At 46.2% G+C, this 115,343-nt stretch carries 101 protein-coding genes and 9 tRNA genes (1 of these 110 cut by a window edge); 30 read left to right on the forward strand and 80 right to left on the reverse strand.

What is annotated here, in order from left to right; all coding sequences use genetic code 11:
* Nucleotides 1–1,302, reverse strand: the 5' portion of a protein-coding gene (locus UNH61_RS24250; protein ID WP_326994606.1) for an LTA synthase family protein. It extends 729 nt beyond the left edge of the window; the window shows 1,302 of its 2,031 coding nt (coding positions 1–1,302); its start codon is at nt 1,300–1,302; its stop codon lies off the left edge, out of view.
* Between the two features lie 167 nt (nt 1,303–1,469).
* On the opposite strand from UNH61_RS24250, the gene glmM reads away from it, so the two are divergent.
* A complete protein-coding gene (gene glmM, locus UNH61_RS24255) occupies nt 1,470–2,855 on the forward strand; it encodes a phosphoglucosamine mutase (protein ID WP_326994607.1) in 1,386 nt (461 codons plus the stop codon).
* Between the two features lie 82 nt (nt 2,856–2,937).
* Here glmM and UNH61_RS24260 read toward each other — a convergent pair whose 3' ends face one another.
* The 5 genes from UNH61_RS24260 to UNH61_RS24280 form a co-directional block, all read right to left on the reverse strand.
* Nucleotides 2,938–4,065 carry a cysteine desulfurase family protein gene (locus UNH61_RS24260; protein ID WP_326994608.1) on the reverse strand — a complete coding sequence of 376 codons (1,128 nt, stop codon included), beginning with the start codon at nt 4,063–4,065 and terminating at the stop codon, nt 2,938–2,940.
* Between the two features lie 180 nt (nt 4,066–4,245).
* Entirely contained in the window at nt 4,246–4,977 is a 732-nt protein-coding gene (locus tag UNH61_RS24265; RefSeq protein WP_326994609.1) for a LytTR family DNA-binding domain-containing protein, read from the reverse strand.
* Nucleotides 4,974–6,227 carry a histidine kinase gene (locus UNH61_RS24270; protein ID WP_326994610.1) on the reverse strand — a complete coding sequence of 418 codons (1,254 nt, stop codon included), beginning with the start codon at nt 6,225–6,227 and terminating at the stop codon, nt 4,974–4,976. The genes UNH61_RS24265 and UNH61_RS24270 overlap by 4 nt, the downstream gene beginning before the upstream one ends.
* A 176-nt stretch (nt 6,228–6,403) precedes the next feature.
* Nucleotides 6,404–6,751 (reverse strand): DUF4907 domain-containing protein, encoded by a 348-nt coding sequence (locus UNH61_RS24275; RefSeq protein ID WP_326994611.1) that lies wholly within the window; start codon nt 6,749–6,751, stop codon nt 6,404–6,406.
* Nucleotides 6,744–7,739, reverse strand: coding sequence for a hypothetical protein (locus tag UNH61_RS24280; protein WP_326994612.1), 996 nt, complete (start codon nt 7,737–7,739; stop codon nt 6,744–6,746). Before UNH61_RS24280 ends, UNH61_RS24275 begins: the two co-directional genes overlap by 8 nt.
* A gap of 246 nt (nt 7,740–7,985) precedes the next feature.
* Between UNH61_RS24280 and UNH61_RS24285 the strand changes: the two genes are divergently transcribed.
* Nucleotides 7,986–9,317, forward strand: a complete 1,332-nt coding sequence (locus UNH61_RS24285; RefSeq protein ID WP_326994613.1) for a DUF4270 family protein — start codon at nt 7,986–7,988, stop codon at nt 9,315–9,317.
* A 9-nt stretch (nt 9,318–9,326) separates the two neighbouring features.
* Entirely contained in the window at nt 9,327–10,556 is a 1,230-nt protein-coding gene (locus UNH61_RS24290) for a hypothetical protein (RefSeq protein ID WP_326994614.1), read from the forward strand.
* 3 nt (nt 10,557–10,559) lie between these two features.
* Here UNH61_RS24290 and UNH61_RS24295 read toward each other — a convergent pair whose 3' ends face one another.
* Nucleotides 10,560–11,921, reverse strand: a complete 1,362-nt coding sequence (locus UNH61_RS24295; RefSeq protein WP_326994615.1) for a GH1 family beta-glucosidase — start codon at nt 11,919–11,921, stop codon at nt 10,560–10,562.
* A 159-nt stretch (nt 11,922–12,080) separates the two neighbouring features.
* Here UNH61_RS24295 and UNH61_RS24300 point away from each other — a divergent pair, with 159 nt between their 5' ends.
* Nucleotides 12,081–13,118 carry a formylglycine-generating enzyme family protein gene (locus tag UNH61_RS24300; protein WP_326994616.1) on the forward strand — a complete coding sequence of 346 codons (1,038 nt, stop codon included), beginning with the start codon at nt 12,081–12,083 and terminating at the stop codon, nt 13,116–13,118.
* Nucleotides 13,119–13,125: 7 nt separating this feature from the next.
* Here the strand turns inward: UNH61_RS24300 and UNH61_RS24305 are convergent, their stop codons facing one another.
* From UNH61_RS24305 to hisG, 20 genes are all read right to left on the reverse strand, one after another.
* Complete coding sequence (locus UNH61_RS24305; RefSeq protein ID WP_326994617.1) at nt 13,126–13,635, reverse strand: thioredoxin domain-containing protein; 510 nt, start codon at nt 13,633–13,635, stop codon at nt 13,126–13,128.
* Nucleotides 13,636–13,793: 158 nt separating this feature from the next.
* Nucleotides 13,794–15,377, reverse strand: coding sequence for a M56 family metallopeptidase (locus UNH61_RS24310; protein WP_326994618.1), 1,584 nt, complete (start codon nt 15,375–15,377; stop codon nt 13,794–13,796).
* A 10-nt stretch (nt 15,378–15,387) separates the two neighbouring features.
* Nucleotides 15,388–15,750, reverse strand: coding sequence for a BlaI/MecI/CopY family transcriptional regulator (locus tag UNH61_RS24315; protein WP_326994619.1), 363 nt, complete (start codon nt 15,748–15,750; stop codon nt 15,388–15,390).
* 282 nt (nt 15,751–16,032) lie between these two features.
* A complete protein-coding gene (locus tag UNH61_RS24320; RefSeq protein WP_326994620.1) occupies nt 16,033–17,169 on the reverse strand; it encodes a TlpA disulfide reductase family protein in 1,137 nt (378 codons plus the stop codon).
* Between the two features lie 71 nt (nt 17,170–17,240).
* Entirely contained in the window at nt 17,241–18,326 is a 1,086-nt protein-coding gene (locus tag UNH61_RS24325) for an AhpC/TSA family protein (RefSeq protein WP_326994621.1), read from the reverse strand.
* A 208-nt stretch (nt 18,327–18,534) separates the two neighbouring features.
* Entirely contained in the window at nt 18,535–19,128 is a 594-nt protein-coding gene (hisIE, locus tag UNH61_RS24330; RefSeq protein ID WP_326994622.1) for a bifunctional phosphoribosyl-AMP cyclohydrolase/phosphoribosyl-ATP diphosphatase HisIE, read from the reverse strand.
* A gap of 21 nt (nt 19,129–19,149) precedes the next feature.
* Complete coding sequence (gene hisF, locus UNH61_RS24335) at nt 19,150–19,905, reverse strand: imidazole glycerol phosphate synthase subunit HisF (protein WP_326994623.1); 756 nt, start codon at nt 19,903–19,905, stop codon at nt 19,150–19,152.
* Nucleotides 19,906–19,916: 11 nt separating this feature from the next.
* Complete coding sequence (gene hisA / locus UNH61_RS24340; protein ID WP_326994624.1) at nt 19,917–21,062, reverse strand: 1-(5-phosphoribosyl)-5-[(5-phosphoribosylamino)methylideneamino]imidazole-4-carboxamide isomerase; 1,146 nt, start codon at nt 21,060–21,062, stop codon at nt 19,917–19,919.
* A 1-nt stretch (nt 21,063) separates the two neighbouring features.
* Nucleotides 21,064–21,657 carry an imidazole glycerol phosphate synthase subunit HisH gene (gene hisH / locus UNH61_RS24345; protein ID WP_326994625.1) on the reverse strand — a complete coding sequence of 198 codons (594 nt, stop codon included), beginning with the start codon at nt 21,655–21,657 and terminating at the stop codon, nt 21,064–21,066.
* 4 nt (nt 21,658–21,661) lie between these two features.
* The gene (gene trpA, locus UNH61_RS24350; RefSeq protein WP_326994626.1) at nt 21,662–22,435 is read right to left on the reverse strand and encodes a tryptophan synthase subunit alpha; all 774 of its coding nucleotides are present in this window, start codon (nt 22,433–22,435) and stop codon (nt 21,662–21,664) included.
* Between the two features lie 7 nt (nt 22,436–22,442).
* Nucleotides 22,443–23,651 (reverse strand): tryptophan synthase subunit beta, encoded by a 1,209-nt coding sequence (trpB, locus tag UNH61_RS24355; protein ID WP_326994627.1) that lies wholly within the window; start codon nt 23,649–23,651, stop codon nt 22,443–22,445.
* A 6-nt stretch (nt 23,652–23,657) separates the two neighbouring features.
* On the reverse strand, nt 23,658–24,296 hold the full coding sequence (locus UNH61_RS24360; protein WP_326994628.1) for a phosphoribosylanthranilate isomerase: 639 nt from the start codon (nt 24,294–24,296) through the stop codon (nt 23,658–23,660).
* Between the two features lie 5 nt (nt 24,297–24,301).
* Nucleotides 24,302–25,102 (reverse strand): indole-3-glycerol phosphate synthase TrpC, encoded by an 801-nt coding sequence (gene trpC / locus UNH61_RS24365; protein WP_326994629.1) that lies wholly within the window; start codon nt 25,100–25,102, stop codon nt 24,302–24,304.
* A gap of 16 nt (nt 25,103–25,118) precedes the next feature.
* Entirely contained in the window at nt 25,119–26,114 is a 996-nt protein-coding gene (gene trpD / locus UNH61_RS24370; RefSeq protein WP_326994630.1) for an anthranilate phosphoribosyltransferase, read from the reverse strand.
* 58 nt (nt 26,115–26,172) lie between these two features.
* A complete protein-coding gene (locus tag UNH61_RS24375) occupies nt 26,173–26,742 on the reverse strand; it encodes an aminodeoxychorismate/anthranilate synthase component II (RefSeq protein WP_326994631.1) in 570 nt (189 codons plus the stop codon).
* 1 nt (nt 26,743) lies between these two features.
* Nucleotides 26,744–28,153, reverse strand: coding sequence for an anthranilate synthase component I family protein (locus UNH61_RS24380; protein WP_326994632.1), 1,410 nt, complete (start codon nt 28,151–28,153; stop codon nt 26,744–26,746).
* A 238-nt stretch (nt 28,154–28,391) separates the two neighbouring features.
* A complete protein-coding gene (hisB, locus tag UNH61_RS24385) occupies nt 28,392–29,528 on the reverse strand; it encodes a bifunctional histidinol-phosphatase/imidazoleglycerol-phosphate dehydratase HisB (RefSeq protein ID WP_326994633.1) in 1,137 nt (378 codons plus the stop codon).
* Complete coding sequence (gene hisC / locus UNH61_RS24390; protein WP_326994634.1) at nt 29,525–30,598, reverse strand: histidinol-phosphate transaminase; 1,074 nt, start codon at nt 30,596–30,598, stop codon at nt 29,525–29,527. Before hisC ends, hisB begins: the two co-directional genes overlap by 4 nt.
* A gap of 12 nt (nt 30,599–30,610) precedes the next feature.
* Entirely contained in the window at nt 30,611–31,891 is a 1,281-nt protein-coding gene (gene hisD, locus UNH61_RS24395) for a histidinol dehydrogenase (protein ID WP_326994635.1), read from the reverse strand.
* A gap of 17 nt (nt 31,892–31,908) precedes the next feature.
* Nucleotides 31,909–32,763, reverse strand: a complete 855-nt coding sequence (gene hisG, locus UNH61_RS24400; RefSeq protein WP_326994636.1) for an ATP phosphoribosyltransferase — start codon at nt 32,761–32,763, stop codon at nt 31,909–31,911.
* Between the two features lie 321 nt (nt 32,764–33,084).
* Here hisG and umuD point away from each other — a divergent pair, with 321 nt between their 5' ends.
* From umuD to UNH61_RS24420, 4 genes are all read left to right on the forward strand, one after another.
* Nucleotides 33,085–33,504 (forward strand): translesion error-prone DNA polymerase V autoproteolytic subunit, encoded by a 420-nt coding sequence (umuD, locus tag UNH61_RS24405; RefSeq protein WP_326994637.1) that lies wholly within the window; start codon nt 33,085–33,087, stop codon nt 33,502–33,504.
* A 10-nt stretch (nt 33,505–33,514) separates the two neighbouring features.
* Complete coding sequence (locus UNH61_RS24410; protein ID WP_326994638.1) at nt 33,515–34,009, forward strand: hypothetical protein; 495 nt, start codon at nt 33,515–33,517, stop codon at nt 34,007–34,009.
* Between the two features lie 8 nt (nt 34,010–34,017).
* Nucleotides 34,018–34,770, forward strand: coding sequence for an SOS response-associated peptidase family protein (locus UNH61_RS24415; RefSeq protein ID WP_326994639.1), 753 nt, complete (start codon nt 34,018–34,020; stop codon nt 34,768–34,770).
* Nucleotides 34,771–34,855: 85 nt separating this feature from the next.
* On the forward strand, nt 34,856–35,839 hold the full coding sequence (locus UNH61_RS24420) for a hypothetical protein (RefSeq protein WP_326994640.1): 984 nt from the start codon (nt 34,856–34,858) through the stop codon (nt 35,837–35,839).
* 93 nt (nt 35,840–35,932) lie between these two features.
* Here the strand turns inward: UNH61_RS24420 and UNH61_RS24425 are convergent, their stop codons facing one another.
* The 7 genes from UNH61_RS24425 to UNH61_RS24455 form a co-directional block, all read right to left on the reverse strand.
* Nucleotides 35,933–36,970, reverse strand: a complete 1,038-nt coding sequence (locus UNH61_RS24425) for an isoaspartyl peptidase/L-asparaginase (protein ID WP_326994641.1) — start codon at nt 36,968–36,970, stop codon at nt 35,933–35,935.
* 20 nt (nt 36,971–36,990) lie between these two features.
* A complete protein-coding gene (locus UNH61_RS24430) occupies nt 36,991–38,031 on the reverse strand; it encodes a cyanophycinase (RefSeq protein WP_326994642.1) in 1,041 nt (346 codons plus the stop codon).
* A gap of 18 nt (nt 38,032–38,049) precedes the next feature.
* Nucleotides 38,050–39,453, reverse strand: coding sequence for a RagB/SusD family nutrient uptake outer membrane protein (locus UNH61_RS24435; RefSeq protein ID WP_326994643.1), 1,404 nt, complete (start codon nt 39,451–39,453; stop codon nt 38,050–38,052).
* A 9-nt stretch (nt 39,454–39,462) separates the two neighbouring features.
* Complete coding sequence (locus UNH61_RS24440; protein ID WP_326994644.1) at nt 39,463–42,819, reverse strand: SusC/RagA family TonB-linked outer membrane protein; 3,357 nt, start codon at nt 42,817–42,819, stop codon at nt 39,463–39,465.
* A 109-nt stretch (nt 42,820–42,928) separates the two neighbouring features.
* Nucleotides 42,929–43,957, reverse strand: a complete 1,029-nt coding sequence (locus UNH61_RS24445; RefSeq protein ID WP_326994645.1) for a FecR domain-containing protein — start codon at nt 43,955–43,957, stop codon at nt 42,929–42,931.
* Between the two features lie 113 nt (nt 43,958–44,070).
* Nucleotides 44,071–44,616, reverse strand: a complete 546-nt coding sequence (locus UNH61_RS24450) for a sigma-70 family RNA polymerase sigma factor (RefSeq protein WP_326994646.1) — start codon at nt 44,614–44,616, stop codon at nt 44,071–44,073.
* Nucleotides 44,617–44,673: 57 nt separating this feature from the next.
* Nucleotides 44,674–46,206 (reverse strand): hypothetical protein, encoded by a 1,533-nt coding sequence (locus UNH61_RS24455; RefSeq protein WP_326994647.1) that lies wholly within the window; start codon nt 46,204–46,206, stop codon nt 44,674–44,676.
* A gap of 141 nt (nt 46,207–46,347) precedes the next feature.
* Between UNH61_RS24455 and UNH61_RS24460 the strand changes: the two genes are divergently transcribed.
* The 6 genes from UNH61_RS24460 to UNH61_RS24485 all read left to right on the forward strand — a co-directional run bounded on the left by UNH61_RS24460 (nt 46,348) and on the right by UNH61_RS24485 (nt 52,190).
* A tRNA-Gln gene (locus tag UNH61_RS24460) sits at nt 46,348–46,418 on the forward strand.
* Between the two features lie 230 nt (nt 46,419–46,648).
* On the forward strand, nt 46,649–47,419 hold the full coding sequence (locus tag UNH61_RS24465) for a helix-turn-helix transcriptional regulator (protein ID WP_326994648.1): 771 nt from the start codon (nt 46,649–46,651) through the stop codon (nt 47,417–47,419).
* Between the two features lie 64 nt (nt 47,420–47,483).
* The gene (locus tag UNH61_RS24470) at nt 47,484–47,924 is read left to right on the forward strand and encodes a hypothetical protein (protein ID WP_326994649.1); all 441 of its coding nucleotides are present in this window, start codon (nt 47,484–47,486) and stop codon (nt 47,922–47,924) included.
* A 62-nt stretch (nt 47,925–47,986) separates the two neighbouring features.
* Nucleotides 47,987–49,393: a TlpA disulfide reductase family protein gene (locus UNH61_RS24475; protein WP_326994650.1), complete on the forward strand. Its 1,407-nt coding sequence runs from the start codon at nt 47,987–47,989 to the stop codon at nt 49,391–49,393.
* A 49-nt stretch (nt 49,394–49,442) separates the two neighbouring features.
* A complete protein-coding gene (locus tag UNH61_RS24480; RefSeq protein WP_326994651.1) occupies nt 49,443–50,288 on the forward strand; it encodes a hypothetical protein in 846 nt (281 codons plus the stop codon).
* A 300-nt stretch (nt 50,289–50,588) separates the two neighbouring features.
* Nucleotides 50,589–52,190 (forward strand): NAD(P)/FAD-dependent oxidoreductase, encoded by a 1,602-nt coding sequence (locus UNH61_RS24485; RefSeq protein ID WP_326994652.1) that lies wholly within the window; start codon nt 50,589–50,591, stop codon nt 52,188–52,190.
* Between the two features lie 137 nt (nt 52,191–52,327).
* Here the strand turns inward: UNH61_RS24485 and UNH61_RS24490 are convergent, their stop codons facing one another.
* A complete protein-coding gene (locus UNH61_RS24490) occupies nt 52,328–53,008 on the reverse strand; it encodes a S24 family peptidase (protein WP_326994653.1) in 681 nt (226 codons plus the stop codon).
* Between the two features lie 270 nt (nt 53,009–53,278).
* Here UNH61_RS24490 and UNH61_RS24495 point away from each other — a divergent pair, with 270 nt between their 5' ends.
* Together UNH61_RS24495 and UNH61_RS24500 are read left to right on the forward strand one after the other, a co-directional pair.
* The gene (locus UNH61_RS24495) at nt 53,279–53,509 is read left to right on the forward strand and encodes a DUF433 domain-containing protein (protein ID WP_326994654.1); all 231 of its coding nucleotides are present in this window, start codon (nt 53,279–53,281) and stop codon (nt 53,507–53,509) included.
* A 204-nt stretch (nt 53,510–53,713) separates the two neighbouring features.
* Entirely contained in the window at nt 53,714–54,067 is a 354-nt protein-coding gene (locus UNH61_RS24500) for a DUF5615 family PIN-like protein (RefSeq protein WP_326994655.1), read from the forward strand.
* Between the two features lie 50 nt (nt 54,068–54,117).
* Here the strand turns inward: UNH61_RS24500 and UNH61_RS24505 are convergent.
* Together UNH61_RS24505 and UNH61_RS24510 are read right to left on the reverse strand one after the other, a co-directional pair.
* Nucleotides 54,118–54,188 (reverse strand) — tRNA-Gln (locus tag UNH61_RS24505).
* Between the two features lie 52 nt (nt 54,189–54,240).
* Entirely contained in the window at nt 54,241–54,723 is a 483-nt protein-coding gene (locus tag UNH61_RS24510) for a DUF4126 family protein (protein ID WP_326994656.1), read from the reverse strand.
* A 221-nt stretch (nt 54,724–54,944) separates the two neighbouring features.
* On the opposite strand from UNH61_RS24510, the gene UNH61_RS24515 reads away from it, so the two are divergent.
* Entirely contained in the window at nt 54,945–55,277 is a 333-nt protein-coding gene (locus UNH61_RS24515) for a DUF4870 domain-containing protein (protein ID WP_326994657.1), read from the forward strand.
* 102 nt (nt 55,278–55,379) lie between these two features.
* Here the strand turns inward: UNH61_RS24515 and UNH61_RS24520 are convergent, their stop codons facing one another.
* The gene (locus UNH61_RS24520) at nt 55,380–57,314 is read right to left on the reverse strand and encodes a hypothetical protein (protein WP_326994658.1); all 1,935 of its coding nucleotides are present in this window, start codon (nt 57,312–57,314) and stop codon (nt 55,380–55,382) included.
* 309 nt (nt 57,315–57,623) lie between these two features.
* Nucleotides 57,624–58,760 (reverse strand): glycoside hydrolase family 88 protein, encoded by a 1,137-nt coding sequence (locus UNH61_RS24525; protein WP_326994659.1) that lies wholly within the window; start codon nt 58,758–58,760, stop codon nt 57,624–57,626.
* Nucleotides 58,761–59,027: 267 nt separating this feature from the next.
* Between UNH61_RS24525 and UNH61_RS24530 the strand changes: the two genes are divergently transcribed.
* Genes UNH61_RS24530 through UNH61_RS24540 form a run of 3 tightly spaced genes read left to right on the forward strand, consistent with a single transcriptional unit; the run spans nt 59,028 to nt 60,935 of the window.
* Entirely contained in the window at nt 59,028–59,681 is a 654-nt protein-coding gene (locus UNH61_RS24530) for a FadR/GntR family transcriptional regulator (protein ID WP_326994660.1), read from the forward strand.
* Between the two features lie 12 nt (nt 59,682–59,693).
* Nucleotides 59,694–60,527 carry a sulfite exporter TauE/SafE family protein gene (locus tag UNH61_RS24535; protein WP_326994661.1) on the forward strand — a complete coding sequence of 278 codons (834 nt, stop codon included), beginning with the start codon at nt 59,694–59,696 and terminating at the stop codon, nt 60,525–60,527.
* Between the two features lie 12 nt (nt 60,528–60,539).
* On the forward strand, nt 60,540–60,935 hold the full coding sequence (locus UNH61_RS24540) for a DUF1634 domain-containing protein (protein WP_326994662.1): 396 nt from the start codon (nt 60,540–60,542) through the stop codon (nt 60,933–60,935).
* 2 nt (nt 60,936–60,937) lie between these two features.
* Here UNH61_RS24540 and UNH61_RS24545 read toward each other — a convergent pair whose 3' ends face one another.
* Genes UNH61_RS24545 through UNH61_RS24560 form a run of 4 tightly spaced genes read right to left on the reverse strand, consistent with a single transcriptional unit; the run spans nt 60,938 to nt 64,767 of the window.
* The gene (locus tag UNH61_RS24545; RefSeq protein WP_326994663.1) at nt 60,938–61,330 is read right to left on the reverse strand and encodes a hotdog domain-containing protein; all 393 of its coding nucleotides are present in this window, start codon (nt 61,328–61,330) and stop codon (nt 60,938–60,940) included.
* 32 nt (nt 61,331–61,362) lie between these two features.
* A complete protein-coding gene (gene nagA, locus UNH61_RS24550) occupies nt 61,363–62,550 on the reverse strand; it encodes an N-acetylglucosamine-6-phosphate deacetylase (RefSeq protein WP_326994664.1) in 1,188 nt (395 codons plus the stop codon).
* A 3-nt stretch (nt 62,551–62,553) separates the two neighbouring features.
* Complete coding sequence (locus UNH61_RS24555) at nt 62,554–63,303, reverse strand: glucosamine-6-phosphate deaminase (RefSeq protein ID WP_326994665.1); 750 nt, start codon at nt 63,301–63,303, stop codon at nt 62,554–62,556.
* A gap of 6 nt (nt 63,304–63,309) precedes the next feature.
* On the reverse strand, nt 63,310–64,767 hold the full coding sequence (locus UNH61_RS24560; protein WP_326994666.1) for a Gfo/Idh/MocA family oxidoreductase: 1,458 nt from the start codon (nt 64,765–64,767) through the stop codon (nt 63,310–63,312).
* A 185-nt stretch (nt 64,768–64,952) separates the two neighbouring features.
* Between UNH61_RS24560 and UNH61_RS24565 the strand changes: the two genes are divergently transcribed.
* Nucleotides 64,953–65,969 carry a LacI family DNA-binding transcriptional regulator gene (locus UNH61_RS24565; protein WP_326994667.1) on the forward strand — a complete coding sequence of 339 codons (1,017 nt, stop codon included), beginning with the start codon at nt 64,953–64,955 and terminating at the stop codon, nt 65,967–65,969.
* A 48-nt stretch (nt 65,970–66,017) separates the two neighbouring features.
* Here UNH61_RS24565 and UNH61_RS24570 read toward each other — a convergent pair whose 3' ends face one another.
* The 5 genes from UNH61_RS24570 to UNH61_RS24590 form a co-directional block, all read right to left on the reverse strand.
* Nucleotides 66,018–66,806, reverse strand: coding sequence for a TerC family protein (locus UNH61_RS24570; protein WP_326994668.1), 789 nt, complete (start codon nt 66,804–66,806; stop codon nt 66,018–66,020).
* Nucleotides 66,807–66,952: 146 nt separating this feature from the next.
* Nucleotides 66,953–68,167 carry a DUF4998 domain-containing protein gene (locus tag UNH61_RS24575; protein ID WP_326994669.1) on the reverse strand — a complete coding sequence of 405 codons (1,215 nt, stop codon included), beginning with the start codon at nt 68,165–68,167 and terminating at the stop codon, nt 66,953–66,955.
* Between the two features lie 36 nt (nt 68,168–68,203).
* A complete protein-coding gene (locus UNH61_RS24580; RefSeq protein WP_326994670.1) occupies nt 68,204–69,412 on the reverse strand; it encodes a DUF5000 domain-containing lipoprotein in 1,209 nt (402 codons plus the stop codon).
* 45 nt (nt 69,413–69,457) lie between these two features.
* Nucleotides 69,458–71,398: a RagB/SusD family nutrient uptake outer membrane protein gene (locus tag UNH61_RS24585; protein WP_326994671.1), complete on the reverse strand. Its 1,941-nt coding sequence runs from the start codon at nt 71,396–71,398 to the stop codon at nt 69,458–69,460.
* A 21-nt stretch (nt 71,399–71,419) separates the two neighbouring features.
* Nucleotides 71,420–74,890: a TonB-dependent receptor gene (locus UNH61_RS24590; RefSeq protein ID WP_326994672.1), complete on the reverse strand. Its 3,471-nt coding sequence runs from the start codon at nt 74,888–74,890 to the stop codon at nt 71,420–71,422.
* 258 nt (nt 74,891–75,148) lie between these two features.
* On the opposite strand from UNH61_RS24590, the gene UNH61_RS24595 reads away from it, so the two are divergent.
* From UNH61_RS24595 to UNH61_RS24605, 3 genes are all read left to right on the forward strand, one after another.
* Nucleotides 75,149–75,727 (forward strand): sigma-70 family RNA polymerase sigma factor, encoded by a 579-nt coding sequence (locus UNH61_RS24595; protein WP_326994673.1) that lies wholly within the window; start codon nt 75,149–75,151, stop codon nt 75,725–75,727.
* Nucleotides 75,728–75,758: 31 nt separating this feature from the next.
* Entirely contained in the window at nt 75,759–76,916 is a 1,158-nt protein-coding gene (locus UNH61_RS24600; RefSeq protein ID WP_326994674.1) for a FecR domain-containing protein, read from the forward strand.
* Between the two features lie 518 nt (nt 76,917–77,434).
* A complete protein-coding gene (locus UNH61_RS24605; RefSeq protein ID WP_326994675.1) occupies nt 77,435–79,411 on the forward strand; it encodes a tetratricopeptide repeat-containing sensor histidine kinase in 1,977 nt (658 codons plus the stop codon).
* A gap of 112 nt (nt 79,412–79,523) precedes the next feature.
* On the opposite strand, the gene UNH61_RS24610 is transcribed toward UNH61_RS24605, so the two are convergent.
* From UNH61_RS24610 to UNH61_RS24745, 28 genes are all read right to left on the reverse strand, one after another.
* Nucleotides 79,524–79,594: transfer RNA gene (locus tag UNH61_RS24610), tRNA-Gln, on the reverse strand.
* A gap of 105 nt (nt 79,595–79,699) precedes the next feature.
* Nucleotides 79,700–80,740 (reverse strand): glycosyltransferase family 9 protein, encoded by a 1,041-nt coding sequence (locus UNH61_RS24615; protein ID WP_326994676.1) that lies wholly within the window; start codon nt 80,738–80,740, stop codon nt 79,700–79,702.
* Between the two features lie 12 nt (nt 80,741–80,752).
* A complete protein-coding gene (locus tag UNH61_RS24620; RefSeq protein ID WP_326994677.1) occupies nt 80,753–81,358 on the reverse strand; it encodes a DUF4254 domain-containing protein in 606 nt (201 codons plus the stop codon).
* A 677-nt stretch (nt 81,359–82,035) separates the two neighbouring features.
* Complete coding sequence (locus UNH61_RS24625; RefSeq protein WP_326994678.1) at nt 82,036–83,466, reverse strand: amino acid permease; 1,431 nt, start codon at nt 83,464–83,466, stop codon at nt 82,036–82,038.
* Nucleotides 83,467–83,544: 78 nt separating this feature from the next.
* Complete coding sequence (locus UNH61_RS24630; RefSeq protein WP_326994679.1) at nt 83,545–84,159, reverse strand: OmpH family outer membrane protein; 615 nt, start codon at nt 84,157–84,159, stop codon at nt 83,545–83,547.
* Nucleotides 84,160–84,264: 105 nt separating this feature from the next.
* The gene (locus UNH61_RS24635; RefSeq protein ID WP_326994680.1) at nt 84,265–85,302 is read right to left on the reverse strand and encodes a glycerophosphodiester phosphodiesterase family protein; all 1,038 of its coding nucleotides are present in this window, start codon (nt 85,300–85,302) and stop codon (nt 84,265–84,267) included.
* Between the two features lie 142 nt (nt 85,303–85,444).
* Nucleotides 85,445–86,221, reverse strand: coding sequence for a DUF4397 domain-containing protein (locus tag UNH61_RS24640; RefSeq protein WP_326994681.1), 777 nt, complete (start codon nt 86,219–86,221; stop codon nt 85,445–85,447).
* 98 nt (nt 86,222–86,319) lie between these two features.
* Nucleotides 86,320–90,615 (reverse strand): DNA-directed RNA polymerase subunit beta', encoded by a 4,296-nt coding sequence (gene rpoC, locus UNH61_RS24645; protein ID WP_326994682.1) that lies wholly within the window; start codon nt 90,613–90,615, stop codon nt 86,320–86,322.
* 125 nt (nt 90,616–90,740) lie between these two features.
* Complete coding sequence (rpoB, locus tag UNH61_RS24650; protein ID WP_326994683.1) at nt 90,741–94,550, reverse strand: DNA-directed RNA polymerase subunit beta; 3,810 nt, start codon at nt 94,548–94,550, stop codon at nt 90,741–90,743.
* Nucleotides 94,551–94,772: 222 nt separating this feature from the next.
* Nucleotides 94,773–95,147 carry a 50S ribosomal protein L7/L12 gene (gene rplL, locus UNH61_RS24655; RefSeq protein ID WP_326994684.1) on the reverse strand — a complete coding sequence of 125 codons (375 nt, stop codon included), beginning with the start codon at nt 95,145–95,147 and terminating at the stop codon, nt 94,773–94,775.
* A gap of 115 nt (nt 95,148–95,262) precedes the next feature.
* Complete coding sequence (gene rplJ / locus UNH61_RS24660; protein WP_326994685.1) at nt 95,263–95,790, reverse strand: 50S ribosomal protein L10; 528 nt, start codon at nt 95,788–95,790, stop codon at nt 95,263–95,265.
* Nucleotides 95,791–95,848: 58 nt separating this feature from the next.
* Complete coding sequence (rplA, locus tag UNH61_RS24665; RefSeq protein WP_326994686.1) at nt 95,849–96,538, reverse strand: 50S ribosomal protein L1; 690 nt, start codon at nt 96,536–96,538, stop codon at nt 95,849–95,851.
* A 44-nt stretch (nt 96,539–96,582) separates the two neighbouring features.
* Nucleotides 96,583–97,026, reverse strand: a complete 444-nt coding sequence (rplK, locus tag UNH61_RS24670) for a 50S ribosomal protein L11 (protein WP_326994687.1) — start codon at nt 97,024–97,026, stop codon at nt 96,583–96,585.
* Between the two features lie 219 nt (nt 97,027–97,245).
* Entirely contained in the window at nt 97,246–98,439 is a 1,194-nt protein-coding gene (locus UNH61_RS24675; protein ID WP_326994688.1) for a transglutaminase-like domain-containing protein, read from the reverse strand.
* A 171-nt stretch (nt 98,440–98,610) separates the two neighbouring features.
* Nucleotides 98,611–99,177 carry a transcription termination/antitermination protein NusG gene (nusG, locus tag UNH61_RS24680; RefSeq protein WP_326994689.1) on the reverse strand — a complete coding sequence of 189 codons (567 nt, stop codon included), beginning with the start codon at nt 99,175–99,177 and terminating at the stop codon, nt 98,611–98,613.
* Nucleotides 99,178–99,378, reverse strand: coding sequence for a preprotein translocase subunit SecE (secE, locus tag UNH61_RS24685; protein WP_326994690.1), 201 nt, complete (start codon nt 99,376–99,378; stop codon nt 99,178–99,180). It abuts the gene before it with no gap.
* A 109-nt stretch (nt 99,379–99,487) separates the two neighbouring features.
* Nucleotides 99,488–99,558, reverse strand: a tRNA-Trp gene (locus UNH61_RS24690).
* 121 nt (nt 99,559–99,679) lie between these two features.
* Nucleotides 99,680–100,867: an elongation factor Tu gene (gene tuf / locus UNH61_RS24695; protein ID WP_326994691.1), complete on the reverse strand. Its 1,188-nt coding sequence runs from the start codon at nt 100,865–100,867 to the stop codon at nt 99,680–99,682.
* Nucleotides 100,868–100,939: 72 nt separating this feature from the next.
* A tRNA-Lys gene (locus UNH61_RS24700) sits at nt 100,940–101,013 on the reverse strand.
* Nucleotides 101,014–101,129: 116 nt separating this feature from the next.
* Nucleotides 101,130–101,201 (reverse strand) — tRNA-Thr (locus UNH61_RS24705).
* A 21-nt stretch (nt 101,202–101,222) separates the two neighbouring features.
* Nucleotides 101,223–101,295, reverse strand: a tRNA-Gly gene (locus UNH61_RS24710).
* 172 nt (nt 101,296–101,467) lie between these two features.
* Nucleotides 101,468–101,552 (reverse strand) — tRNA-Tyr (locus UNH61_RS24715).
* A 58-nt stretch (nt 101,553–101,610) separates the two neighbouring features.
* A tRNA-Thr gene (locus UNH61_RS24720) sits at nt 101,611–101,684 on the reverse strand.
* A 236-nt stretch (nt 101,685–101,920) separates the two neighbouring features.
* Nucleotides 101,921–102,220 carry an HPF/RaiA family ribosome-associated protein gene (locus UNH61_RS24725; protein WP_326994692.1) on the reverse strand — a complete coding sequence of 100 codons (300 nt, stop codon included), beginning with the start codon at nt 102,218–102,220 and terminating at the stop codon, nt 101,921–101,923.
* 150 nt (nt 102,221–102,370) lie between these two features.
* Nucleotides 102,371–103,309, reverse strand: coding sequence for a tyrosine-type recombinase/integrase (locus UNH61_RS24730; protein ID WP_339070371.1), 939 nt, complete (start codon nt 103,307–103,309; stop codon nt 102,371–102,373).
* A 91-nt stretch (nt 103,310–103,400) separates the two neighbouring features.
* On the reverse strand, nt 103,401–103,598 hold the full coding sequence (gene rpsU / locus UNH61_RS24735; RefSeq protein WP_145672416.1) for a 30S ribosomal protein S21: 198 nt from the start codon (nt 103,596–103,598) through the stop codon (nt 103,401–103,403).
* Between the two features lie 72 nt (nt 103,599–103,670).
* Nucleotides 103,671–103,997 (reverse strand): cupin domain-containing protein, encoded by a 327-nt coding sequence (locus UNH61_RS24740; RefSeq protein ID WP_326994694.1) that lies wholly within the window; start codon nt 103,995–103,997, stop codon nt 103,671–103,673.
* Between the two features lie 175 nt (nt 103,998–104,172).
* Nucleotides 104,173–104,925, reverse strand: a complete 753-nt coding sequence (locus UNH61_RS24745) for a LexA family transcriptional regulator (protein ID WP_326994695.1) — start codon at nt 104,923–104,925, stop codon at nt 104,173–104,175.
* A 109-nt stretch (nt 104,926–105,034) separates the two neighbouring features.
* On the opposite strand from UNH61_RS24745, the gene UNH61_RS24750 reads away from it, so the two are divergent.
* Nucleotides 105,035–105,481 (forward strand): hypothetical protein, encoded by a 447-nt coding sequence (locus tag UNH61_RS24750; protein ID WP_326994696.1) that lies wholly within the window; start codon nt 105,035–105,037, stop codon nt 105,479–105,481.
* Nucleotides 105,482–105,565: 84 nt separating this feature from the next.
* On the opposite strand, the gene UNH61_RS24755 is transcribed toward UNH61_RS24750, so the two are convergent.
* Entirely contained in the window at nt 105,566–106,228 is a 663-nt protein-coding gene (locus UNH61_RS24755) for an SdpI family protein (RefSeq protein ID WP_326994697.1), read from the reverse strand.
* Between the two features lie 312 nt (nt 106,229–106,540).
* Here UNH61_RS24755 and dinB point away from each other — a divergent pair, with 312 nt between their 5' ends.
* The 4 genes from dinB to UNH61_RS24775 are packed head-to-tail and all read left to right on the forward strand — an operon-like array spanning nt 106,541 to nt 111,677.
* Nucleotides 106,541–107,749, forward strand: a complete 1,209-nt coding sequence (gene dinB, locus UNH61_RS24760; RefSeq protein ID WP_326994698.1) for a DNA polymerase IV — start codon at nt 106,541–106,543, stop codon at nt 107,747–107,749.
* 9 nt (nt 107,750–107,758) lie between these two features.
* The gene (gene dnaE / locus UNH61_RS24765) at nt 107,759–110,710 is read left to right on the forward strand and encodes a DNA polymerase III subunit alpha (RefSeq protein WP_326994699.1); all 2,952 of its coding nucleotides are present in this window, start codon (nt 107,759–107,761) and stop codon (nt 110,708–110,710) included.
* A gap of 46 nt (nt 110,711–110,756) precedes the next feature.
* Nucleotides 110,757–111,209, forward strand: a complete 453-nt coding sequence (locus UNH61_RS24770) for an antitoxin Xre/MbcA/ParS toxin-binding domain-containing protein (protein WP_326994700.1) — start codon at nt 110,757–110,759, stop codon at nt 111,207–111,209.
* 9 nt (nt 111,210–111,218) lie between these two features.
* Nucleotides 111,219–111,677, forward strand: coding sequence for an RES family NAD+ phosphorylase (locus UNH61_RS24775; protein ID WP_326994701.1), 459 nt, complete (start codon nt 111,219–111,221; stop codon nt 111,675–111,677).
* 49 nt (nt 111,678–111,726) lie between these two features.
* Here UNH61_RS24775 and UNH61_RS24780 read toward each other — a convergent pair whose 3' ends face one another.
* The 3 genes from UNH61_RS24780 to UNH61_RS24790 form a co-directional block, all read right to left on the reverse strand.
* On the reverse strand, nt 111,727–113,049 hold the full coding sequence (locus tag UNH61_RS24780) for an aspartate kinase (RefSeq protein ID WP_326994702.1): 1,323 nt from the start codon (nt 113,047–113,049) through the stop codon (nt 111,727–111,729).
* A gap of 79 nt (nt 113,050–113,128) precedes the next feature.
* Nucleotides 113,129–114,202 carry an Ldh family oxidoreductase gene (locus UNH61_RS24785; protein WP_326994703.1) on the reverse strand — a complete coding sequence of 358 codons (1,074 nt, stop codon included), beginning with the start codon at nt 114,200–114,202 and terminating at the stop codon, nt 113,129–113,131.
* Between the two features lie 11 nt (nt 114,203–114,213).
* Nucleotides 114,214–114,528: a DUF3467 domain-containing protein gene (locus UNH61_RS24790; RefSeq protein ID WP_326994704.1), complete on the reverse strand. Its 315-nt coding sequence runs from the start codon at nt 114,526–114,528 to the stop codon at nt 114,214–114,216.
* 82 nt (nt 114,529–114,610) lie between these two features.
* On the opposite strand from UNH61_RS24790, the gene UNH61_RS24795 reads away from it, so the two are divergent.
* On the forward strand, nt 114,611–114,784 hold the full coding sequence (locus UNH61_RS24795) for a hypothetical protein (protein ID WP_326994705.1): 174 nt from the start codon (nt 114,611–114,613) through the stop codon (nt 114,782–114,784).
* Nucleotides 114,785–115,343: the final 559 nt, after the last annotated feature.

The following is a 115,343-nucleotide window of genomic DNA, read 5'->3' on the forward strand; positions in this document are numbered from 1 at the left end:
CTTATCATTATCTTCCTTAAAAATGCCGCTGGCTTCTGTGATAAGGTCATAATCTGAGATGCCCCATACATCTGCCTTAGGCGATTTATACATTCCTTCCTCAAAGATGCGGATGCCTTCCACATTATTGGTGAATACCGCGCGGATATTGGCCCAGTTTGTATTTCCGCCCAGCAGGTATAGTTTATCGTATCCCTTGAACTGGTCCATTACAATCCGCTGATCCAGCATTTTAGGATGACGGCTGGCTGTTTTCACGGATGTGATATCAGGCAGGCCGGTATGCACTCCGAAAACAGTTTTAGCAGTACTGATGGCCGGCACATAAAAGTTCCTGAACAGGATCCCGCTGTCAGCCACGCGCTTCATATGAGGAGTGGCCTGCATCGGGTTTCCGTACATGGAAGTAACCGCAGCACCTGTCGATTCCAGCATTACCAGTACCACATTGAGCCGGGGCTTTGAGCTGTCGCCCGCAACCGTGCGTTCGTAGCTGAGTTTTTCCGTGTCGAGGGTATCGGTTTTTAAGTAAGATGCAATAGTGGGATAGTATTTTTTAGTGGCAGGCAAATCGTAGGTATCGCCTTTCACAGAAAAGTTGGAAATAAAATACAGGATCGGGTTCAGGCCAAGACTGGTAACGCCATTATCCCGGGTGAACATCGCCTGGCTCCAGCGCAGCGGGAAATAGGCTACGTTTCCGTAACAGCCGGCACCAAAGAGCAATACCATCCCAATCACATAGCCGGTATAAGGCCAGTTGCGCAGGTATACAACAGATTGAGCGGCAAATTTCTTCCAGGTAGCTTTCTGCAGGCGGTACAGCAGGAACATCGCCACAAAAATCCCCAACACGCCTCTTACCACAGGATAGCTCTGCCAAACCATGCGGGCATTATCGGCCCGCTCGCCTTTAGCGAGGAAACGCATAATGGAAGGATCGAGGCGCATGCCCAGGTAATCGTAATGCCCGAGATCCAATATATAAAGGAGGATGAGTAGTAAGTAAACCAGGAAGAAGTAGATGAAATTAGCTTTGCGGAGCGCTTTTATGGTAAAGAAGTTGTTACGTGTGATGAGGGCGGTTATCAGTACGGGTATCATCAGGTACAGGGAGAGTCTGAGATCGAACCGGAGCCCCAGGTTCCACGCTTTTGCTATCGCCGTGTGATCTGTAATGGTGGTTTTGAAGAAGAACAGGAAAAAAATAACCCTGAACATCGCCATTAACAGGAAGAGGTAAAGCGTTTGAACAAACACATAACGAATATACCGGGGTATATTCTTCCACGAGTATTGCATGTAACGTATAGCTGTTTTTTGAAAAGCGTAGCTGCAAATATAGGGAAAAGTGGCTGCGGAAAATTGAAAAATAGACGGGATAACAGTGTACCTTCCGTCATCTTTTCATAATTAGGAATTCTGAAATGGATTTTTTTATATTTGCCTTCCTTTAAAAACAGATTCTTGTGGCACTGATCAAATCGATTTCCGGTATACGCGGAACCATAGGCGGTAAGCCCGGCGAGGGACTTTCTCCATTAGATGTGGTAAAATTCACAGCGGCATACGGAACCTGGCTGAGCCAGCAAACTGACAACCGTAAAGTAGTGATCGGCCGCGATGGCCGTATCTCCGGTGAAATGGTAAAAAACCTGGTTGTATCTACATTGAATGCATTGGGCATTGATGTAGTAGACCTGGGATTGTCTACCACCCCCACCGTAGAACTGGCGGTTACTATGGAAAATGCAGCAGGAGGGATTATCCTCACTGCCAGCCATAACCCAAGAGAGTGGAATGCGCTGAAACTGCTCAACAGCAAAGGTGAATTCATTTCCGGAGAAGACGGCGCCCAGCTGCTGGATATCGCTGCCCGTGAAGATTTCAGCTTTGTTGATGTAAACAAGCTCGGCACTTACACGCAGGATGATTCTTATCTGCAGAAGCATATCGACCTGGTGGTTAACTATCCCCTGGTAGATGTAGCCGCTATTAAAGAACGTAACTTCAAAATTGTAGTAGATGCGGTCAACTCCACCGGTGCGCTGTTTGTACCGCCCCTGCTGAAAGCGCTCGGGGTGGAAGAAGTAGAAGTGCTGTTCGGAGAAGTAACCGGTAAATTCAGTCATAATCCTGAACCGCTGCCGGAAAACCTTACTGCTTTGTCTAACGAGGTAAACAAATCCAATGCAGATATGGGTATTGCTGTAGATCCGGATGTAGACCGTTTGTGCTTCGTTTGCGAAGATGGCGGCATGTTTGGTGAAGAATATACCCTTGTAGCAGTAGCTGACTACGTATTGAGCTGCAAAAAAGGAAATACGGTTTCCAATATGTCATCTACACAGGCACTGAAAGATGTGACCCTGAAACATGGTGGCGAATACCATCCTTCTGCTGTTGGAGAAGTGAATGTGGTAAAGAAAATGAAAGATACCCAGGCAGTAATCGGAGGAGAAGGTAATGGCGGTATCATTGTGCCCGATCTTCATTATGGTCGTGATGCCCTGATTGGTATCGGCCTCTTCCTCAGCCACCTGGCCCGCAGCAAGAAAAGCATCAAAGCCCTGCGCAACAGCTATCCTGATTACTTTATCTCCAAAAACAAAATAGAGCTGGATAAAGGTGTGGACGTAAAAACCATCTTCGAAAAAATCAAGCTGAAATATAAAAACCAGCCGATTAACACAGAAGACGGTCTGAAAATAGAATTCGACAAGGATTGGGTACATCTCCGTACTTCCAACACCGAACCTATTATCCGTATCTACGCTGAAAGCCAGAATGAAACTACCGCGGATAATATCGCGAAACGCATTATGGCGGATATAAAAGAAGCGATATCGAGATAATTAAACTTTAATCAATAGAAAAAAGGCCTTAGCGATGATTATCCGCTAAGGCCTTTTTTCTATTGATTAAAGTTTAATTATCTCAAATCAGCTCTTTCAACTTTACAATCACCTTATCCACTTCTTCCTTCGTATTATGCTTGCTGAAGGAAAAGCGTACAGCGATCTGGTTTGGGTTACTGTTGATGGCGCGGATAACGTGGGAACCGGCATTCGCGCCGGAAGTACACGCACTGCCACCAGAAGCACAGATACCGTTGATATCCATGTTAAAGAGGATCATTTCACTCTTTTCAGATTTAGGGAAAGCCACGTTCAACACGGTATACAGACTTTTTCCATAGAGGTCGCCGTTGAAAGCAACTCCCGGGATATGCTGCTGCAGCTGTTCTGCCATGTACATACGAACACCGTTGATATGAGCACTATGCTCTTCATGAGCCGCAGTGGCAATTTCCAGGGCTTTGGCAAATCCGATGATACCGTACAGATTTTCCGTACCGGCACGCATGTTCCTTTCCTGGCTTCCTCCCTGTATGTAAGGAGTTATTTTAACATTTTCGTTAATATATAAGATACCTACGCCTTTAGGCCCGTGAAACTTATGTCCGGCGCCGGTAATGAAATGTACCGGGGTATTGCGGAGGTCGAACGGATAGTGCCCTACTGTTTGTACAGTATCGGAGTGGAAGATGGCATCAAATTCCTTGCAAAGGTTGCCTACAGCATAGAGATCCAGCAGGTTACCGATCTCATTGTTGGCATGCATGAGGGTAACCAGGCATTTTTCAGTGGATTGCTGCAACAGTTCGCGCAGGTGATCCATATCGACATGGCCGGAAGGTAAAATTCTTACAAAAGAAAGCCCAACGCCATGATGATGATGCAAATGCTCCACGGTGTGCAGGGTAGCATGATGCTCAATAGGGGAAGAAATAATGTGCCTGCAACCCAGGTCGTTGATAGCAGCATTGATAGCTGTGTTGCTGCTTTCTGTACCGCCTGAGGTAAAGAAGATCTCTCCCGGATGTGCATTCAGAATCTTCGCTACTGATTTACGGGCGTTTTCTATGCCCAGTCTGGACTCCCGTCCGTAAGAATAGATAGAGGATGGGTTTCCGAACTTTTCCGTCATAAAAGGCAGCATTGCCTCTAGTACTGCCGGGTCCAGTGAGGTGGTAGCTGCATTGTCAAAGTAAATTCTTTCCAATGTCGGTGGTTTTTGATAAAGGAATAATTAATGGTGGTTGTAAAAGACAGCGAAGTTCGGAAAAAAAGATGAAACAGCCATTAGCCTGTGGCCCATAGCAAATACAGCGAAAATTATATCTTGCTAATTATAATATAATCTTCACTGTATTTGTTATGGGCTGGTAATTCCCTTCCCTTATCAGGAATACCTGTTAATCACATCATAAAACCTGTCGCGGTACCCGTCGGAGATGGGAATCGACTGATTAGCGATCATCACGGTATTCTTTTCTACGGAGTTGATCTTATTGAGGGAAACCAGGTAAGAGCGGTGCACGCGGATGAATTTATCGGCAGGCAACCGGGTTTCAAATGATTTGAGGCTGCGCAGGGTAAGTACTGGCAGGTTATGAGTATAAATTTTCGTATAGTCTTTCAGTGCTTCAATGAAAAGAATATCTTCCAGATTGATTTTGATGATCTTGTACTCTGTTTTTATGAAGATGTAATCATTCACCCAGGTAGCTTCCATGGGTACAATCGTATTGGTGTTTCCCAGGGCTTTTTGCTGGCTGGCCGTCCATGTTTCACTGGCTTTGGCAGTAGCTTTGAGGAAACGTTCGAATGGTACCGGCTTCAGCAGGTAATCTACTACATCGAGGTTAAACCCATCCAATGCGTATTCCCCGTAGGCTGTAGTAAAGATCACCATAGGCGGGTATTTCAGCGATTTAAGGAATTGGATACCCGTGATATCGGGCATTTTGATGTCCAGGAATACCAGGTCTACCGGTTCATCCTGGATAAAACGCAGCGCTGTAGCCGCGTTTTCGAATTTGCCGGCCAGCGTCAGGAAAGGCACCTTTCGGATATAGTCTTCCATGACTTCCAATGCCAGCGGCTCGTCATCCACAGCAATACACCTCATCATTTTTTCAGCTTGATTTTAAGATCTACAATAAATTCGGCTTCCGTTTCTCTTATCCGGATTTCGTGTTCGTTTTCGTAAAGCAGGTTCAGGCGTTTTAATACATTTTCCAAACCAATGCCTCCTCTTTCCGCAACCCGTTCCTTAAAGTGACTGTTCCTGACGGTTAATCTGATCATATCTTCAGTTGTAGTAATGTTGATGTCAATAAAAGATTCTTCCGCGTAGCTGATACCGTGTTTGAAAGCATTCTCCACGAATGGTACCAGCAACATCGGCTCAATCATGAGCCGGTCCGCATCTCCGCTTAAATTGCAGTTGATTTCAATATCCTTCGGCAGCCGGAGCTTTTGTATCTCTATATAGTCTTGTAAATATTTTAGTTCATGTGACAGCGGCACTTTGTCTTCGTTCGACTCATAGATCATGTATCGCATGATGGTTGATAGCTTCAGGATAGCATGTTCCGTTTGCACCGATTGTTTATGCGCCAGCGAGTAAATGGTGTTTAGACAGTTAAAAAGGAAGTGAGGATTAATTTGCGATTTTAAAAATTTCAATTCCGCATTTAACCGCTCTACGGTCAGTTCTTCTCTTTGTTTCTCACTCTTGAACCATTCCAGCGCTATTTTGATAAACCCGCTCATGAAGAGCATCAACAGGGCGAAGAAACCAGATCTGCGCAATACGTCCGGGAAAAGCAGGTATTCGAGCAGCGTAGGGCCTTCAGCGTCCAGTATTGGCATCATTGGGACGGCCCTTTTGGCTGCAATGACCTGGGTCGTGTCATCCACCAGTTTTCCCTCTCTTATCCGTATAGCTTCCGCAGGTACTGTTTCCCTGTAAAAACGCTGTCCGTGAAACGGAGGAAAGCGGTTTTGTGTTACATCTGAATTATAAAATCTTTTATCGGTTCGCATGGCCATCATCAGCGGCGGACGATGTCCATAATTTTTGAAGAAATAATAATTAATAGCAGCTTGTTGCGCCGTAACAAAAACGATTAGCACCAATACACTGCAGAAATATAAAACAATCTTCTTCCTGTTAAAATAACGGGGAATGAGCACATAGATATTCAGGTAAAAGATGCCAATAAGAAACAGGTTATCTATCAGCTCTTTGATAAAAAAACCGGTATGAAGTATCTGGATACGATAAATAAAAAAAGGAAAAAAGAGAAAACACGCCCATCCAAGGATGTGCAGGGAAATGAGGAAGGGACGACTTCTGATGATCCGTTTAAATTGCATCGTATTATTTGATGCGATAAACTTACGTTAGATAGGGTAAGACTTGTGTTAAACTTTGTTAAGTCGGGTATAAGGGATTGTTAAAATTCCCGGAAGAATTAAAATCAGATTAAAATTAAGAATACGGAATGAAGAAACAGACACGCTGTTTCTTCATTCCGTATTCTTAATTCTTTCTATTCAGCTTCTGCAATCTGCATATCCACCATCTCCTGTTGCGAAATGGATGGAATCTTATGATGTGTGAGCTTCTGCATGACTACGTTTCCTACGCGCAAAGCATTTTCCCGGGTGCGGAATACCTTGTTGCCGGGTATGTCAGGAATAACATCCTGGTAGATGTAAGTATGGCCGTCGACAACGACTTTATACCCCCATCCGTCACGTATCTGGAAGGGCACCACTGCAACAGCGAGCATGTCCGATCCTTTTTTAGCAGCCTGGATCTTCGGGAGCAGCCAGCAGGCACCGAAACCCAATGCCACCAATACGGCACCACTGATAATAATATTGCGCTTAGTCATTTTTGTTATACTCAGCTGTAGGATCAAATTCTCTTAAATCGTCGAAAGGCGTGCTGGAGCCCATGCCCAGTGTAACGAAGCCACGGTCTTTAACAGTGAAACCGGTAGCACCTGTACGGGGCGCACCTTCAAAGTCGGTTTTCTGTACCCAGCGGTCAGTTTCCGGCGTATACTCCCAGGTGGCAGCGGAATAGGTACCTTTAATACCGGCAACAATATAGCCCTTACCTCTCATGGCAAAAGCAGCAGCGCCGCTACCTGCAAAGTTGTACAGATCATCGAAGCTCTGATCACTTACATTGGCGATGGCATTGAGCGGGCTCCACTGTTTGGTATCTCCGTCGAATACGTAGAAATCCGTAACTGCACTGGAGTTGGCAGTACCCATGCAAACATATGCCTTATTGTTGATCACAAAAACGGAAGCATCTGTTCTCTTACCGCTGGTGATACTCTGTGCCTGCGTCCAGCTGTCGGTAGCAGGGTTGTATTCCCAGTTATCTTTCAGCCAGTTGCCATCGTATCCGGTACTGATATATCCTCTGTCCTTCAATCCGAAAGCTACCGCGCCATAACGGCCGGATCCGGCGAAAGGCGCCTTCGGCGTCCATGCATTGGCGTTAGGATCGTATTGATAAAAGTCATTCATTTTGTTGATACCATCGTATCCGGTTCCAACATATCCCATACCTGAGACAGCCATACCAACAGCGTTACTGCGGGCCGGACCTTTGAATGCGGCTTTCTGTGTCCACTGATTCTGATCTACATCGTACATCCAGAAATCCTGTAACCTGTTAAGCCCATCATACCCGGTTCCTACATATGCTTTATCATTAATAACGAAAGAAGCAGCGGCAGTTCTGGCCACCCCCTCAAATTCAGAGCGCTTAATCCAGTTCCCCAACAACGTGGTAGTGTTTGAACTTTTCGAACAGGCCGCCAGGGAAGCCATTAATAATAAACTATAACCTTTTAAATATCGCATTAGCATGTTCTTTTACTGCTGCCAAAATTATCCGCCGGAGCATTCCGGCAAACAGGAAATAGCTATTCACCTGATTTTACAGGACGGATACCGTTATTTCATCTACCAAAAGGTTTCTTTCGGCCTGAACCCTTATTCCTGCACCACCGGCAGCATAAAGGAGTGATTCAGTTATTCATCGATGAATTTTGGCTATTGGCATATTAAAGGAACTGAAAACAGGCAACCTGTCTAAAATTGCGCACCATGAACAATATGTATCATCTATTTTCCAGGAGTGCTGCCAGGAGGTGCTATAAAGTGCTCCCGGTGTTGCTGCTGGCCGCTATCATTTCGTCGTGCCAGAAAACCGGGTTTACCTATAATAATATTGTAGACAATAACCAGCCCACTGATTATCTTCTCACAGATACACTGACAGTGCAGATGAAAACTGTACAACAGGATTCCATGCCTACTTCAGGATCTGGTGTATTACTCGCCGGTAAAAGAGTGGATCCTATTTTTGGTACATCAACTGTTCAGTCTTTCTTCCAGATATCACAACCTGCCTCAATAGATATTCCGCTCAACGGTTCACAATACGATTCTATGGTGCTGGTGATGCGCCCTAACGGATATGTATCCGGCGACTCTATGACCGTACAAAACCTGAATGTATACAGGGTTACTTCCACCATACAAACAGCAAAAAATTTCTACTACCTGTACAACAACAGCAGTTTCTCTACAGAAAGCACGCCCATAGGCAGTTTCACAGGGATCATACGGCCTAATGTGGATAAAACCATCACCGCACATATGTCGGATCAATTGGGTACCCAACTGTTCAATATGCTGCGGGATAAAAGTCCGGATATCACCACCAACGCCACTTTCCTTGAGTTTTTCAAAGGGCTTAATGTAAGAGCAGGAGCTAACAGCCAGCTGGTATCGGCGTTTGCGGCTAATGATTCGAGCCTGTATATACGATTGTATTATCACATTAACGAAGTGATTACCACTGTCAGGTATGTAGATTTTAAAATGCAGGCGCCTAACCTGCAGTTCAACCAGGTAACAGCCAATCGTACAGGCACACCGATAGCACCGCTTACCGGCACAGTAAAGGAACTCAGCTCACAAAGCGTAAATAACCAGGGCTTCGCACAACCTATAACGGGAGCGGCTACACGAATGGATATTCCTTATATCACCAATCTCATTTACCTCGGACAGTTCTTTAAGATCATGAAAGTATACCTGTCGGTCAAACCCGTTAACGGTAGCTACGTGCAGGACCGGCTGCCTCCCCGGGTAGCACTCTGTGAAGTAGATCAGCTCAACAACGTGACCGATACCCTTACCTACGGTCAATTGAAGCTGGACAACCAGTTCAATGACAATACGTATTACATTTTCGACATCACCAACTACGTCATTAAACAACAGACAGCCACCACGCTTACCACGCGCGGATTACTGCTGACACCCAGCGCAACAGATGCACGCACAACGCTCGACAGGCTCGTCATAGGCGACCAGCGGAATCAGAACAGCCGGCTTAAAATACAGTTGTACTACCTGTTGTATAAATAAAGGATACTCATGCGAATAAAGATATATAGCGGTTTGATCGTTTTTCTGTTATGCAGCGCTGCAGCAAAGGCCCAGCATGGCCTTAATTCTATCTACTCTGCCTTCGGTATAGGCGACCTCGAATCAAGGGATTACACCCGCAATTTCGGCCTGGGAAGTACCGGTATCGCCCGTCATCACGGCGGATACCTGAATGAACTCAACCCGGCCTCCTACGGTGCACTGCCAACCCAGAACTTTATGTTCGATGTGTCGATAAAGGCGCAGACTATTACCTACAATGGCAATAGTATTTCCCAGAATGCCGGTGATATTAATTTCAAACGACTGGCCATTGGTTTCAAAGCAGCCAAATTCTGGGGCATCAGTGCCGGTATTACACCATTCAGCACAATCGACTACAAGCTATTGAACGACAAATACATCAATGGTAGCAATACCCCTGTAACTGCCACTACTACCGGCTCCGGAGGTTTTAACCGGGCGTATATTTCCAACGGATTTCAACTGAATAAGAACTTCTCGGCAGGTGTATCTACCGCGTTTCTCTTCGGGCCACAGAACATCACGCAATATGTAGGCTCCGACTCTACTCAAACCCAGCACAATAAATACGGATTCAAGCCCAACTTCACCGTGGGTGCGCAATATGCCGGGAAGATCAGCAAAGACTGGCAGATCGGACTGGGCGCTACTTACCGGTTTGAAACGAAAATGAAACTGCAGGAAAAGCTGACTGTCTCAGATCAAAACGGCGTCACCCTCTTCAGTAAAGATATGGATCCGTCGTGGTTTACACTCCCTGCAGAATATGGTGCGGGTGTGAGTCTTACCAACGGTACCTTTACCTGGGTAGCCGACTACCGGCACCAGTTATGGAACAGCCTCAATGAAAACGGTGCTACTTACGCCTACCAGGACGGGCAACGTTACTCTACCGGCATCGAGTATGTATTGAAACGGCAGTATGGTAATCAGGCCTACGAAGGTGCAGTACTTCAGGCAGGGTTCAGTTATAACCAGACACCGCTGGTAGTGAGCTCCACACAGATCACGGATATCTCCGGTACCCTGGGTGTATCTCTTCCCAGCAAGAGCGGCCAGCTGCGATATTACCTGGGTCTGGAAGCAGGCCAGCGTGGTAAAAATGGACCTGGTCTTGTTAAAGAAACATACATAAACGCCGTATTCAATTTCAGCCTGAGAGATATCTGGTTCTTCAAACGGTTAAATCAGTAACGGCTAGTGGCTGTTCAGGATTTCTCTGAACCAGTAGCCGGAGTCTTTAATAATGCGCTGCTGGGTTTCGAAGTTCACGTAAACGAGGCCAAAACGGGCGCGGTAGCCTTCGGCCCATTCGAAGTTGTCGGTAAGGGTCCAGGCGAAATAACCATCAACAGGAATGCCTTCCTGACGGGCTTTCAGCACGGCAGAGAGGTATTCCTGGAAATAGCTGATCCGGGAAATGTCTTCCACCCGGCCGTCTTCATTGGGCATATCAGGAAAAGCGGCGCCGCCTTCTGTAACGATCAGTTTTTTCACGCCTTTATAGGAGGAAAATTGTTTCAGCATTTCATATAATCCGTTGCCATTTATTTCCCAGCCCAACCCCGTCAGTGGAACGTTCCTGTATCGGGCTTTCACTTCGGATATCTTCACGATGGGCATAAAGGTATTATACTTCACTACCAGCGGAAAATAATTTTGTACACCAATGAAATCAAAATTAAAAGCCAGGCGGTCCCAGTCCCTCCAGAGTGCATACCTGCGTTCGATGCGTTTTAGCAGGGGAAATCCATCTGTCGGATATCCCATGCCAAGTGCAGGTTCGAGGAACAGGCGGTTGAACAGGGCATCCGCCCGGCGTGCGGCTTGAAGATCCGCTTCATTATTGGTATAGGGAATGATCTGAGAACAGGACAATGCAGTACCTATACTAGCGCCCGGTACTTCTTCCCGGATCACCCGGCCGGCTTCGGCCTGCGCCAGTACTGCATGATGAACGGCTGGCAAAAACCACGACAGCCCAAACTTGCCGGGAGCATGCACACCCAGCATATATCCCAGCGCTGTGAATCCAAAGGGCTCGTTCAGAACGATCCAGTTTTTCACCTTGTTGCCGAATTCCCGGGTACATAGCCGCACATACTCTTCGAAAGCAAATACCACCCCCCTGTGGCTCCAGCCCCCTTTATGTTCCAGGGCCTGAGGCAGATCCCAGTGATACAGCGTAACATAGGGCTCCAGCCCCAGCTCCAGGCATGCATCAATTACCCGGTGGTAAAAATCAAGTCCGGCCCGGTTCACGGCACCGGTGCCTTTGGGTATGATTCGGGACCACGACAGGGAAAACCGGAATACCGAAAAACCCAGCAATTTGGCCAGTAGTATATCTTGTGTATAACGATGGTAAAAATCAGTTGCCACCTGTGCATGGCTTTTGTCTTTGATCTTTCCTTTGCGGCCGGAAAAAGTATCCCAGATGGAGGGCCCCCGGCCATCTTTATCGAAAGCACCTTCGTTCTGAAAAGCGGAAATGGTCACGCCCCATAGGAAATCATCGCCAAAATCCCTGCGGGTAAAGGGTACGGCAGTTTGTTGCATATGCGATACCTGTAAAAAACCGGGTGTATATACCTCCCGTAATTAAACTGCAGTTTACAACACTTTTTGCTGACAATTGATTATATAATTGTTAAGCCACGGGGGCAACAGACGGATTTAAATACTATTTTTAGTGTCAATAAATCAGTTGAACAAAAGATGACCAGGATAAATATTGTGCTGGGCCTTGCCCTGTTTTGCAGCTGTGCCGGTGGCCAGTCGGGGCAAACAGCGGCAGCCCGAAAAGATACATTGAATAAAATGGTGCTGATCCCTGCAGGAAGTTTCTTTATGGGCGCGGACGACAGCACCGGGGTAGTGGATGAATACCCTAAGCACCTGGTAGAGATTCACAGTTTCTGGATGGACGAACATGAGGTGACCAACCGTGAATTCGCGGAGTTTGTAGCGGCTACCGGCTATGTAACCACTGCTGAAAAACCGGTTAGCAAGGAAGAATTGCTGGCCAGTCTGGCGCCGGGTGCACCTCAGCCCGATAGTTCCCAACTCGCTGAAATGACAGCTCCCGGAGCGCTGGTATTCACGCCGCCGGATCATGCAGTGCCGCTCAATGATATCGGTCAGTGGTGGACTTTCGTGAAGGGCGCTTCCTGGAAGCATCCCGGCGGGCCTGGCACTGATATCAACAACAAAGATAATGAGCCCGTAACGCAGGTTTCCTGGCTCGATGCCCAGGCTTACGCCAAGTGGGCGGGTAAACGCCTTCCTACGGAAGCTGAATGGGAATACGCAGCCCGTGGCGGCCTTTCCGGCCAAATGTATCCATGGGGCAATGAACCACTTACTGTGGGTAAGCCCAAAGCCAATACCTGGAACGGCAATTTCCCTTACCGCAATACCCAAACCGATGGGTATTATGGACTGGCACCGGTAAAGTCCTACGCACCGAACGGATATAAGCTGTATGATATGTCGGGGAACGTATGGGAGTGGTGCAACGACTGGTACGATGCCAACTACTATAAAACCCAGGAAAAAGGAGCTAAGAATCCTGCCGGTCCTGAAGCGGGTTTTGATCCGGACGATCCGGGTCAGGCCAAGCGGGTCATCAGGGGAGGCTCATTTATGTGCAGCGATGAATATTGCCGTGGATACCGCGTTTCAGCCCGAATGAAAAGCACTCCGGAATCGGGCTTGGCGAACCTGGGATTCAGGTGCGTGAAAAATGCTGAATAACCCGGCTTCAGGGCTCCAGTATGGTAGCCAGTACGTGGAAGTCGCCGTTGTAACGGTTTCCGTTCAGATAAAAAGCGGGCGTACTATTTACGCCACTCCGGACACCACTTTCAAAATCGGCTTCCACCCTGCTGAGTAGCCGCGGATCTTCCATATCTTCAGAAAATTGCCGCAAATCCAGTGTTAGGTCGGCCGCCAGTTTCAGAATCAGTTCTTCATTCAGATCTGCCTGGCGGCTGAAGAGCGCCTCATACATCTCCCAGAACTTATGTTGCCTCCCGGCAGATTCAGCTGCCAATGCAGCATCCATTGCATATTCATGTGTTTCCGACATAGGAAAATTCCGGAACACAAATCGCAGCTGCCCCTGAAAACGTTCCCATAATTTCTTCACAATAAAAAAGGCCTCCTGGCAATAAGGGCATTGAAAATCGCCATATTCAACTACTTCTATCGTTGCATCTGAGCTCCCCCAGATATGATCCAGTACATTCACCGGAGGAATAAGGTTTGGCATACTGACTATTTTTAACTTACCGGGGAAACATCCCCTTATTACAGAATAACGGGCTAATCGTCTTTCTATTATAAACAGTCACATCCGGATAATGTTCTGTAAAACAAAAAGGCCACGGTGGCGGACCGTGGCTTTCTGTATGTTGGTAAAAGTCAGTTTTACCGGGTTTTGATAGTTATAACGTTACTACTGTCGGAAGCTGATCTGGCTTCTTTAATGGAGCTTTTTCCTGCTTTGGTAGTAACAAGTATCACCCCATTCCTGCCACGTTCACCATAGATAGCCCTTGCAGATTCATCTTTCAGCACGTTTATCGCTACCAGATTTTCTTTCGGGATACTACTCAATTCATTCATGGAAGACACAGCGCCGTCAACTATTACCAGTACATCATCAGGGATTTTCGTCGTGGCATCGCCACCGAACAGGGTGGAAGATCCGCCTGATACAATGCTGCCGGTGTTGCCGCTGATCGTTGTGGTACCAGTCATGGTAACGGGTTTGCCGGCTCGCATGCCAACTACGGTTATCGGCTCGGGCCCCCTGTGCTTTAACCTCACGAAGATGATACCGTTATTCGCCTGTTTGCCATACTCTATCAGCTGATCAGGAGAAGGATTTTTCACGACATTGATCTGATCGATCTGGTCTTTTCCCTGGTAATGCTCCATTGCCTCCTTACTGGCCAGTACACCATCGATCACGTATACCGGGTTTGCGCCATCGTGTATCTTCACGGCATGCCGTGTTTGCTGATTTTTCTTAGCCGCTTTGTCCTGAGTAAACGTCAGCACGTCAACAACGGGAGGCGCTAATTGTGCACTGCTCTCTTTTTCATTGGGCAGAGAATCTTTTGTTACAACGGCGGCTTTCAACACCACCGATGCCCTGGTGTAGTTCAGCGTCAGCACCAGTCCGCCTGCCAGTGCTCCGAGAACAAGATAACGCACCAGCTGATAGCCTGATGACTTTTTACTGTTCATCATGATGATCCTGTTTTTTAGATGTGAGAAATTGAAATTGTTTGCGATGGCCGTCGCATATGGGATCCCACTAACTTTGATCAGATTGTATTGATAAGCGGTTTTATCCACTCCCTGCGTTAACAGATACCTGTCTGTTATAAACTCCAGGTTCTCGCGGATGGCAGTTTTCATCAGCCATGCACCAGGATTAAACCAATAGAAAATATTGTTGATCTCACCTAATATCACATCAACACTGTGCCATTGTATCACATGTACCGCTTCATGCCACAGGATAGCCCGCAACTCTTCGGGCAAATGCAACGACGGATTGATATAAATATTACGGAAGAACGAAAACGGACTCAGCTCAGTTTTCAGCAGCTTCACCGGCGTCTGATGGATTTGCCCGGGAACCGACTTCCGGTGCAGCCTCCATAACGATAACAACTGTATTAAAAAACGTATAGCCATTACCGATACCCCCGTCCAGAAAATATATACCAGCACCGTCCACACCGTAAATTCAGGCGCCGGCGCCTCCCAACTGGATAAATCCGGCACGTAAGTCATCACGGTTCCCGCCATTTCATGCCGCGCTACAAAAGCGTTAATGGGAATCAGCGGAAACAGGGAGGAAAATGCAATCCCGACAAGCAGAAACAACCTGTTTAAAGTATAAAAGGTTAACCTGCGCAAACCAAAGCGGTACGCCAGATAAAACAGCGTGAGCGCGATGTTCGCTTTTAACAGGTAGATTAAAATAGCAGGTACCATAACCGGAATTTTACTGTTTACCTTTTTCGATCATCTTAATGATCTCTTTCAGTTCATCAGGACTGATTTTCTTTTCTTTCGCAAAAAAAGATACCAGTTCTTTATAGGAGTTCTCAAAATAGTTCTTCACAAATCCGCTCATGAACTTCCGTTTATATGCTTCTTCTTCAATCAGCGGCGTATATTCATATACGTTACCAATCTTACGACTTTCCACAAACCCTTTTTTTTCCAGGTTCTTAATAGTGGAAGCCAGCGTCGTATAAGGCGGAGCGGGTGCAATGTGTACTTCCAGGAAATCTTTCACAAAACCCTTTCCCGCTTTCCAGATAGCTTGCATAGCAGTTTCTTCCTGCAGGGTCAGCTTTTCCATAATGAGGTAATTTACGATCTTTTCGTAAAACTACGAATATTTCGTAGATATCCAAATTTATTTTTTAAAACTTAAAAATTAATACAAAGACCTTAGCAAATAGTGTTATTTACTAAGGTCTTCTCACTAATCCGTAATTCGTAATTCTGCCTACGGTTGCTTCTTCCCCACCCCGCACTGTTGTATCAATACCTGTTAGCAAAATGCAGCGAAGATCACATGATCAAATATCATGTGATCTTCGCTGCATTTTGCTAAAGACTAAAAGCTAAAGGCTAATAGTTATTTCAGTATTTCCGTCAGTTTCGATTCCAGCTCTTCACCTCTCAGGTTCCTGGCAACAATCCTTCCTTTGGGATCTACGAGTACATTCTGGGGAATGGCTCTTACGCCGTATAAATCGGCAGCTGCATTTTTCCAGCCTTTCAGATCGGAAACATGTGTCCAGGTGAGTTTATCCGCTTCAACAGCTGCCACCCATTTTTCCTTCTTATCGTCGAGAGAAACACCCAGTATTTCGAAGCCTTTGGATTTGAATTTATCGTAAGCTTTTACCACGTTAGGGTTCTCTGCACGGCAGGGACCACACCAGCTGGCCCAGAAATCGACCAATACGTATTTTCCGCGGAATGAAGATAAGCTGATGCTCTTACCGGCTGCGTCGTTTTGCGAGAATTCCAGCGCAGGCTGGCCTATGGCTGTTTTACGGGCCGATTCCAGTCTTTTTGCGAACTCCTTACCGGATGGGGAACGACGGGCATCTTTGCCCAGTTTTTTGTAAAGCGGTGTAACGTCGGCAGGTTTGATATCATAACCGGCGATCTGGTTCAACAGGAACATTGCGATCGGTGAATTTGTATTTTTCAGGAAGAAGTCCTGTTCGATCTTCTTTTCTTCCGCATCCAGCGCATCATATTCTGTTTCCAGCTTCTTCAGGCCTTCCTCATCTTTGTTTTTGGAAAGCTCCCGGTAGCGTTTTTGCAAGTCGGCACCTTTTTCATTCACATCTTTCAGCTGCTCGTTCAGCTTCTTATAATCATCATTTGCTCCAGAACCCGCTACAGTGGCCTTGCTGATAGAATCAGTAGTATTGATGGAAATATTGCCCTTATCGAGGAAGATGGCCAGCATATCACGCCCCATGGAAACAGGCTTTTCAGCGCCTTTCTGCACCAGCATCAGACTTGCCAGTCCTGGTTCTTCCAATGTTCCGTTAAAAGTGAATTTACCATCTTTTACCTGAGCGGTATCTGCAAAGTTTTCGCCACCCTTGCGCATTCTGAGATAAACAGTAGCAGGATTATGCTGCTGTGTGATAGTTCCCTGTATGGTATAAGGCTTACCTGCCGCACTCTTCTTTTCCTGGGCAAATAATACTGCTGGCACAAGGAGGAATATACCCGCAAATGTTCTCTTCATTGGTTTTTGGTTTTACGAATAACAAATTTGTGAAATCGGTTGCTTTTCGTCAACCTGATTTTGATAAGCGGCTATTTCAACAACTGTTCCAGCTTTGCTTCCAGCTCTTCGCCCCGCAGGTTCCGGGCGATGATCTTACCATCCGGATCCACGAGGAAGTTGGATGGGATGGACTGTATACCGTACTGAACGGCCACTTCGTTGCCCCAGCCTCTCAGGTCGGATACCTGGATCCAGGTAAGACCGTCCTGACTGATAGCACGCATCCAGCGATCGCGGTTATCGTCCAGGGATACACCGAGGATGGTGAAATTCTTGCCTTTATATTTGTTATACGCTTTTACCACATTCGGGTTTTCCTGGCGGCAGGGACCGCACCAGCTGGCCCAGAAGTCGACCAGCACATATTTTCCACGGAATGAAGATAATTTTACCGGTTGCCCTTTTACATCTTCCTGGGAAAAATCATCCGCAGGTACATTAACGCCATTCGCTTTCAGGCTCCTGATATAGGCCGTTACCGACTTACCATACTGGCTTTCCTGTATAGGCTTATCGAGAGATGTAAACAACTGCTGGAATTCTTCCGGCTCCAATCTGCTACGCAGCTCGTTCATTAACAGCCAGATGCTGGCAATATTCCGGGGGTGCGATTTGATAAACGCTTTTCCGGTATTCACCACATCACTGCTGAATACGTCGGCTTTCTTGCGGAAAGCTGTTTTTGCCGGCTCATCTTCCGGATTGATTCCCCTGGCTTCTGTATTCAGCTCCTGAGCCCTTTTGATAAGCGGCTCAAATGCTTTCTGATATTGCTGCATGGCCTGCGTATTGTCATTCCCCTTTACAGTGGCTGCAATGGGATAAGTGGCCACTGAAGTGGCAAAGTGAATGGGCTCATTGCCTCCGGTAACGAACAGCATAGGATAGTTCACATCTTTCATAATCAACGCGTAAACCGACGGTTCCTTCCCGCTTTTCACCCGAAAACTGAACTGCTCGTTCTTTATCACTACTGAATCATCCGGATTATTATCCTGGTCGTCAAAAAGATAAATGGTTTTACCATTGCCCCCTTTCACAATGCCCGATACCTGCTGGGCGTTCACACCCACAGCCATTAATGCAGCTGTGGCAAGCAGGAAAACATATTTCATTACAATTAATTTTAATTAGTTAGCGGGGTGTAATATACGAAGAGATTTTGTACCGGGAGATGGAATAAGGATAAGGGAGTTTGACCGGCCGGTGACCGGAACAGGTACTTCGAACAGGCCTGATTTTTTCCGGTCGCTATCGGTTAATAATCAGGAATTAATAAATAAAAACAAAACAGGCACCCGTCACCGGCCGGCATTTATCGCATTACTTGTGGCGTTGTTTTAACACGGTAATAACATCTGACAGCTGAAAGCCCTTAGCCTGCAGCAGAATCAGATAATGAAACAGCAAATCCGCCGATTCATTGAGGAAAAGCTCATCGTTGTTGTCTTTGGCTTCAATCACTACTTCTACTGCTTCCTCTCCTACTTTCTGCGCGATCTTATTGATGCCACGGGCAAACAGGCTGGCAGTATAAGACTTGTCGGAAGGATTATTCTTCCGGTCGGTGATAATATTTTCCAGGGCATTCAGGAAATCATTGCTTTGGTTTTGCTCATCCCAGCAGGTATCTGCACCGGTATGGCATACCGGTCCAACAGGACTTACCTTGATGAGCAGCGTATCCTGGTCGCAATCTACCCGGAGGTCTTTTACGAAAAGGAAATTGCCGCTTTCCTCGCCTTTTGTCCACAGACGTTGCTTTGAACGGCTGAAAAAAGTCACTTTCCCTTCTTCCATGGTTTTGTCGAGCGATTCCCGGTTCATATAACCGAGCATCAGCACTTTGTTGGTAACGGAATCCTGTATAATTGCCGGAACCAGGCCATCGGGCGACTTTTGAAAATCTATTTGCATGTTAGCTTATTTCGGGTAACTCTAAAATCTTACATTCACCCCTCTGTTGTAGAGAAAGGTTTTAAGTGCCGGTATTTCTATTTCCTTATAGTGGAAGATGCTGGCCGCCAGGGCTGCATCTGCCTGCGCATTTTCGAAAACATCCACGAAATGCTCCATGGTACCTGCGCCCCCGGAAGCGATCACCGGTACATTCAGGTGCTGCGACAGCTGGCCGGTGATATCCAGCGCAAAGCCTTTTTTAGTACCGTCGTTGTTCATGGAGGTGAGCAGAATTTCTCCCGCACCACGGTCTACCGCTTCCTTCGCCCAGTCGAATGCTTTCTTATCTGTTTTCACACGGCCTCCGTTCAGGTATACGTACCAGTCGCCTTCTTCGAAACGGGTATCGATCGCCAGCACTATGCATTGGCTGCCGAATTCCAGTGCCAGCCGGTTTACCAGTGAAGGGTCCCTGAAGGCAGAAGTATTTACGGAGATTTTATCAGCGCCGGATTGCAACAGCGTATATACATCTTCTACGGAAGCAATGCCACCACCCACCGTAAACGGGATGTTCACATGACGCGCGATCTGGGTAACCAGTTCTGCCAGCGTTTTCCTTCGTTCGTTGGTTGCGGTGATATCGAGGAATACCAGTTCATCGGCGCCCTGTGCGGCATATAGCGCGCCCAGTTCCACCGGATCGCCGGCATCACGGATATTTTCAAAATTGATGCCTTTAACGGTTCTTCCGTCTTTAATATCCAGGCATGGTATAATGCGTTTGGTGAGCATGTACTGATCGTTTACAGGAATTTTTTTAATGCTTCCAGAGAGATGTTCCCCTCATAGATAGCCTTACCGATAATAGCTCCGCTGCAGCCTGTTTCCTGCAGGGCGGCCACATCACTGATGTTGCTGACACCTCCGCTGGCCACAAAGTTAATGCCTGCAAAGCGTTCTGTAATCTTTTTATATAAATCCAGGGAAGGGCCCTGTAACAGGCCATCTTTGGCAATATCAGTACAGAAGATATTGGTCACCCCTGCTGCAATATTACTTTCGAGGAAATCAAATACCGACAGAGAGGTGGTTTCCAGCCAGCCGCCTACTGCTATCTTTTCTTCCTTTACATCGGCACCCAGGAATATTTTATCAGCTCCGTATTGTTTTACCCAGCTGAAAAATAACTCCGGCTGTTTCACCGCCACACTTCCGATGGTAGCCAGTGCCGCGCCGCTTTCAAATACGATGTCCAGGTCTTTGCCGGTTTTAATTCCTCCGCCAAAATCGGTCACCAGACCGGTTTTCCCGGCGATTTGCTCCAGCACTTTCCAGTTTACCACGGCCCCTTTCTTAGCGCCGTCCAGGTCTACCAGGTGCAGGCGGCGTATCCCGATTGCCTCAAACTCCTTTGCCACTTCCAGCGGATGCTCGTTGTAGACCTTCTTCTGGCTGTAATCGCCCTGGGTAAGCCTTACACATTTACCATCGATGATATCGATGGCTGGTATTATTTCAAAACGTTTTGCAGTCATATCTTGTTGATCGAGACGTAATTCCATTTTCAGGAAAGTAATGCCATCTTTAATAAAAAAATCTCCCACCGGAGTATAGCCCAGCTGGTCGTAAAAGCTCACAGCGGTATCGCGTGCATTACACCATAGCAGACCGATGTGGTGTTTCCTGCAGAAATCCGCCAGATGCGCCAGCACGGCTTTGCCAAAGCCTTTTCCCTGTGCCGCCGGTGCGGTAGCCAGTTTGCGGAACTGGGCACTTTCCTGCCCCGGGAAAAGGGATACAACAGTTACCGGCTGATCCTGATCAAATACTCCGTAATGCAGTCCGTCCGCGTCATGATCCATTTTCATCTCAGCGAGAGTACGATTAGGATACAGCACATCCCGGCGCAGCTGCAGGGTATCATCCGCGTTGATACGGCGTATATTCATGTTAAAGCTTCAAAAAGTTGTCAATAATGCGGGCGCCCGCTTCCGCGGATTTTTCCGGGTGAAACTGCACGGCATAGAAATTATCCTTTTGCAGCGCCGCACTGTAATTGATCACATAATTGGAGATCGCTACCGTATCGGCACCCAATGCAGCATAATAGCTGTGCACAAAGTACATGTAGGCATTTTCCGGCACATGGGCAAACATGACACTGTGTAAGCCAGAGATATTGTTCCAGCCTATCTGCGGTATTTTCAACAGATTTTCCACGGGCGATTGAAAACGTTTCACCGGTATGTCGAATATCCCCAGGCAGTCGGTATCATTCTCTTCTGAATGTTTGCACATCAGCTGCATCCCCAGGCAAACCCCCAGCACCGGCTGTTTCAGCTCCCGGATAACCTGATCCAGCCTGCGCTCTTTCAGGTACTGCATAGCCGTACTGGCTTCTCCCACACCAGGAAATATCACCTTGTCGGCCGACCTGATCTCCTCATGATCATCTGTAACAATGCCGTTCACGCCCAATCGTTCCAATGCAAACTGCACTGAGCGGATATTACCGGCGTTATATTTTATAATGGCTGTTTTCATATGGCTACTGAATTATTCCTGAGATAAACGTCTTTACCGTTTCATCAATATTATGGCTGTTCTCTATAGCCCTGATAAAGGCAGTTCCTATAATAGCGCCGTTAGCGTGAGCTGTAGCCGCCTCAAAAGTAACTTTATCCTTGATACCGAATCCAATCAATACCGGATTTTTGAGCTTCAGGGATTCCAGTCGTTTGAAATAAGCCTGCTGATCTTTCATATCCTTATCCTTACCAGTAGTGGAGGAAGAAGATACCGCATACAGGAATCCTTTGCTCAGGCCGTCAATTTTATGTATGCGCTCATCGCTCGTTTCGGGCGTCACCAGGAAAATGAGATGCAGGTTATATTGCTCAAATACAGACCGGTATTCCTGCTCATATTCTGCCATCGGAAGATCTGGTACAATCACGCCATCTACACCTACTTCAGCGCATTTAGCACAAAAAGCTTCTATTCCGAAAGTCAGCACCGGGTTCAGATAGCCCATCAGCACCACCGGCACCTGTATGGAGTTGCGGAACCCTTTCAACTGCTCGAACAATTTATGCAGGCTCATTCCATTTTTCAGCGCACGGGTGCTGCTGTCCTGGATCACAGGGCCATCGGCCAAAGGATCGGAGAATGGCATTCCCAGCTCTATCAGGTCAGCGCCATGTTTTTGCAATGCGGTCATTACCGGCAATGTATCGTTTAATTCCGGGAAACCCGCTGTGCAGTATATATTTAAAACGCCGTGTTGCTTTCTGGCAAACAGTTGATCAATACGATTTTGCATAATCCATTTATTTTTCCATGTGACGGATATAGGTACTGAGATCTTTATCTCCACGGCCTGAAAGGCACACCACTACTACATCATCTGTATTCAGCGGCAGGTCTTTCAGTTTCGCGAGCGCGTGGGCCGATTCCATGGCAGGAATGATTCCTTCCAGCCGGCTCAGTTCGTAGCCGGCAGCCAGCGCTTCGTCATCGGTGGCCGACAGGAACTCCGCCCTGCCCGATTCGTAGAGATGTGCGTGCATAGGGCCTATGCCGGGATAATCCAGTCCGGCAGAAATGGAATGTGGCTCTATGATCTGGCCATCGTCTGTTTGCATGAGCAGCGTTTTGGCCGCGTGTATGATGCCCAGTGTGCCCAGCTGCGTGGTAGCCGCGGAAAATCCGCTGTGCACACCTTTTCCGCCGGCTTCTACTGCTATCAGTTTCACATCTTCTTCATCCAGGTAATGGAAAAAAGCACCGGCGGCATTGCTGCCCCCGCCAATACAGGCTACTACATAATCAGGATGCTCGCTACCGGTTTTAGCCAGCAGTTGTTGTTTGATTTCTTCGCTGATTACCGACTGGAAACGGGCCACCATATCCGGGTAAGGATGCGGACCTGCAGCAGTTCCCAGGATGTAATGCGTATCTACCGGATTGTTGATCCAGTCGCGTATCGCTTCGTTGGTAGCATCTTTCAGCGTGCGGCTTCCACTAAGCGCCGGTACTACCGTGGCGCCCAGCATCTTCATACGGGCCACATTAGGCGCCTGCCTTTCTATATCGATACTACCCATATACACCACGCATTCCATGCCCATCAACGCGCAAACAGTGGCAGTAGCCACGCCATGCTGACCGGCACCGGTTTCCGCAATAATGCGTCGTTTGCCCAACCGTTTCGCCAGCAAAATCTGACCGATGGTATTATTCACTTTGTGTGCACCGGTATGATTGAGATCTTCCCGCTTGAGATAAATCTGCGCCTTGTATTTTTCAGAAAGGCGTGTCGCAAAATATAAAGGGGAAGGCCGTCCTACATAATCCTTCAATAACGCTTCAAACTCCTGCTGGAACGACGGATCACTGAGTATCTCCATGTAGCGCGATTGCAGCTCGTGTACATTGGGATACAACATCTCCGGAATATAAGCTCCGCCAAACCTGCCATAATAGCCATTCTTATCCACCTGATACCTGGAATTACCGGTATTGATTGCAATATCCATGACCGTTTATTTATTAATGATTGATGAATGAATTTGTTTCACGAAATTTTCTACCAGTCCGAGGTTCTTCACCCCGGGCTTATCTTCAAACTTACTGTTCACATCTACTGCAAATATTGCCGGCAGTTCCAACTCACGGAGCATTGCAGCCTGATCAGGACCAATGCCACCGCTCAGGAAAAAGGGATGATCAAATGGATAACCATTCAGTAATTCCCAGTTAAAACGCTCACCGGTACCGCCATAGCCCTTCTCCGATGCCGTATCGAAAAGGAAATAATCGGTAACGGGAACATAGGGGGCCAGCATTTCCTGCCAATTAACGTTGGCGCCTATACGAAATGCTTTGATAACCGGTACGAAGGTTTTTATTTCTGCGCAGAACTCCGGTGTTTCATCGCCATGCAGCTGCACATAGTCCAGCGCATAGTCTGCCACCGTACGACGAATAAGCTCCTGCGGCGCATTCACGAACACACCCACTTTGATAATACCCGTAGTTTCCCTTACCGACCTGGCATCGATTTTATTGCCGGCAAAGCGGGGAGATCTTTCATAAAAGATAAAGCCGGCGTAGTCTACTCCGTTTTCCACGAGGCCTTTCAGATCATTTACCCGGGTAATGCCGCAAACCTTGATACGCATGGGATTTATTTTTGTTGCAGTTGCTGTAATGTTTGTACAAAATTCTCGAATGCCCTTGCCGGATCTTCCTGTTTCATGAAATGCTCACCAATCAGGAATCCCTGGAAACCAGCGTCTTTCAGCTTCACGATAGCAGCAGGATCGTTGATACCACTTTCTGCTACCTTCACTTTGCCGGCCGGTATCTTCGGCGCCAGTTCACAGGAGCGGTTAAAGTCGACCTGGAACGTAATCAGATCACGATTATTCACCCCTACCAGATGGGTATGCGCCGTTACTTTTTCCAGCTGCGGCTCACTGTGTACTTCCAGCAATACCTCCAGTCCGATGTTATGTGCAAAGGCAGCCAGATGCGCTACCTGAGCAGCCTCCAGGCATTCGGCGATGAGCAGTATTACATCTGCCCCAATGGCTTTCGCTTCCAGGATCTGATATTCATCGATCACGAAATCTTTGCGCAGGATGGGGATCTGGTTAAAGCTGCGTGCCTGTTGCAGATCGTCGGACGAGCCACCGAAGTATTTTTCGTCGGTCAGTACGGAAAGGCCGGAAGCCCCGTACCGGGTGTAAGCGGTAGTTACCTGTTGCACTGTTACATCGCCGTTGATCAGCCCTTTAGAAGGGGAACGGCGTTTGAATTCCGCAATGATGCCGGTTTTATCCGGCTGTTGCAGGAACTGGCGCAGCGATAATGTTTCCCTCGAAAAAGCCGGAGACTGTTCCAGATCGCTGGCGCTGCGTTGCAATTTGCGGGCAGCCACCTCTGTATGTTTATGCGCAACTATTTCTGCCAGAATGTTCTTCATGATAAATGATCAGCTACTATGATTGCAGGGCAATCAGTTTTTTAAATGAGTTGAGTGCTTTGCCGGATTCCAGTGATTCCACCGCCGCGGAGAAGCAATCTTCGTACGATTGATATTTCCCCAGGCTGTACAGGCCCATGGCTGCATTGGCAAATACCACAGAGTTCTGCGCCCAGGTGCCTTCTCCCTTCAATATCTTCATAAATAATTTTGCTGCTTCTTCAGGTGTACTGCCTCCGTATATATCTTCCTGGTGTACTTTCCGTTTGCCCAGCTGTTCAGGAGTCCAGTCCTGTTCTCCTTTGTTGGTGATCACCTTTGTATCAGCGGTGAGTGATATTTCATCGTACCCATCGAGGCTATGTACAATTACAAACTGTTTATCCGTTTGCTGGAACAGGTAGTTGTATACCCTTGCCATTTCCAGGTTATAAACGCCAATCAGCTGATGTTTGGCTAGCGCAGGGTTCACCAGGGGGCCCAGCATATTAAAGAATGTGCGGATGCCCAGCTGCCTGCGGATGCCGGCCACATTCTTCAGGGCCGGGTGGAACAACGGTGCATGCAGGAAACAGATACCGGATTCGTCGAGCTCCGTTTTCAGTTTGGCACTGTCGTTCTTGAATTTATACCCCAGCAGTTCCATCACATTGGAAGCACCGCTCACGGAAGAAACGCCGTAGTTGCCATGTTTGGCCACCTGCGCGCCCGCGCCCGCCGCTACAAAACACGACAAGGTAGAAATATTAAATGTATTTTTTCCATCTCCTCCGGTGCCTACGATATCGAGCACATTGTGGCCGTTTACATCCACCGGAACACAGAGTTCGAGCAGTGCATCGCGGAAGCCCAGCAGCTCTTCAATGGTGATGCTACGCATCAGGAAAACAGTCATGAAAGCAGCCAGTTCGCTTTCGTTGTACATGCCTTTTGAGATGCTGAAAAGAATATCCCTTGCCGCTTCCCGGCTGAAAGTTTTATGTTCAAACAAATAGTTAAGAATCTTTTTCATACAGCTTATCGCTTTTTACAGATGATCAGATAGTGATACTTTAATGCAGATGTGTTCATTAAAGGCTTAACCAGTTCCTCAGGATCTGCTCTCCCAGAGGGGTTAGCACACTTTCCGGGTGAAATTGAACACCGCTTACATCGTATTTTTTATGCTGAACAGCCATAATGAAACCCTCGTCGTCTTTAGCGGTGATGGTCAGTTCTCCGGGCAGGGTGGCCTCATTGATCACCCAGGAATGATAGCGGCCGGCATCAATGGTGCGGGGCATATTGTTGAACAGGCGGCCTTCTTCAGAGATGATATTCACTTTGGTAGCCACGCCGTGGTAAACCTCTTTCAGGTTGGTCAGCGAAGCGCCGAAAGCCTGTCCGATAGCCTGCTGGCCAAGGCATACGCCAAAGATGGATTTTACCGGCGCATATTCTTTAATAAGCGGCAGCAGCAAGCCTGCTTCCTCCGGAATACCCGGGCCCGGAGAAAGGATGATCTTATCGTAATCGTTCACCTTTTCCAGGGGAATTTCATCGTTACGCACCACGGTTACTTTACCGTTGATGATCTTTTCCACCAGATGAACGAGGTTATATGTAAATGAGTCGTAGTTATCAAAAACGAGGATATTCATACTAGATTTTTTGCGCCAGCAGAATGGCTTGTTTTAATGCGTTAAGTTTATTGTTCACTTCGTCCAGTTCCGAAGCAGCTACTGATTTGGCAACGATGCCTGCTCCTGCCTGATAATACAGCGTATTCATCTTGCTGAGTATGGAACGGATCATAATTGCATGATTGAAATCGCCATTAAATCCTACCATCCCGATACAGCCTCCGTAAAAGCCCCTGGCAGTTGGTTCATACTGATCTATGATTTCCATGGCGCGGTATTTAGGCGCTCCGGAGAGCGTTCCGGCAGGGAAAGTAGCCGCCAGCAGCGAAAACGGGTTCAGTGCAGGATCTACCTTACCGGTTACTTCGCTCACGAGGTGGATCACATGCGAATAGAAATGTACCTGGCGGTAAGAAGCCACCTGTACTTCTGTTGCATTTCTGCTGAGGTCATTGCGGGCAAGGTCTACCAGCATTACATGTTCCGCATTCTCCTTTGGATCTGCCAGCAGTTGATCTGCCAGCATCTTATCCTGCTCCTCATCGCCCGTACGGCGGAAAGTACCTGCAATAGGATGTATGGTAGCTTTCCCGTTACTGATTACCAGCTGCGCTTCAGGAGAAGAGCCCATTAATTTATAATCGCCGTAATCGAAGAAGAAAAGATAAGGAGAAGGGTTGATAGAGCGGAGCGCGCGGTATACATTGAATTCATCGCCGGAGAAGGATTGCTGGAAGGCCCGGGAGAGTACCACCTGGAAAACATCGCCCCGGAAGCAGTGTTGTTTGCCTTTCTCCACCATCTCCATATACTGCTCATTCGTCAAATTGCTTTTCTCGTCTCCGGTGGCGGTAAATGGATAGCTGGGCGAATCTTTATGCCGTATCAGCGATTCCAGGAGATCAAATTCGCTATCGAGGCCCTCTATCTGGTTTTCACAAAGGAAAAGCTCGTCTTTAAAGTGATTGATAACGATGACGTACTGATAATACCGGTAACGCATCAGCGGAATAGTATTACCGTTCTGCTTTTTCTTATTGAATTCGATGGTTTCAAAAAACTGTACCGAATCGAAGGTGCTGTATCCGAACAGGCCCTGTGCCTTTGCCACGGGGTGTTTGCCGCTGAAAGAAAAGCTGCCAAGGAACTTGCCCAATTCATCCAGTACCTGTTGTCTGTTCTTTAGTTCCTTTTTTTCCACCGGCAGGTTGGGATACTTGAATTCAAAATTGGAGGTGGAAGTAACTTCAATACCTGCAATAGGTTTCACACAGATATAGGAGTAACTGTTCTCGCTCCCCCGGGAGTCGCTGCCTTCAAGGAGTATAGATCCCGGGAATTTATCGCGCAGCCGCAGATAGATACCCACTGGCGTGAATATATCTGCCAGCATTTGTTTTGATCTTGTATTTACTTGGATGGTACGCATGATGTATTGGGTGAAAGGTTTGTTTTAAATGGACTGGCCCTAAAAGCCGGAAGGCCCGCTGTGTAACAGCGAGCCTTCCAAATATATTTCGATAAGAAACATGGCACTGTAACACAGATCAGGAATTGATTCCGTGCCACCACCAATGTATATTTATGATAATGTTATTCATAGCGAAAGCAAAAATGGAACATTTTTCCAAAAAATGCAAACTTTTTTTTTAAAAACCCTGAAAGCATTACAGCACCCCTTTCGTAGAAGGCAGCTGCATCCGCGCCGGGTTCCGTTTTACCGCCATTTTAATGGCTTTGGCAAACGCCTTGAAAATGGCTTCTATCTTATGATGTTCATTTTCACCTTCTGCCTTGATATTCAGGTTGGCTTTGGCGCCATCTGAGAAAGATTTGAAAAAATGATAGAACATCTCGGTAGGCATCTCGCCTATTTTCTCTCTTTTAAAATCAGCATCCCATACCAGCCAGTTACGGCCACCAAAGTCGATAGCCACCTGTGCCAGGCAATCGTCCATCGGCAAACAGAAACCATATCTTTCAATTCCCCGTTTATCGGCCAGTGCTTTTGCAAAGGCTTCTCCCAGGGCAATACCGGTATCTTCTATCGTATGATGCTCATCGATATGCAGGTCGCCTTTGGCGCTAATTTGCAGATCCATGGCACCGTGACGGGCAATCTGATCCAGCATGTGATCGAAGAATCCCAGGCCGGTGTGAATATCCGCCTTACCGGTTCCATCGAGGTTCAGCTGTATGCTGATATCTGTTTCGTTCGTTTTTCGTACGTGCGTTACTGTTCGTAAGCCCAGTTTCAGGAATTCGTAGATCCGGTTCCAGTCGGTAGTTTCCAGTGCTATTACCTGTTGCAGTGCTGCTGCATTATTGCTGACTTCCGTGTTGCCAAGGCCGGCGCCTTCGTTGAGCCAGATTGCTTTGGCGCCCAGGTTCTTTGCCAGTTCCACATCGGTAATACGATCGCCTATCACAAAGGAGTTAGCCAGGTCGTAGTCGCCGTTGAGGTATTTGGTAAGCATGCCCGTACGCGGTTTGCGGGTGGGGGCATTATCAGCCGGAAACGAGCGGTCAATAAACACTTCATCGAACTTCACCCCTTCGTTTTCGAATGCTTTGATGATCATATTCTGTGCCGGCCAGAAAGTATTTTCCGGGAACGAAGCTGTTCCCAGGCCGTCCTGGTTAGTAACCATCGCCAGCTCATAATCCAGCTCTGCGGCGATCCGCGCCATATTCACAAATACTTTCGGATAAAACTCCACCTTCTCCAGGCTATCGATCTGGTAAGTAGGCGGCACTTCGCGGATCAGGGTACCATCGCGGTCTATAAAGAGTACTCGTTTCATGCAGAGACGGTTGTTGCAGTTTTCAGGTTAAAAGATTTCAGCACTTCCAGCAGCCGGAGGTTCTCTGCAGGTGTGCCAACAGTGATACGCAGGCAACCCAGGCAAAGCTCCACTTTAGAGCGGTCGCGCACTACGATGCCCTGTTCTACCAGATAGTTATAAATACCTTTGGCATCGGTGGTTTTAACAAGAATAAAACTGGCATCGCTCGGGTAAATGTGCAATACTTCCGGCAATTGTACCAGCCCTGCTGAAAGCAGATCTCGTTCTATCACAATTTCACGTATCCACTCATTCACCTGGTTTACATTTTCCAGTGCCTGCAGCGCCAGCTCGTTGGTAGCCTGACTGATATTGTAAGGAGGCTTTACTTTGTTGAAAGTATTGATGATATCTTCACTGGCGAATGCCATCCCTATCCGTAAACCGGCCAGTCCCCAGGCTTTCGACAATGTTTGTAACACCACGAGGTTAGGATATTCTGTCAGTTCCTGAATAAAGGTTTTTTGCCGGGAGAAGTTAATATACGCTTCATCTATCACCACGATCCCGTTGAAGTTGTTCAGCAACAGCTCAATATCTGTTCTGTTGATATTGTTACCTGTAGGGTTGTTGGGAGAACAGATAAATATCAGCTTGGTATTTTCATCGATCGCCTGCTGCAGTGCCGGAATATCCAGCTGAAACTCTTCCGTGAGCGTTACCTTGCGGATGACCGCATCATTCACATGCGCGCTTACTTCGTACATGCCATAGGTAGGCGGACAAAGGATCACGTTATCCACACCAGGCCTTACGAATGAGCGGTATAATACATCGATCGCCTCATCACTACCGTGTCCGATAAAGATATTCTGTGGCGGTACGCCTTTGATATCGGCAATTTTGTATTTCAATTGCCACTGCATAGGATCCGGGTAACGGTTATAGTTCACCGGCAGAGGAGAACCGAAGTTATTCTCATTCGCATCCATGAAAATAGATGCTTCCCCCTTGAATTCGTCTCTGGCCGTAGAATAAGGTACCAGTCGTTTTATATTTTCCCTTATGAGAGCATCGAGATTAAACATATAGCTGATCAATTATTTGGTGAATGTATCCAGTTGTTGCAGTCGGACGCTGACGGCATTCTTGTGTGCATCCAGTCCTTCTGCTGCAGCCATGGCTTCAATAGTAGCGCCGATACGCTGCAACCCTTCCGGAGAAATCTGCTGAAAGGTAATCTTCTTTACGAAACTATCGAGCGACACGCCGCTATAAGCCCTGGCATAGCCGTTCGTGGGCAGGGTGTGATTGGTACCGGAGGCGTAATCGCCGGCGCTTTCCGGGGTATAGTTGCCCATGAAAACGGAGCCGGCATCAGTGACCCTGTCTGCCAGGTTTTCGGCGCCTGCACAGGCCAGTATCAGGTGTTCCGGTGCATAGGCGTTCAGCATGTCTATGGCAGTATCCATGTCTTTCACGAGGATCATGCGGCTGTTCTCCAAAGCAGCTGCAGCAATGCTTTTGCGGGGCAATTTTTCCAACTGGGCCTGCAATGCGTTGTTGACGTCGGCCAATACTTTTTCGCTGGTGGTTACCAGTACTACCTGGCTGTCGGGGCCATGCTCGGCCTGCGACAATAAATCGGCCGCCACAAAAGCCGGCACACAGCTGTCATCAGCCAGTATAGCCACTTCGGAAGGTCCGGCCGGCATATCAATGGCCACACCGCTTTTATTAACCAGCTGTTTGGCGCAGGTAACATACTGGTTACCGGGACCGAAGATTTTATATACCTGAGGTACGGTTTCCGTACCATAGGCCATTGCACCGATAGCCTGTACACCACCTATGGTGAATACCTTTTCGATACCTATGAGTTGTGCGGTATAAAGAATAGCAGGATGCAACGATGGCGTGCATAGTACGATTTCTTTACAACCCGCTATCATGGCAGGTATACCCAGCATCAAAATGGTAGAAAACAACGGAGCAGAACCACCGGGAATATATAAACCCACTTTTTGTATGGCTACCGGTTTGCGCCAGCATTGCACACCAGGCATGGTTTCCACTATCTGTACCTTTTCCTGCTGGGAGCGGTGAAAGGTAGTAATATTGGCAGCAGCCTGCTGGATAGCTGCTTTCAGAGCGGGATCCAGCGTAGCTTCTGCCTGAGCAAATGCAGCTGGCTGTACCTGTAATTCGTTCAGTGTTACTTTATCAAATTCGGCAGTAAATCTTTTTACGGCCTGATCGCCACCTGTACGCACTGCTTCCAGTATATCACTTACTTTCTTCTCCAGCGTGGAGGTGTCCATCACAGGACGTTGCAGCAGCGTGGCCCAGGTACTTTTATCAGGATATCTTGTTGTTTGCATCGTTTAATCCTATTTTATCAGATCACCATTTTTTCTATCGGTACTACCAGGATACCCTGTGCACCTGCAGCTTTCAGGCTTTCAATAATATCCCAGAATTCATTTTCATTCAGTACAGAGTGTACAGAACTCCAGCCTGCTTCAGCCAATGGTAATACGGTCGGACTTTTCATCCCCGGCAGCAACCCGATGATTTCATTCAGTTTATCATTCGGCGCGTTGAGCAGGATATACTTGTTGTTCTTGGCTTTTCTTACCGCCTGGATGCGGAAAATAAGTTTATCGAGCAACAGCTGCTGTTCCGGCTTCAGCTGATGACAGGCTGCCAGCACGGCTTCTGACTTCAAAACTGTTTCCACTTCTCTGAGCCCGTTCATAAAAAGCGTGGATCCACTGCTCACCAGGTCGCAGATGGCATCTGCCAAACCTATGCCAGGTGCTATTTCCACCGATCCGCTGATCTCGTGGATCTCTGCCTGTATGTTATTACGTTTCAGGAAATCGTCTACAATCACCGGATAGCTGGTGGCAATCCTTTTTCCGGCAAGGTCTTTCACAGAGTTATACTCCACTGATTTTTCCACTGCCATGGAAAGACGGCATTTGCCGAAGCCCAGCTTCTGAACGATATTCACCTGCTTTTGTTTCTCCAGCACCACATTTTCTCCTACAATGCCGATATCAGCTACACCATCTTCAATGTATTGCGGAATATCATCATCACGCAGGAAGAATACTTCCAGCGGGAAATTAGAGGCTTCTGTTTTCAGCTTGTTAACGCCGTTGTTGATGTCGATGCCGCATTCTTTCAGCAGTTTGATAGAATCTTCGTGCAGACGGCCTGATTTCTGGATTGCAATTTTCAGTTTCATCCTGGTAAAATAAAAAAGGGGCTCACCTCTGCGGTAAGCCCCTGTTGATGATGTAATATGTTATACACAATTCATCTCCTGCCTACCGCTGTGGTAAGATATGATGGTGATGATGTATGTGTGTGTTGCGAATCATAATTTTCGGGTACAAAGGTAGTAAGTAAAATGATAAATCAAAGTTTTTTTTGGAAATATTCAGCGGATTATATATAAGCACTTATATAACGAATATGAAATTCTTTCTCCTCTGCTTTCTTTTTGCAGCTAATTATTTTAGTTTTAATTTGCTAACAAATTTAGCAATTATAAAACGATAGTGATATGGAAGCACTGAAAATGAGCGATTTGAGTTTAACCCTCCCTTTTTTTGATATTAACAATCCGGTAGGGTTTCCTGCCCCGGCTACTGATGGCCAGGAACAGGGAATAGATCTTTCCCGTGTACTTCAGCCACATCCCGCCAGCAGCTTTGTTATCAGGGTTAAAGGAGATAGTATGGCGGAGGCCAGCATCCCCGATGGCTGCATGGCCGTGGTAGACAGGTCTCTCCGGCCTTCTACGGGCGATATTATAGTAGCGGAACTTAACGGGGAGTATGTAGTCAGACGGCTGGTAAAAGCCGGCCGGAACTGGGTATTACATGCGGAAAACACCTTTTATAAACCGGTGCTGATCACAGAGGACACTGATTTCCAGGTATGGGGGGTTGTTGTATCTGTTATTGTAGACATGCGTAAATGAGCAACAACACATGCATAATCCTTTGGCATTATTAACACCAGCCCTGGTAACGGCTTTGCTGGACGACGGTTTCACGCTGTTTGTCCGCCAGAGTTATGAAGCCGCCAGAGAACCAGACGAACCAACTGTAAAAGAACTGTTCCTCATCACTCCTTATAGAAACATCGGAGAAGCCAATCAGCATTTTACGCATATACGATACGACCATCGGAAATATATTTATCAGACACACCATCAGGAAGAAGTCAGCAAGTTATATACTGCAGCCTCCCAGCCAACGGGTTATAAAGTATATGTGGCGTTGTTAAAAGAGCAGGAATGGACACCTCCCCTTTACATGGATCCTGCCGTAAGAATATACATCTCCCGCAAAACTTCCTGGCGTCCGAAACGCCCGGAAGAAGTAGGCGCCGAATTGTTTCTGCGCTATGGTATACTAACCTTCCGGCTTACTTATGGAGATGAAGAAATAACAGTACCTTTATCTGAATTAGACAACGATTGATTTAAACTATGTGCTACGATATCGCCTTTACGTCTACCATTGAAAGCATCTTCAAATATATTCCTCTATTACAGGCAGCCGGGAACCTCGATATCCATTTCGATTCCACCTGGCATAAGATCGGCATGTCGTACCCGCAATGGCCGGTAATTACCAACCATAAAGGCTTACAGCTGGAGAAATATACCTGGGGACCTATTCCTAAAATACTCGATACTATAGACAAAGTGAAGAAACAACGCCAGCTTTACCTGAATGCCCGCAGTGAAAAAGTGCTGGAACAAGGTACGATGTGGAATGCCATCCGGCATCAACGCTGCCTGATACCTGCCACCGGCTTTTTCGAATACCGGCAGGTGCCTGGTTTGAAAAATAAAATACCCTATTATATCAAATCACGTCAACAGGATGTTTTCTTTATGGCCGGGTTATGGGCGTTCTCCAATTCCTGGGATGTGGATAAACCCGATCGTATTCCAACATTCACCATACTTACCCGTAAAGCCAATGCAGTAATGGCGCAGATCCACAATGGTGGCGACAACGCAGGCCGCATGCCGCTGATGCTGCCGGACGACCTTGCACAGGAGTGGATAAAACCGGATATAACTGATACGGATATACGTAGCATAGTGCAATACGAATTACCAGCTGCTCAACTGGAATACTGGACGGTGAATTCTGTCAGAAAAGTGAAACCCGACGATGCCACGGTCATAGCTCAGGTAGCATATGAAGGAGTGCCACCGGTACTGGTATAATGCACTTGTCCGTTACAGATAGTTTCTGCACAAAATCCTTCCTGTAACGGAATATTATGTTTTCTTTGCGGAAGAAATACTTCCGATGAAATATCTGATTCTATGTTTCCTTTTATTGTTTGCTGCAGTTGCCGGGGCACAGGAGCTGGTCACGTATCGCGACTCTGTTAACCGCTTTTCCGTAGGCATTCCGGCAGGATGGCGTATTATAAAAAATATCAAACAACCTTCCATTAAGCTGATGGCGCTTGCAGTGCCGGCCGACAGTACGCAGAAAGCAACCGGTAATTTCAATATCAATGTAATTGCGGAGCCGAGCGCCAATCCGGATACCATTATTAAAAAACTGCTGAGCTATACCAGCCTGAATCCTTATTTCAGGATACTGGATTCCGGGAGCATTGTACAGCAGCGTAAACGTATGATCTGGCTGGATGAAGTACACAAAAATACACACGCTACTGATACCGTTTTCGCCAGCCTGTATGTATCATGGGCAGATGGTAAAGCATACATACTCACTGCTACAGCGCCTGTACAGATGGCTGCACAATACAAAGATCTCTTCCATCAGATAGGCAGTACCTTCAAAACCGGCAAGGCTATTAAACATGAACGGTTGAAGATCATTCTCCCGGGCAACAAACCCTGGAATAAAATAATGGACTCTGAAGCGGATAACCTGTCTACCAGGCAATACCTTCCTCCCGGTGAAACCATTGATCACTGGACGATGCTACTACATGAAATGACCATGGAAAACGCACGTATCAACGATATTAACCTGGCTATTCAGAATTTCTCGAACGCTGCTGCGGGACAATCTCCGCAAGCCAAAATCACCATACTGGGGAAAGAAAATATCCCCGGCCGCCGGTGGGCATTATTCAAAATAGAAACACCTGAATTCCCCGGCGGCAAAGCCCCGGAATCACAGCTCTTCTATGTAATACAGGGGAAACAATCATTCCATGCCGCATTTATAGCGAAACATGAAAAAACACTATCTCCCGCATTCGTTAAAACATGGGGGGAGTTACTGCGTAAAGGCAGGATTGTTGAAGAATAAATTAAGAATATAGAATGAAGAATGCCAGCGGAGATAGTAAACGCGAAAAAACAATTCGCTACTATCTCCGCTGGCATTCTTCATTCTATATTCTTAATTCTTATATATCGCTACTTCTATCTTTCCGTCTTTCGTCACTGCGCCACGATACATTCCTTCGGTGTTGAACGACATCGTCATATTGCCTTTTTTGTCAAGCGCTATCAGGCCACCATCGCCTCCCATGTTACCTACCTTTTTGATAACAGTATTACCGGCTTGCTGCACCGTGTAGCCTTTGTATTCCATCAATGCAGAAAGATCGTATGCAACTACATTACGGATATAGTATTCGCCCCAGCCGGTGCAGGACACAGCAGCTGTTTCATTGTTGGCATAAGTACCTGCACCGATGATAGGAGAATCGCCAACGCGGCCATATTTTTTGTTGGTCATACCACCGGTGGAAGTAGCTGCTGCCAGGTTTCCCTGCTTGTCTAATGCTACGGCTCCTACTGTACCGAATTTATAATCGCGATTAATGGTACCCATCTTTTCCGGCTCTGTATAGGCATTGGATTTAGCCGCTGCCAGGGAATCCTCATAGATAGCGCGTTGCAGATCCCTCCAGCGCGATTCCGTTCTGAAATAAGATGGGTCTACTATTTCCAAACCTGCTTCTTTCGCAAACTTTTCCGCCCCCGGGCCTATCATCATCACATGCGATGATTTTTCCATCACCGCCCTGGCAGCACTCACCGGGTTACGTATAGTGGTTACACCTGCCACAGCTCCTGCAGCTTTCGTTTTGCCGTTCATAATGGCTGCATCCAGTTCATTACGGCCATCGTGGGTAAAAACGGCTCCTTTCCCAGCGTTGAATAAGGAATCATCTTCCAGTACCCTTACGGTGGCCTCTACCGCATCCAGACTGCTACCTCCTGATTGCAACACTTTGTACCCTGTTTCCAGCGCCCGTGTCAGCGATGCCTTATAGGCAGCTTCTTTTTCCGGGCTCATATTTTTCTTCAGAATGGTACCGGCTCCTCCGTGTATCACCAGTACATATGATGCTTTTTGCTGGGCTATACCTGCCGTACTGCAGCATAACAATATCGCCAGCATCCATAAACGGCTAAACCTGCCTTTCATATCAATCTATATTAAAATGATCAAATTGCTTTCTTCTTCAACTGCCCGTTTTCCACCCACCACCAATACCAATTACCTCCACTGGCGGCTTCCGGATTAAAGTCGGCTACGCTGAAACTGCCACTGCCACCCGCGCTTCCCTGTATCTCATACACCTTCAATGCCTGCTCACCGCAATTCCATTGAAGTGGTTTACCGGCTACACAAAGTTCAGGTTTTTTCAGACTATCTGTTAATATAAAACAGGCTTTACTCGCACCAAATACTTTCGCCATTCCCTGTTCATCGATACAAACAGCCGTTTTTTCGTCCGGCGCTATGCCACGCGGAAAGATGCCGTTATCTGTGATCAGCCGGCTCATAAATGTAACATGCCTCCCTTCCCGGCCGCGTTTCAGGTAATGCTGATCGCTCAGTACCTGCTGCAGATAGGGCGCCTGCAGGAAGTCGTTGCGGTAAAGCTTTACCAGCGAATCGTACGGATTAGCCAACACGGTGTCTGATACGGCGCTGCCTCCTTCTCCGCTGTAATACAACCCGCTTAGTATGGCGCAACCCGCGCTGGTACCACCCACTGGCACCCTCTTTTCGAGGAGCAGGTAATTAATGGCGTCGTTCACTTTGGTACCGCGCCATTGCTGCATGTAGCGCGACTGGTCCCCTCCTGCTATAAACAACATCTCGGCATTACGTATGATATATGCCACTGTATCATTATTGGCCAGCTCCCTGGTAGTGATATTGAGCGTTTCCACGGAGTTCACTTTACCGAGTGAATCGATATCATGATTATAACTGCCATTGCCGGAAGCCGTAAGTACTACCACGTCGCCGCCGCCACTGCGTGCTATCATCCACTGAAATGCGCCATCTACATTGCCGCCGCCACCGATCAACGCCACACCACCTTCTACGGGCGTGCTAACATTAGCAGTATCACCTACAAACCCGATGGATGCCGGGCGGCCAGGGATAACAGGCAATTTTTTCGTCTGCTTACAGGCATAAAAACATATAGCCGTTATCGTTAGTACAGCGGGTATAATATGATTCAATTTCATAGTTTGTTTCTTTTTCAATTAGTACCCTGGGTTTTGTTGCATATTCCGGTTTGCTTTCGTTTCTGCATCCGGGATAGGGAACACATAACCTTTGCTGCCCGGTTTCAGCAATACCGCACCCAACGCATTCACAGCATCTTCCGGATCTCTGGTCACCGGCAGGTTTCTTCTTCTCAGGTCAAACAACCGTTGCCCTTCGAAAGCCAGTTCCTTAAAACGTTCTGTATATACAGCTGCTATCAGGGCATCTTTTCCGGCAAATACCTCGGGAACATAACCGCTGATACGGGCTGTTCTGAGTGTATTGAGATCGGCGGCTCCTTCATTGATCTGATTCTTTTCCGCCAGTGCTTCTGCGCGGATAAGATACATTTCTCCCGTCCGGAACAATTTAATATCAGCCAGGCCGAGGCTACCGGAAGCGCCGTAGTACTTGTTTACCAGGTAGGGCGATTTGCCGCTGCCCCTGCTGTCGTCGAACTGGATGTAAGCAGGATAACGTATATCGTTGGTTTTATCGAACAGTTTGATCAGTTCAAAGGAAGGCGCGTACAATACCACGTTCCTGTAGAAATACATATTTCCTATCGGGTCATTGATACCGGAAATCTGTTTCAGTTTCCAGATCACTTCTGTTGATTTCGTGTCTTTCCAGATGCCGGGGAAGTCGCCGGCAGCAGCCAATGGCATAGCATTTATAGCCTCAGTGGAATAGGTAACTGCATCATCCCATTGTTTGGCGTAAAGTGCCACCCTGGCCTGGATAGCTGCTATGGCCGGCCGGGTGATCCGCGTGTTATCATCAAAGGTGGCAGGGATCAGTGTTTTAGCCTGTTGCAAATCTTTTGTGATAGCTGCTACCACTTCACCGAATGTACGGCGCGCCGGGAAACTGATTACAGAGGTATCCATCAGCGCTACCCCTAATGCTCCTGGTTCATATGCAGCCGCATAACTCTGCAGCAGCTGAAAGTGGCAATATGCCCGCAACGCCAGTGCTTCGCCGCGGTATTGATCCCGCTGCGCTATTTCATCGCCTTTGGCCGGTACACGGCTGGCTGCAGCAACTACCCGGTTGGCCCGGTCTATTGCGATATAATACTCGTTAAAAGAAGTGGTAACTGTAGTATTGCTGGGATCTATCTGCCAGCGGAAAGTAGCTACACCGCGCCCTGTGCTGTTTTCAGATGGCAACATACACTCATCTGTTACGAGAGATATGGTATAAATAGTATTATAGGTGAGCCCTGAATAAGCGCCCAGCAGACCTCCGTTGAGGTCCGACACCTTGCGGAATGTTCTCTCCGGATCAATAATATTATCCGTGGGCTGCAGGTCCAGTTGCTTGTTACAGGCCAGTAAGCACAATGGCAGCAACCATGCGAAGTACCTGAAAGTATATTTAAGATAGCAGATCATCATACAGTTGTTTTAGAAATTAACATTCAGACCAAAGGTATAGGTGCGGGCTGCAGGGTAATCGAACATCCCATCGCCACTGTTATTTTCCGGATCAAAACTTTTCCATTTGGTCCATGTGTAAAGGTTTTGCGCCTGTGCAAATACCTGTATGCCAGTGATAAATTTCAGCCGGGAAATAAATGCTTTCGGAAAATTGTAGCCGATATTCACATTCCTTAACCGCAGGTACGAAGCGTCCTGTATGTCTTTGGAAGAATAGCGCCTGTCGGCATCAAACTTCGGTAGTATCGCATGGTTGCCGGGTTTCTTCCAGCGGTCGTACAACATGCGTTTCGACTGGTTGCTGGAGGCGAAGCTGGGGTTCTCGTTGTAGTAGTCTTCGTTCATATAACGCATGGCCTTGTCGGCAAACGTAAACAGGGCATTCAGGTAAATGCCTCTCCAGGTCAGCGATGTATTGAAACCACCTGTTAATGACGGGATGTAGGTACCGAATTCAGCTACACTCAGTGCGGTTTCATTATAATCTTTCGTGATCTTACCCTGGCGGTCGTAGTACATAGGATCGCCGGTTTCAGGATCCACACCTGCCCATTTAGGTGCATAGTGTGAGCCATAAGGCAATCCTACCCTGACGATCTTCGACAGGCCCTGCGTGAACTCTTCTGCGCCGCCCAAACTGGTGATCACATTTTTGTTATAGGCAAAGTTGGCGCCGATCGTCCAGGTGAGGTCTTTGTTCCGGATCACATCTCCCTGTATATCCATTTCTATTCCCCTGTTACGCATGGATCCTGAATTCTGGAACATGCTGGAGAAACCCGAAGTGATAGACAATGGCTGATCGATGAAAAGGTTATTGGTGATTTTGTTATACACATCCGTTACCATACGGATACGGTTATTCCAGATTCCCAGGTCGAACCCGATATTGAGTTCTTTGGCATATTCCCAGTCGTACGCCGGGTTACCGGGCTGCAACGGTACTATAGCCGGATTACCACCATACTGGTTGGTCCGGAAAGTACGGAAATACGCAAAAGGTCCCAGGCTGGAGAATGGATTGGCAGAAGTACCATAGCTGGCCCTGAAGCGCAGGTTATTCACAAAGCTCACCTCTTTCAGGAAATTTTCCTTTTTGGCTTCCCAGCCAAGGCCTACAGAATAGAAGCCATGCCAGCGGTTGTTGATGGGCACTGTAGAGGCGCCATCGCGGCGATAGCTGGCATTGATTGTATATTTCTCATTGAAAGTATAACGGCCAACACCTATCCAGGATGCCAGCGCACTACGTGTGCGCGCGCCACCTACCAGCGGACTGTAAGGCGATCCGGGTGTAATAGCAGCTGGTGTAGCAGGCAGCCGGCTGTCCAGATCGTAACCTGTGTAGTTAAAAGCACGGTTGGTATTACGCGTAAATTCGAAATAACCGGATACTTCAAAATCGTGTTTTTCCGCTATCATTCTCGACCAGGTCAGGCCGGAAGTGCTTACCAGCGTGAAGTTACGGGTAACGCCTTCTCCAAAACTTCCCCTGCCCCCATTTGCTACTTTGTAGCCGGAGTAGGAATCGGGGGTTACATACCGCTCTGTGGTAGTTTCCCTGAAATCGAGCCCCAGTCTTGTTTTAGCAATCAATCCTTTCGCCAGCGTATAGTTCAGTGACGTACCAATGATGCCTTTCAGCTGGTTATCTCTGTTGGATGTATTCAGCATGGCTTCCAGGGCATTGCTGCCCTCCCGCTGATCCAGCACCGGATATACATCATTGTTATAACTGGTCACCAGCGTGCCATCGGAGGCATAAGGATACTCATAAGGCAACGCATAATACACAGCAGCAAGGGTATTGGCACCATTGGAAGAGCCTTCCCTTTCGATAAACGACGACTCAGCGTATGCAAGACCGATATTGAGATTAGCCGTTAAACGGCCGGCGTTGAAATCAAGATTATTCTTAAAGCTATAGCGTTTCAGTTCAGAACGCCTGGCAATGCCCTGTTGATCAAAAAAATTCACCGAGCTATAAAATCTCACGTTATCATTACCTCCACTGGCACTTAACTGTTGTTCCTGGAATTTACCTGTTTGCAGGAAACTCTTTCTCCAGTTGGTATTCATGCTACGCAGACTATCGAGTATATGCACAGCTGCTGCTTTTTCTTCAGGTGTTTTATTGGCGTTGGCAGGATTTTTTGGGGAATAGTCCCAGCCCGGTCCCAGATCTGCACCGGTTTCCAGCCCAATCTCTTCCTCGAAGCGAAGATGTTCTTCAGCATTCATCATTTGGAATTTAGGTGTAGTCATGTTGGAAAAGCCATACTGGGATTTGTAGGCAAAAGCCACTTTCCCGGCCTGTCCTTTTTTAGTGGTAATGACGATAACACCGTTGGAACCACGGGAGCCATAAAGCGCTTTGGCAGAGGCATCTTTCAGCACCGTAACGGAAGCAATATCTTCGGGGTTAATTCCCTGGAACTGGCCGGCTTCAATGGGTATGCCGTCCATGATATACAATACAGCAGCATTTCCATTGATAGTACCAACCCCTCGGACCGTAACAGTAGCAGCCGTTCCCGGCTGACCCGAGCCTGCTGATACTACCATGCCGGGTACTCTGCCCTGGAGTATTTGTTCGAAAGATGCCATCGGCACCTGCGAAATTTTATCGGCGCCCACCACTCCGGAAGAAGCAGTTGATTTATCTCTCGTATAATTCGTATAGCCGGTAATGGTAACCGCATTCAGTGTTTTGATATCTTCTGTTAGTTGTATGTTGATCTGATGCCGGGAATTGATTTCCACCTGCTGTGTTACATAGCCTACCAGCGAAAACTGCAGCGATTTTGTATGATCAGGTACATCCAGGGCCCAGCTGCCATCTTCCCTGGTAAGGGTACCTTTGTTGGTACCTGTGGCCCTGACAGTTACCCCGGGCAGAGGCAGGTTATCGGCTCCCCTCACCACACCGCTGATGGTCATATCAGCTACGGCGGTACCGGCAGCCGTAGCGTATATCACTACCAGCCCGTCTTCCTTCTGGGAATAAGCAAGATTGGTACCGGCAAATGCCTGTACCAGCACCGCATCCAGCGTGGATTCCCGGGCACTGATCGTCACCCGTTTTTCTTCCGGTAATGTTTTATCGTGAAACACAAAACGGTAAGCCGTCTGATGCTCCAGTGTTTTCAACAGCTGCCGGATACTGGCTTGTTTCAACTGCAGGGTAATGGTTTCCTGGGCCAGACAAACTGCCTGCACCTGGAAACAGATAAAAAAGAGTAAAAGTGTCAACTTCATAGTCAGCAGTAGTTTGCCGGTGGGAACAGGCCGTTCCTTCCATTCCAGGAATACAAGTTTTAACATACCTTTGATGTTGGGTTTAGTTAATGATCATACAGGACATTGCAAACCTATTCCGGGGGAAGTGTGCCAGCACTTCCCCTTTTTTATTTGGTTGATGTTCTTATTAATATTATTTACTGATTACTATCTGGTTGTTCTGCATTTTATAATTAAATGGATAAGACAATTGCAACGCGTCCAGTGCCTTTAATATAGTTTCACTTTCAAAGGTGCCTGAATACCGGTATTGTTTCACGGTATCATCGGCAAAAACCACCTTAATGCCGTACCATTTTTCCAGTTTCCCGGCGATGGTTTCCAGTGGCTCATTCTCGATCTCGAGCCGGCTTCTCACCCAGGCGATCTCTTTTGCTTTATGATCTACCGGATCAGCATCCAGTGGCATTACGGCAAAAGGCGCAGCAGCGTGTGTGGTCAGCTTTTGATTGGGCTGTAATATTACCCGCTGACCGGGCTGACCGGTCAACGTTATTTCTACTTTTCCTTTAAATAAAGCAGCCGTTGTTTCCTGGTTTCCGCCGTAGGCGCTTACATTGAAAACAGTGCCCAGTACCTTGATATCAAAAGCAGGTGTATGTACAATAAATGGATGCCTGGCGTGCTGGCTTACATCAAAAAAAGCTTCTCCCGAAAGACTTAATGTACGATTGGTATTGTTAAAGCCCGGCTCCAGCTGCACAGTACTGTTTTCGCGTAAGACGATCGAAGATCCATCCGGCAGCACCACCGTTTTTCTCGGACCGTTGCCGGCATTGATCACCACCAGGGCATCTTTAGCCGGTTGTTGCCTGCTGAACAGCCATACACTTCCTGCCAGCAACAGTCCTCCACCCAGTACAGCCGCGTATTTCAGGGGCTTCCACCTGCTGCGGGATGTTGTGGTGGTCACCGCTTCCTGTAGAAAATTGTAGCGCTCAATACCATCTTCCAGGTGCTTTAATTGCGAAACCCTTCCCCCCTGTCTGGCCGATAACATGGCAATCAATCCCCTGGCCTCCAATGCAGCCGCCTTTTTCTCCGGATGTTCATTCAGCCACTTTTTCCAGAAGGCAATATCATCTTCACTGTCGTCCAGACAGTATCGCTGAAATGATTCATCACAAACAAAATCAGGCACATCATAATCCTGGAAATTCATAACAGTAGATCCTTTACATATACAGACGGCAATTCCCCGAATTTTTCCTAAGGTTTTTTTGATTTTTTTTTCGGGAGATGAGAAACGAACACGTTTTCTTTGCAGATACCGGCTTAGCGAAGCATTTTCCGTAATGCTTTAATGGCATCGTAGATAGTATTGTAGGCCGTTTTAACGGTTTGTGAAGTCTGGGCGGCGATCTGTTCATAGCTTAGCCCCTCGAAGAATTTCAACTGTACAAGCTCCATTTGTCGCGGTGTCAGTGCTCTGATGGCCAGCTGTAAACGTCGTTTAACTTCTTCATCGTGCTGCACCTGGATAATTATTTCTTCATACGACAATTCATTCTCCTCCGTCAGTGTATTGATGGCATCGTGTATTTTCGACTGATAAGCCAGTTGATCCAGGAGTTGTCGTTTCAGGGCGGTAAACAGGTAAGCGGGTACATTGGTCACGGGAGGAAGCTGATGATGCCTGGCCCACAACTGCAGGAACAGTTGTGTGATGCAGTCTTTCACCAACTCATCGTTGCCGCAGATCTTTAGCCCAAATCGCAGCAAATGCGGATAGGTATTATTGTACAAGGCAAACAACGCCTGTTTGTCGCCATTTCTCAGGCGGTCCCAGTATATGTGGTTGTCTTCTTCATAAGACATCATACGATTCGCTTTACCTGTACGCGGGGTAAGATACAGCGAAAAAATTTATCGGGGTAGTCAAATACCCAGCATCATATGTTCATCATCTTTCTCTCCGGGAATATCGGCTGGAGCATCAGTTACTTCCGTCAGCAGCAGCGTATAGCCTGTCAGCAGCACTATCAGCAATACCTGGTAACGCAATACAATAGGGGCCGCCAACACACTGAACGCAAAATTGGCGAGTATAAACGTCCAGCAGAATAACAATGATATATTGAAGATGCGGTTGGATTTGCGGATCCCTTTCTTTACCAGATAGCGAATGGTTTCTTCCAGGAATACCAGGTGGCAAACCACCAATAGCGAAGGAAACAACGACATCAGGAAAGCCTGCAGATCATCATATTTGCTTCTGGGCATCTCTCTGTCACCGTTCTTGAAAAGTACATCAGCCGTGCCTTTCACCCCCCTTATCACCGGACGGTTATAACTACCCAGTACTTCCAGTGGTGGCAGTAAATACAGCTTTGCATTATCGAGCAGGTAATACCTGGCATACTGCAAAGGATACCTCCGTATCATATCTGCTCCGTAATCCGCAAATTGTACCGACAGGCTGGCCCAGGCGGTGTAGGTATCTTTTGTTGTATCGGCCTGCATAAAGCGCTGCAGTGCCCGTTTTTGCGGCCCCGCAGCCTCCCACATATAAAAAGAGCCATCTACCGGGGTTACATTCTTTCTCATTTTGTGCAAAGCCCTGGTAAACTTGTATACATCTTTCTGCAGCAGTGCAAATTCAGGGCGGGATGTGGTGGAGTCCATTGTCAGATGTGGCAGCATATACATCGCGTTATTCATCATCTGCCATCCGCTGAAAACAGAAAAGGTACGTACCCCGGAATGCTCCCATGATTTCTGTCGCATGAACTGTACAAACACAGCAATCAACATCAATGGAAAAATAACCGCCAGCAGTTTTTGCCAGGGTTTGTACCTGCTCAGCAGAATGGGTACCAGCGCCACAAACGGGTAAAACATGGCATTATACCTCACAGTAAAGGCCGCAGCTAATAACAGTCCATGCACGATCAACATCCAAGTGGCCGGCCGGTACAACATCCAAAGCACCAAAGTTATCCAGAGCAGGCCCAGCGTGAGAAACAGCGCATCTGATATCAGGTAATTACCCAGGAATATAAATAGTGGATTAACCAGCAGGAAAACATAAAACCCATAACGGAAAAAGTTACGGACCTGGAAAATATACACCACACTGAAATAGAAAAACAGGGAACTCAGCTCCAGCATCGCAAACTGGATCACCGACAGCATTATTTCAGAACGCGATACCTGGTGAAACAGCCACAGGAACCTGGAATACCCGATGGGCCATATGTTGTAATCCAGTCGTAACAATGCCGCCTGCATATAAGGAAAGGTATCGGAAGTAAAATCCATATATGGAAAGAAATGTCTGAACAACAGTATCTTCACCAATGCCATTGCTATGGCGCCTGTTAATAACCACCGGTTAATGTGGTCCCTGAAAATAAATGCGCCAAAACTGGCAGCAGGCATTGAAATGGATTCTGAGGGTAATAATAGCATAGTTATCTGAGGGGTTAGGTATGCCGGTAAGTTAAAGGTCAACACTGTAACCTCAGTTCAGTAGCCTGGTTCAGGATAATTTTGCAGAAAAAATTTGGTAATTAGTGAAAAAGTTATAATTTCGCGGTCCTGATTCGATGATGCCTGATAGTATAACGGTAGTACGACAGACTCTGACTCTGTTTGTCTTGGTTCGAATCCAGGTCAGGCAACAAAAGCTGAAATTCTTCTTAGAAAAGGGTTTCAGCTTTTTTATTGCCCCGATTTTTCCTTAAAAAAATTCCAAAAAAAAATCAGCATCTGATATTTTACCTGGCAAAATGAATAGCGAACGTCAAAAGGCAAGCTGATTTCTATATATTTGAACTTATGTCCATCATCCAATATGAAACCGGTAGCAGCAAACCGGATATGTCCCACAAATTCAGACAGAACAACAAAAATGACTATTAAGGAATACATACCAAATGAATTATTGCGGCCATTCATAAAGGGATATAAAATTATTGAAAGCCAGGGCGAACTAACTAACAGGGTTGTGCCAGATACATCATTTGCTATTGCTTTCCGCTTAAAGGGCCAAATTGCCTATATCAGCAACGATCTCAAAACTGTGTTGCCGATGACTATACTTTCAGGTTTACGAAAATCTGTCAGGCTCATCAACTACAGCCCTGAAACTTCCGCTCTGATTGTTCTTTTTACAGCAACGGGTATATCTGCCTTTTTCAAACAACCACTTTATACTCTATTCGAAGAAAGTGTTTCACTAGATAATTTTTTCCGGCAGTCAGAAATGGCAGCATTAGAAGACCAGCTATCTGAAGCTGATGACAGCAAATCAAGAATTGCCATTGTTGAACAGTTCTTTTATTCAAAACTAATTAATACCCACCCCGATGCACTCGTTGCAGAAGCCATCAACAAAATTCATTTAAGCAATGGGCTAATCAGAATGAAAGCATTGGCGGGCAGCTTGTTCATCAGCCAGGATGCTTTTGAAAAACGATTCAGGAAGGTAACGGGCACTAGCCCAAAACAGTTTTCTTCTATCATAAAAATGAAAACCATCATTCAAAAGGGAACAGCAGCATCTTTTCTTGACATCTCGCATAACTACGGCTTCTATGATCAGGCACATTTCAACAAAGATTTTAAGATTTTTACTGGTCTGACACCTACCTCTTTTTTCAAATCCGGTTCATATTGGTAAATCAATGATTTTTTACAATGATTGAAAGTTAGGCGGAGATACCTTTGTGTACAAATGATATCAAATGAAATCAGGACTACTGGCAATCGGCATTTCCCTAATGCTTACAGGTGGCCAAACATTTGCACAAACAGGAATTGACACAACACAATCAAAAAGTAAAAAAATGAAACAGTTTAGTCTACTGGTCAGGGTTCCGATATCCTATGGGCCAGAACAGGTAAAAGCAGCAGGTATTCAATGGAACCAATTGCTGGAGAAATGGAAAGCAGAAGGTGTATACGTTCTGAGTTTTCCCTTTCCCGGGGAAAGCTATACAGTATCAGGCCCGGAAAAAGCTATAAAAAAAGAGACAGTTCTTTCAGGCAATCTTAAAGTCGTAAGCAATGTTGTTCTCCTGGCGGAAAACATAGAGCAGGCTGTAGAATTATCAAAGTCTATTCCGGTACTTCCGTATGGCGGGCAAGTGGAAATACGGGAAACTCACTTAACCCTGCCTAAATGATGAAGGGCTTCATCCTGCATATTTTTCACTATTTTCCGTTCTCAGAACAATGACCCTGCAACATGATAAAACAACTCATTCTTTTATGCTGTATCGCTTTCGTTTTCCTTTCCGCGCAGCAGGCCCCTCCCCGTACCACTACCATCACTTTCAAACTGGAAAAAGGCAGTGCACTTTACATCTCATATCCGCTAAGCCTCGTACAGTATAAAGAGCTCCTGCTCGAGGCAGTTCCCGGAGATACAGTAATTACCATTACCGTAAACAGTGCCATTCCGTTCAATATCATCAATATCAATAAAACTCATAGCCCATATCTTTTCTTCCCGGGATATCATTACACTGCCAGCATACAAAAAAATGAAAGCAACCTGGTGTTTCAATGCACCGACGAGGAAAAAGCATTTGAATGTAATGCGCTGAATAATGTAGAAAAGAATACCAGCAGCTTCAGTACAATGTTGGATAAAACGCTTACAGCCTATACCCAAACAGGACAATATAGCCATGAACTGGACACCTATCTCATCAACCAGAGAAATCAACGACTGGAAAAACTGGCAAGTCTCCGGCAAGTACAGCATTTATCTGATGAAGGATACAGATTGCTGACTGCTTATATTCAATATGAGTTCATTTCGCGGCGACTGATACCCATGTACTATCCTGGTTTTGACCCTTCTGCGCTGCCCACCTGGTATATCGATTCAATATACCAATACAAGCAATCGTTCAATGATCCTTCCCTGCTGGCGCTATCATCCTTCCAGCGTGCACTGGTCTACAATAGCCAGTTTACCGGGTATGATGATACACAAAAGAAAAGTACGCTACCCAAACAATTTTCTGCTGCCCGCCGATATACCAGTTCACAGCAAATAGCCGATTTTGTATTGTATCAAACCATGAATAGTTACCGGAACAAGGCAGATAAACGGTACCCGCTATACATAGATTCGTTCCTGCAGCAGTGCCCTGATACGCTCTACCGGCACATCATAACAGCGAACTACAAATTTCTGGCAAGCGAAAAAACCGCGTCCACTTCACAGCAATTATTCACCACCCAACAGAAAATTATCGGCCTGGATTCCGTCATCAAAGGTCAGCAAAAAATTGTCTACATCGACTGCTGGGCCAGCTGGTGCGCTCCATGCAAAAGAGAACTGGCTTATTCGGCTGCATTACAGCAGGAATTCAAAGGAACGGGCGTAGCATTCCTATTTCTCTCACTGGATAGCGACGCTGTAGCATGGTCCCGGGCAATGAGCGATTACTCATTCATGACTGCGCTCAACAGCTTCCTGATAACTAATAATTATCAATCACCATTCGCCCGGAAATACCGCATACAGGGCATACCCCGCTATCTCATCTTTGGTAGCGACGGCCGGCTGATAGATGAAAATGCACCGCGCCCCAGTGATCCGAAACTAAAGGAACTGTTGAGAAAACTGGCGAAATCCTGATTATTACTCTAACAGGTCAGCATTACCTATTTTTCCGTAACTTTCCTCCATGCGCGCTACTATCTTCTCTCTGTTCGCATCTCTTATGGTGCTGCCGGTCCTTGCTCAAATCAAGCCCGAGGTATTGGGTCATGTAAATACCGATAAAATCACCGAAGCCTCAGGAATCGCTGCCAGCGTACCGTTGAAAGGTTGCTACTGGACGCATAACGACAGTGGTAATAAACCGGAGGTATTCCTGCTCAACAGCAAAGCAGCGCTGATCAGCACAGTGAAGCTCAAGGATGTCAGCAACCGCGACTGGGAAGATATTGCTGAAGGAATAGGACCGGAAAAAGGGAAACATTATGTATATGTAGCCGACATCGGCGACAATGCCGGGATCAGGAAGCATATACGCATTTATCGTTTTGAGGAACCTGGCGCACTCCCTCCGGAGCAGTGGACAGTAACCCCGGATGTGCTCACATTAAAATATCCCAATGGCCCCCGCGATGCGGAAACCATTTTAATAGACCCCATCAGCAAACAGATATACATCGTCAGCAAAAGAGAAAAAGCTGTCAGCCTCTATAAAGCCGGTAAACTCTTCTTCCGCAACGGCGATAAGGTTACACTGGAAAAACTGATTAAACTCCCGTACTATTGGGTTACATCCGGGAATATCTCCAAAGACGGGCACCATATCGTCATCAAAACCATCAACAACATCTATTACTGGCATCGCAACACCGGTGAAAGTGTGGAGGATGCCATGTCGAAACCCGCCACAGAATTGCCATACGAACCTGAGCCACAGGGAGAAGGCATTACAATTACACCTGATAACGACGGATACGTGACCATCAGCGAAGGAGAAAAAGTACCGCTTAATTACTATCACCACAAATTCTGATCAACATCAGCAGAACTCCCCATCAGCCCTGGTATGCACCTGCTGTGCCATTTCAGTAACATCAGCTATACTTGTATAGTGCAGGCAGCTCTCATCATCTGCTGCTAACCCATATTGATATATACCCTCAAAACAGGTAACTCCATTGGTGGAATTGCCTGGTGTAAAACCATTTTGCTATGCCAACAAACAGGTACTATCCTTTTCACGTTCGCGGATGGCCGCCCCATTGCCCTGATCGGGGCCTATAATACTGCAGTTGCTACCTCAGAACCATTTATTCAATAACCTCATTCGCTCATGCAAAAGAAAGCTATCATTATCGGCGCCGGCCCGGCAGGCCTCACCGCTGCCTATGAACTCTTACAGCGCACCAACATTGTTCCGGTTGTATTAGAGAAAAGTAACGACATAGGCGGCATCTCCAAAACAGTTAATTATAAAGGTAACCGGATCGATATCGGCGGGCATCGGTTCTTCTCCAAATCCGACCGCGTAATGGATTGGTGGATGAACATGATGCCGCTGGATAAAGAGGCCGCCGAAGTTTTTTCCATCAGTTACCAGCAAAAGACCCGGGAAGTAAAAGCCACCCGCCAATCTAATCATACCGATACACTGGTAGCTCCGGATCCCGATCTCATCATGCTAGTCAGGAAACGCCTGTCGAGGATATACTTCCTCCACAAGTTTTTCACATACCCTATCCAGTTGTCTGTTGACACCTTACGCAAACTTGGCCTGACCACTACTATCAGCATCATGATATCCTACCTCTGGGCCCAACTCTTCCCCCGAAAAGAAGAAAAAACGCTGGAGGATTTCATGGTCAACCGGTTTGGAACAACGCTGTATCACTTGTTTTTCAAAGACTATACAGAAAAAGTATGGGGCGTATCCTGCAAAAACATTTCCGCCGAATGGGGCGCCCAACGTATCAAAGGTATCTCCATCGGCAAAGCCATCGCTCATGCGGTAAAATCGGCTGTTGACGCAGGGAAACCGAAAGATCTCAAACAAAAGAACGTAGAAACCAGCCTGATTGAACAGTTCCTTTACCCTAAACACGGCCCGGGCCAGCTATGGGAAGAAGTTGCCCACCAGGTAATGAATAAAGGCGGATCAGTACTGATGCAACACGATGTAATAAAGATCCACACTTCCGGTAATCAGATAACCGCCGTTGAAGCACTCGACCGCAGCACCGGAGAAACCGTAATGCTGGAAGGTGATTACTTCTTCTCCACCATGCCCATCAAAGAACTGGTAGCCGACCTGAATGCCAACGTTCCCGCCAATGTACGGGAAATCGCCGCCGGACTACATTACCGCGATTTCATTACTATCGGAATCCTATTGAAAAATCTCAGCTTCGAAGACAAAAAAACCGACCAGCACAAACCAATCGATCTGAAAGATACCTGGATCTATATACAGGAGAAGGATGTGAAAGTAGGTCGACTCCAACTCTTCAACAACTGGAGTCCCTACATGGTAAAAGATCCCGACACTACCTGGGTAGGAATGGAATACTTCTGTAATAAAGGCGACGATTTCTGGGAGCTCACCGACGATGAAATACGACAAACAGCCATCAGCGAACTATGCAAGATCGGGCTTGCCCAACCCACCAATGTATTGGATGCTACCGTACTCCGGATGGAAAAAACGTACCCCGCCTATTGGGGCACCTATGCCCGTTTCGATGAGCTGAAGAATTATATCGATACTTTCGAAAATCTCTTCCTGGTGGGCAGGAATGGCATGCACAAGTATAACAACTCCGATCACTCCATGCTTACTGCCATGGTAGCAGTGGATAATATCGAAGCGGGTATTGTTACTAAATCAAATATCTGGTCTATTAATACGGAACAGGAGTATCATGAGGAGAAGAAATAAAAATATCCTGTGCATTTAGGCCGCTACTTTGCTAAATGCTTGTTGATATCCCACCGGAATAAAAAATCCGCTGCCCATAATGGGCAGCGGATTACCGGAAATGCCGACAACATTAGAGTTTGATTTAAGGGTCCGTCTTAATAGCTTTTAATCACTCCCTTAATCTTGTATATTCTGTGAATCACTGATCTGGCAAGCCTCGCTGATGGCTTCGATTGGTTTGCCGGGATGAGTGAGATGTACTCACTGTTTGTTTTATGAACACGCACAGTTCTTACTATTTCATTTCCCTGATGGGTAACTATCAGATAACTACCGCCATTTATGATCTCATTTATACTTGTCTCTTTACATAGTATATAATCACCGTTACTGATATCAGGCAACATGTCATCCCCTGATGCCTGGATTCCAAAAACGCAGTCCTGAAATCTGGGAATGGTCACGTAACCAATTGGCAAACTCTTATGATTGAAAATAGCTACTACTGGTACATCAAATATCGGCACTCCAACCCAACTTACCTGTCCCTGTCTTTTGCCATAAAGTGCTGGCGTCTCCATTACCTGGCTGTCGTGACTGGTATCTTGAACAAACATCTCTCCTTTCCCTGTCAAAATCCATTCGGTATTAATCGAATATTCGACCTTCATTTTTTTCAGAAAAAGTTTGCTTATTGGTTTCGATCCTCCAAGAATATCTGAAACATAATTAGGTGAATCATATCTAATCCTCTTCCCAATCAATTGATTAGTAAGGCCTTCCATATTCTTCTTCAAAATATCTATTGCTGCTTTTAATCTGTCAAGCGGGGTCATATTAAAATCAGGAGAATTAGTCGAATTTTCGATTTATATTTTTTATATTCTCATTTTTTCGACTTAATATTGTAGAGCTGTCGGATGATACAATATCAAATCAGGATGAGTAAATATAGATCAAAGTGATAATAAAAGAATCAACTTTTTTATACACACCGAACACAGTAGCAATTTTTCATAAAATCTTCATCATTTTTGTAGTAACTTTATCAATCTGATACTATCAATATCAACATGCGACAATTGAGATTATAATTGGGTTATTCAATGGACATACTGCAATACATAGAAATCAATCCCGGAATTATGATGGGTAAACCTGTCATTAAAGGCACACGTATTACCGTTGAGCTAATTCTGGAAAAGTTATCTAAAGGTGAAACCATGCAGGATATCCTTATAGCCCATCCACATATTACCCAGGAGGCTATTCATGCGGCCCTGGCTTTTGCCGCCCAGAGCTTAAAAGATACACACTACTATCCCATCGCCAGCTGATAATGCAGATACTTTGCCTACCTCAACTTAAAGGTTACAGGCGATGCTTTTCTGATACCCGAGGAACATTGTTGCCAAAAATTCCCTGCTATAGTTTCACTCTTTTCCGTACCTTCCGCGAAGTCCGAACATTGCTAATGTTGTTGCTGGTGCGACAATTCATAGCAAATTGATCCAATTAAAAAAAATTTGATTAACAACTTTATGAAATTAGTTGCTGACGAAAGCGTCGATGCACCTATTGTGCAGAAGCTAAGAGAAGATGGTTACGAAATCTTTTCTATTGCAGAACAGTCGCATGGAATCAGTGATGAACAAGTATTAGCAATAGCCCATGAAAAAGGTTCTTTGTTAATCACTCAGGATAAAGATTTCGGTGAATTGGTTTATCGATTAGGTAAAGCACATGAAGGCGTGATATTGCTAAGATTAGTGGGATTAAATCCTTACGATAAGGCTGATCTGTGTTTGATTGTAATCAATCAGCATAAACATGAACTTCCAGGAGCATTTACAGTTGTATACAAAGATTTTGTAAAGATCAGAAAAGGTCAATAAATGGCCTCTAAAAATAAAGCCGGACAAGCATTGCACTTATCCGGCTTTTGTTGCCCGACCTGGATTCGAACCAAGACAAACAGAGTCAGAGTCTGTCGTACTACCGTTATACTATCAGGCATCACGTTTCTTTCAACGGGATGCAAATGTAACTCTTCCCAACAATAAAACAACTACTTTTTCGCAGAGGCTGCTGCAATGGCCACTGCCAGCGCATCTTCCACTCCGCCTACTGCGGCATCCCTGACCTGCCATTTCTTACCCGCTGTTCTGCGTAAATAAAAAAACACATACGCCGCCGCCACTGCAGCTCCGGCGCCAATCAATGCTCCCTTCCAGGCCTTCTCTCCCCGGGCCTGATAAAAAGTAGCGCCGGTCAGCGCGCCCGATAACGCCCTCCCCGTAATACCGGCGGCGGCTATACGATTACCGGTCTGTGGAGCTTTGTCAACAACCAGTTCCCCGGCTGCCATTGTTTGCAACAACCTGCCCGCTGCCGGCTGCTGCATAAAATTCAATGGCGAACGCTTTAAATGCCCCGATGGATGCTGATTTAGAAAACGACTGACAAACGCCGGGCCCATTGCACTGCGCATACCCGTTGCTATGCCCAAACCAATCGCCCGCAATAAAGTAGGTAGATGTGCTTTCTTCATACCTCCTGGCCAACAAGCATTGTGCCATCACATCTACATAAAATTAAATAAAAAATTACTTTATAATAAGTTCATTATAATTAAATTATAATAATTGTAGACATTTTGTAGTGGCTATTTTTTGCAGGTGTAGATACAGCGTAGTAGGGCATTTCTGCAATTAGCGGATTACTGTGGATAGATTTGTGGAAACAATTTTTCATTCAAAAAACCTCAGTAGTATGAAAACAAATCAATGGGCGATTATTTCTTATATCACAATCATAGGATGGATCATAGCATATGTAAAAAGCAAGGAAGAAAGAAGCAGCCTGTTGTACTATCACCTGGAACAGGCCCTGGGGCTTGTTATTGCAAGTATTGTCTGGTCTATCGCTGTTGGCATCGTCATCGCAATAATGCCTGCTGCACTCACTGGCATAATATCCATTGCCGGGTTCCTTCCCTTCCTTTTCATGATATTCGGAATTATCAATGCCATTAACAATGTGCAACACCCCATACCTGTGATCGGCAGACTGTTTGAAAATAAGTTTGTTTTCCTTCGTGGATAAACAGACGTGCTGACACAGCACAAAAGAGTAAGATTGAAAAACCTCAACAACGCAAAAATCCATTGGGCTAACCGGTCTCAATGGATTTTTGCATTCGCTGTATCAGCTGGCAATGCTCATCAGGTAAGCATCCAGCCCCTCTTCTTTTCCCAGACCCAACTTCTGTTTGATCCGGTAGCGCGACATCAGTATACTCTTCGGCGCAACGCCCAGGCGGGTGGAAATCTCTTTGGTCGATAATCCCATCGATATATAAGAGCAGTGTTTCAGATCCAGCCGGGTCAGTGTATTACCCGCCTTTTCCTGCAAACGGCTGAAAAATTCAGGATGTATATTTTCCAGTTCTGTCTTGGAATTCTCAAAATCCTCGTCCATCCGGCGATGCTGATCGATCATCCGGTTGATCTGCCCAACCAGGTTCCGGTCGCCTCCTTTCTCAGCCAGCTTTTCCTGTAAGGTCTGCAACAGCTCGTTCTTCTGCTCTACCTGCAGCGCACCTGCCAGCAGATCTTTCTGCAGCTGCTCTTTCTGCGCCTGCATCAGCTGCTGCTCTGCCTGTAAACGTGCCGCTTCTTCGCTTTGCAAACGAGCCTGCAGCGCCGCTTCCTGCTTCTCCAGCGCCAGCGTTCTCGCTTCTTCTTCTTTCAAACGCATCTGCAGCACGGCATCTTTCTTCTCTTTTTCCAACAGATCCTGCTGCTGTATGGTCGATTTCAACCGAAAATGATAAGAACGGAAAAGGAACACCAATGCCAGTATACAGGCAACGATCAGTATAACATATACAATATTCAGTTTCTTGTTGAACGCTGCTTTCTCCTGCAACCTAACCAGTTCCCGCTCCCGCTGTTGCGCCTGATACTGGGCATCCAGCCGCTTGGCAATCGACATTTTCTCTGCATCAAAAGCCGCTGCAAAATAGCGGCTGTGCTGCCGCTCGTAGTTCAGCGCAGCTGGCAGATTGCCCTTTCTCTCTTCCACTTCCGACAAAGCACTCATAAAATGGGCCATCAGGTTGTTGTCGGGAGATGCCGAACGCTGCACCATTTCTAACCCCGACAAGAGGTAAGCAGAAGCCCTATCATATTGCCCGTCTGCAATCGCAAAACTGCTCAACATGCCATAACTGCTGGCCACTACCGACTGTTGATTGGTAGCCTTCCCTATTTCCAGCGCAATATCCAGGTAATGCAATGCCGAATCCCGGTAATTACGCGGAAAATACTCCGCATACAGGTTGGCCGTATTTAGTGCCACAATACCCAGTATACTCGGAAAACTGATCCTGTCCTTATTCCGCTGATAATACTGGATCGCTATACGGTTATAATATAAAGAGGAATCCAGCAGTTGCCGGGCACTGGTATCTCCATCGAAACGATGTTCATAACTGCCGGCTATCACCTGGTAAGCATTGCACATATCGTCAGGATCCCCCACCTGCCGGGCTGCCTGTAACGTGGCAAATGCGTATCTGGCCTGGTTATCCAGGTCGTTCCAGTCGGCATAAATGGAAGACAGATTATAGTAAATACTGCTTTCATAGGTATTCGGCCCTAACCCCTCTCCGTATTTCAATGCCTGCTGGAAGCTCTTCACCGCTTCATGCGGCTTATCAATACGGGTTTCCAGCCATCCCTTCCGGTACCAGACGTTTTCAAGGGTCAACGGATCGGCCGATTGCTCTGCCAGCATAAAGGCGCTATCCAGCTGCAACTGTACATGCTTACTGTCTTCGTTATCATACATCAGCGACACCAATGAAGAATACGCCTGCGCTGCATACTTACTATCCTTTATACCCCGGCTCATGGCCAATGCCACCTGTGCATTAGCGAGCGCCTCCTTTTTATTATTACTCACCAACGCCCTGCTCAGTTTCAATCTTGTTAACACCTGTTCTTCAGGCGTAAGCGAGGTTTGAGCTAATACCTGCTTTAAGGAATCAAGCACTGTTTGGGCAGATAAGGTTTGTATAAACAACAGGCTAACAAGGGTACTAAATAAAAACACCAGCCTTCTTGTGATACTTTTCATGTGGCAAAAATAACATTTGTAGATGTTTTGTAGATATTAAAAATGTAGTAGTGTAGTAGCCTTGTAGATTCCAAAACTGCCTCAAATCCGCCACAGCACTATATTTTTGCATTGTAGTTCAACAGTAACCAGGGGCGTATGGAAAAATTGAAAAACCTACATCCATCAAATTGAACTTATTAACGCATAATTTACGGCCTTGAGTCTATTGTAAGTTTTCCCACTTTCTTTTTTTAGACCCTTAATAAAAAAAGAAAAGCCTCCAGCCAGGTTAAGGTTGGAGGCTTTGTCATTTACGCTACCATCCACTTATGGTTCTGTTAACGCAAATGCGCACCACAGATAGGGCGCCTGTCCGTGCAAATCGCCGGTATTCCGTTTGCGATCCAGGTAATACTGATGATCATTCTTTTTATTGGTGCCTTCGCAAACCTCTCTCACATCTCCATTACTGTTAATATAAGTACCCAGGGCCAGCCAGGCTTTGCGGGCCACAGGTCCATAAGCAGCAGCATCCAGCCAGCCCTTCTTCACGCCTGTGATGAGGGCGTAGGCAAACATGGCAGAGCCGGAAGTTTCGGGCCACGACTGCGGATCATCCACCAGCTGATGCCACATGCCACTGGCATCCTGCTGGGCTTTAAGGGTAGCCATCATTTTTTTGTAGGCCTCCATAATAGGGTGGTGATAAGGGTTGCCGGCTGGTAATACCCTTAGTATTTCTGTCATGCCCGTTGCCACCCAGCCATTGCCACGCCCCCAGTAAAATGGTACGTCCGGTGCATGATAAAACAAGCCATTGGGTTGCTGCAGGGCGCTCAGGTATCTTACAATTTCTTTTGCCGCCCTGTTGAGATACTGCTCGTTCTTTGTGGTTTTATAGGCCTGCACCTGTATCGCGGTAATCATGTACATATCATCTATCCACATCCTCGTTTGCCAGGTATAGCCACTGTCCTGCAGCACAGCGTATTCCGGTTTATCCGTGACAGAAGGCAGGGTCCATTGTTCATCAGCAAACCATTTACCCATATCCAGGTAAACAGGATTTTGTGTTTGAAGATGCAATATCAACGGCAGCACCCCAAATACAGTATGGTCCACATGATCGGGCCTGGGCACCAGGTTATTCTCTTTATACAATAAAGGCCGGAAACGCATTTCAAGCTGATGTTGCAAATCTTTTTGCTTAGCAGCTTCCGTGAAGCGCAACGCACCATACCAGGCGCATACTTCCGGGTAGATGATAGTTTTAGGCGGATTTGTATAACCCACGTTACCATGAGGTGTTTCAATGAAGTGCCTGGTCAGTAATAACCCTATGGTGGCCGGGTCGCTGCCGGCCGGCCATTTCGTGAGCGCTGATTTTTGTGCAAAAGCGCTGACCCCAAGGGCCATACAGATACAATTGAACAGGATAGCTTTCGTTATTGCAATCGATTTCATATGTGGATATTTATATTATTATCTCTTTACATCAATACTGTTTAATTACATCGGGTTTATTGGTGTGGCGTCAGCCGGAACGTGGTCTGTCAGCTTTCTTCGGGTATTTACATAGTTGTTGCCTGCCTGCGGCAATCATCCTGGTATAAATTACAATATGCTCCTGAGCTTTCCTAATATCTTAAAAAAATCAGCACCGCTATTTTTCAAAATAAAACATCAGATGTTTAAATAAACATCATACCTTTATGGAATAAACAGACAACTATGGAAAAAACTTCCAAGCTATCGGATAGGGTGATCAATGCGATACAAAAAGACATCTCCCAGGGAAAATATAAACCCGGACAAAAGATTCCGCCAGAGCCGGAGTTGATGGTACAGTATGCGGTGGGGCGTTCTACCATCCGGGAGGCGATCAAAACCCTCTCCATGTCGGGTATTCTGCGGGTACAGCAGGGCGCAGGCACTTTCGTCAACGAAACGGTGCAGGCAGAATCGCTGGATCAGCGTCTTCGCCGGGCTGATTTTGAGGAGATCAACCAGGTAAGGCGGATGCTGGATTTTGAGATTGTAAAGCTGGCGGCCGAAAATCGTACGGAAGATGATATACAGCAGATGTATTCCCAGCTGGAACTCCGTAAAAATGCCATCCTCGGGCAGCAGTACCAACAGTGTATGGAGGCGGACATTGCCTTCCATACGGCTGTTGCAAGGGCTTCCGGTAATCAGGTGCTGGCGGATCTGTATAAGAGTTTCACCGCGGTAATCCGTGATTTCTTTGCACGGCGCGATACAGAAAGCATTAGTCATTTTGCTATCAGTCATCATCTGCATGAGCAATTGTTTAAGGCCATTAAAAGTGGTAATACTAAACTATCGCGGCAGGTAATGGAAGATATATTGGAGAACAACTATTAAAATCTACAACAGATGAACATACTTATTTTTACGCTGATACTGCTTGGAGGCGCGTACCTGGCGGGGTTGCTGGGATCACTCACCGGACTGGGCGGAGGCGTGGTAGTTATTCCATTGCTGACCCTGATATTTCATGTAGATATAAGATACGCCATAGGAGCTGCGCTGCTGGCATCTATTGCCAATTCGTCCGGTGCTGCTACGGCCTATATTAAAGAAGGGATTACAAATATCCGCCTGGGGATGTTCCTTGAAATTGGTACTACTGCCGGCGCCGTGATAGGCGCACTACTCGCGGTTTTCACACCTGTAAACACCATCGCCATATTGTTTGGGGTAGTGCTGATATTTTCCGCGCTGATGACGGTTCGTAAGAAGCACGAACATGCGGAGCAAACCGGCAGCCAATTATCTTACGCCTTAAAACTGAACAGCAGCTACCCTACACCTGCGGGCGAAGTCAGTTACAAACTTAAAAACATTGGTGGCGGATTTTCTATCATGCTGCTGGCCGGCGTGTTATCCGGCCTGCTGGGAATCGGCTCCGGCGCACTGAAAGTGCTGGCAATGGATGGCGCCATGCGTATTCCTTTTAAAGTAAGTACTACTACAAGCAATTTCATGATCGGGGTTACTGCTGCTGCCAGCGCGGTGGTGTATCTTCAGCGGGGATATATCGATCCGGGAATCGCCTTCCCGGTGGTATTGGGCGTATTGGGCGGCGCATTTACCGGAGCAAGATTACTGACTGTCATGAATCCCAAAACACTAAGGATTATTTTCTGTTTTGCCATTTCCTTTGTTGCCGTCGAAATGATCTATAACGGGCTACATCACAAGTTTTAAAAATAAACAACCATGAACGTATTTAAGAAATTGTTGGGAGACAGAGATATAGAGCTGTTCATTGGCGGGCTATTGAGAACAGGTGTTATAACTGCTAGTACTATTGCCCTGCTGGGAGGAATATGCTATCTCGCACAGGAAGGTGCTGCCAGTGTGCCCGACTATGAGCATTTCAAAGGAGAAGGAGCCGGTTATACTTCCTTCAAAGGCATTTTCGACGGTGTTGCCTCCGGCAGTGCCACGGAGATCATTCAACTGGGAGTGCTGGTATTGCTGGCCACTCCTATTCTGCGAATCTTTTTTTCGCTGATTGCATTTGCGCTGGAGAAAGACCGCCTCTATGTTTTCATTACAGCTGTTGTGCTGGGGATTATCCTGTTCAGTATGTTCGGTGGACTAAAAATATAACCCTATTCTTCCCGCAAACGCTCGTCGGTGTACGTTATGGCAGTTTTACCATGTGGCACAGGCCGGCCCTGCTCATCAACGCTCACAAATACCATTTTGTCGATTGTCAGAATAACCTTTTGCGTAATCTTATTTCTCACCTGGCAGGTGAGTGCCAGTGATGTACGCCCGAAATGCACAGCCTTGATGCCCAGTTCCACAATATCGCCCTGGCGCGCGGAGCTGACAAAATTGATTTCAGACATGTATTTGGTCACACAACGATTGGTGCCCAGCTGGATAATGGAATAAATAGCTGCTTCTTCATCAATCCAGCGCAACAGACTGCCCCCGAATAAAGTACCGTGTGCATTCAGATCTTCCGGTTTTACCCATTTCCGTGTATAAAAATTCATTCCCGATAGTTTTGCTCCGCAAAGCTATTCCATTATCGGGAACCGTACACTACTTTTCCTTCCACTATCGTGAAATGTATGTTAATATCTTCATCAAAAATGACGACATCAGCATCTTTACCTGCTACCAGTGAGCCTTTGCGGCCCGCAACGCCCATGATACGTGCTGGTGTATAACTTGCCATTCTCACTGCTTCCGGCAATGGTACACCAGCCAGTTTCACCATATTACGCAGCAGCCGGTCCGCAGTAGCTACACTCCCCGCAAAACCGCTACCGTCAGGCAATTTGGCAACCCCATCTTCCACTATCACTTCCAATCCTCCGTTCAGCGGGCCTAATATACTCTTCCCGGGAGGCATACCTGCCGCGCGCATGGCATCCGTGATCAGCGCAATACGATCCGGCCCTTTGATCTTATAAATCAATTGCAATAAGGGTGCTGGCAAATGCGCCCCATCTGCTATTACTTCAGCATCTATTTCATCCAGCAGGTATACGCTTTCTATTACACCTGCATGCCGGTAAAGGTTCCGCCGTGTTACACCCGACATGGCAGAATAGAAATGAGTAGCCAACGTATATCCGCAATCCAATGCTTTTACCACATCATCATACACGGCATCTGTATGTGCAATAGCTGGCAGAATACCTTTACTTCTCAGGTAATTCCCCATTTCCAGTGCTCCCGGCAATTCCGGCGCCACACTCCAGCGTACGATATCGCTGCTGTAATCAAGTATTTGCCGGTATTCCGCCGGATCAGGATTTCGGATGTATCTCGGATCCTGTGCGCCCCGCTGGTTGAGTGCGAAATAAGGACCCTCCAGGTGCATTCCCAGGAAACCCGCTCCCTGATGAGGTTTCGTAACAGCCTCCCGGTAAATATCCAGCGTATGTAACAGGTGTTCTTTTTCAGCCGTCAGCGTGGTAGGCACCATGGCAGTAGTGCCATATCGTGCATGCGTTTCCGTTATAGTATGGAACGCCTGCACGGTACCGTCCATAAAATCGCTTCCGCCACCGCCATGAATATGCAGGTCCATAAAACCCGGTGCAACATAGTTACCTCCGGCATCTATAGTTCTGTCGGCCTGCGCAGTGATTGTTGCTTCTCCCGCTGCTACAATCTTCCCATCCCTGATCAGCAGGCTGCCCGGGGCCACCACGCGGAAGGGAGTGATTAGCCGGCCATTGATAATCTTAATACTTTCCTGCATATGCTATGCTGTTTTCTGCGCCTGTTGCAGCTTTGCCGCGGATGCTTCATCCAGGTAAAATGTACAGCTGGCATGCCGTTGCAGTATACTGGCCGGGAACAGGTTGTTCACCGCTTGTTCCAGGCTGTTCTTTACAGCTTCGGCCTTGCGTTCTCCGGGTACTGAACAGATGATGTGTGCAGACAGCATGATCTGCTGTACCGACATGCTGATGGCCTGTTCCGGCACTTCCGATACTTCGCCAAACCAGCCTTCATTCATCTGTTGCTGCCGGCAGGCTGCGTCCAGTTTTACTACAATATACGGTTTCGTTGTGTCAAAATCGGCGGGTGGATCATTAAATGCCAGGTGCCCGTTTTCTCCGATCCCTACAAGCGCCACATCAACAGGATGCGCTTCAATGATCGCATTCAATCGCGCGCATTCCGCAGCCGGATCTGCTTCTCCGTTGATCAGGTAAACTGATTTCAACGCAGGCACCTCTGCCAGGAAACGCTCCCGAAGATACTTCCGGAAACTTGCCGGATGAGTATCAGGAAGACCAATATATTCATCGAGGTGAAACATATTTACTTTTCCCCAGTCGACGTTCTCTGCAATCAGCTGACGCAGCGTTTCGAACTGGCTGGTACCCGTAGCCAGGATAATATTGGCATAGCCTTTTTCCAGGATGGCAGCATTGATCAGTTTAGCCGCTGCCACACCGGCTGCTGTTCCTAAGATTTGCGGGGTGTTTGAAAGCACTATTTTCATTGACATTTATTTTTCCACTGTAGATAATTTTTTTTGTTGTACACCTGTAGAGCCACCATGTTGCAGGGAGATGTCTACCGGCTTATTATGCTGCCAGGCACCACCGGTAAAGTCGGGAATATCGATAGGCGCAGAGCGGTTGGCAACCGACCATTCGCTCAATGGCCCGATCACACTCCAGGCTGCTGCATCATATACATCTATATCAACCGGCAATCCATTCCGCAGGCAGTCTATTAGTCGCCAGTCCATCAGGAAATCCATCCCTCCATGCCCGCCTACCTGCTTCGCCATTTCTCCCAGTTTGCGCACAATGGCCGGGGTGTATTTCTCTTCGAGTTGTTTGAATTCTTCCGGGCTTACCCATCCTTCATGACTGACAGCAATTCTTGGTTCGAGCGGATATTTCTGTGCGGTGGCTTTGGTACCGCTTACCAGGTGCAGTCGCGAATACACCCTGGGAGAAGTGACATCATGTTGTAACATAATGGTACGGCCTTTTCGCGTACGGATGGTAGTAGTATTCATGTTTCCCCGGAAATGAGCGCCAGTATATGGCTGATAGGAATTATCGTGCGCAGCCAGTTCTTCCGCTTTCCTATGCAGCATAAAGTCGTTACTCTGCATAGATACCAGGTATTCCAAGCTATCTCCCCTGTTAACGTCGAGCACCTGGCAAACGGGGCCTAATCCGTGTGTGGGATACAGATTGCCATTCCTGTGCGCATTCTCTTTCAGGCGCCAGAGATCATAGCGCCGGTCTTTCGAAAAAAGGCTTTCGAAAATATCATGGATATAAGCACCTTCGCAATGCACCAGTTCACCGAAAAAGCCCTGCCTGGCCATATTCAGCGTCAGCAGTTCAAAGAAATCGTAACAGCAGTTTTCCAGCAATACGCAATGTTTCTTCGTACGTTCGGAAGTTTCTACCAGTTGCCAGCATTCTTCTACCGTAATGGCGGCGGGAATTTCAGTAGCTACATGTTTTCCATGCTGCATGGCATACAGTGCTATAGGAGTATGAAGATTCCAGGGAGTAGCGATATAAATAAGGTCTATATCATCTCGTTCGCACATTTTTTTCCAGGCATCAGCAGATCCCGTGTATTCGTGGGGGTTATGACCCGTTCCGTCCATTTTCTTTTTCGCTGCGGCCACCATCTCCGGCCTGATGTCGCACAGTGCCTTTATTTCCACGCCCTGAATGTAGGTAATACGTTCCACGGCAGCGGTGCCTCTGTTGCCGATACCCACGTAACCGATGCGTACTGTATCGATCTTAGGGGCTGCATAGCCGCTCATATTAAATTGCTGTGTATACTTCCTTCCAGCCTGCCTCCGTATGTGATCCAGAGGTTTCCCCTGCTTATCCTGCGCGGCCGCTGCAACAGGAATCAGCGATCCACTGCTGACTCCCATCCCTGCAAGGCCTGCCAGTTTTAAAAAATCTCTACGTGTATTCATATGCGTTATTTTTCCTGTTATCTGAATTCGGTTTTGCCTGATCGATGACTGCACTCTTTCGGTTCCGGTTCCCGTCCTCTAATATACCGCCTAATATACATTCACGACCCGCTTTGTGAAGAAAATTCACCGAGAACGTTGCCGAATTCACTATATTTAAGCGGTTCAACCAGCAGAAGAAAATAATGCGCAAACATTATGCAACTATAAAGGATATCGCACGGGCCCTGAATATTTCAGTTTCTACAGTTTCCAGGGCATTGAGGGATACTTACGATGTAAGTGCCGATACCAGGCAGCTGGTACTGGAAACGGCAGCCAAACTGAATTACAAGCCCAACTTCAATGCAATCGGGCTTGTAAAGCATAGCACACACAACATTGCAGTAATACTTCCTGCCATTACGAACTACTATTTCTCAACGGTGTTTACCGGCATACAGGAAGTGGCCTATGGCAACAACTATAATATCATCCTATATGTAACCAACGATGACGCAGCAAGAGAATTGAATATTATCAGGAATCTTTCTTTCAACAGCCTCGATGGCCTGCTTGTTTCCGTTTCCTCACAGGCGGGCTCCTGCCATCATTTCCAGGAGATCATCGACGATGGCATTCCGGTAGTATTCTTCGACCGGGTAGCAGCAGATATCAATACATCCAAAGTCATGCAGGATGATTACAATGGTGCATTTGAAGCGACTGAACATCTCATCAAAAATGGGTATAAAAAAATAGCGCATCTCGCCGGACCGGAAGGACTTACATTCACCAACAGCAGGCTAAACGGGTACCTCGACGCCCTGCAAAAATACAAAATGCCTGTACGCCATAAATGGATCATTCATTCCGGATTTTCGCAGGAAAACGGGGAAAAAGACATGGAAAAATTATGGAGACTGAATGATAAACCAGATGCAGTATTTGTTGTGAACGACCGAAAGGCAATAGGGGCTATATTAACATTGAAAAAGAAAAAAGTAGCCATAGGAAAAGAATTTGGTATTATCGGTTTTACCAACGATCCTATGTCGTCCATCATATCTCCGTCGTTATCAACAATTGCTGAACCAGCTTTTGAAATAGGGAAAATAAGCTGCCAGTTACTATTGAATCATATCAGGAAGAAAAATTTCATACCGGAAGAAATAATACTGCCGGGGAAATTAATGATAAGAGAGAGCAGCAGGCATAAATAATCGTATATGCTTTACTGTTATAAATTAATTTTTCAGGCAGATGAATAATTACTTATTTTTTTCCGGCAATTCAGGCTCATGAAGTTTTACTGGTTTTTCCGAGCGTGCTTTCATCCGCAGGTTCAGTAATTCTATGAAAACAGAAAATGCCATAGCGAAATAGATATATCCTTTCGGAATATGCTGATCAAAACTTTCGGCGATCAGGGAAACGCCGATCAGGAGCAGGAAAGAAAGCGCCAGCATTTTCACCGTGGGATGTTTATTCACAAAATGGCTGATGGGCTCTGAAGCAATCATCATCACGCCTACTGCCAGGATCACTGCCGCAATCATTACTTCTACATGATTGGCCATGCCAACGGCAGTAATAACAGAGTCCAGTGAAAAAACAATGTCGAGCAACAGTATCTGTACAATCACCTGTGTGAATCCGAGTTTTTTTGCATTAGTGTTGGCATGCTCCCCTCCTTCCAGCTTTTCATGTATTTCAGCAGTACTTTTATAGATCAGGAAAAGGCCACCTGTCAGCAGAATAAGATCACGGCCGGAAATAGCTGTTTTTGCAAGCCAGCCGGTATGCTTCAGTCCTACCCAGTCGCCGATATTGAACAATGGCGCCGTAAGCGACATAATCCAGCTGATAGACAGCAGCAGTAAGATCCGCACGATCATCGCCAGCCCCAATCCCAGGCGCCTGGCGCGCTTTTGTTGATGATCCGGAAGCTTGCCTGCCAGGATGGATATAAAGACAATATTATCGATGCCCAGAACAATTTCCAGGACGGTAAGCGTAAGGAGGCTTATCAGCGCATCTGCAGTTAGCAGTTGTTCCATGATTTCAGACAGTTCTATATAGGTTATGAAGTATCGAAGATAAGGGGTTTTTTGTTACGCTTTTAGCTTCCGGCAAAATGCAGCGAAAATCACATAATATTGTGATCTTCGCTGCATTTCGACTGGTGGCTAACAACCAAAGCTATTTAATTCTTCATCAGCTTTACCTTTGTTACCCTCCAATACTGATTCCCCGATATCATCGTAGCCAGGAAGCCCAGGGATACAACTTGCTGCGCTGGCAGCGTGAATGTAAAATGCAAGGTGGCATTGGTTCGAACAGTGGAAGGGAAAAGCGTATATCCAAGTGCAGTGGAAATATTGCTGATATCAGGCAGCGTATTGCCTGCTGCTGCAACAACGTACACAGGGTCCAGCGCTTCTGTATAACAGGCAACTTCAAAGATGTAGTTTCCGGCAGGAAGCGTGGTGGTCTGATAAATTTTTCCGTTGACAATATTCGCCGTTCCACTCCATCCCGATTCCATTACAAGACAGCCTCCTACATTAAGCCAGGGTTCCGAAGCATATCCTCCGAAACCAGCATGGTTAACTACATTGGGAGTGGTGATCCAGGGAGCGGCCAGTGTCCCCCACCTGTTTCCATCGTAGGTGGCCCTGCTGAAAGGACCGGTATTTTTCAAATACAAACTGGTAACATCGGCTTTCACCGGGTGATTTTCAAATGCGGTGTAGAAGGTATCTATTGTCGTGGCATTTGGCAGATAGGCGGTACGATAACTGATGCCGGTGCCGGTTTGGAAAGCCGGCAAGGAGGTAGTCTGACCCGAGAGCTGCGAGGTAATCAGGGTATCGTGTTGGGTTCCTGCGCTATCAGTATACCTGATCTGCATATTTACGATGCCAGCATCCTTGTTTACATCTGCCCAACTGATCAGGGCTGAACCATTGGACTGCATTTCTGCATTCGATATAGTTCTGTTAGTCAGCGAAAACTGGTACAGATCTCCGTAAACATTAGCTGAGGTGTTGACTGGAATAGATACGTGCCCCTCTGCATCATAAGTTCTGATCTCAAAATTCATCAGGCCCTCGGGCAGATTCGGAATGATCACGGAAGGAGTATCCACACCTGCTGATCTTTTCACGGCAACTGTTACCGAATCCTGACGGCTGTTCCAGAATACTTTGTAGCTGGTAATCTTCCGGTCTGATGTAAATAACCCGGCAATCTTTACCCTGCTCCTGCCGGAAAATGCAGCCACGGAATCCATCTTTCCCGGGTAAACAATAGCACCGTCGGCCATGTATTTATCCCGGTAGGCATCCATTTTAGTACAGGCGCCTGCAATGAATAGTAATAGGGATATATAGCAGAGAGATATGTTATACTGTTTCATTTGTCTGGTATTATCGTCACTGAATAAGTACTGTTTTTAATTGCCCCAAAGGGTGAACTCCGCGATGTTGATAAAGTAGGATCCCTGCCAGTTCGATAAACTCCTTATTCTGATATAACGGTAAGCATTCTGGCTGACCGGAAAATCGAACTGCCATCCATTATACGCCAGTGTCTGATCTGCGGTGGTTTCAGTAGCATAAGGCGATCCGGAAGGTTTGGTAACATGGCAGGTGACCAGCTTTGTCCAACTGGCATCAAGACTGCCGTTCACGTTGGGATTATTGGCGCCCCATATCTCGAAATCCTTTACATTACCCCGCACATAGTAATTGTTACCGAGTTCTTTATACGGATTCACCTGCATACGGCTGAAAATATGCGCCTTGCCCAGGTCGAGCGTAACCATTTGCGGACTGCCTGCCTGCTCTAACGTAAACAGGCAGCGGGGCCAGCCCGGATGGAAGTCGCCATCGTAGATATAAGGCACATCTGTACGCCCGCCATTGCTCAGGATCTCAGCATCTTTAGGCAGTACATAATTGCTCCATTCCGACTTTGGCAACATTTTCTCAAATATGGGAGTAAGCGGCACGAACAAGGTATCAGAGTAGTTGAACCAACGGTCTCTTACTAAAAATGCATACATCCTTCTGATAGCCGGCTGTTCACGCACTGCACTGGTAATAACAGGGCTATTGCTGTATACATTCTCCATACCAACAGTTTGCACCCATTTCCCATTTCCTGCTGTATCCACAAGCGGAATAATCGCCAGGTTCTCCAGTGTTGGATTATTACAAGTAAGATTAAAACCACCAAAGGTAGTTGTAACATTAAGTGATCTTAAAGCCAGATTTATAGCGGGTGTCAGCGGATTTATCGTAACGTTGACCGATGAGGATATTTTCTCACTGGAATTGACTGCATATAATTTAATGGTATGTGCCAGCGTATCTCCAAATCCATCTACCGTTAATGTATTAACATAATGGGAAGCCTTTACTTCCCTGGATTGCCCGGGAGAGGTTTCATATACAGCCTTTACATAAGACACATCTTTGTCGTCGGGCAGTTGATAGGTAAGTACTGCCTTCCCGTTCTGGTTGACAACAGTGACGCCAGACACCGGCCCTGGCGGGTTACTATTTGTTGCCACCGCCTTATTTAATTCATCTCTCTTACAACCTGACACACCGGTTATAAAAAATGCCAGGTAGGTAAAATATGTTTGGAATGTTTTCACTGCGGAATTTTTTATTATTAAAGACATCTTCACGATCGGGATTTTTTACCAATTAGGATTCTGTACCAGGTTAGGATTTACCAGCAAATCACCTTCCTGTATGGGCCAGAGGTAATCTCTGGGTGTCACAAAATGCCTTGCCAGAAAAGAAACTTCGCGGTAATACAATTCAGGCGTCTGGCCACTTACTACCCAACCGGTGATATTACCGCTGAGTTCCTGCGCAGCTGTCTTCCAACGCAACAGGTCCCAGTACCGATGTCCCTCAAAGCAAAGCTCAATAGCCCGCTCCCGCTGAATAATGGAGCGCATACCATCTTTAGTGGTGTATTTCGTTGGATTCCGGCCGAAATTCGACCAGGAGTTTTCTACTGTTTCCAAACCTGCTCTTGCCCTTATGCGGTTGATATAATCCAGTACGGTTGCAGTTGGGCCCTGTACTTCGTTCAGTGCTTCTGCGTACAACAGGTAAAGATCGGCCAGCCTGATTTCAGGATAAGGGTACGATGGATAGGTAACTGTATTCCAGTCCATATGCCAGTTGACTACCTTCTTCATATAAAAACCTGTAACAGGCACGGGCGACGACTGACTCAGCTCACTACCCCGGGCCATCAGCCAAAAGGTATTTTCATCGCTCTTGGAAGGACTGTTAGCCATATACCATACGCCGCGGTCGAACCCAAGATCAGCGTAATACCTTGGCTCGCGGTCAAAATTCAGGCGGGCGGTTGTTTCTCCTTCGCGGATATTAAAACGCTCTGCATGTGTGGCCACCCGCAATGAGGCAATGTTGGAGAAGTCGAGTGTTTTGTCTTCATCTATCGGTACGCCGTTCCTGGTATAGAACATCCTTGCCATTTTTATAGTGGGGCCCATTAGCGGATGTCCGCCGGTTTTGGAAGCAACGGCATTGCGAAAATCGAACTGACCCACACCGCAACGCTGAAGAAATGTACAGGCCCAATTAATGCCACTGGTAGAACCCCATATCAGCTCGCTGTTCCAGGGTTCACTCATCGAATTACGTATACTCATTTGCGTCATAGTAGCAGAACTAAGCGGTATCAGCTGCGCGGGAAACGCATACAGCTGTATATTCTGCGCTTCGCAGAGGTCTACTGCTGCTTTGCAGGCATCCGCTGCTATCTGCCATTTAGCCGCATTGTAAGCCGGGTTAAAAAGCAACTCCCCATCTTTGTTTTTAAAGGCATTGTAGTCGGAGTTTCCGTTGTAAAGCGGGCTGGCGGCTGTTACCAGCAATTTTGCCTTCAATGCCAATGCCGCCGGCTTCGTGATACGCCCGAGCTCTGAGGCCACACTGTTGATGCTTACAGGAAGATGTACGGCTGCAACATCCAACAGGTTAGCGATATAATTCACTACACTGTCTACCGGCCTTCGTTTCACATACGTTTGCTCGATTGGTGTGCTGATGGGCAGGTTTTTATCTATTATGGGAATAGGACCATATGCGCGAAAGAGTACAAAATGATAGTACGCTTTAAGAAACTGTACTTCTGATATCCATCTCTCCCGGGTATCTATATCCAGATCAGGTATCTTACTTAAATTGCCCACGTTCTCCAGGAAAATATTACAATTCCGGAGGGCTTTGTAGCAGGCCATACCATCACGTGTACCATTCATGAAATTCGCAATGGGACTGGAGGTATTCTGATCGCCATAGGGCAGCCTCAACACATTGGTGGATCTGATGGCATTTGTTGGATCTACTACAAATACTTCATCGCTGGCAGACAGGCCTACGTTATAGGTGGGATCGAAGCTGAATGGCAGATAGGAATAGCAGGTAAAAAGAAATTTCTCTGCTTCTGTTTTGGATGTAAAAGCATTATCGATAGTCGCCACATTATCCGGTACTACATCCAGGTATGGTTTCTTGCAGGCACCTGCCAGCAGTGTAACACACACACCTGCAAGCGCTGCTTTTTTTATATTGGAAAAGAATTTATACGCTTTCATAAATAACCCTTTGTTTAAAAATTAAAATCCAACGGAAACGCCTATATTAAAAACACGCTGTATGGGATAACCTAATCCTGATGTGCCCATTTCCGGATCCCATAGCTTAAATGCACTGAGGGTTAACAGATTCATTCCGTTTACATAAATACGTCCATTGTACAAATGAAATCTTTTGAGCAGCCGGTCGCTGAGATTGTACCCTATTTCGGCGGACTTCAATCGAAGAAAGGCTCCATCGCGCAGCCACCAGGTAGATGACTGGGTATTATTTTCCGAGATGGTATTGCTCAGTCGTGGCCAGAAGGCGTATGAATTACGATTATCTTCTGACCAGTGACTGTCTGCAATGACCTGTAGGAGGCCGTTTTGATTGCCGCCATTCAGATAGAACGGCGTGGTATTGGCAGCATTAATAATAAAGGAAGATCTGGCTGAACCCTGTATAGCAGCACTGATGTCGAAATTTTTGTAACCTACGGAAAATGCAAATCCGTAGATAATTTCCGGTGTAACGGGAAAGCCTATAGGTACATAATCAGCCGTCGTAATTTTTCCATCACCGTTAATATCCCGGTATTTAATATCTCCCGCCATCACATTTCCAAACTGCACCGGCGAGTTGTTAACTTCTGCCTGATCTATAAATAGTTTCTCCGCAACCAGTCCATAGAGCTGCCCCAGGGAGTTTCCTACCTGCGACAGGTTACGATTATTTCCTGTATACTTAGGCTCTTCATTGACTAATAATTTGCTCTTTGCATAGGTAAAATTTCCTCTCGCTTGTATCCACAACGAATTGCGGAAATCTTTGCGATAACTCAAAGCAAGGTCTACTCCCCTGCTGGAAGCCTTGCCTGCATTGGATGAAATATTAGCCTGCAACCCCATTGATGTAGGAACGGTGTTTCGGACCATCAGAATATTACTCCGGGTTTGCTGATAAGCATCTACTATCAGCGTGAGATTTTTAAAAACCGTCAGATCCAAACCCAGATTTATTTGTTTAGACAACTCCCAGGTAATATCGCGGTTCTCATAACGATTGATGGTGACCGTAGGCCGGCTATAAGTAAAATTAGTTCCGAAATATCCTGTGGCTCCGTTGTTCAGATTCACATCTGAGAGGTAGAAGAAACGATCTGATGCATTGCCTATCTGATCATTACCTACCAGTCCGTATGTAACCCTCAGCTTCAGCTGATCAACAACATTGGTAAGCGGTTGAAAGAATTTTTCGTTCGACATAATCCAGCCGCCTCCGATGGAGGGAAAGAAGCCGAACCGGTGATTGGCGGCGAAGCGCTCAGACCCGTTATAACCAAAGTTATATTCAAGCAGGTAACGGTTATCATACCCATAAGTGAACCTGCCGGAAACGCCCTGGTTACGCGCAGGCAGCGACAGCTGTAAGGTAGAAGCATTACCGGCAAGGTAATTTCTGATAGTACCAATAAGCATTGCTCCTACGCTGTGTTTCTCGTTGAATATTCTGGCGTAGTTCACCGCAGCTTCTGCGTAAGTGACTGTACTTACGCTTTTATCACCGGGCGAATAGGTTAGATATTCTGTGGGCGTAGGCCCGATGCTGCCGGCATTTCCGTCGTTGATAAGTGTAAGGCCGGTGAACTTGCCATCAATGGATCCTGCCTGATAGTAATAGGGGCTATATTGACGGGAAACCGCAAAGTTGCCATAGCGCCCTGTATAGGCCATCATTCTGGCCGACAGGCCAGGTGTAAGCATATCAAGGTTTTGCTTCAGACTCAGCTGTGCTGTGAGTGTGCTGGTATTAGTAGCCTGAAATCCTGAAATCGACTGTGCATAAGGATTCACATAAAGCCCTCCGCCTGGTATCAGTGCATTTCCGAACAGCGGATGTTTGGCATAGGGCGCCAGGCTGGCAGGATATACCGCCGGAAAGGCAACCGGATTACTCCATATGGCATTATAGAAAACGCCTGCTCCACCGCCAATAGGGCCATTGTAGCTATCGAATTGCCCCTTGAGGCTCACCAGCGCTTCTGTTGTTTTAGTAAGGCTCAGCGTAACATTCGACAGCATGGAGTAAGAGCGGAGTTTGATATTGTTGCTGAAGTTATTGAGAGAATTTTCTTTCAGAATACCATTATCGATGTTATAGGTCATCGCGAGATAGTATTTCGCCTTATCTGTTCCTCCGCCGGCATTAATGTTAAACCGCTGATTGGAAGTCCGGTCTTTGATCAGTTGTTTGATCCAGTTATTGTTTGGATACAACAGCGGATCATCGCCTCTGGCAGTATGATCAATTTTATTCTGCGAGTAAGGCAATGCCCCTAGTGGATTCCGGGTCAGTACGGCCTCATTGGCCAGCTTCATATAAGTGACGTTGTCCGCCAGTGCAAAATTCCGTGTATTGGAAGAAGTAGAATTTTCCATGCGGAAATTGAAACGCATCTTCCCGATTATTCCTGTTTTAGTAGTAACCAGTATCACGCCGTTGGCGCCTCTGGCGCCATAAAGAGAAGAGGCAGTGGCATCTTTCAGCACAGAAAATCCTGCAATATCATCCGGCTGCAGCCTGGCGAGATCTGTAGCGGAAGACTCTATGTTATCGATCAGGATGAGAGGATCTACTTTTCCGGCTCCAAAAGTACCTACCCCTCTGATGAAGAACTGGGCATTGTCGGCCCCGGGTTCACCACTTCGCTGATATCCGATAATACCGGCTATTTTTCCCTGCAGCATTGTAGTAAGGTTGCCGGTAGGGCCTTTCAATTCCTTGGGGTCAACAGTGGTGATGGAACTAACCATACTTGTTTTTTTCTGCGTACCATAGGCCACCACCACTACATCTTTTATACTGTTATCTTTCGGGGAAAGCAATACTTCATAGTTATCTGTATGGTTGTTAATAACTATTTCGCGGGTAACATACCCTACGTACTGTGCAACGAGTACACCATTGTCGCCGGTGATTTTTATTTTAAAATAACCGTTCTGATCAGCGGTTGTTCCGTTGGTGCTTCCTTTCAGCAATACCGTAGCCATGGGTAATGGAGTGTGACTGTCTTCCGCTATCACGCGGCCGGTGATCAGCTTTTCCTGCAAAATTCCAGGTGTTTTCTTATCGGTTGTTTTTACAGGCATAGCTGACGCTTTGCTGTCTTTCTTAATCAGTACTACGTTCTTTTTTATCTCATAGATTAGTTTGTGGCCCTTCAGTACTTCACTAAGGATAGTAGTTACGTTGGTATTCGTATAATTAACCGGGCCGTTGATAACTTCATCTTTTATCACATCTTCACTATAAAAGAAAGTAAGGGCAGTTTGCCGCTCAATGGCCAGCAGTATACTTTGCAGCGTCATATTATTTCCCTTCACGGTGGCGGTTAGCGGCCCATTGTTTTGTGCCTGCGCGGTAACATGCAGAAAGAAAATCAGGAACATAGCTATGTAACAACTACAGCTCCGCCTTTCGACATTCACTAGTGGAATTCTTTTTTTCATTTTTCTGATTTGGTTGATAAGCACTATAACTGGCAATTGAATCGGTGCCCGAAGGGATAAGGCACTTCATAAAGACGACATAAATAAAAACCGGGTGAAGAAAACTGAGGGAAAAAGAAAAATATTTGTTGAGAAGAGAAAAAAATAAATAATTGTCAAAATAACACTTTAAAAAACAAACATCTTTATCTATATTTACCAAAGTATCCCAACCAACGTTATCCACGTTATTAATCAACCAGATTAAAAAGTAGTTTTATGCCTGAACACCCGGGAGATGATGTCATTCTTATGCTATTAAATAAAGGGAACGCCGGCGATGCTTTTGAATTGATCTTTAAAAAATATTACCGGCTGATGTGGACGAAAGCCTACCTTGGCACCGGCGATCCCATTGAAGCAGATGATCTTGTACAATCAGTACTTAGCAGTATATGGGAAAAACGGTTATACCTGAATATCAAGGGTTGTCTGAAAACGTATCTCATTGCCGCGATACGGAATCAGGTGAACGACTATCATAAAATAAAGCAGAGAGTACGGAGGAAGATAGAGCGATATATGGAGACAGTAGACCAGGGTTGCCTGACGGACTCTACTGAAGCAAGAAGCGCTGGTATGGAAGAGCAGTTGAAGCAGCTGCAGCAGCAACTACATGAAGTGCTAAGGGAATTTCCGGAGCAACGCCAGCGGGCATTTAACCAGGTATACATGGAGCAGCGGAAGTATCATGAAGTAGCAGATAATATGGGCATTAGTATCAATTCCCTGAAAACCCATTTGAAAATTGCATTTAAGACGCTACGCAGCAGGTTGCATCTTCCAGTGTCAGAATAAATGGCAACTGCCATTTTAAAGTTTACCATTCATGATATCTGATAAACAACATATTGAGCAGCTGATGCTGGAAAAGCTCTCCGGATGTATATCTCCCGGAGATGAACAGATCTTGCAGCAAATAATAGAAGTGCATCCGGAGCTGCAGCAGCAGTATACACAACTCGAACAACAGCTTGCAATACAAGATGCGCAACAATATCTGCATACGCTCGACGAACATTCGTTATGGGAACAACGAAAGCACCATTTCGAAGAAAATAAGCAGCAGCCGGGCAACAGGCGTTTATGGTATAGCATTGCAGCCGGATTATTGTTACTGGCAGGCAGCGGAATTTTATTCATGCAGCTATCTATCAGACAACGCCAGGAAGCCGTAGCACTCCCACCACCACCCAAAGCACAGGGCGTAACCTTACAACTCGCAAACGGGCATAAAATGGATCTTTCAGATACCAATAGGCTGGCGGTACTCAATGCAGGAAATGCACAGATTCATATATCCGGCAACAGCCTGCAATACAAAGCAGGAGAAGCAGATACTTCTCCTGCCATGAACATACTGCATGTACCTGCCGGAAAGGACTATAAACTGATACTGCCCGACGGCAGCACGGTGTGGCTGAATTCCATGTCTGAAATCAGCTTCCCCGCAGCATTCAAAAACAATAATAGAACAGTGCTGATAAGTGGCGAAGCATATTTTTCTATCCGGAATGACGTGAATCGTCCTTTTATTGTAAGAGCGGGCAAGGTTTCAGTAAACGTATTGGGAACCACCTTTAATGTGAATACTTATAGCGGGAGTCCGAAAGTGTCACTGGCCTCGGGGAAAGTTGCGCTCCGCAGCGATGCTGGTAACCATGAAGTGTTCCTCAATCCCGGATTTGAAGCATGTTACGACTTACGCCGCCAGAACGGCTTTAGCATAAACGAATTCGATGCAGGAAATACACTGGCCTGGATGGAAGGAAAATACTATTTCAAAAACGCTTCGTTAAAAGATATTGCTGTAGTCATCAGGCGATGGTTTGATGTAACGGTTGTATTCGATAATGCAGATGCGGAAAAATATTCTGTTGCTGGTGTACTTTCTAAAAATGACGGATTGGAAGACTTCATAGACAATCTCTCAAAAACCACTCCATTGAACTTTCTGTTGACAGGACAGGTGTTGCATGTTCGTTAAAACTACCGGCTGTTAGTGTCGCTATACAGCATACCGGGTCATGCACATTGTAAATAAATCGATAAAGCATAACAAGTGGCCGGGCCTGATAGTTTACAGCTGCGGGAGCCTGCAAATCTTTCTAAAACCGGCTGTATTCCTTATCTGGCAAAAATTACACCTGCGCTGGCATATTTTAACCAGACAATCAATATAAAACCTCGGAACAATCGTTCAGTTTGCTTATATTAGTAGGCAACTGAGGTACTATAAATTTCTATTCACGCCTCTGCTTTTATTTTTTTATAGACCCAATAAGGGAATCTGACTGGCAACATAATGTCAGGATAGTAGCCCGACTGTTATTAGCTTTGTTAGACATATACCCTTCTACTGTTAATTTTTAACCGATGTGACCTACTATGTATAGACCGGAACACGGATATAAAAAGTCATTTAGATTAGGTTCCCTGCATTCGCTTGTTTTATTGCACTTATGCATTTTACTGATAACTGCCTGTAACCAATCGCATAAACAGATGGCGGATCATTCCGCCTATTTCGACCCGGTTTTTAGTACGTCTGCCCTCTATACATCCGATCGATATGAGGAAGCCTCCCGGCACCTGGATTCGGCATACAGCGCTTTTCCTAACCCCAGCCCATTAGACCTGTCAAGAAAATATTATTTTAAACTGGATCATTACTGGTTGGGGCAACATGATCCCAGGATGGCAAGCATTTATATCGATAGTATCTTAAATATCCTCGCTGATTTTAAAAACAACCCTGCCTGTTCCAAAACATATGGTCTTGCACTACTATGCCAGGGTGATTTGTTTCGTGAACAGTTGCAGTTCAGCGAGGCGATTGACCGCTATTTTCAGGGACGGGAGTATATTCAAAGATCCGGCGACACCTGCATGTTCTATGAGTTTGATGGAAGAATTGCCATGGTGTATTATCGACAGAAAAAATACGCTGATGCAGTTACTTATTTTCGGGAAGCTTTTCTACACCTGAATACCTGTCGCCAGGACACATTCTACCGGTTTCATTATCAACAGGGGCAACTGGATAATATCGGCCTGTGTTATTACTACCTCAATCGCATCGACAGTGCTCTCTTCTATTATGATAGTGCATTGCGTTATATTCAGCTGTACGAGCCGGTTTTTAAGGGCATGCCCCGGCGGGAAAGGAATATAATGATATCTAAAGGGGTTATTTATGGTAATAAAAGCGAAGCTCTTTTGAAAACCGGAGATACATCCCAGGTAGAAAATCTGTATAAAACAAGCATTAGCATTAACCTGCAAAAAGGGAGCGAAATATCTGATGCAGAAGGTACCATCGCTAAACTAATCGACATGCTACTCAGTCAAAGGAGATATAGTGAAGCGCAGGTATGGCTCGAAAAGCTAAACTCTTCCCTTGATTCATTTCCTAATACCAGTGCCAGACTCCGGTGGTTGTTCCTTCAATCGCAGTTTTATGAGTTAAAGAATCAGTCGTTGCCAGCGCTGAGTTTTCTTCACCGCTATCTTCGGATGAAAGATTCTCTGGACAATATTAATAATCCACTTACCAGTCTGAATACCCAGCAGCAATTCAACTTCCTGGCCAAAGACTTCGAATTGAAATTATTAAAGAAACAGGATGAAGTCAAAAACGCCTATCTCATCATTTCGCTGCTATTCTCAGCACTTGCGCTGGGCATTATTCTGCAGGTATGGTATAATGCCAAAAAAGCGCACACCAATGCTAAAAAACTGCAGGTAATGAACGATACGATTTCCAGGCAAAATGAAATCCTCGAAGAGAGTCTCAGCGCCCTGGAGCAAAGCCAGCAAAACAATACGAAAATGATGAGAATTGTTGCGCACGATCTGCGTAACCCCATTGGCGCTATCATTCCCTTGTCAGAACTTTTACACGATTCCGGCGCAATCACCGATAGCGATAGTTCGGAGCTATTGACTATCATCCGGGAATCTGCCACTCATTCGTTGACGCTTATCAGCGAAATGATGAACCTCGATATCGCCAGCGATATTCGCAAAGAGCCCGTTGAATTACACACCGTTATTCAATACTGCATCGGGTTGTTGCAACAAAAAGCCCGGGAAAAAGGGCAAACGATTGTTGCTGAACTGCATCCCTCCATTGTGGACTGCGACAGGGAAAAGATGTGGCGGGTGTTCAGTAATCTTATTACCAATGCCATTAAATTCAGTCCTGCCGGGGCGGTTATCCGTGTATCCATGGAAAACAGCGGATCATTGGTGCGGATAGCTGTAAAAGACAACGGCATTGGCATTCCGGATGATATAAAAAATAATCTCTTTAGTCTTTCAGGAACCGCCAGACGCAGCGGCACCTCTGGTGAACAATCTTTCGGACTGGGTTTATTTATCTGTAAACAGATCGTAGAGGCACATGGCGGCCGGATTTGGGCGGAAAGCAGTGAAGGTAATGGCAGTACGTTCTGGATTGAATTGACGGCGATGGAATGATAAAAAAGCTATACAAGTTTTAGAAGATTAACTGTTAGCGTTTGCATTTTTTTGCCGCAAATGACAGTATATAAAAAGATAAAACCCGCTCTAAGAGCGGGTTTTATCTTTGTTGCCCAACCAGGATTCGAACCTAGACAAACAGAACCAAAATCTGTCGTACTACCATTATACTATTGGGCAATACCCCTTGTTGTTTGGGATGGCAAAAGTATAACTTTTTTTATTTCTGCAAAAAAAACTTGCAATATTTTTAAAATATTCTTCTAAACCCGCTACCACAAACACTTACAACAGAATTCTATTAACTTTTTCGCTTATTTGTTCTGGTTTTATCCACTCCATACAAGCATGATCTCCTCTGAAACAGGGCTTATTCCCAAATACAGAACAGGGCCTGCAGGTAAGCGTATCTATCTGCACTGCATTATCAGCCGATTGTCCATAGCCCATAAAACCAGCGAAAGGATGGGTAGCGCCCCATACAGATACCACCGGCACCCCAAATAACGATGCCAGGTGCATATTGGCCGAATCCATGCTAATCATTACATCCAGCTGGCTGATAACAGCCATTTCATCTGCCAGCCTGAAACGCCCGGCCAGCATAATTGCCCGGGGATATTTCTCTGCCAGCAAACTAAGCTGTGCCACTTCTTCTTTTCCTCCGCCCATCAGCAATACCTGCACGGTCGGATCTGCCACCAATGCTGCCAATATCTGCTCCATTTTCCCGAGGGGATACATCTTCTCCCGGTAAGTAGCAAACGGCGCCATTCCTACCCATTTTTTGCCCGTTTTCAGCCCCGTCAGCGCTGTTACTGCTTCCGGCAGTAACCGAGGCCTAAAAACAGGTTCACGGCCCATTTCACAGCGGAATCCTAGCTCCCTGAAAACGGTCGCATAGCGCTCGATGGTAGTCGTAACCGGCTCAAGTACCTTATGCTCTTTCCTCGTCAGCGCTTTTTTGGCAGCACGGCCTTTATCAATCGCCACTACGGGAGTACCGCTCAACCGGAAAAAAGTACGGATAATCTGGGAGCGCAGCACATTGTGCAGATCGGCCACTGCGTGGATCCGGTGCGCCTTTTTTATCTCCCGGAACAAATGGTACAAACCCTTTACCCCCTTATGCACACCTTTCACATCGGCAGGGAAAAAAGTCAGTCGGGAAATGCCTTCACACAACGCCCCCCAGTTCCGGTTGGTGACGAAAACAATCTCCAGCTCCGGATTATCGTTCAGCACCTGTTTCATCACAGGAATGGTCATAGCCACATCTCCCATGGCCGACAACCGGGTAACCAGTATCGTTTTGGTAGTGCTCAAGAATGAAAAATTTTATTTTTCAGTTTTGTATAATACTGGGTTCAACGAAGGATCATTATACATCTTCATTTGCTTGTATACTTTCATATACTTTTTACCGGCAGCAATATCCGCCAGCAACTCTTCTATCGCTGCGCCCAGATCTTTCTGCTGCTCCAGCAGGATATCCAGCTTACGCTGACATGCTGCACGGTGCTCCGGCGTAGCATCTGAACGGGTGGCCTCCTCATGCATATGATAGATCTTCAGCGCCAGAATCGATAAACGATCGATGGCCCAGGCCGGGCTTTCCGTATTGATGCTGGCATCCGCTGCCGGCGCCACCGCCCGGTATTTTTCAAGGAAGTAGCTGTCGATATACTCTACTACATCTGTGCGCTCCTGATTGGAACGATCAATCCAGCGCTTGATTCCCAACGCTTCTACGGGATCAATCTTAGGATCACGGATGATATCTTCGAGATGCCATTGAACGGTATCTATCCAGTTTTTCAGGAACAGCAGGTGCTCAATACTGCTTTTTTCATAGGGATTGGAAATAGCCTGATGCACATTGTTATGCTCGTGATAGGCCACGATACTCTGGTTAAATATCTTATTGCACAATTGTGTAAACATGGCGCAAATATACCAGCTTTTTAGTGTTTTAGCTATCCCCGGGATATTTCATTCACGACCATCCGGGACCCCCTGAAAATCAAAAAAGCGCATGGTAGATACCATACGCTTATTGTAAAAGATTGTCATGTGAATGTTCGAGAATGCAAATCGTGAAGGCTTCTAATGGTTATCTTGGGGTTGAAATCCCTTCAAGGTTATACCACCTTAGTCCTTTTACCCTAAAATGATGCTGTAACACATCACGTGTTGGCAATAATATTTTTTATGATAAATTTTAGCTTTCTGATTTTTATTAAATGCAGTAACAATCAATCACTCTAATGGCTATACGTTTCTTGAGGGGTACTCAGTAAAGGTCCTCACTGTAATTATGGGCTACCTCAGGGTTCGCAAATTACAGGTTCGGATCACAAACGTTGAAATTTCACAAAACAAGCAACTTATTGATTTAATGTTGCTTTTATGGGATCTTCCTCGCCGATGTTGACAACTATCCTTTTGTTGAATTATTCTCAATAATACCGGGTTTTCTACATTAATCAGGGTTCATATTTCAGACATCATCCTTTCCGTGTGTCTTGATGCAAATTAAATGTGGCCACTGCTAAAGGGAATGCAGTGGCCACTAAATTTTGTACAACGTTTGTGCTAAATCCTCGTTTTTCTTGTCCGTTTTAGCTATTGGCAGCCTTCGACTGACGTGCCATTGCCAGATAATACAATGGTATCCCCAGCAATATGATTCCCAGCCCCGGTAAGGTATAACTGGTTTCAAATACCAGCAACAATGCCGCTAATGCCGATGCGACCACAATATAAATCATCGGAAATACAGGGTATCCGAATGCTTTATATGGCCTTTCCAATTCCGGCCGCTTCTTTCTTAAAATGAAAATCCCCAGTATGGTCAACACGTAAAATATCAATACGCCAAAAATTACCAGTGCCAGCAGGTCGTTGTACCTGCCTGTCAGACATAACAACGATGCCCATATACACTGAATCCATAACCCGCTCGATGGTACGCTGAAACGGTTGAGTACCCCCGCCTGCCGGAAGAACAGTTTATCCTGCGCCATCGTATAATAAATCCTGGCGCCCGACAGGATCAGCCCATTATTACAGCCAAAGGTGGAAATCATGATCATGACGGCAATAATAATAGCTCCGGAAGAACCAAAAATTTTATCGGCAGCAGCCACTCCCACCCTGTCATTGGCCGCAAATGCAATCTCATTCAGCGGCAGTACAGCCAGGTACATCAGGTTACAACTCACATAGATGATGGTAACGATGAGCGTTCCCAGAAATAGCGAACGACCTATATTTTTCGCAGGGTTCTTGATTTCTCCCGCAATAAAAGTCACATTATTCCAGGCGTCGCTGGAAAATAAGGACCCTTTCATAGATACCGCAATAGCGCCAAACAGCGCTAAACCCGACAATGCCGTAACTGGCGGTTCTGTTTTCATATTCAACGCTGTGGCCGCCCAGGCATGTTCCCAGTTAGCTGCCCATATCTCGTGCTTTGCCCCGATGAGCAGGCCGAAAATGATCAGTCCGAACAAGGATAATATCTTCGCTAATGTAAATACTGTCTGAATTATTTTACCATGTTGTACTCCCCGTGTATTGATAAACGTTAGTAGGAAGATGGATACAATCGCCACTATCTGCGCTGCGGAAATCTGTATAACATGCAAATCCAACAGGATATTTTTCTCACTGAAGCCAGGAATCAGGTAGGCAGTGAATTTGGCAAAGGCAACAGCTACTGCTGCAATGGTACCGGTTTGTATCACACCAAACTGAGTCCAGCCAAATAAAAAGGCGATAAACGGATTATAGGCTTCTCTCAAATATACATACTGACCTCCTGCTTTCGGAAACATCCCGGACAATTCACCATAACTCAAAGCTGCAATCAATGTAATGATACCTGCCAATACCCACATGGCAGTAATCCATCCCGCTCCACCCACGCTGCGGGCAATTTCTGCGGTTACAATGAAAATACCGGAGCCGATCATAGACCCCGCTACAATCATGGTTGAATCCAGTAATCCTAAAGAAGGCTTAAATGATTTAGTTTGGTTGATTTCCATATGAATATTTATAAAAAATCCCGGTTCCTCCTGGAACCGGGACTATAAGGTAGAAAAAATTTCTGATGGTTAGCGCGATTATTTGGTAGCACCTTTATCATTCATTCCTTTGATCACCTCACTGGTAATATCGTATGCAGGGTCCTTATACAGGATATTGCTGTTGGCACTGCGATAAGAGAAAATAAACCCATAACGTTTGTCGGCATTGAATGCCTTCAGGAAATCATCCAGCTTTTTCTGCAGCTCTTCGCTGAATTTAGTCTCCTGCTCAGCATACGCTGCACGCAGGTTCTGAGCTTCCTGTTCCAGCTGCTGCTGTTTAGCCATCAGACTGCGTTGTGCAGTTTCTCCCTGTTCCTGGGTAAGTGTGGATGCCTTACGCTGCAGATCCTGATATTCAGCTTGTAACGCCCGGGCCTTACCCTTCAGCTGATTATCCATTTGCTGCTGTTTTTGCTCCAGTATGCCCCTTTTTTCCTTAAAGTACTCAAAGTGCGCTTCCAGCGAATCCAGATCTACGTAAGCAATTTTGAAATTAGCCACACCTGCCTGAGCATTGCTGCTTGTTGCAGGGGCAGAAGAAGACGCTGGCGTATTGCTACCAGCTTTATTTCCCTGGCAAGACATCAATAATCCGGCTGCTGACGCCGCTAAAAAAAATTTGGTAACCGACTGTTTACAAATGCGCATGTGAATTTGCTTCTTTTAGTACATTTTTGGAAATGGAAGGGCTAAAATAATGCTTTTACCTGATTTTCAAATTGCCATCCGCTTTTTTTAGCCTGTTTTTAACGATCATTTGGTCTGCCTGACTTTCTCCAACAATATTTCCGGCTCATTGGTGGTAATATAATCCACCCCATCTTTTAACAACACATCCATTATTTCAGGAGCATCTACCGTCCAGGCATTGGTGGTAATCCCCTGTTGCCGGGATATTGCAATCAGCTGAGGTTGTTGCTTAAATACCTGCTGATGATAATCAAGCCCCCATATACCGTCCGCCTTCAATTGTTCCGGTGTTTTATCACCATTGAGATAGGCAATTTTGGCTGCCGGATCCAGTTCTTTCAGTTTTTTGCAAATATTATAGTCGAAGCTGATGTAAAACATCCAGGCCTGAGCCTTCTTTGCCCTGACCAATGCCATCGCTTTAGTAGCCAGCAATTGTCCTTTCCCTTTGCCGGAAGGTTTCAGCTCCAGTACCAGCCGGGTGCTGCCTTGTGTCATGATCACATCAATGTATTCCTCCAGGGAAGGCACATGATCTCCATTCTTCAATTGTACTGCCTGCAAATCCGCCATGGTGGATTCTTCTACCTTCTTCCCTCCGATTTCAGGATCATGGGAAATGACCAGCTGATTATCGGACGAAAGCCATACATCAAATTCAGAACCCTCACATCCCAGTCTGATGGCGTCTTTCAGGGAGGTGATGCTGTTCTGACTACCTTCATGATGCTTCCACGCACCACGATGGGCGATCACCTTATTCTTAATAAACTGGTCCTTTACCAGCAGGAAATCCGCAGTATCACTGCCGGCTGCAATGCTTACCGGAAACGTTGTTTTCCCGTCTTTCCCAACACTCGATTTCTTTTTTAATTTCAATTCACTGCCACTCACTGTAAACAAACCGGAAGCATCTTTCAGTAGTTTTGCCTCCGCAGGTTGGCCATTTTTTCCGAAAATCCTGCCAATCAGCGCATTTTTCTGGTCAACCGGCACCGTATAGGCATCCAGGTAAAGGCCTGCCGCCTCCTGTGCCTGAACCGCCGTGGCGCCCGCCAGCGCCATCCCTGCCAGTAGGAATACTTTCTTGCGTTTATTCATTTTACTAATATTTATGACTAAAAATAGGGCGTTATTTATTGCTTTTCCAACCATTGGTGGAAAAGTAAGCTACAGCAAAAGAGGGCTGATCTCCCTCTGAATCCTTTTTTAGCGAGCAAAAAAGGAAAAAACAATCGATTTGTTAGTTGTGTGTTACCGTGATTGTATTGAACCTGGCCGGATCTAAAGGATAACCAGTGGTAATAAGCGTATATACCTTTCCTTCCTGGGTTCTCACACCTGCAGCAGGAAAAGGAAATGCCTTCAGTACGGTTGGGTTTGCGTTAGTACGGAGATCTATCGGATTTACCATCATTTGATAAGCGCTGTCTTTATACAGGGGAATAAAATCTGTTAAAGAGGGATAGTACAGCGAACTGAAAAATCTGGGAAATGTATCTCCGGAAAGCGGGTTGTTAGGATCTGTTACAGCCGGATTTTTTAAATTTACATTCGACCTTATATCCATCCCAAACGGCGCCCGGTTTGGCTGGAAAGCCTGACTGGAATTAAGCACCCTGAATTTAGCGGTGCCCGGTCCGAGAGAGGTCAGGTTATCTTCGGTAACTAACACAATATAATTCTGCAGGGCACTATCTGCACTGAGATAAGCAGAGTAATAGCGGTTATTACGCAAAAATACCTGTTTGGTGAAATAAACTGTTTGGGGATCCCCTGGTTTTCTAATTATCAGATTATATTTCTGCGCCCGGTAAGATTTATACCCGACTATATCTCCATATTTCACACTGCTGGCAAAATTGATCGTATCCAGCAGGATATCAAACTGCAGATTTCCTGGTGCAGCATTAACAAACATAAAATTACCATGTGTATCCGGTACTGCGCTGTCGCTGTTCTTTTTGCACGCGCCCAGCACTATCATCAGTAAAAGCACAGGAATGATCAGCTGTTTCATGAAATCCGTTTCGTTTAAGGAGAGTCAAATGTAGTGAAATTCAGGGCAAAAAAAACGGCCTGCCGGATGGCAGGCCGCTTCTTATATCAGTAACTTCTCTATTCTTCTTCGTCGAACTGGAATACTTCCTTAGAAGATGCCAGGATATCGTATTCTTCTTTAGAACCTACGATCATGTTTTCGAACTCACGTAAACCAGTACCAGCCGGGATCAGGTGACCTGTGATCACATTCTCCTTCAGACCCATCATATCATCGGTTTTACCGTTGATAGCAGCCTGAGACAGTACCTTGGTGGTTTCCTGGAAGGAAGCTGCAGAGATCCAGCTACGGGTTCCGAGAGATGCCTTGGTGATACCCTGCAGGAGCGGGCTGGATGTAGCCGGCTGCGCATCGCGGAATTCCACCAGTTTCTTATCGGTACGACGCAGCAGAGAGTTTTCTTCACGCACCTGACGCAGTGTCACGATCTGACCAGCTTTCAGGTTAGCAGATTCTCCTGCCTCTGTTACTACCTTCTTGTCGAAGATCATATCGTTTTCTTCGAAGAAATCGAACCTGTCTTCAGTATCCCCTTCGAGGAAGCGGGTATCTCCCGGATCTTCGATGTTCACTTTGCGCATCATCTGGCGAACGATCACTTCGATGTGTTTATCGTTGATCTTCACACCCTGCAGGCGGTATACTTCCTGGATTTCATTTACCAGGTATTCCTGTACGGCAAACGGTCCTTTGATAGACAGGATATCGGCAGGAGTAGTAGAACCGTCAGACAGCGGAGTACCAGCTTTCACGAAGTCACCATCCTGTACCAGGATATGACGTGTCAGCGGCACCAGGTATTTTTTCACCTGGCTTTCGCGGCTTTCGATGATGATTTCACGGTTACCACGTTTGATATTACCGAATGCTACCACACCATCAATTTCAGAAACGATAGCAGGGTTGCTCGGATTACGTGCTTCAAAGAGCTCGGTTACACGTGGCAGACCACCCGTAATGTCTCGCAGTTTACCGATAACACGCGGGATCTTAACGATTACCTGTCCGGCCCTTACCTTGTCTCCTTCAGAGATCACGATATGAGAACCAACTGGCAGGTTATAAGATTTCACCTCTTTGTTACCTTCTACGTAAATAGACGGGATCTTGTTCTTATCTTTTGTTTCAATAACCACTTTTTCGCGGTGACCAGTTTGTTCGTCAGCCTCTTCGCGGTAGGTAATACCTTCCACGATACTGTCGAAACGGATGCTACCAGTAATTTCAGACACGATAACGGCGTTGAACGGATCCCATGTACAGATCATTTCACCTTTCGTTACTTTCTGTCCGTCTTTCACCAGCAGGGTAGAACCGTAAGGAATGTTGTTGGTTACCAGCAGACGATCATTTTTCACGTCCATGATACGCAACTCACCGGTACGGCCGATAACCACCTGTACTTTCTCACCTTCGTTGTTTTCGTAGGTAGTTGTACGCAGACCATCGAACTGGATAGTACCATCAAATTTAGCAGCCAGGCCGGATTCAACGGAAGTAGAACCGGCAACACCACCCACGTGGAATGTACGCAGTGTCAGCTGTGTACCAGGCTCACCGATCGACTGTGCAGCGATGATACCAACCGCATCACCTTTCTGTGCAGTGTAACCGCTAGCAAGGTTCTTACCGTAGCATTTCACGCACACACCACGACGGCTTTCGCAAGTCAGTACGGAGCGGATTTCTACAGTTTCGATAGCACTTGCCTCTATTTTATGAGCAATATCTTCAGAGATTTCTTCACCGGCAGCTACCACCAGCTCATCTGAATGCGGATCAAATACATCATGCAGGGAAGTACGTCCGAGGATACGATCGTACAGGGTTTCGATCACCTCTTCGTTATCTTTCAGCGCAGAGATAGCAATACCACGAAGTGTACCGCAATCTTCTTCGTTGATCACCACATCCTGTGCAACGTCCACCAGACGACGGGTCAGATAACCCGCATCCGCTGTTTTCAACGCTGTATCCGCAAGACCTTTACGGGCACCGTGCGTAGAAATGAAGTATTCCAATACGTTCAGACCATCCTTAAAGTTGGACAATACCGGGTTTTCAATGATCTCAGAACCGGTAGAACCACTCTTACGCGGCTTAGCCATCAGACCTCTGATACCAGCCAGCTGTTTAATCTGTTGTTTGGAACCACGGGCACCGGAATCCAGCATCATGTATACAGAGTTGAAACCCTGTTTATCAGCCGCCAGTTCACGGATCAGGGTTTCAGTCACCTTCGTATCCACACGTGACCAGATATCGATGATCTGGTTGTAACGTTCGTTGTTGGTGATCAGACCCATGTTATAGTTATCCCAAACTTCATCTACCTCAGAAGCAGCAGCGTCAATCATATCCTGCTTAACTTCCGGAATGATCAGGTCATTGATGTTAAATGACAGACCACCACGGAACGCCATGCGGAAACCTAATTGCTTGATATCATCAAGGAATTTGGCAGTTTTAGGAATATCTGTGTATTTGATAATGTCGCCGATGATTTCACGCAGCGATTTTTTAGTCAGCAGGGCATTTACATAACCGGCTTCCTTAGGCACAAACTGGTTGAACAGCACACGGCCCACAGTAGTTTCTATCAGTTTCTTTTCCAGCTCACCGTTGGCATTTCTCACAGTAGTTTTTACACGGATGTGAGCATGCAGGTCGATGCGGTCTTCATTCAACGCGATGATTACTTCTTCTGCAGAGTAGAACGCTTTGCCCTCTCCTCTTACAACTACATCGCCCTGAGTTTTCTTACCCTTAGTGATGTAGTACAGACCGAGCACCATGTCCTGTGAAGGCAGGGTGATAGGCGTACCATTCTGAGGGTTGAGGATGTTGTGGGAAGACAACATCAGCAGCTGGGCTTCCAGAATAGCAGCATTGCTCAGTGGAACGTGAACCGCCATCTGGTCACCATCGAAGTCGGCGTTGAACGCAGAACATACGAGCGGGTGCAATTGTATCGCCTTACCTTCCACCAGTTTTGGCTGGAAAGCCTGGATAGACAAACGGTGCAGGGTCGGAGCACGGTTTAACATTACCGGGTGACCTTTCAGTACGTTCTCCAGGATATCCCAAACCACGGCTTCTTTACGATCTACCAGCTTTTTAGCTGATTTCACGGTTTTAACGATACCTCTTTCTATGAGTTTACGGATAATGAACGGTTTGAACAGTTCGGCTGCCATATCCTTAGGCAGGCCGCACTCATGCAGTTTCAGCTCAGGGCCTACCACGATTACAGAACGGCCGGAGTAATCCACACGTTTACCGAGGAGGTTCTGACGGAAACGACCTTGTTTACCTTTCAGTACATCAGACAGTGATTTCAATGCACGACCACCTTCCGCTTTTACCGCATTGGATTTACGGGAGTTGTCGAACAATGAATCCACCGCTTCCTGCAGCATACGTTTTTCGTTACGCAGGATCACCTCAGGTGCTTTAATTTCGATCAGACGTTTCAGACGGTTGTTACGAATGATCACCCTGCGGTAAAGGTCGTTCAGGTCGGAAGACGCAAAACGGCCACCATCCAAAGGAACCAGCGGACGCAGTTCAGGAGGTACCACAGGAATATATTGCATCACCATCCATTCAGGACGGTTTTCAACGCGACCGTTAGCTTCACGGAAAGCTTCCACAACGCTCAGACGTTTCAGCGCCTCAGCTTTACGCTGTTGGGAAGTTTCAGTAGCAGCCTGGTTACGCAGCTGGTAAGAAAGGCCGTCCAGATCAATACGGGCCAGCATCATTTCTACCGCTTCTGCACCCATCCGGGCAATAAACTTGTTAGGATCTTCATCCGGTAACAGCTGATTGTCTTTCGGAAGGGTATCCAGGATATCCAGGTATTCTTCTTCAGTGAGCAGGTCACCGTAGTTCATGCCTTTTTCCTGTTTCATACCTGCCTGAATCACCACATACCTTTCATAGTAAATGATGGTTTCCAGTTTCTTGGAAGACATACCAAGCAGATAACCGATCTTGTTAGGCAGAGATTTGAAATACCATATATGAACAACAGGCACTACCAGACGGATATGGCCCATTCTTTCGCGACGCACTTTCTTTTCCGTTACTTCAACACCACAGCGGTCGCACACAATACCCTTATAACGGATACGTTTATATTTTCCGCAATAGCATTCGTAATCCTTTACAGGTCCGAATATTCTTTCGCAGAATAAACCATCACGCTCCGGTTTGTAAGTACGGTAGTTGATGGTTTCAGGTTTCAGCACTTCACCGTAAGAACGCTCCAGAATTACATCCGGAGAAGCCAAACTGATGGTAATGCTGTTAAAATTTGATTTAGGACGATTTTCTTTTTTGATAGCCATCTGTAATTAGCTTTTAGCTGTTAGCCGTTAGCTGTTAGCCATTGGCAAATTTGTTTACCCAGAATAAGATTTGCTACCGGCTTCTTCCGCTGTCAAACAGCAGAGGAAACCGGTAGCTGAAGGCTTTAGTCAAACTTCAGGTCCAGACCCAGACCACGCAATTCATGGATCAATACGTTGAAGGATTCAGGCACACCAGCTTTAGGTATGTTGTCACCTTTCACGATCGATTCATATGCTTTGGCTCGCCCTACGATATCATCAGATTTGATTGTAAGCAGTTCCTGCAGAATGTTGGATGCACCGTAAGCTTCGAGTGCCCATACCTCCATCTCACCGAAACGCTGACCACCGAACTGGGCTTTACCACCCAATGGCTGTTGCGTAATGAGACTGTACGGCCCGATAGAACGTGCGTGCATCTTGTCATCCACCATGTGGCTGAGTTTCAGCATATAGATAACACCTACAGTTGCTTTCTGGTGGAAGCGGTCACCCGTTTCACCATCATACAGGTAAGCGTGACCAAAGCTTGGTAAACCAGCTTCATTGATATAAGAGGCAATTTCTTCAGTAGTAGCACCATCGAAGATCGGAGTCGCAAAGCGTACGCCAAGTTTCAGACCAGCCCAACCTAATACGGTTTCGTAGATCTGTCCGAGGTTCATACGGGAAGGTACCCCGAGCGGGTTCAGTACGATATCCAGCGGCGTACCATCTTCCAGGAACGGCATGTCTTCATCACGCACGATCTTGGCAACGATACCCTTGTTACCGTGACGTCCTGCCATCTTATCACCCACTTTCAGCTTACGTTTGCTGGCCAGGTAAACCTTCGCCAGTTTCAGTACACCAGCAGGAAGCTCATCACCAATAGAGATATTGAACTTCTCACGTTTATAACGGCCCAGCTCCTCATTGTACTTGATATTGTAGTTGTGGAGCAGGGTATTGATCTGATCGTTGGTAACCTCGTCGGTAGTCCAGCCCAGCGGGTTCACATTCTGGAAATCAATGTTCGCCAGGTTTTTCTGGGAGAACTTGGAGCCTTTGGAGATCAGCACTTCACCGTAAGTGTTGGTAATGCCCTGGGATGTTTTATCCTTCAGCAGTGTCAACAGCTTGCCCATCAGCACTTCCAGCAGGTCTTCCGCATTCTTCTGGTGAATTTTCTCCAGTTTTTCGATCGCTGCTTTTTCACGGGTCTTGGAGTTCTTATCTTTCTTCGCGCGGCTGAACAGTTTCTTATCGATCACCACACCTTCTGTAGACGGGGGCGCTTTCAGAGAGGCATCTTTCGCATCGGAAGCCTTATCACCGAAGATGGCTCTGAGGAGCTTTTCTTCAGGAGAAGGATCAGATTCACCACGCGGAGTGATTTTACCGATCAGGATATCACCTTCTTTAATGTGCGCACCAACACGGATGATACCGTTCTGGTCGAGGTCTTTGGTAGCCTCTTCGCTCACGTTAGGAATATCCGGGGTCAGTTCTTCCTCACCCAGTTTAGTATCACGAACTTCCAGTTCATATTCGTCAATGTGGATGGAAGTAAAGAGGTCTTCACGTGCAACACGCTCAGAAATTACGATCGCATCCTCAAAGTTGTAACCTTTCCATGGCATGAACGCTACTTTCAGGTTGCGTCCGAGTGCCAGTTCACCACCACGTGTAGCGTAACCTTCTGTGAGGAAGTCGCCGTCTTTCACGCGCTGTCCTTTCTTCACACAGGGACGGAGGTTGATACAGGTGCTCTGGTTAGTTTTAACGAACTTGGTCAGTGTATACACCATCAGATCGTCTTCAAAGCTTACCAGCTTCTGTATTTCATCTCTTTCGTAACGTACATGGATTTCATTTGCATCTACAAATTCTATCACACCGTTACCGTTTGCAGTAATCTGCAGGCGGGAGTCGCGTGCAGCCTTGCCTTCCAGACCCGTACCCACGATAGGTACTTCAGGATTCAGCAATGGAACCGCCTGACGTTGCATGTTTGATCCCATCAGCGCACGGTTGGCATCATCATGTTCCAGGAACGGAATCAGTGATGCACTCAGACCCACGATCTGGTTAGGTGCTACGTCCATGAATTCCACTTCTTCTCTGTCGAGAATCGGGAAGTCACCGGTTTCACGGGATTTTACTTTATCATTCAGGAAGTGACCTTTTTCATCCAGCGGAGCGTTAGCCTGCGCAATCTTCACAGAATCTTCTTCTTCAGCGCTCAGGAACTCTACATTCTCCGTATCTACTTTACCGTTAGTTACCTTACGATAAGGTGTTTCGATGAAGCCCATCTCATTCACTTTCGCGTGTACGCAAAGTGTAGAGATCAGACCGATGTTTGGTCCTTCCGGTGTTTCGATTGTACACAGACGGCCATAGTGGCTGTAGTGAACGTCACGCACCTCGAAGCCTGCTCTTTCACGGCTCAGACCACCGGGTCCGAGGGCGGAAATACGGCGTTTGTGCGTGATCTCAGACAGCGGATTAGTCTGATCCAGGAACTGCGACAGCTGGGAAGTACCAAAGAAGGAGTTGATCACAGAAGAAAGTGTTCTTGCATTGATCAGGTCTACCGGGGTAAATACTTCGTTATCGCGTACGTTCATTCTTTCACGGATGGTACGAGCCATACGTGCAAGACCAACACCAAACTGAGCATATAACTGCTCACCCACGGTACGAACACGACGGTTGCTCAGGTGATCGATATCATCGATCTCAGCTTTAGCGTTGGTCAGTTGTACCAGGTACTTGATGATGGAAATAATGTCGTCCTTAGTCAGCACTTTCATGTCTAACGGAGTAGACAGACCCAATTTTCTGTTGATCTTATAACGACCTACGTCACCAAGATCGTAACGTTTATCGGAGAAGAACAGTTTATCGATGATCCCCCTCGCTGTTTCATCATCCGGCGCATCAGCACCGCGCAGCTGGCGGTAGATGTGCTGAACGGCTTCCAGCTCAGAGTTAGATGTATCCTTGTTTAATGTATTGTAGATGATGGAGAAATCACCACTTACCTCTTCCTTCTGAATGAATACGCTCTTCAGACCCATATCAACGATGGTCTCGATGTTTGCTTCATCCAGAATGCTATCACGCTCCAGCATAATTTCGTTACGCTCGATGCTCACCACTTCGCCAGTATCTTCATCCACAAAGTCTTCTACCCAGCTTCTTAAAACGCGGGCAGCCAGCTTTTTGCCGGCATATTTCTCAAGACTCTTTTTGTCTGCTTTTACTTCATCTGCCATGCCGAACAGCTGCAGAATATCCTTGTCTGTTTCATAGCCAATGGCACGCAACAATGTGGTAACCGGGAATTTCTTCTTACGGTCGATGTAAGCGTACATCACATTGTTGATGTCCGTTGCAAACTCCATCCATGCGCCCTTGAACGGGATCACCCTTGCAGAATAGATCTTCGTTCCGTTTGGATGTACAGACTGACCAAAGAAAACACCAGGAGAACGGTGCAGTTGGGATACAACTACGCGCTCAGCACCATTAATAACGAAAGTACCTCTGGGAGTCATATACGGGATGTTTCCGAGGAACACATCCTGCACTATGGTCTGGAAATCCACATGCTCCTCATCATTACAGCTGAGGCGGAGTTTCGCTTTCAACGGTACGGAATAAGTAAGCCCACGCTCAATACACTCCTCGATGGTATAACGCGGAGGATCCACGAAATAATCGAGGAACTCCAGATTAAAGATATTTCTGGTATCTGTAATCGGGAAGTTCTCTTTAAATACTTTAAAAAGGCCTTCGTTGTTTCGCTTGTCTGGTGTGGTTTCTAATTGGAAGAAATCCTTGAAAGATTGGATTTGGATAGCCAACAGATCCGGTGTCTCAGTAACTTGTTTGATCTTTCCAAAATTTACTCTTTCGTGTGTTTGGGCTTTTTTTAGAGACATATTCGAAGTTAGCAGTTATATGACTTGTAAGAATTAGGGAAATTAAGATTTCTTTGCCAATACTATCCCAATTTATTTTATGCCTTCTCCACTGGTCAAAGTCACCTGTCAGTGTTTCCCTGTTTTTGACGCTCCGAAAAAGACACTTTCCCAAAGGGAAGAAGGCCAAAAGTGCCTTTTTCGCACTTTTGACCTCTAAAAGATGTATACTTAAGCAAAGAATTACTGAATTTCAACTTCAGCACCAGCTTCAGTCAGCTTAGCCTTCAGGTCTTCAGCCTCAGCTTTGGAAACGCCTTCTTTAATAGCTTTAGGCGCACCGTCTACCAGTTCTTTGGCTTCTTTCAGACCCAGACCAGTCAGATCTTTAACGACCTTAACTACGTTCAGCTTGCTAGCGCCTGCAGATTTCAGGATAACGTTGAAAGCAGTTTTTTCTTCAACAGCAGCAGCGCCACCGTCGCCACCACCGGATACTACAACTGCAGCAGCAGCTGGTTCAATACCATATTCAGTTTTCAGTACATCAGCGAGTTCCTGTACTTCCTTAACAGTTAAACCAACTAATTGTTCAGCTAATGCTTTTACGTCTGCCATTTTATAATGTTTTAATGTAATGTTTGTAAAGTTGTTAATTATTATATTGTGACTTGGAAGCCAATTTTTAAGCCCTCAACCGGTAGCACTCAGCCCCGGTCAGAGGAGAAAGCAATTATTCTGCTGCCGGAGCTTCTACGCCAGCTTCTTCTTTCTTGCCTTTTTCCAGCAAAGCAGCGATAACGCGTTTTGCAGGAGATTGCAACAGACCAACGATTTCGCCGATGAGCTCGTTTTTGGTCTTGATGTTAGTCAGCGCAGTCAGCTGGTTATCACCTACATACAGTTCATCACCTACAAATGCAGCTTTCAGAACAGGTTTTTCCAGTTTACCGTTTGCCTTACGGAAAGAAGAGATGATCACGGCAGGCTCTTTCGGGCTGTCAGAGAACATCAGGGCTGTTACACCATGCAGGCTGTCGTAAACACCAGCATACTTTTCGCTATCCAGTGCTTCCAGCGCCTTGCGGATCAGGGTGTTCTTAGCCACCTTCATTTCCACTTGTTTGTTGAAGCAAACTTTCCTCAGGTCGTTCACCTGTGCTACCGTTAATGATTCAGTATTGGTAACATAGAAGTTGCTGTATTGAGAGAACTTACTTTTCAGCAGTTCGATCACTTCATTCTTTTGATCTTTATTCATATTAAAACGTTTGTAGCAAGCCCCATCCTCTCAGATTACGGCTACAACTCGTGATCAATTAGTTTTGAACAGATTTAGTATCGATAACAATACCAGGACTCATGGTGCTTGCCATGGACAGACCTTTCAGGTAAGTACCTTTTGCAGTAGCTGGTTTCAGCTTGATGATAGCATTGATCAGCTCCTGAGAGTTCTGCTCAATTTTATCAGATGCAAAGGATACACGACCGATAGAAGCGTGGATGATACCAGCTTTATCTACCTTGAAGGTAATTTTACCGCCCTTAACTTCGTTTACTGCAGCTGCAACATCGTTAGTAACAGTACCGGTCTTAGGGTTCGGCATCAGGTTACGAGGACCTAAGATCTTACCCAGTTTACCGATTTTCGGCATTACAGCAGGAGTAGCTACGATTACATCTACATCAGTCCAACCGCCTTCAATCTTCTGGATAAATTCATCCAGACCAACGAAGTCAGCACCTGCTTCTTTCGCAGCAGCTTCTTTATCAGGGGTGCAAAGCACTAAAACCCTTTTAGTTTTACCAGTACCGTGAGGAAGCGTTACGGAACCACGGATAGCCTGGTCTGCTTTCTTAGGATCAACGCCTAAGCGGATATGTAAATCGACAGAACTGTCGAATTTAGTACAGTTAATATCTTTAACCAAAGTAGAAGCTTCTTTCAGGCTGTACTGTTTGTTTTTGTCAACCTTCGCTTCAGCTACTTTTCTATTTTTAGTTGCCATTTTCAAAATGATTTTAAAGTTCCTGCATCAACAGGGTGAAACAATTAGTTTTCCCAGGGAGCTTTACCTTCTACAGTAATACCCATGCTACGAGCAGTACCTGCTACCATTTTCATAGCGCTGTCCAGGGTGAAGCAGTTCAGATCAGGCATTTTGTCCTGCGCAATTGCTTCTACCTGAGCCCAGGTAACTTTACCCACCTTGTTACGGTTAGATTCTTTGGAACCACTTTGAATTTTAGCCGCTTCCAGCAGTTGAACCGGTGCCGGAGGAGTTTTAATTACAAAGTCGAAAGACTTGTCAGTGTAAACTGTCAGCAACACAGGCAGCACTTTACCCATTTTATCCTGGGTACGGGCGTTGAACTGTTTGCAGAACTCCATGATGTTCACACCTTTGGAACCCAACGCGGGACCAATTGGAGGTGCAGGGTTGGCCTGGCCGCCCTTAACCTGCAATTTCACGTACGTTGCAATCTCTTTTGCCATATTTATTGATTTTTTTGGTTAAACGCCCCCGCAAAACGAAGGCTCCCAAAGCTAAAAGGAACTAAAAATAACCTTTTAAAGGGGATGCAAAGGTATATATTATTATGAAATTGTCAAAAAGTATTTGAACTTGGGCATCCTTTTTGCTCTGATTCAGATTTTTTTTACAAATCTATTGCATTACCCGAAAATATTCCTTACAATCCAAAGCTTACAAATTTACGACTTTTCATCAAACAAATCCTTTCGCTTTGCCTTTACTGTTTTAATATACTTACTAACGAAAGCCTGTTCTCCCCCCACCTTTTCTTTCATATTCCGGATCACTCCCAGCAACTCATCCACATGCTGTCTGACAGGCTCCCTGCTCCCCTCCAGGCCCAGCAATGTCTTCTCTGCTCCCGTCAACCGGCCTGCTATCTCATCTATCATCTTCCTTAATACCTGGTCCTTTATCTCCGGCTGGAAACCACGGTTCCTGAATGTTACATATTCATTATAAAGCTTTGCTATCTCGGTATAATCCCGGTTTACCTCATTAAATTGGTCAATCTGCCTGTTACCCATCTCAATCTCCTGATTGGAGGCCAATACCCGTATTGACTGTTGCATCCAATCTAATTCATTCATAATGAATGGATTAACTGCACCGCCAAATTGCGTAATCCTGGCTGCTGCATGTTGCAGCCGCTCCAGGCGCGATTGCCGCGACCAGGCAACAAGACTGTCGGCACAGCTGAAAACGGGGCGTTTTGCCGCTGCTGCAAAGCCACGACTGCCCAATTCATCATGCCGGAGCGGAAATAGTATCAGCTGCCACAGCGGGTCGAAGGGCATATGGGTTTTAACCGCTACCTGTGGTACCATTTGGAACCATTTCCAGTCGGTATGCTGTACAAAACGGCCGTTCTCCAATGTTCCCGCCCCCCAGGCGGGATCCGTTACTGTCCATTGTGTTCCGCTCTTTACGGCCACCCAATCGTGCGTACCGAGGGGCACCATACCATCGCCCTGCAGCGTATATCCGGTCACAACCACCGCATTGATGCCTGCCTCCCTGCAAACCCGGGCATACAACACCGCAAAATCTGTACTGAGGCCCTTCCGGGTGTGCAGGGTTTGCTGTATAGCGGCTGCCGTGTCGCGGTAGTTGCTGATTTCGTTCATACGTGCTGCATCAAAAGCAATGTTACCTGCCATCCAGCTGTACAATGCCTGCTGTAAAGCTGTACTGCTTCCGGTGTGCGTCTTCAGCCATGCGGCCATCGCCTGCGGCGATGTGGTAGCAGTTTCAGGGATCTGCACCGATGTAACCGGCAATGCCGGCTTAACGGGCATTTTTTTCCTGACCGGCTGAGCGCCGGCTTGTACACTGAGTAATAATCCGAACAATACGGGAAAAATCTGTTTCATATCCGGGTGATAGGGATTGCTCCGAAAAATATAAAAGGAAACTTAGAGGCAAGGGACAAGCTGATACAGCCAGTCATCAGTAATCTCAGTTTCATGGTTTAAGGAACTGACAAGAAAAAGCGCCCTGGACTTCCAGGACGCTTTTCCAATAAAGAATTTATGTTGAAGTAACTATGCCAGTTTTTCTACCTGCATGAAGTTCAGCTCTACCGGAGTAGCACGGCCGAAGATTTTCACGGTTACTTTCAGTTTCTTTTTGTCTTCGATCACTTCTTCGATCACACCATTGAAATCGTTGAACGGACCATCAATGATCTTAATAGTTTCACCAACGATGAAGGGCTCGCTGAGGGTCAGTCCCTGATCACTCAGTTCATCTACCTTACCCAGCATCTTATTTACTTCAGCTTTACGGAGTGCGATGGGTTTTTCTTTTCCAAGGAAGTGAATAACACCGGATACGTTACGTATAGCCTGTATTACTTCATCAGTCATTTTACCATCTATTGCTTCGATCATCACATAACCAGGATAGAAGTTCTTCTCGCGCATCACTTTCTTACCTGCCTGTACCTTGTAAACTTTCTCTACCGGCAGAAAGATCTGGGTGATTACATTACCCCAGTCGGAGCGACGTACTTCGATATCCAGATATTCCTTTACTTTCTTTTCCTTGCCACTAACAACGCGGAGTACATACCACTTTGTTTCCTGAGCAGGAGGATTGGCTGCATCCATTTATTTTGCTTTGAAGATTTCGTAATAATGCGTTAACACAAAATTGGCGGCGGCATCCATACCCCATACCAGTGCAGTAACCAGGATGGTAGCAATCAGCACAATCATAGTAGAGGACTGGAGCTCTTGCCATGTAGGCCAGGATACTTTGTACACCAACTCATGATAAGACTCGCGGAAATAATTTCTGACCTTATTCATTATATAAAGTTAACTATTTGTGGTCAATTGATTAAAGCCTAAAAATGGTTGACTTGTTTTATTTTGTAATAACAACAATTCAACCATTTAAATTTTTTTTCTAAACCTGCACGGGTACTAGGATTCGAACCCAGATCAAAGGTTTTGGAGACCCGTATGCTACCGTTGCACCATACCCGTGTATAAAGCCATTAGCGTTTAGTTGTTAGCTTTTGTTGCTTGTAAGCCAGCAAATATATAGTAAAATACTGACATTTAAAAGCTAACATCCAAAGCTAATGGCTTTTTATAAAGCAGTTGCTTATTTCAGGATTTCAGTTACCTGACCAGCACCTACTGTACGACCACCCTCACGGATAGCGAATTTCAGACCTTTGTCCATAGCGATAGGAGCGATCAGTTTTACAGTCAGGCTCACGTTATCACCAGGCATTACCATTTCAACACCTGCAGGCAGTTCAACTTCACCAGTTACGTCAGTTGTACGGAAGTAGAACTGAGGACGGTATTTGTTGAAGAACGGAGTGTGACGGCCACCTTCTTCTTTGCTCAGTACGTATACTTCGCATTTGAATTCAGTGTGCGGAGTGATGGTACCAGGCTGGCAGATAACCATACCACGACGGATCTGGTTTTTCTCAATACCGCGCAGCAACAGACCGGCGTTATCACCTGCTTCACCTTCGTCCAGCAGTTTTTTGAACATTTCAACACCAGTACAAGTAGATTTCAGTGGAGCTTCCTGCAGACCTACGATCTCAACGTTGTCACCAACTTTAATGCGACCGCGTTCGATACGACCAGTTGCTACTGTACCACGACCAGTGATAGAGAATACGTCTTCAACAGACATCAGGAACGGCTGATCAACCGGGCGGGGAGGCAGCGGAATGTAGCTGTCTACAGCTTCCATCAGCTGATCGATAGCACCAACCCATTTAGCATCACCAGCGAGTGCGCCAGTTGCAGAACCCTGGATAACAGGAACGTTATCACCGTCAAAACCGTTAGAAGTCAGCAGATCGCGGATTTCGATTTCAACCAGTTCCAGCAGTTCAGGATCGTCTACCAGGTCAACTTTGTTCATGAAAACAACGATACGAGGTACGCCTACCTGACGAGCGAGCAGGATGTGCTCTCTAGTTTGTGGCATAGGACCATCAGTAGCAGCAACCACCAGGATAGCACCGTCCATCTGAGCAGCACCAGTAATCATGTTCTTCACATAGTCAGCGTGACCAGGACAGTCAACGTGAGCATAGTGACGGTTAGCTGTCTGATACTCTACGTGAGCTGTATTGATAGTAATACCTCTTTCTTTTTCTTCGGGAGCAGCATCGATCTCGTCATAACCTCTCTTCTCTGCCAGACCCTTATTTGCCAAAATGGTGGTAATGGCAGCAGTCAAAGTAGTTTTACCATGATCCACGTGGCCGATGGTACCAATGTTTACGTGGGGTTTATCCCGCTTAAAGGTTTCTTTTGCCATTGTATTTTCTTTTTAGATGGTTTGTAAAGATTGTATTGATAGTTGTTTTAAAAAAACGGTTTTACAAACTTGTACCGCTGATGAGAATTGAACTCACTACCTACCCTAAATAAAAAAGGGTCGCTCTACCATTGAGCTACAACGCTAAGTTTAAATTTCGGAGTGCGGAATTTAACAAATTCGAATTCCGAAATTCGAATTTTACGGAGTTGGTTGAGGCGATTAAAAAAAACTCACTACAACTATCTTCTAAAATTCAATGAGCTGTTGAAGAGAATTGAACTCTCGACCTCTTCCTTACCAAGGAAGTGCTCTACCCCTGAGCTACAACAGCTTGAAAATTGCTAAAAATGCGAGCGGGAGACGAGGCTCGAACCCGCGACCTACAGCTTGGAAGGCTGTCGCTCTACCAACTGAGCTACTCCCGCATGTTTTAATTCACTAAGTTTCCGGTGGTATTGCAACTTCCACTTATAGAATTATAGAATAAAAAAAAGAGCTTCAAAAGACTGTTGTAGCACAGAAACAGATAATCTGTTTACTAATTCCCATTCAACAACTAAGTTCCGCATCTGCAAAGGCAAAGCGGAACAGTTGTTTTGGTGGGCAGGATAGGATTCGAACCTATGAAGACGTAGTCAGCGGATTTACAGTCCGCCCCATTTGGCCGCTCTGGAACCTGCCCAAACATTTCTTGATTTCATCATTCAGTTATTACAACAATCACTGAATAAAAATCGATGAGCCAGCAGAGGGATTCGAACCCCCGACCCACTGATTACAAATCAGTAGCTCTGGCCAACTGAGCTATGCTGGCATCTTTCAAAAAACATTATTTCAATGAAGATAACTCGTTGAAAGAGAGCGCAAAATTAAGAGATTTTTTTAATTCTCAAAATCTTTTTTTCAGTTTGTTACAGATATTTAAAAATTTATCTGCTTCGCTGAAAACGCCCTACCATAAAGAACTTTGCTACCTTTACCGACCCTCTTTTCGAATCGGGATGGCAAAGGTAGCAAAGTGATTAATATTTCCAAAATTATTTCAGAAAATTATTGAATTTTCTTTTCCTTTTTTCTCTTTACCTGGTTGACGAGAGAATCATAGGCAAGGTCGAAACTTTCTTCAAAGGATTTGGACTCGTGCTTGACAAATAAGTCCTGACGGGGTATTCGAACTCTGATCTCTGCTATTTTATCTTTGACCTGATGCGCAAAATTGTCCAATTTTAAAAATACATCCACACTGATAATCCGATCGTAAAACGTATCCAATTTCTGAATTTTCTTGTTCACGTGATCAATCAATTTGGAATCAGCATCAAAATGCACAGTTTGAATTTGTACGTTCATAGCACTAATTTTTTAAGTATTTAACAATCTGGGTTCCAATTAGTAAAGGACGGTCATAGGCATTCTCTATTTGTGTTTACTAATATAGTCACTTTTACAATTCAATGCTATTACACTGCGTAATTTTTTGTTAAAAGGTGAAAGTATGTACTATGCTTTCGGGTGCGCCTGCTTATATACCTTCTTCAATTGTTCAATGGTATTGTGGGTGTAAACCTGCGTGGCAGCGAGACTTGAGTGCCCCAGCAATTCTTTTATTGCATTCAGATCCGCTCCGTTATTTGCAAGATGCGTCGCAAAAGTATGACGTAATATGTGGGGGCTTTTTTTTCTGAGCGTGGTAATCTCATGCTCTGTGAGATATTTCCTGACGGTTAAATATACATACTTGGGATATAGCCGCTCACCGCTGTTTGGATGCACCAGCAGTACTCCCCCCTCAAATGATTCCAAGTGCAGGCGTTTCTGCTCCATATATAACGCTATCTGGTCCAGCAGGCGCCGGCTCACGGGGATGATCCGCTCCTTTCCTCCCTTACCCATTACTTTAATAGACATATTGCCGGCATCGACCCGAAGCTCCTGTAAAGAGATCAGTTCCGACAGCCGAATGCCCGTCTGATAGAATATTTCAAAAATAAGCCGGTGAGTAAGCCCTTCAAAATCGTCAGGAAAGATGTGGAGTGAAGTGACAGATACCGGGCTGATATTGTTTTCCAATGCTCTCATCCCCTTTTCTTCTATATACCCTGGCAGCCGACGACTGACTTTCGGTGCAATCACCTTTGCCATGGGAGACTGCCTGATGAGTCCCTGGCGCAGGCAATATTTAAAAAAGGATTTAAGCGAGGAGATTTTACGGTTTACACTTTTCGCGGTCATGGCATCTTCCATGAGGTGCGCCAGCCAACTGCGGATCATGACATGACTCAGATCTGCCGGCGGTGTTGCGCCGTAGTTGGGTGTAACGTAATCAAAAAATTGAAAGAGATCGTTGCGATAGGCGGTGCAGGTATGCGCTGAATATCGCTTTTCGAGCTGAATGTAGGAGATAAACTGCTCTGCTAAGGAATATAATGCTTCGTTCAACACAAAAAGATTGATGATTGTAAAGTTATCAAATAACCTCACAATCATCAAATATTTTGAGTTGCAATGGCTTATCGCCGATGCAATAGGATTAAGCGTCGAACTTACCGGTAGCCAACTGCTGCTTGTAAACAGCCTTCAGTACTTCGTTACGGCGTTTAACAGATGGTTTGGTAAAAGACTGGCGCGATCTCAGCTGCAGTAAAATGCGAGCTTTTTCGAATTTCTTCTTGTATTTTTTAAGCGCCTTGTCTATGTTTTCGCAATCTTTAGAATCAATGATCAACATAATATTTGCCTCGTATTTTTTAGGAACGCAAAGATAACATAAGATTTGTAAAAAAACAAAAGTCAACCAGAATTAGTCTTCTTCTCCCCCTTCATCCCCATAGAAGATCACCCACAAGAGCAGATCTGGCGTAAAATTAAGAAACCGGTGTTCAGCCCCTGCCGGAACAAAGAGGAAATCCCCTGCTCCTACTTTCACAACCTGTTCCATTAGCTGAAACTCACCGCGGCCCTGTACTACAATGTATATTTCATCCTGAATATGAGGTTCCTGATCATCTATTTCATCAGGCCCAAACATAATTCCTCTCATGGAACCGTGCTCAAACAATACTGCGAAATCATCGTAGCTTTTCTGCAATTGTCTTAACGACTCGGAAAAAGAAACATGAAACCTCATCCTATTGCTGATTTTACGTGTTCCTATAATTTAAGAAGAATTAGGGTATCCGGACACCGCAGTATCCATTTCCCAAAGAACACACAAAGTAGTGCAAACAGACAGCAGCTCCTTCCGAATGGTTGTTGCTCCATTCGTTCTTGAAACTGGCTTTAGCCGGCATCGCCCACTGCTATCAATCCTTCAGTTTCTTCTTCAGAAGACTTACCTGATCCTGCAGATGGCTGACCATATCAGCCAGATGGTTCACACTCATCCTGCTCTGAGGACCAGCCTTACTGATCACAGCATCTGACTGCCACAGTTCCAGCACATCTTCCATATCCACGTTATAGGCTTCGTACTGGATATTATCAGAAACCAGGGTTATTTTTGCTTTAGAGCGGTTATTCTTTTGTATCCTCTTAAAAACAATGCCCTCGCGGGAAGTAACCACAATATAGGTTTCGTTGTTTTTAATTTCTTCCCATCCATCCACTTTATGACAAACGATCACTGAGCCGGAAGTAACAGGTAACATGGAGTCCCCTGCAATCTCAAAGGCCCGGTAGTCGCCCGCACCCAGCATAGGCAACGTGAAGGTATTCAGCTCCTCGATGAATTCCTCATCGTTATACCCCGCAAGGTAACCTGCAGCTGCTTTAACCGGCACAAACTGGACAGCCTGCCTGGCTCCTCCCAGCTTCTGCTGGCGGCGCTTTTCAAGGAAATTGTCTTTCTGGGAGCCGAGATCCCGGCGTAGCAGATCATCAATGGAAACCCGGAACATGTCACTGACCTGCTCCAGTACTTCCGTACGGGGTTCCGCCCGCTCTTCCTCATATGCACCCAACAGGGAACGTTTAATACCGAGTTTGTCAGCAAACTCCTGCTGCGTCCAGCCTTTTTGCTTACGCAGATATTTCAAATTCTGGCATACTACGGACATAACCTAAATAATTTAGTACCATGCTAACAAAATTAGCAAATATTTTTATAATTAACCAAATATATTCGGGTTGCTTACTTATTTTTGCCCGGTAAAAATCCAACTTGATATGTTACATCTACACTCGTTTTTAAGATGGGCTATAGTACTGGCCGGAATATGGGCGGTTATCCGTTCATTGAAAGGTGTTACCGGCAAAACGCCATTTACCGGGGCGGACGCAAAAGCAGGGCTTTTTTTCCAGATCTTGTGTGATCTGCAGCTGTTGGTTGGTCTTATCCTCTTCTTTTTTGTAAGCCCCCTGAGTAAATCCGGGATGACTGATATGGGCGCTGCTATGAAAAGCCCGGTACTGCGGTTCTTTACCGTAGAACATGAAGTTATGGCAATTGTTGCCATTGCGCTGGTGCATATTGGTAAATCCAAAATAAAGAAGGCCGTCAGCGATGCCCAAAAACACAAACTGGGTCTGATCTTCTTCGGACTTGCCCTCATACTCATCCTGGCCGCCATTCCCTGGCCGTTTAGAGAAGCGCTTGGAAAGGGCTGGTTCTAGATTTTAGTCATTAACTTATAACAAAATACAACGGAGATCAGGTTAACTATAACCTGATCTCCGTTGTATTTTGTTATAAGGTGTTTATCCTTTATCCTGATTATATAGTCTGAAGGAATAAATATAAGGCAGCGCCGCCAATACAATTGCCGCAAAGAATATAATAAATACTCCGGTGATCAGCGACAGGAAGAACCCTGATATCATAATCACTACTCCCGCACTGACCCACAGATTACTGGCCATCTGATGCGTCCTGTTCCATACCTCCGCGCTTTGTAAAGTCCACGGGGTTCTGACTCCTACATAGTTGTTCGGTTTCAGTCTTCTCAGATAGTACCCGATCCCGGTAATCAGCAAACCTACTCCCACAAATGCCCAGCGTTCCATTACAAATGCCCGGCCCTGGCTTACCAGGAAGATGATGGCACAGGTAAAAAGTGCCTGATAAGTATGGATCATGAAACGGATCCGGTAATACTCTCTATGCTCTAACTCAATAGCAGAAGGCGCAACCTGCGCTTCATCAGCTTTTGGTATATAGCGGAAAAGAAAATAGATCAATGCATTGGTAAAAAACAGAAAGATCATCAGTAGCAGGAAATCACTTCTGGAACTTACTTCCTGAGATTCAGGATTGCCCGGCAAAGTAGTGGGTAAATAGTTCCAGATAATAGCAAGGTAAGCCATAGGAACCAGAAGTAATGCCAGGATCAGCAATTCCTTGGTTAAATCCGGTTGTTTCATTGGAGATAAGTTTAAAGGTTCATTTACTGCCTTTTTCCTTCATTTCCATTCTGTTGTCTATTACATACAGGACGCCAGATTTGTTGTTTCAAAGTTACGAAAATGCCAGTCAGGAAATTCTCAAGATTTTTTACTAAAATAATTAGTATTACTAAAATAATTAGTATTTTTACAGCCAAATAAAAGTGATTCCGGCTGGCAGGCCTGATGCCTTACTATCCTCCTCCCTCCGCCAGGTCCGCCATCCGTATCGCTTTTATGGTACCCTGCCCGTTCCGTCCTATAGTTTTGTTATGTGTAAATTTCATCATTATGATCACTTTACAGCAGCGCACCATAGCGCATTTTGATCTGGATTGCTTCTTCGTGTCGGTGGAATGTCAGCGCGATAACCGGCTGAAAGGGATCCCGCTGTTAATAGGAGGCAGTAGTGACCGGGCAGTAGTAGCCGCATGCAGCTATGAGGCCAGGCGTTATGGCATTCATTCAGCGATGCCGATGAAAACAGCGCTCAGGCTCTGTCCGCATGCCACCGTACGCAGCGGGGATATGGATCTGTACAGCACAAAATCCAGGGAGGTGACAGAAATGATTGCTGAACAGGCTCCCCTGTACGAAAAATCATCCATTGATGAATTTTACCTGGACCTTTCCGGGATGGATAAATTTTTCGGTTCTCTCAAATGGACCACAGAATTGAGAAAGTTGATCATGAAAGAATCGGGATTACCTATTTCATTCGGGCTGGCATCCAATAAACTGGTATCCAAAGTAGCTACAGATGAAGCCAAACCCAATGGCCAGCTGGAAGTGCACTTTGGCGATGAAAAAAACTTTCTGGCACCGCTGGCGGTAGAGAAGATCCCGATGGTAGGCCGGGAAACCGGAGCCCAGCTGAGGCGCCGGGGCGTGGAAACCGTGAAAACACTGAGTGAAGTGCCCATCTCCCTGCTTGAAGCATGGATGGGAAAATCCGGGATAGCGCTCTGGAAAAAAGCCAACGGGATCGACGAATCGCCGGTGGTGCCATATTATGAACAAAAATCCATTTCTACAGAAAGTACATTTCCTGCAGATACCATCGATATCGAATTTTTACACGGAGAACTGGTCAGGATGACGGAAAAGATCGCCTTTGAATTACGGCAACAAAGCAAACTCACCGGCTGCGTGACGCTGAAAATACGCTATGCTGATTTCGAAACTGTTACCAGGCAGATGAGCATCCCTTATTCCTGCGCAGATCATGTGCTGTTGGAAAAAGTGAAAGAACTATTCCGGAAACTGTACGACCGCCGGCAGCTGGTACGTCTTATCGGCGTGCGTTTCAGCCATCTCGTACAGGGCAGCTACCAGATCAGCCTGTTCGATGATAAACAGGAAATGCTTGCACTATACCAAGCTATTGATCAGATCAGGAACCGGTTTGGTGTGGAATACCTGGTGAAAGGAACCAACGTGGTTCCTCCGGGCAAAAATCTCAGGCCTGTTAAAGATATTATGCCATTCGTTAAGCCATGATCATTTTCCATGTTTCTAAATTGTAAGACATTTTTCAGTCTCCGGTACGGTACCATGCACGCAAAAAAGCTGGTTGAAATGGCTCATCAGCTGGGCATCGGCACACTTGCCCTAACCAATATCAATGCAACTCCTGATTCATGGGAGTTTGTAGAGCTTTGCCGTCAGTATGACATCAAACCGGTGCTCGGCCTGGAATGCAGGAATGGCGATACTTTCAAATATATCCTGCTCGCACGCAACCAGGAAGGCTGGTATCAGATCAATCATTTCCTTTCCCGACACCTGCTGCATGATATCCCGTTTGCTGATGATGCCCCTAACCTTCCACATACCTGGGCTATTTACAGCTGGGGCAACCGGCCACCGGCCACGCTTCGTGAACATGAACTCATTGGTATTAAACCCTGGGAGCGCAATAAACTATTCAGAACTGATACATACGCTGTCCGGGATAAACTGGTCATACTGCAGCCGGTAACTTTTCAGGATGATGAATATTATGAGCTGCACCGCCTGTTACGCGCCATTGACCAGAACATACTAATTACGCAACTGACTCCTGCTATGGCCGGGCATCCTGATGAAAGATTTATTTCTCCCGCCAGGATGATAGAACACTTTTCCACCTACCCGCATATTGTGCAGCGTACAGTGGAAGTGCTGGCCTCCTGCGATGCTACGCCCGAACTGAAGCCTTCTATCTCCCGTAACAAACAATTTTTTCTCGGCAACACCGCCGAAGATCGCAGGCTATTGAAAGATCTCGCATTAAAAGGAATGCAGGAACGATATGGCGATGAACATGCGGCAGCACTGGAACGCATCGAAAAAGAACTCGACATCATTTCCCGACTGAATTTCGAGTCCTATTTTCTCATTACCTGGGACATTATCCGCTTTGCCCGGGAACACGGCTTTTTTTATGTCGGCAGGGGAAGCGGAGCCAATTCCGTGATTGCCTACTGCCTGCGGATTACAGACGTAGACCCTATTGAACTGAATCTGTACTTTGAACGTTTTCTAAACCTGCATCGCAGCTCACCTCCGGATTTCGATATCGATTTTTCCTGGCGCGACCGCGACGAGATCATCCGGTATATATTTGATAAATATGGGCCGGAGCATACCGCGTTACTTGGTACTGTTACTACGTTTCAGACAAATGCAATCGTCAGGGAGCTTGGAAAAGTATACGGACTACCCAAAAAAGAAATTGATAAAATACTGGAAAATGATTTTAACATCCGGTTTGAAGCCGACAGTATTCATCAGAAGATTGCCCGCTATACCAGTATGCTGGAAGCCAGGCCAGCCTTCCCTAATCACCTGAGTATACATGCGGGTGGCATCCTGATCAGTGAGGCGCCCATTCATCATTATTGCGCTACCTACCTGCCTCCGAAAGGCTTTACCACTGCACAAATAGACATGTGGCAGGCAGAAAGAGTGGGCCTGCATAAATTCGATATTCTCAGTCAGCGAGGGCTGGGACATATCCGGGATGCTATCAATATCATCCGGGAAAACAGGCAGGTAGATATAGATATTCACAATGTAAAGGCATTTCAGGTCGATGAACAGGTGAAAAAAAATCTCTCCCATGTCAATACAATTGGTTGTTTTTATATAGAATCGCCATCGATGCGGCAGTTGCTGCAAAAACTGAAATGCGACAATTACCCGGCCCTGGTGGCTGCCAGCTCTATCATTCGGCCTGGTGTGGCACAATCGGGCATGATGAAAGCATACGTAGACCGCTACCGTAACCCTGATCAGGTGACCTATCTCCATCCGGTCATTGAAGACTTGTTAAAAGAAACCTTCGGGATTATGGTATATCAGGAAGATGTGATCCGGGTGGCACATGAATACGCCGGACTCGAACTGGCAGATGCCGATCAGCTGCGACGGGCTATGGGGGGTAAGTATCGCGATGCGAATGATTTCCAGCAGATTGAGAACAGATTTTTCAGTAACAGTGCGGCTCGTGGTCGCCCACTGGCAGTAACAGCCGAGGTTTGGCGGCAGATAGCCAGTTTTGCCAATTTCTCTTTTTCGAAAGCCCATTCAGCCAGCTTTGCGGTGGAGAGCTACCAGAGCCTCTATCTGAAAACCTATTTCCCTGCTGAATTCATGGTGGCCGTGATCAATAACTTTGGAGGATTTTATAACAGGGAACTTTATTTCAGGGAATTGCAAAAAACAGGGGTCTCGGTACATCCACCCTGTGTGAATAACAGCGATTATGTCACTAATATCAGGCATCGGGAAGTATATGTGGGATTGATCCATGTAGAAGGACTGGAGCAACATCTTGCCGAACACATACTGGCGGACCGGCAAAAATACGGGCCTTTCCGGCATCTGGAAGATTTCACGGACCGTATCAGTCCCTCGGTGGGACAGCTGGAAATATTGATCCGTGTCGGAGGATTCCATTTCTGTGGGCTCACAAAAAAGGAATTGCTGTGGAAAAGCAGCCTGCTGGTGAGAAACAAACAGCTGGCGTCTCACAACGTATCCATGTTTAGTACGCCTCCCCTCGATTGTACACTGCCGAAACTCGCCTACCATGCACATGAAGATGCTTTTGATGAAATAGATCTGCTGGGATTTCCTCTGCAGTCGCCCTTTGAAGTACTGCAACATGATCAGCGCGTTTATGTGCCCGCACGGGAATTCGGAAAGTATACCGGTCAAACTATACGAACACTGGGCTATCTGGTAACCACCAAACCTTTGCGCAGTGCTAAAGGAGAACCGATGTGTTTCGGTACCTTCATGGACAGAGAAGGTGCTTTTGTAGATACGGTGCATTTTCCTGACAGCCTGCGGAGGTACCCGTTTCAGAAAAACGGCTTCTACATATTGGAAGGTAAAGTAGTAACGGAATATGAAGTAACCACCTTGGAAATCAGCTACATGCGTAAAATTGGTTATTTTGAAGACAAACAGTGATAAAATACGACAAATTGTTGTATTTTTGTGACAAATGTCGTGTTTTATGAAACATGTAAAGGGATATCGTGTACAGGAGAATGCGCTGTTAATCGTAGAACAGCCAGGGGGCACCTATGTGGCCAGTAGTGGTTACTTTGATTTCATACAACTGTCCCGCACAGGGATCATAAAGAGAGCACTGTTGAACCTGAGCAGGCAGTTGTCTTTTTCCTTAACGGAACTGGCGCAGGTGGTGCATCTGTCAGAAAGAACATTGCAACGCTATGACGACGACGCCAGATTATCAGCCGACAGCTCTGAGCGGGCAATCCTGCTTTCTCAGTTATACCAGCGGGGCACAGAAGTATTCGGCCAGTTGGAGAACTTCAAGGAGTGGATGAGAACTCCGTTGCCAGCATTCAATTATCAAACTCCCATTTCTTTACTGGATACTACTTTTGGCTTTAAACTGATACAGGATGAGCTGGGCCGTATCGAGCATGGTATCTTCGCGTAGACTTTAAGCATGGAAGTATACAGAATAAGTAAATGCAACTACATTAATGATCTTAGTGGCACCGGCGCGCGGCTCTATGGTGGCCGCTGGAACAGTCCGGGGCATGCAATTGTGTACACCGCAGGCAGCAGGGCATTATCCGCCCTGGAAGTGCTGGTACATATTCCTTTGAAAAATATCATACAGGATTTCTGCATTGCCACCATCCATATTCCGGACGATATAGCTATTAAAGTACTGACCAAACACGATCTGCCTTCGGGCTGGCAGTCGCTGGCACCATCCCCGGAGTTACAGCATATCGGAGATGAATGGATAGATGCCAGCCGGTATGCGGTATTGAGGATACCTTCGGTGATTATTGCCGACGAACATAACTATCTGATCAACCCGCAACACCCGGAAGCAGCCAACATTACAATTACCAATACCCAGCCGTTTACCTTTGACCCGCGACTGCGGAAATAAAAAAGGCGCCTCCGTTGCGGAGACGCCCTGATGAATATTATATCGGCCGCTATTCCAGTCCGAACAAGCCTTTGTTAAGCACCTGCAGCGTTTTCTCTTTATACTGACCATTAATCAGGATAGAGATATTGTGTCTGCTGCCACCATATGAAATCATACGCAGCGGAATTTCTTCCATAGCATCAAATAGTTTGGTAATAATTGACGGCGTGGCTGCCACCTCGTTACCAACAATAGAAACAATTGTTTGATGATAATCCAGTTCCACAGTACCAAAAGGCTGTAATTCTTTCAGGATCTGATCCAGGTACTGCGGATTATCGATGGTAATAGACACTGCCACTTCTGAGGTGGTGATCATATCGATCGGTGTACGGTACTTTTCGAATATCTCAAAGATCTTACGCAGGAAGCCATAGGCCAGCAGCATACGGCTCGACTTGATCTTGATGGCGATGATGCCATCTTTGGCCGCAATTGCTTTCGCCCCGTTGCCATTGGGGAGTTCCGTGATGATAGTTCCTTTAGCCTCCGGCTGCATGGTATTGAGCAACTTAACCGGGATATTAAAATGCTGAGCAGGCCAGATGGAGGCCGGGTGGAGGATCTTTGCGCCAAAATAGGCCAGCTCCGCAGCTTCATCAAATGAAAGCTGATCGATCGGGAATGTTTTCTTTACGACACGAGGATCGTTGTTATGCATACCATCGATGTCGGTCCATATCTGCACTTCCGCCGCCTGGATAGCCGCACCAATCAGGGAAGCAGAATAGTCGCTTCCTCCTCTTTTCAGGTTATCTACCTCTCCTTTAGCATTACGGCAGATATAACCCTGGGTAATGAAGATAGTCTGATCTTTATGTTGATTGATCAGGTTAGTCAGTTTCAACTTGATTTTCGGAATTTCCGGCTCCTCATATTCATCGATACTCATGAAATCCAGCGCCGGTAAAATTACTGCGGGAATGCCAGCTTCTTCAAGGTACACGCAGAAAAGCCGGGTCGACAGTAATTCTCCCTGAGCAAGAATATCTTTGTTCAATGCTTCATTGAAAGAGATCTTCAGGATGATATTCAGAAATTCAAAGTGTTCATCAACGATCGCCTTGGCATTTGCGCGACCGGCTTCCTTCTTCACTAATTCATCGCAAAAGGTTCTGTAATGGCTTTCCAGCTTATCTATTTGCTGTTTGGCCTGATCTTTCTTGCCTTCTGACAATGACTGGCTGATTTCCACAAGGGCGTTTGTGGTGCCTGACAGGGCAGACAACACCACAATTTTCTGATCTTTATCTGCAGTGATCAGTTGCGCTACCGAGTGCATACGCTCTGGTTTTCCCACGGAGGTGCCACCAAATTTTAACACTTTCATCTGAATGTATATTTTTGCTTTTTGCTACCTGAAATCCAGCGCAGGCTTTATTTCCGGTGATTTTATGAATGATGGTGATTTAAAAATTCAAATTAAATTTCGCAGCTACTTCCCGCATATCTTTCACTACAGGCTCAATAACCGGAATGCCGTTTGCCAGCCGCTCCTGATGCATTTCCCGCTCCGGATCTCCTGGTATCAGTACCTTCTTACCACTGACCGGTTCTGCGGCCCGGAAACGATTGATCCAGGTATCCATATTGGATTTGAATTCATCTGCCGGCCTGAAGGCATCTACCCGCATTGCACCGAGGAAATGTCCCAGTCCTTCTCCTACCGGATCCGGTGCCAGTGGCAGGAAACTCACAAAAGGAGGTGCCCATGGCCCATAATTGGCTCCTGAAAGAACGGCCGAAAATATATCAACAATTGCTCCCAAACAATACCCCTTATGACTTCCGTGTTCCCGGTCGCCCCCGAGAGGCAGCAATGCTCCTCCCTCCCTGAGCTCATGGGGATTATTACTGGGGTGCCCCGATTTATCCTGGATCCATCCATACGGAGCCTCTTCATGCTTACGCTGCAGGATCTCCAGCTTACCGTTTGCGGCGGTGGTAGTGGCAAAATCGGCCACAAAAGCCGGCTGCTCTTTCGCCGGAATCGCCACTGCAATCGGGTTAGTGCCTAACATACGTTCGGTGGAAAAAGTAGGAGCTACCAGCGGACTGGCATTGGTCATGGCCATGCCTATCATGTCCTGCTCCAGTGCTTTCATGGCATGATAACCGGCAATACCGAAATGATTGGAGTTTTTAACGCTTACCCAGCCGGTACCAACAGCAGCAGCCTTCTGCATGGCTATTTCCATGGCATAAGGTGCAACTACCAGCCCCAGGCCTGCATCCCCGTCTATTACAGCTGTAGATGGGGTTTCATGCACAATCCGGATATCGGGCCTGGCATTGATGCGCTTAGCTTCCCATAAACGAACATAGCCCGACAAACGGGCTATTCCATGTGAATCAATTCCTCGCAAATCTGCTGATAACAATACTTCACTTGCCAATGCAGCGTGCTCCAGACTACAACCCATACGGATAAACACCTCCCGGGTGAACTCCCTCAAATGATGATAAGAAAAAATATGTTCCATCTGATGTTTAGTTAGGCCTGAGCGGTTGGTCCGCCAAAATTTAACGGTACTGATACCTGCTCCAGATCCTGTATCGGACCATGTACGGATTCAAATTTTTTGATATTATCAAGCATGGCCTTCATGAAGCGCTTTGCATGCTGAGGCGTAAGTATGATGCGGGATTTGACTTTTGCTTTAGGCAGACCGGGCATTACATTTACAAAGTCGACCACAAATTCTGCATTTGAATGGGTGATGATGGCGAGATTCGCGTATTGACCTTCTGCAATTTCTTCATTCAACTCAATATTAAGCTGATTCTGTTCTTCATGCTGATTTTCCATGTTGTATGATTTAGCCGTACAAAAATAGAAAAAGAGGGCTCAAATGAGCCCTCTTTTTTTATAAACTCCGGATTGACCAGTTTTGATACATTGTAATTCAGCCGGTGTACCCGGACAACGAACAATCATTGCCCGGGTTAACAAGACCGATTATTCCAATCTGATACAATCTGTTGCGCAAACCAGTCTGGAATATGATCCGGCTGCGGAATACCCCACCATCGACAATGGCATTGGTATTACAAATTCTGGTTGAAAAAGAAAAAAAATTTATCGATATGCCTGATTTTACTGATTTCTCGTTGAAAGAGAGCATTACCACATTGTCAGTCAACTTTTATTGCAGATTCATACTTTCCGGCAATAAACCTGCTATGTGCAAGGCATTATGCCCGACAACAGCTGACATTGTTGTACTCTCTCTAAGCATTATGTGATTTCTGAGATAAATTTCTTCATAAACAATTCAGATCCTGGTTGTATTGGTTATGAGCTAACTTCATATAACAAACTGGCCCTCTTGTGACAGTGGTAACAAGTTTTGTATACCATTTTAAATCGGTTCCAATTAACATAAGAATTACAGCAGTTATCAATTCTTATAAATTATACACAGCCCCCTTATAAAGCAAAAACACATGTTTTAAACAAACATTACTGAGGTAGAATTCAGTAATAGGTATATGCCGATAACAAGTTTTAAAGTTAAGGTAGATATTCGCTCATAAACAAAATCTGATTTAGATTTTGGTTGACACCCCCAAGTTAGAAAAAAAAAGAATTCAGCAACTCACCTACTTAACATTTTTTTAACA

It is taken from the genome of Chitinophaga sp. 180180018-3 (assembly GCF_037893185.1).
Lineage (GTDB): Bacteria > Bacteroidota > Bacteroidia > Chitinophagales > Chitinophagaceae > Chitinophaga.

Bases quoted from the DNA above. Each gene is read 5' to 3' on its own strand.
- UNH61_RS24305 (WP_326994617.1), bottom strand. From the start codon at position 13,635: ATGCCAAACCTTATTCCTCCGGTGAATGTACTGGATCATATCTGGGGG.
- hisA (WP_326994624.1), bottom strand. From the start codon at position 21,062: ATGAATATACGCCGTATCAACGCGGATGATACCCTGCAGCTGCGCCGG.
- hisD (WP_326994635.1), bottom strand. From the start codon at position 31,891: ATGCAAACAACAAGATATCCTGATAAAAGTACCTGGGCCACGCTGCTG.
- UNH61_RS24620 (WP_326994677.1), bottom strand. From the start codon at position 81,358: ATGTTTACACAATTGTGCAATAAGATATTTAACCAGAGTATCGTGGCC.
- trpC (WP_326994629.1), bottom strand. From the start codon at position 25,102: ATGAAGAACATTCTGGCAGAAATAGTTGCGCATAAACATACAGAGGTG.
- rpoC (WP_326994682.1), bottom strand. From the start codon at position 90,615: ATGGCTATCAAAAAAGAAAATCGTCCTAAATCAAATTTTAACAGCATT.
- UNH61_RS24325 (WP_326994621.1), bottom strand. From the start codon at position 18,326: ATGAAATATGTTTTCCTGCTTGCCACAGCTGCATTAATGGCTGTGGGT.
- UNH61_RS24790 (WP_326994704.1), bottom strand. From the start codon at position 114,528: ATGGAAAATCAGCATGAAGAACAGAATCAGCTTAATATTGAGTTGAAT.
- UNH61_RS24450 (WP_326994646.1), bottom strand. From the start codon at position 44,616: ATGATGTCTTATGAAGAAGACAACCACATATACTGGGACCGCCTGAGA.
- UNH61_RS24465 (WP_326994648.1), top strand. From the start codon at position 46,649: ATGACTATTAAGGAATACATACCAAATGAATTATTGCGGCCATTCATA.
- UNH61_RS24585 (WP_326994671.1), bottom strand. From the start codon at position 71,398: ATGAAAGCGTATAAATTCTTTTCCAATATAAAAAAAGCAGCGCTTGCA.
- UNH61_RS24360 (WP_326994628.1), bottom strand. From the start codon at position 24,296: ATGCGTATCAAGGTTTGCGGCATTACCCGGGTAAATGATCTGAAAGGC.
- nusG (WP_326994689.1), bottom strand. From the start codon at position 99,177: ATGGATGCAGCCAATCCTCCTGCTCAGGAAACAAAGTGGTATGTACTC.
- nagA (WP_326994664.1), bottom strand. From the start codon at position 62,550: ATGCAGGAAAGTATTAAGATTATCAATGGCCGGCTAATCACTCCCTTC.
- UNH61_RS24565 (WP_326994667.1), top strand. From the start codon at position 64,953: ATGCGCAAACATTATGCAACTATAAAGGATATCGCACGGGCCCTGAAT.
- UNH61_RS24375 (WP_326994631.1), bottom strand. From the start codon at position 26,742: ATGAATATCCTCGTTTTTGATAACTACGACTCATTTACATATAACCTC.
- UNH61_RS24430 (WP_326994642.1), bottom strand. From the start codon at position 38,031: ATGAAATTGAATCATATTATACCCGCTGTACTAACGATAACGGCTATA.
- trpB (WP_326994627.1), bottom strand. From the start codon at position 23,651: ATGGATATTGCAATCAATACCGGTAATTCCAGGTATCAGGTGGATAAG.
- rplJ (WP_326994685.1), bottom strand. From the start codon at position 95,790: ATGAATAAAGATCAAAAGAATGAAGTGATCGAACTGCTGAAAAGTAAG.
- UNH61_RS24265 (WP_326994609.1), bottom strand. From the start codon at position 4,977: ATGATGAGGTGTATTGCTGTGGATGACGAGCCGCTGGCATTGGAAGTC.
- UNH61_RS24630 (WP_326994679.1), bottom strand. From the start codon at position 84,159: ATGCGCATTTGTAAACAGTCGGTTACCAAATTTTTTTTAGCGGCGTCA.
- trpD (WP_326994630.1), bottom strand. From the start codon at position 26,114: ATGAAAAAGATTCTTAACTATTTGTTTGAACATAAAACTTTCAGCCGG.
- UNH61_RS24280 (WP_326994612.1), bottom strand. From the start codon at position 7,739: ATGCGATATTTAAAAGGTTATAGTTTATTATTAATGGCTTCCCTGGCG.
- UNH61_RS24740 (WP_326994694.1), bottom strand. From the start codon at position 103,997: ATGAGGTTTCATGTTTCTTTTTCCGAGTCGTTAAGACAATTGCAGAAA.
- UNH61_RS24415 (WP_326994639.1), top strand. From the start codon at position 34,018: ATGTGCTACGATATCGCCTTTACGTCTACCATTGAAAGCATCTTCAAA.
- UNH61_RS24675 (WP_326994688.1), bottom strand. From the start codon at position 98,439: ATGAAACAGATTTTTCCCGTATTGTTCGGATTATTACTCAGTGTACAA.
- hisH (WP_326994625.1), bottom strand. From the start codon at position 21,657: ATGAAAACAGCCATTATAAAATATAACGCCGGTAATATCCGCTCAGTG.
- UNH61_RS24470 (WP_326994649.1), top strand. From the start codon at position 47,484: ATGAAATCAGGACTACTGGCAATCGGCATTTCCCTAATGCTTACAGGT.
- rplK (WP_326994687.1), bottom strand. From the start codon at position 97,026: ATGGCAAAAGAGATTGCAACGTACGTGAAATTGCAGGTTAAGGGCGGC.
- UNH61_RS24510 (WP_326994656.1), bottom strand. From the start codon at position 54,723: ATGAAGAAAGCACATCTACCTACTTTATTGCGGGCGATTGGTTTGGGC.
- hisG (WP_326994636.1), bottom strand. From the start codon at position 32,763: ATGAAACTGAAAATTGCAATCCAGAAATCAGGCCGTCTGCACGAAGAT.
- UNH61_RS24270 (WP_326994610.1), bottom strand. From the start codon at position 6,227: ATGCAATTTAAACGGATCATCAGAAGTCGTCCCTTCCTCATTTCCCTG.
- UNH61_RS24310 (WP_326994618.1), bottom strand. From the start codon at position 15,377: ATGGTACCTGCTATTTTAATCTACCTGTTAAAAGCGAACATCGCGCTC.
- dinB (WP_326994698.1), top strand. From the start codon at position 106,541: ATGATCACTTTACAGCAGCGCACCATAGCGCATTTTGATCTGGATTGC.
- UNH61_RS24290 (WP_326994614.1), top strand. From the start codon at position 9,327: ATGCGAATAAAGATATATAGCGGTTTGATCGTTTTTCTGTTATGCAGC.
- UNH61_RS24590 (WP_326994672.1), bottom strand. From the start codon at position 74,890: ATGAAAAAAAGAATTCCACTAGTGAATGTCGAAAGGCGGAGCTGTAGT.
- UNH61_RS24770 (WP_326994700.1), top strand. From the start codon at position 110,757: ATGAAACATGTAAAGGGATATCGTGTACAGGAGAATGCGCTGTTAATC.
- UNH61_RS24745 (WP_326994695.1), bottom strand. From the start codon at position 104,925: ATGTCCGTAGTATGCCAGAATTTGAAATATCTGCGTAAGCAAAAAGGC.
- trpA (WP_326994626.1), bottom strand. From the start codon at position 22,435: ATGCAAAATCGTATTGATCAACTGTTTGCCAGAAAGCAACACGGCGTT.
- UNH61_RS24495 (WP_326994654.1), top strand. From the start codon at position 53,279: ATGGACATACTGCAATACATAGAAATCAATCCCGGAATTATGATGGGT.
- UNH61_RS24295 (WP_326994615.1), bottom strand. From the start codon at position 11,921: ATGCAACAAACTGCCGTACCCTTTACCCGCAGGGATTTTGGCGATGAT.
- rpoB (WP_326994683.1), bottom strand. From the start codon at position 94,550: ATGTCTCTAAAAAAAGCCCAAACACACGAAAGAGTAAATTTTGGAAAG.
- secE (WP_326994690.1), bottom strand. From the start codon at position 99,378: ATGAATAAGGTCAGAAATTATTTCCGCGAGTCTTATCATGAGTTGGTG.
- UNH61_RS24275 (WP_326994611.1), bottom strand. From the start codon at position 6,751: ATGACTAAGCGCAATATTATTATCAGTGGTGCCGTATTGGTGGCATTG.
- UNH61_RS24315 (WP_326994619.1), bottom strand. From the start codon at position 15,750: ATGGAAAAGCTGACCCTGCAGGAAGAAACTGCTATGCAAGCTATCTGG.
- tuf (WP_326994691.1), bottom strand. From the start codon at position 100,867: ATGGCAAAAGAAACCTTTAAGCGGGATAAACCCCACGTAAACATTGGT.
- UNH61_RS24515 (WP_326994657.1), top strand. From the start codon at position 54,945: ATGAAAACAAATCAATGGGCGATTATTTCTTATATCACAATCATAGGA.
- umuD (WP_326994637.1), top strand. From the start codon at position 33,085: ATGGAAGCACTGAAAATGAGCGATTTGAGTTTAACCCTCCCTTTTTTT.
- UNH61_RS24600 (WP_326994674.1), top strand. From the start codon at position 75,759: ATGATATCTGATAAACAACATATTGAGCAGCTGATGCTGGAAAAGCTC.
- UNH61_RS24425 (WP_326994641.1), bottom strand. From the start codon at position 36,970: ATGAAAGGCAGGTTTAGCCGTTTATGGATGCTGGCGATATTGTTATGC.
- UNH61_RS24605 (WP_326994675.1), top strand. From the start codon at position 77,435: ATGGCGGATCATTCCGCCTATTTCGACCCGGTTTTTAGTACGTCTGCC.
- UNH61_RS24535 (WP_326994661.1), top strand. From the start codon at position 59,694: ATGAACATACTTATTTTTACGCTGATACTGCTTGGAGGCGCGTACCTG.
- UNH61_RS24410 (WP_326994638.1), top strand. From the start codon at position 33,515: ATGCATAATCCTTTGGCATTATTAACACCAGCCCTGGTAACGGCTTTG.
- UNH61_RS24625 (WP_326994678.1), bottom strand. From the start codon at position 83,466: ATGGAAATCAACCAAACTAAATCATTTAAGCCTTCTTTAGGATTACTG.
- UNH61_RS24435 (WP_326994643.1), bottom strand. From the start codon at position 39,453: ATGATGATCTGCTATCTTAAATATACTTTCAGGTACTTCGCATGGTTG.
- UNH61_RS24285 (WP_326994613.1), top strand. From the start codon at position 7,986: ATGAACAATATGTATCATCTATTTTCCAGGAGTGCTGCCAGGAGGTGC.
- UNH61_RS24575 (WP_326994669.1), bottom strand. From the start codon at position 68,167: ATGAAACAGTATAACATATCTCTCTGCTATATATCCCTATTACTATTC.
- UNH61_RS24635 (WP_326994680.1), bottom strand. From the start codon at position 85,302: ATGAATAAACGCAAGAAAGTATTCCTACTGGCAGGGATGGCGCTGGCG.
- UNH61_RS24545 (WP_326994663.1), bottom strand. From the start codon at position 61,330: ATGAATTTTTATACACGGAAATGGGTAAAACCGGAAGATCTGAATGCA.
- UNH61_RS24445 (WP_326994645.1), bottom strand. From the start codon at position 43,957: ATGAATTTCCAGGATTATGATGTGCCTGATTTTGTTTGTGATGAATCA.
- rpsU (WP_145672416.1), bottom strand. From the start codon at position 103,598: ATGTTGATCATTGATTCTAAAGATTGCGAAAACATAGACAAGGCGCTT.
- UNH61_RS24780 (WP_326994702.1), bottom strand. From the start codon at position 113,049: ATGAAAGTGTTAAAATTTGGTGGCACCTCCGTGGGAAAACCAGAGCGT.
- UNH61_RS24520 (WP_326994658.1), bottom strand. From the start codon at position 57,314: ATGAAAAGTATCACAAGAAGGCTGGTGTTTTTATTTAGTACCCTTGTT.
- UNH61_RS24775 (WP_326994701.1), top strand. From the start codon at position 111,219: ATGGAAGTATACAGAATAAGTAAATGCAACTACATTAATGATCTTAGT.
- UNH61_RS24595 (WP_326994673.1), top strand. From the start codon at position 75,149: ATGCCTGAACACCCGGGAGATGATGTCATTCTTATGCTATTAAATAAA.
- UNH61_RS24555 (WP_326994665.1), bottom strand. From the start codon at position 63,303: ATGAAAATAGTGCTTTCAAACACCCCGCAAATCTTAGGAACAGCAGCC.
- UNH61_RS24530 (WP_326994660.1), top strand. From the start codon at position 59,028: ATGGAAAAAACTTCCAAGCTATCGGATAGGGTGATCAATGCGATACAA.
- UNH61_RS24440 (WP_326994644.1), bottom strand. From the start codon at position 42,819: ATGTTAAAACTTGTATTCCTGGAATGGAAGGAACGGCCTGTTCCCACC.
- UNH61_RS24455 (WP_326994647.1), bottom strand. From the start codon at position 46,206: ATGCTATTATTACCCTCAGAATCCATTTCAATGCCTGCTGCCAGTTTT.
- UNH61_RS24560 (WP_326994666.1), bottom strand. From the start codon at position 64,767: ATGAATACACGTAGAGATTTTTTAAAACTGGCAGGCCTTGCAGGGATG.
- UNH61_RS24320 (WP_326994620.1), bottom strand. From the start codon at position 17,169: ATGAAGAGAACATTTGCGGGTATATTCCTCCTTGTGCCAGCAGTATTA.
- hisF (WP_326994623.1), bottom strand. From the start codon at position 19,905: ATGCTCACCAAACGCATTATACCATGCCTGGATATTAAAGACGGAAGA.
- rplL (WP_326994684.1), bottom strand. From the start codon at position 95,147: ATGGCAGACGTAAAAGCATTAGCTGAACAATTAGTTGGTTTAACTGTT.
- rplA (WP_326994686.1), bottom strand. From the start codon at position 96,538: ATGGCAACTAAAAATAGAAAAGTAGCTGAAGCGAAGGTTGACAAAAAC.
- UNH61_RS24490 (WP_326994653.1), bottom strand. From the start codon at position 53,008: ATGACCCCGCTTGACAGATTAAAAGCAGCAATAGATATTTTGAAGAAG.
- UNH61_RS24540 (WP_326994662.1), top strand. From the start codon at position 60,540: ATGAACGTATTTAAGAAATTGTTGGGAGACAGAGATATAGAGCTGTTC.
- UNH61_RS24300 (WP_326994616.1), top strand. From the start codon at position 12,081: ATGACCAGGATAAATATTGTGCTGGGCCTTGCCCTGTTTTGCAGCTGT.
- hisIE (WP_326994622.1), bottom strand. From the start codon at position 19,128: ATGCAAATAGATTTTCAAAAGTCGCCCGATGGCCTGGTTCCGGCAATT.
- UNH61_RS24750 (WP_326994696.1), top strand. From the start codon at position 105,035: ATGTTACATCTACACTCGTTTTTAAGATGGGCTATAGTACTGGCCGGA.
- UNH61_RS24725 (WP_326994692.1), bottom strand. From the start codon at position 102,220: ATGAACGTACAAATTCAAACTGTGCATTTTGATGCTGATTCCAAATTG.
- UNH61_RS24525 (WP_326994659.1), bottom strand. From the start codon at position 58,760: ATGAAATCGATTGCAATAACGAAAGCTATCCTGTTCAATTGTATCTGT.
- UNH61_RS24380 (WP_326994632.1), bottom strand. From the start codon at position 28,153: ATGCGTACCATCCAAGTAAATACAAGATCAAAACAAATGCTGGCAGAT.
- UNH61_RS24785 (WP_326994703.1), bottom strand. From the start codon at position 114,202: ATGGAACATATTTTTTCTTATCATCATTTGAGGGAGTTCACCCGGGAG.
- dnaE (WP_326994699.1), top strand. From the start codon at position 107,759: ATGTTTCTAAATTGTAAGACATTTTTCAGTCTCCGGTACGGTACCATG.
- UNH61_RS24640 (WP_326994681.1), bottom strand. From the start codon at position 86,221: ATGAAACAGCTGATCATTCCTGTGCTTTTACTGATGATAGTGCTGGGC.
- UNH61_RS24420 (WP_326994640.1), top strand. From the start codon at position 34,856: ATGAAATATCTGATTCTATGTTTCCTTTTATTGTTTGCTGCAGTTGCC.
- UNH61_RS24480 (WP_326994651.1), top strand. From the start codon at position 49,443: ATGCGCGCTACTATCTTCTCTCTGTTCGCATCTCTTATGGTGCTGCCG.
- hisB (WP_326994633.1), bottom strand. From the start codon at position 29,528: ATGAAACGAGTACTCTTTATAGACCGCGATGGTACCCTGATCCGCGAA.
- UNH61_RS24500 (WP_326994655.1), top strand. From the start codon at position 53,714: ATGAAATTAGTTGCTGACGAAAGCGTCGATGCACCTATTGTGCAGAAG.
- UNH61_RS24475 (WP_326994650.1), top strand. From the start codon at position 47,987: ATGATAAAACAACTCATTCTTTTATGCTGTATCGCTTTCGTTTTCCTT.
- UNH61_RS24485 (WP_326994652.1), top strand. From the start codon at position 50,589: ATGCAAAAGAAAGCTATCATTATCGGCGCCGGCCCGGCAGGCCTCACC.
- UNH61_RS24570 (WP_326994668.1), bottom strand. From the start codon at position 66,806: ATGGAACAACTGCTAACTGCAGATGCGCTGATAAGCCTCCTTACGCTT.
- UNH61_RS24755 (WP_326994697.1), bottom strand. From the start codon at position 106,228: ATGAAACAACCGGATTTAACCAAGGAATTGCTGATCCTGGCATTACTT.
- hisC (WP_326994634.1), bottom strand. From the start codon at position 30,598: ATGTTTAATCTCGATGCTCTCATAAGGGAAAATATAAAACGACTGGTA.